At 60.5% G+C, this 113,284-nt stretch carries 111 protein-coding genes, 1 tRNA gene and 5 pseudogenes (1 of these 117 only partly in view); 54 read left to right on the forward strand and 63 right to left on the reverse strand.

The window, feature by feature from the left end:
* The first annotated feature begins 83 nt into the window (after positions 1–83).
* Entirely contained in the window at positions 84–2,786 is a 2,703-nt protein-coding gene (locus tag ACYQ14_RS04440; protein WP_459885176.1) for a heavy metal translocating P-type ATPase, read from the forward strand.
* Between the two features lie 85 nt (positions 2,787–2,871).
* Here ACYQ14_RS04440 and ACYQ14_RS04445 read toward each other — a convergent pair whose 3' ends face one another.
* Positions 2,872–3,465: a DNA-3-methyladenine glycosylase family protein gene (locus ACYQ14_RS04445; RefSeq protein WP_459885178.1), complete on the reverse strand. Its 594-nt coding sequence runs from the start codon at positions 3,463–3,465 to the stop codon at positions 2,872–2,874.
* 173 nt (positions 3,466–3,638) lie between these two features.
* On the opposite strand from ACYQ14_RS04445, the gene ACYQ14_RS04450 reads away from it, so the two are divergent.
* Both ACYQ14_RS04450 and ACYQ14_RS04455 read left to right on the forward strand, forming a co-directional pair.
* Entirely contained in the window at positions 3,639–4,166 is a 528-nt protein-coding gene (locus ACYQ14_RS04450) for a metal-dependent hydrolase (protein WP_459885180.1), read from the forward strand.
* A gap of 154 nt (positions 4,167–4,320) precedes the next feature.
* Complete coding sequence (locus ACYQ14_RS04455) at positions 4,321–4,758, forward strand: universal stress protein (RefSeq protein ID WP_459885182.1); 438 nt, start codon at positions 4,321–4,323, stop codon at positions 4,756–4,758.
* Between the two features lie 44 nt (positions 4,759–4,802).
* Here ACYQ14_RS04455 and ACYQ14_RS04460 read toward each other — a convergent pair whose 3' ends face one another.
* Complete coding sequence (locus ACYQ14_RS04460; RefSeq protein WP_459885184.1) at positions 4,803–7,499, reverse strand: heavy metal translocating P-type ATPase; 2,697 nt, start codon at positions 7,497–7,499, stop codon at positions 4,803–4,805.
* A gap of 109 nt (positions 7,500–7,608) precedes the next feature.
* Positions 7,609–8,355: a helix-turn-helix domain-containing protein gene (locus ACYQ14_RS04465; protein WP_459885186.1), complete on the reverse strand. Its 747-nt coding sequence runs from the start codon at positions 8,353–8,355 to the stop codon at positions 7,609–7,611.
* Between the two features lie 51 nt (positions 8,356–8,406).
* Between ACYQ14_RS04465 and ACYQ14_RS04470 the strand changes: the two genes are divergently transcribed.
* The 3 genes from ACYQ14_RS04470 to ACYQ14_RS04480 all read left to right on the forward strand — a co-directional run bounded on the left by ACYQ14_RS04470 (position 8,407) and on the right by ACYQ14_RS04480 (position 10,945).
* Positions 8,407–9,042 carry a hypothetical protein gene (locus ACYQ14_RS04470; RefSeq protein ID WP_459885188.1) on the forward strand — a complete coding sequence of 212 codons (636 nt, stop codon included), beginning with the start codon at positions 8,407–8,409 and terminating at the stop codon, positions 9,040–9,042.
* A gap of 541 nt (positions 9,043–9,583) precedes the next feature.
* Entirely contained in the window at positions 9,584–9,913 is a 330-nt protein-coding gene (locus ACYQ14_RS04475) for a HalOD1 output domain-containing protein (RefSeq protein ID WP_459885190.1), read from the forward strand.
* Between the two features lie 312 nt (positions 9,914–10,225).
* On the forward strand, positions 10,226–10,945 hold the full coding sequence (locus ACYQ14_RS04480) for a DUF2270 domain-containing protein (RefSeq protein WP_459885192.1): 720 nt from the start codon (positions 10,226–10,228) through the stop codon (positions 10,943–10,945).
* 172 nt (positions 10,946–11,117) lie between these two features.
* On the opposite strand, the gene mvaD is transcribed toward ACYQ14_RS04480, so the two are convergent.
* The gene (gene mvaD / locus ACYQ14_RS04485) at positions 11,118–12,104 is read right to left on the reverse strand and encodes a phosphomevalonate decarboxylase MvaD (protein ID WP_459885194.1); all 987 of its coding nucleotides are present in this window, start codon (positions 12,102–12,104) and stop codon (positions 11,118–11,120) included.
* Between the two features lie 139 nt (positions 12,105–12,243).
* Between mvaD and ACYQ14_RS04490 the strand changes: the two are divergent.
* A pseudogene (locus ACYQ14_RS04490) lies at positions 12,244–12,435 on the forward strand (methionine synthase); the annotation flags it as partial.
* A gap of 136 nt (positions 12,436–12,571) precedes the next feature.
* Here ACYQ14_RS04490 and ACYQ14_RS04495 read toward each other — a convergent pair.
* On the reverse strand, positions 12,572–12,865 hold the full coding sequence (locus tag ACYQ14_RS04495) for a type II toxin-antitoxin system RelE/ParE family toxin (protein ID WP_459885196.1): 294 nt from the start codon (positions 12,863–12,865) through the stop codon (positions 12,572–12,574).
* Positions 12,866–12,868: 3 nt separating this feature from the next.
* Positions 12,869–13,057, reverse strand: coding sequence for an antitoxin VapB family protein (locus ACYQ14_RS04500; protein WP_459885198.1), 189 nt, complete (start codon positions 13,055–13,057; stop codon positions 12,869–12,871).
* 240 nt (positions 13,058–13,297) lie between these two features.
* Between ACYQ14_RS04500 and nth the strand changes: the two genes are divergently transcribed.
* Together nth and ACYQ14_RS04510 are read left to right on the forward strand one after the other, a co-directional pair.
* Positions 13,298–13,981, forward strand: a complete 684-nt coding sequence (gene nth / locus ACYQ14_RS04505) for an endonuclease III (protein ID WP_459885200.1) — start codon at positions 13,298–13,300, stop codon at positions 13,979–13,981.
* A gap of 129 nt (positions 13,982–14,110) precedes the next feature.
* On the forward strand, positions 14,111–14,338 hold the full coding sequence (locus ACYQ14_RS04510; protein WP_459885202.1) for a hypothetical protein: 228 nt from the start codon (positions 14,111–14,113) through the stop codon (positions 14,336–14,338).
* Between the two features lie 57 nt (positions 14,339–14,395).
* Here the strand turns inward: ACYQ14_RS04510 and ACYQ14_RS04515 are convergent, their stop codons facing one another.
* Both ACYQ14_RS04515 and ACYQ14_RS04520 read right to left on the reverse strand, forming a co-directional pair.
* The gene (locus ACYQ14_RS04515; protein WP_459885204.1) at positions 14,396–15,199 is read right to left on the reverse strand and encodes an NAD(+)/NADH kinase; all 804 of its coding nucleotides are present in this window, start codon (positions 15,197–15,199) and stop codon (positions 14,396–14,398) included.
* A 54-nt stretch (positions 15,200–15,253) separates the two neighbouring features.
* The gene (locus tag ACYQ14_RS04520) at positions 15,254–16,561 is read right to left on the reverse strand and encodes a M28 family peptidase (RefSeq protein ID WP_459885206.1); all 1,308 of its coding nucleotides are present in this window, start codon (positions 16,559–16,561) and stop codon (positions 15,254–15,256) included.
* A gap of 144 nt (positions 16,562–16,705) precedes the next feature.
* On the opposite strand from ACYQ14_RS04520, the gene ACYQ14_RS04525 reads away from it, so the two are divergent.
* Positions 16,706–17,770: a polyprenyl synthetase family protein gene (locus tag ACYQ14_RS04525; RefSeq protein WP_459885208.1), complete on the forward strand. Its 1,065-nt coding sequence runs from the start codon at positions 16,706–16,708 to the stop codon at positions 17,768–17,770.
* A 50-nt stretch (positions 17,771–17,820) separates the two neighbouring features.
* On the opposite strand, the gene ACYQ14_RS04530 is transcribed toward ACYQ14_RS04525, so the two are convergent.
* From ACYQ14_RS04530 to ACYQ14_RS04610, 17 genes are all read right to left on the reverse strand, one after another.
* Complete coding sequence (locus ACYQ14_RS04530; protein ID WP_459885210.1) at positions 17,821–18,552, reverse strand: SDR family oxidoreductase; 732 nt, start codon at positions 18,550–18,552, stop codon at positions 17,821–17,823.
* Between the two features lie 74 nt (positions 18,553–18,626).
* Complete coding sequence (locus ACYQ14_RS04535) at positions 18,627–19,433, reverse strand: CBS domain-containing protein (protein WP_459885212.1); 807 nt, start codon at positions 19,431–19,433, stop codon at positions 18,627–18,629.
* A 111-nt stretch (positions 19,434–19,544) separates the two neighbouring features.
* Complete coding sequence (locus tag ACYQ14_RS04540) at positions 19,545–21,044, reverse strand: DHH family phosphoesterase (RefSeq protein WP_459885214.1); 1,500 nt, start codon at positions 21,042–21,044, stop codon at positions 19,545–19,547.
* A 123-nt stretch (positions 21,045–21,167) separates the two neighbouring features.
* Positions 21,168–22,676 carry an NADH-quinone oxidoreductase subunit N gene (locus ACYQ14_RS04545; protein ID WP_459885216.1) on the reverse strand — a complete coding sequence of 503 codons (1,509 nt, stop codon included), beginning with the start codon at positions 22,674–22,676 and terminating at the stop codon, positions 21,168–21,170.
* Positions 22,676–24,211 carry a complex I subunit 4 family protein gene (locus ACYQ14_RS04550; protein WP_459885218.1) on the reverse strand — a complete coding sequence of 512 codons (1,536 nt, stop codon included), beginning with the start codon at positions 24,209–24,211 and terminating at the stop codon, positions 22,676–22,678. The genes ACYQ14_RS04545 and ACYQ14_RS04550 overlap by 1 nt, the downstream gene beginning before the upstream one ends.
* Positions 24,208–26,247, reverse strand: a complete 2,040-nt coding sequence (gene nuoL, locus ACYQ14_RS04555) for an NADH-quinone oxidoreductase subunit L (RefSeq protein ID WP_459885220.1) — start codon at positions 26,245–26,247, stop codon at positions 24,208–24,210. The genes ACYQ14_RS04550 and nuoL overlap by 4 nt, the downstream gene beginning before the upstream one ends.
* A 4-nt stretch (positions 26,248–26,251) precedes the next feature.
* A complete protein-coding gene (nuoK, locus tag ACYQ14_RS04560) occupies positions 26,252–26,554 on the reverse strand; it encodes an NADH-quinone oxidoreductase subunit NuoK (RefSeq protein WP_459885222.1) in 303 nt (100 codons plus the stop codon).
* Entirely contained in the window at positions 26,551–27,015 is a 465-nt protein-coding gene (locus tag ACYQ14_RS04565) for a hypothetical protein (RefSeq protein ID WP_459885224.1), read from the reverse strand. The genes nuoK and ACYQ14_RS04565 overlap by 4 nt, the downstream gene beginning before the upstream one ends.
* Positions 27,012–27,287 carry an NADH-quinone oxidoreductase subunit J gene (locus ACYQ14_RS04570; protein ID WP_459885226.1) on the reverse strand — a complete coding sequence of 92 codons (276 nt, stop codon included), beginning with the start codon at positions 27,285–27,287 and terminating at the stop codon, positions 27,012–27,014. Before ACYQ14_RS04570 ends, ACYQ14_RS04565 begins: the two co-directional genes overlap by 4 nt.
* Positions 27,284–27,745 carry a NuoI/complex I 23 kDa subunit family protein gene (locus tag ACYQ14_RS04575; protein WP_283834261.1) on the reverse strand — a complete coding sequence of 154 codons (462 nt, stop codon included), beginning with the start codon at positions 27,743–27,745 and terminating at the stop codon, positions 27,284–27,286. The genes ACYQ14_RS04570 and ACYQ14_RS04575 overlap by 4 nt, the downstream gene beginning before the upstream one ends.
* Positions 27,742–28,851: a complex I subunit 1/NuoH family protein gene (locus ACYQ14_RS04580; protein WP_459885229.1), complete on the reverse strand. Its 1,110-nt coding sequence runs from the start codon at positions 28,849–28,851 to the stop codon at positions 27,742–27,744. The genes ACYQ14_RS04575 and ACYQ14_RS04580 overlap by 4 nt, the downstream gene beginning before the upstream one ends.
* Complete coding sequence (locus tag ACYQ14_RS04585) at positions 28,848–30,506, reverse strand: NADH-quinone oxidoreductase subunit D (protein ID WP_459885231.1); 1,659 nt, start codon at positions 30,504–30,506, stop codon at positions 28,848–28,850. The genes ACYQ14_RS04580 and ACYQ14_RS04585 overlap by 4 nt, the downstream gene beginning before the upstream one ends.
* Complete coding sequence (locus tag ACYQ14_RS04590) at positions 30,503–31,207, reverse strand: NADH-quinone oxidoreductase subunit B (protein ID WP_459885233.1); 705 nt, start codon at positions 31,205–31,207, stop codon at positions 30,503–30,505. Before ACYQ14_RS04590 ends, ACYQ14_RS04585 begins: the two co-directional genes overlap by 4 nt.
* Entirely contained in the window at positions 31,204–31,617 is a 414-nt protein-coding gene (locus ACYQ14_RS04595; RefSeq protein ID WP_283834973.1) for an NADH-quinone oxidoreductase subunit A, read from the reverse strand. Before ACYQ14_RS04595 ends, ACYQ14_RS04590 begins: the two co-directional genes overlap by 4 nt.
* 200 nt (positions 31,618–31,817) lie before the next feature.
* Complete coding sequence (locus tag ACYQ14_RS04600) at positions 31,818–32,456, reverse strand: AIR carboxylase family protein (RefSeq protein WP_459885235.1); 639 nt, start codon at positions 32,454–32,456, stop codon at positions 31,818–31,820.
* A gap of 26 nt (positions 32,457–32,482) precedes the next feature.
* Entirely contained in the window at positions 32,483–33,697 is a 1,215-nt protein-coding gene (locus tag ACYQ14_RS04605) for a 5-(carboxyamino)imidazole ribonucleotide synthase (protein WP_459885237.1), read from the reverse strand.
* A 180-nt stretch (positions 33,698–33,877) separates the two neighbouring features.
* A complete protein-coding gene (locus ACYQ14_RS04610; protein ID WP_459885239.1) occupies positions 33,878–34,054 on the reverse strand; it encodes a hypothetical protein in 177 nt (58 codons plus the stop codon).
* 445 nt (positions 34,055–34,499) lie between these two features.
* On the opposite strand from ACYQ14_RS04610, the gene ACYQ14_RS04615 reads away from it, so the two are divergent.
* Together ACYQ14_RS04615 and ACYQ14_RS04620 are read left to right on the forward strand one after the other, a co-directional pair.
* Complete coding sequence (locus ACYQ14_RS04615) at positions 34,500–35,513, forward strand: ABC transporter ATP-binding protein (RefSeq protein ID WP_459885241.1); 1,014 nt, start codon at positions 34,500–34,502, stop codon at positions 35,511–35,513.
* 4 nt (positions 35,514–35,517) lie between these two features.
* Positions 35,518–36,294 carry an ABC transporter gene (locus ACYQ14_RS04620; protein WP_459885244.1) on the forward strand — a complete coding sequence of 259 codons (777 nt, stop codon included), beginning with the start codon at positions 35,518–35,520 and terminating at the stop codon, positions 36,292–36,294.
* An 84-nt stretch (positions 36,295–36,378) separates the two neighbouring features.
* On the opposite strand, the gene ACYQ14_RS04625 is transcribed toward ACYQ14_RS04620, so the two are convergent.
* Positions 36,379–36,768 carry an SHOCT domain-containing protein gene (locus ACYQ14_RS04625; protein ID WP_459885247.1) on the reverse strand — a complete coding sequence of 130 codons (390 nt, stop codon included), beginning with the start codon at positions 36,766–36,768 and terminating at the stop codon, positions 36,379–36,381.
* 256 nt (positions 36,769–37,024) lie between these two features.
* Here ACYQ14_RS04625 and ACYQ14_RS04630 point away from each other — a divergent pair, with 256 nt between their 5' ends.
* From ACYQ14_RS04630 to ACYQ14_RS04660, 7 genes are all read left to right on the forward strand, one after another.
* Positions 37,025–37,783 (forward strand): hypothetical protein, encoded by a 759-nt coding sequence (locus ACYQ14_RS04630; RefSeq protein ID WP_459885250.1) that lies wholly within the window; start codon positions 37,025–37,027, stop codon positions 37,781–37,783.
* A gap of 39 nt (positions 37,784–37,822) precedes the next feature.
* Entirely contained in the window at positions 37,823–38,668 is an 846-nt protein-coding gene (locus ACYQ14_RS04635) for a lanthionine synthetase LanC family protein (protein ID WP_459885253.1), read from the forward strand.
* A 128-nt stretch (positions 38,669–38,796) separates the two neighbouring features.
* Complete coding sequence (gene ribH, locus ACYQ14_RS04640; RefSeq protein WP_459885256.1) at positions 38,797–39,252, forward strand: 6,7-dimethyl-8-ribityllumazine synthase; 456 nt, start codon at positions 38,797–38,799, stop codon at positions 39,250–39,252.
* 2 nt (positions 39,253–39,254) lie between these two features.
* A complete protein-coding gene (locus tag ACYQ14_RS04645) occupies positions 39,255–40,403 on the forward strand; it encodes a pyridoxal phosphate-dependent aminotransferase (protein WP_459885259.1) in 1,149 nt (382 codons plus the stop codon).
* A 193-nt stretch (positions 40,404–40,596) separates the two neighbouring features.
* Positions 40,597–40,699 (forward strand) — tRNA-Gln (locus tag ACYQ14_RS04650).
* 219 nt (positions 40,700–40,918) lie between these two features.
* A complete protein-coding gene (locus ACYQ14_RS04655) occupies positions 40,919–41,317 on the forward strand; it encodes a hypothetical protein (protein WP_459885262.1) in 399 nt (132 codons plus the stop codon).
* Between the two features lie 218 nt (positions 41,318–41,535).
* Positions 41,536–43,668 carry a 4Fe-4S dicluster domain-containing protein gene (locus ACYQ14_RS04660; protein ID WP_459885265.1) on the forward strand — a complete coding sequence of 711 codons (2,133 nt, stop codon included), beginning with the start codon at positions 41,536–41,538 and terminating at the stop codon, positions 43,666–43,668.
* Positions 43,669–43,728: 60 nt separating this feature from the next.
* Here the strand turns inward: ACYQ14_RS04660 and ACYQ14_RS04665 are convergent, their stop codons facing one another.
* Together ACYQ14_RS04665 and ACYQ14_RS04670 are read right to left on the reverse strand one after the other, a co-directional pair.
* On the reverse strand, positions 43,729–44,679 hold the full coding sequence (locus tag ACYQ14_RS04665) for a DUF7124 domain-containing protein (protein ID WP_459885268.1): 951 nt from the start codon (positions 44,677–44,679) through the stop codon (positions 43,729–43,731).
* Complete coding sequence (locus ACYQ14_RS04670; RefSeq protein ID WP_459885271.1) at positions 44,672–46,474, reverse strand: aldehyde ferredoxin oxidoreductase family protein; 1,803 nt, start codon at positions 46,472–46,474, stop codon at positions 44,672–44,674. The genes ACYQ14_RS04665 and ACYQ14_RS04670 overlap by 8 nt, the downstream gene beginning before the upstream one ends.
* Positions 46,475–46,653: 179 nt before the next feature.
* Between ACYQ14_RS04670 and ACYQ14_RS04675 the strand changes: the two genes are divergently transcribed.
* From ACYQ14_RS04675 to ACYQ14_RS04715, 9 genes are all read left to right on the forward strand, one after another.
* Positions 46,654–49,611 (forward strand): molybdopterin-dependent oxidoreductase, encoded by a 2,958-nt coding sequence (locus ACYQ14_RS04675; RefSeq protein ID WP_459885274.1) that lies wholly within the window; start codon positions 46,654–46,656, stop codon positions 49,609–49,611.
* A 10-nt stretch (positions 49,612–49,621) separates the two neighbouring features.
* Positions 49,622–50,224, forward strand: coding sequence for a 4Fe-4S dicluster domain-containing protein (locus ACYQ14_RS04680; protein ID WP_459885277.1), 603 nt, complete (start codon positions 49,622–49,624; stop codon positions 50,222–50,224).
* A 6-nt stretch (positions 50,225–50,230) separates the two neighbouring features.
* Positions 50,231–51,373 carry an NrfD/PsrC family molybdoenzyme membrane anchor subunit gene (gene nrfD, locus ACYQ14_RS04685; RefSeq protein WP_459885280.1) on the forward strand — a complete coding sequence of 381 codons (1,143 nt, stop codon included), beginning with the start codon at positions 50,231–50,233 and terminating at the stop codon, positions 51,371–51,373.
* A gap of 66 nt (positions 51,374–51,439) precedes the next feature.
* Entirely contained in the window at positions 51,440–52,081 is a 642-nt protein-coding gene (locus tag ACYQ14_RS04690) for a TorD/DmsD family molecular chaperone (protein WP_459885283.1), read from the forward strand.
* 448 nt (positions 52,082–52,529) lie between these two features.
* Positions 52,530–53,681 carry an SPFH domain-containing protein gene (locus tag ACYQ14_RS04695; RefSeq protein ID WP_459885286.1) on the forward strand — a complete coding sequence of 384 codons (1,152 nt, stop codon included), beginning with the start codon at positions 52,530–52,532 and terminating at the stop codon, positions 53,679–53,681.
* A 213-nt stretch (positions 53,682–53,894) separates the two neighbouring features.
* Positions 53,895–56,651, forward strand: a complete 2,757-nt coding sequence (gene leuS / locus ACYQ14_RS04700; RefSeq protein WP_459885289.1) for a leucine--tRNA ligase — start codon at positions 53,895–53,897, stop codon at positions 56,649–56,651.
* Between the two features lie 198 nt (positions 56,652–56,849).
* Complete coding sequence (ddfA, locus tag ACYQ14_RS04705) at positions 56,850–57,122, forward strand: DdfA family disk-determining factor (RefSeq protein ID WP_459885292.1); 273 nt, start codon at positions 56,850–56,852, stop codon at positions 57,120–57,122.
* A 128-nt stretch (positions 57,123–57,250) separates the two neighbouring features.
* Positions 57,251–57,856, forward strand: coding sequence for a DUF420 domain-containing protein (locus ACYQ14_RS04710; protein ID WP_459885295.1), 606 nt, complete (start codon positions 57,251–57,253; stop codon positions 57,854–57,856).
* 121 nt (positions 57,857–57,977) lie between these two features.
* Positions 57,978–58,142, forward strand: coding sequence for a glycine zipper domain-containing protein (locus tag ACYQ14_RS04715; protein ID WP_459885297.1), 165 nt, complete (start codon positions 57,978–57,980; stop codon positions 58,140–58,142).
* A gap of 53 nt (positions 58,143–58,195) precedes the next feature.
* On the opposite strand, the gene ACYQ14_RS04720 is transcribed toward ACYQ14_RS04715, so the two are convergent.
* The 3 genes from ACYQ14_RS04720 to ACYQ14_RS04730 all read right to left on the reverse strand — a co-directional run bounded on the left by ACYQ14_RS04720 (position 58,196) and on the right by ACYQ14_RS04730 (position 61,236).
* Positions 58,196–58,969: an ABC transporter permease gene (locus ACYQ14_RS04720; RefSeq protein WP_459885300.1), complete on the reverse strand. Its 774-nt coding sequence runs from the start codon at positions 58,967–58,969 to the stop codon at positions 58,196–58,198.
* A complete protein-coding gene (locus ACYQ14_RS04725) occupies positions 58,966–59,985 on the reverse strand; it encodes an ABC transporter ATP-binding protein (RefSeq protein WP_459885303.1) in 1,020 nt (339 codons plus the stop codon). The genes ACYQ14_RS04720 and ACYQ14_RS04725 overlap by 4 nt, the downstream gene beginning before the upstream one ends.
* Before the next feature lie 105 nt (positions 59,986–60,090).
* On the reverse strand, positions 60,091–61,236 hold the full coding sequence (locus ACYQ14_RS04730) for a GAF domain-containing sensor histidine kinase (protein ID WP_459885306.1): 1,146 nt from the start codon (positions 61,234–61,236) through the stop codon (positions 60,091–60,093).
* 148 nt (positions 61,237–61,384) lie between these two features.
* Here ACYQ14_RS04730 and ACYQ14_RS04735 point away from each other — a divergent pair, with 148 nt between their 5' ends.
* Entirely contained in the window at positions 61,385–62,341 is a 957-nt protein-coding gene (locus ACYQ14_RS04735; RefSeq protein ID WP_459885309.1) for a TIGR03557 family F420-dependent LLM class oxidoreductase, read from the forward strand.
* 143 nt (positions 62,342–62,484) lie between these two features.
* Positions 62,485–63,486: an aldo/keto reductase gene (locus ACYQ14_RS04740; RefSeq protein ID WP_459885312.1), complete on the forward strand. Its 1,002-nt coding sequence runs from the start codon at positions 62,485–62,487 to the stop codon at positions 63,484–63,486.
* Between the two features lie 75 nt (positions 63,487–63,561).
* Here the strand turns inward: ACYQ14_RS04740 and ACYQ14_RS04745 are convergent, their stop codons facing one another.
* Both ACYQ14_RS04745 and ACYQ14_RS04750 read right to left on the reverse strand, forming a co-directional pair.
* A complete protein-coding gene (locus tag ACYQ14_RS04745) occupies positions 63,562–64,983 on the reverse strand; it encodes a heme o synthase (protein WP_283834295.1) in 1,422 nt (473 codons plus the stop codon).
* A 138-nt stretch (positions 64,984–65,121) separates the two neighbouring features.
* On the reverse strand, positions 65,122–65,418 hold the full coding sequence (locus tag ACYQ14_RS04750) for a DUF7111 family protein (RefSeq protein ID WP_283834296.1): 297 nt from the start codon (positions 65,416–65,418) through the stop codon (positions 65,122–65,124).
* A 144-nt stretch (positions 65,419–65,562) separates the two neighbouring features.
* Between ACYQ14_RS04750 and ACYQ14_RS04755 the strand changes: the two genes are divergently transcribed.
* The 4 genes from ACYQ14_RS04755 (at position 65,563) to ACYQ14_RS04770 (ending at position 69,229) form a co-directional block, all read left to right on the forward strand.
* A complete protein-coding gene (locus ACYQ14_RS04755) occupies positions 65,563–66,483 on the forward strand; it encodes a DUF3267 domain-containing protein (protein ID WP_459885316.1) in 921 nt (306 codons plus the stop codon).
* A gap of 228 nt (positions 66,484–66,711) precedes the next feature.
* The gene (locus tag ACYQ14_RS04760) at positions 66,712–66,987 is read left to right on the forward strand and encodes a helix-turn-helix transcriptional regulator (protein WP_283834298.1); all 276 of its coding nucleotides are present in this window, start codon (positions 66,712–66,714) and stop codon (positions 66,985–66,987) included.
* A 509-nt stretch (positions 66,988–67,496) separates the two neighbouring features.
* A complete protein-coding gene (locus ACYQ14_RS04765) occupies positions 67,497–68,285 on the forward strand; it encodes a class I fructose-bisphosphate aldolase (RefSeq protein ID WP_283834299.1) in 789 nt (262 codons plus the stop codon).
* 23 nt (positions 68,286–68,308) lie between these two features.
* Positions 68,309–69,229, forward strand: coding sequence for a class 1 fructose-bisphosphatase (locus ACYQ14_RS04770; protein WP_459889976.1), 921 nt, complete (start codon positions 68,309–68,311; stop codon positions 69,227–69,229).
* Positions 69,230–69,358: 129 nt separating this feature from the next.
* Here ACYQ14_RS04770 and ACYQ14_RS04775 read toward each other — a convergent pair whose 3' ends face one another.
* Together ACYQ14_RS04775 and ACYQ14_RS04780 are read right to left on the reverse strand one after the other, a co-directional pair.
* Entirely contained in the window at positions 69,359–69,655 is a 297-nt protein-coding gene (locus ACYQ14_RS04775) for a DUF8119 family protein (protein ID WP_459885319.1), read from the reverse strand.
* Positions 69,656–69,688: 33 nt separating this feature from the next.
* A complete protein-coding gene (locus ACYQ14_RS04780; RefSeq protein WP_459885322.1) occupies positions 69,689–70,885 on the reverse strand; it encodes a hypothetical protein in 1,197 nt (398 codons plus the stop codon).
* Between the two features lie 533 nt (positions 70,886–71,418).
* On the opposite strand from ACYQ14_RS04780, the gene ACYQ14_RS04785 reads away from it, so the two are divergent.
* Positions 71,419–73,209 carry an acyl-CoA carboxylase subunit beta gene (locus ACYQ14_RS04785; protein ID WP_459885325.1) on the forward strand — a complete coding sequence of 597 codons (1,791 nt, stop codon included), beginning with the start codon at positions 71,419–71,421 and terminating at the stop codon, positions 73,207–73,209.
* Positions 73,210–73,230: 21 nt separating this feature from the next.
* Here the strand turns inward: ACYQ14_RS04785 and ACYQ14_RS04790 are convergent, their stop codons facing one another.
* A complete protein-coding gene (locus ACYQ14_RS04790; protein ID WP_459885328.1) occupies positions 73,231–73,425 on the reverse strand; it encodes a DUF8106 domain-containing protein in 195 nt (64 codons plus the stop codon).
* 457 nt (positions 73,426–73,882) lie between these two features.
* Between ACYQ14_RS04790 and ACYQ14_RS04795 the strand changes: the two genes are divergently transcribed.
* Positions 73,883–74,230 (forward strand): DUF5658 family protein, encoded by a 348-nt coding sequence (locus tag ACYQ14_RS04795; RefSeq protein ID WP_459885331.1) that lies wholly within the window; start codon positions 73,883–73,885, stop codon positions 74,228–74,230.
* 221 nt (positions 74,231–74,451) lie between these two features.
* On the opposite strand, the gene ACYQ14_RS04800 is transcribed toward ACYQ14_RS04795, so the two are convergent.
* Positions 74,452–75,090: a TlpA family protein disulfide reductase gene (locus ACYQ14_RS04800; RefSeq protein ID WP_459885334.1), complete on the reverse strand. Its 639-nt coding sequence runs from the start codon at positions 75,088–75,090 to the stop codon at positions 74,452–74,454.
* A 149-nt stretch (positions 75,091–75,239) separates the two neighbouring features.
* On the opposite strand from ACYQ14_RS04800, the gene ACYQ14_RS04805 reads away from it, so the two are divergent.
* Positions 75,240–75,836, forward strand: a complete 597-nt coding sequence (locus ACYQ14_RS04805) for a class I SAM-dependent methyltransferase (RefSeq protein WP_459885337.1) — start codon at positions 75,240–75,242, stop codon at positions 75,834–75,836.
* A 99-nt stretch (positions 75,837–75,935) separates the two neighbouring features.
* Here the strand turns inward: ACYQ14_RS04805 and ACYQ14_RS04810 are convergent.
* Positions 75,936–76,454: pseudogene (locus tag ACYQ14_RS04810) on the reverse strand (DUF7409 domain-containing protein); the annotation flags it as partial.
* A gap of 165 nt (positions 76,455–76,619) precedes the next feature.
* Between ACYQ14_RS04810 and ACYQ14_RS04815 the strand changes: the two are divergent.
* A complete protein-coding gene (locus ACYQ14_RS04815; protein ID WP_459885340.1) occupies positions 76,620–77,474 on the forward strand; it encodes a 3-hydroxyacyl-CoA dehydrogenase family protein in 855 nt (284 codons plus the stop codon).
* A gap of 111 nt (positions 77,475–77,585) precedes the next feature.
* On the opposite strand, the gene ACYQ14_RS04820 is transcribed toward ACYQ14_RS04815, so the two are convergent.
* Positions 77,586–78,632, reverse strand: coding sequence for a phytoene/squalene synthase family protein (locus ACYQ14_RS04820; protein ID WP_459885343.1), 1,047 nt, complete (start codon positions 78,630–78,632; stop codon positions 77,586–77,588).
* A 269-nt stretch (positions 78,633–78,901) separates the two neighbouring features.
* Here ACYQ14_RS04820 and ACYQ14_RS04825 point away from each other — a divergent pair, with 269 nt between their 5' ends.
* From ACYQ14_RS04825 to ACYQ14_RS04835, 3 genes and pseudogenes are all read left to right on the forward strand, one after another.
* Positions 78,902–80,047: an acyl-CoA dehydrogenase gene (locus ACYQ14_RS04825; RefSeq protein ID WP_283834309.1), complete on the forward strand. Its 1,146-nt coding sequence runs from the start codon at positions 78,902–78,904 to the stop codon at positions 80,045–80,047.
* Positions 80,048–80,208: 161 nt separating this feature from the next.
* Positions 80,209–81,402, forward strand: a pseudogene (locus ACYQ14_RS04830) (PAS domain-containing protein); the annotation flags it as partial.
* The gene (locus ACYQ14_RS04835) at positions 81,382–82,863 is read left to right on the forward strand and encodes a sensor histidine kinase (RefSeq protein ID WP_459889978.1); all 1,482 of its coding nucleotides are present in this window, start codon (positions 81,382–81,384) and stop codon (positions 82,861–82,863) included. The pseudogene ACYQ14_RS04830 and the gene ACYQ14_RS04835, both read left to right, overlap by 21 nt.
* A 101-nt stretch (positions 82,864–82,964) precedes the next feature.
* Here the strand turns inward: ACYQ14_RS04835 and ACYQ14_RS04840 are convergent, their stop codons facing one another.
* From ACYQ14_RS04840 to ACYQ14_RS04860, 5 genes are all read right to left on the reverse strand, one after another.
* Positions 82,965–83,204 (reverse strand): DUF2061 domain-containing protein, encoded by a 240-nt coding sequence (locus ACYQ14_RS04840; protein ID WP_459885346.1) that lies wholly within the window; start codon positions 83,202–83,204, stop codon positions 82,965–82,967.
* A 257-nt stretch (positions 83,205–83,461) separates the two neighbouring features.
* The gene (locus ACYQ14_RS04845) at positions 83,462–83,650 is read right to left on the reverse strand and encodes a DUF8028 family protein (RefSeq protein ID WP_459885349.1); all 189 of its coding nucleotides are present in this window, start codon (positions 83,648–83,650) and stop codon (positions 83,462–83,464) included.
* 4 nt (positions 83,651–83,654) lie between these two features.
* On the reverse strand, positions 83,655–83,852 hold the full coding sequence (locus ACYQ14_RS04850) for a DUF7511 domain-containing protein (protein ID WP_459885352.1): 198 nt from the start codon (positions 83,850–83,852) through the stop codon (positions 83,655–83,657).
* Positions 83,853–84,184: 332 nt separating this feature from the next.
* The gene (locus ACYQ14_RS04855; RefSeq protein ID WP_459885355.1) at positions 84,185–85,255 is read right to left on the reverse strand and encodes a S1C family serine protease; all 1,071 of its coding nucleotides are present in this window, start codon (positions 85,253–85,255) and stop codon (positions 84,185–84,187) included.
* Positions 85,256–85,473: 218 nt separating this feature from the next.
* Complete coding sequence (locus tag ACYQ14_RS04860) at positions 85,474–86,109, reverse strand: GNAT family N-acetyltransferase (protein WP_459885358.1); 636 nt, start codon at positions 86,107–86,109, stop codon at positions 85,474–85,476.
* A gap of 212 nt (positions 86,110–86,321) precedes the next feature.
* On the opposite strand from ACYQ14_RS04860, the gene ACYQ14_RS04865 reads away from it, so the two are divergent.
* Entirely contained in the window at positions 86,322–87,722 is a 1,401-nt protein-coding gene (locus ACYQ14_RS04865; RefSeq protein WP_459885361.1) for a tRNA pseudouridine(54/55) synthase Pus10, read from the forward strand.
* A 242-nt stretch (positions 87,723–87,964) separates the two neighbouring features.
* The gene (gene rnhB / locus ACYQ14_RS04870; RefSeq protein WP_459885364.1) at positions 87,965–88,660 is read left to right on the forward strand and encodes a ribonuclease HII; all 696 of its coding nucleotides are present in this window, start codon (positions 87,965–87,967) and stop codon (positions 88,658–88,660) included.
* A 59-nt stretch (positions 88,661–88,719) separates the two neighbouring features.
* Here the strand turns inward: rnhB and ACYQ14_RS04875 are convergent, their stop codons facing one another.
* Positions 88,720–90,366 carry a preprotein translocase subunit SecD gene (locus ACYQ14_RS04875; RefSeq protein ID WP_459885367.1) on the reverse strand — a complete coding sequence of 549 codons (1,647 nt, stop codon included), beginning with the start codon at positions 90,364–90,366 and terminating at the stop codon, positions 88,720–88,722.
* Entirely contained in the window at positions 90,363–91,241 is an 879-nt protein-coding gene (gene secF / locus ACYQ14_RS04880) for a protein translocase subunit SecF (RefSeq protein ID WP_459885370.1), read from the reverse strand. Before secF ends, ACYQ14_RS04875 begins: the two co-directional genes overlap by 4 nt.
* A 235-nt stretch (positions 91,242–91,476) precedes the next feature.
* On the opposite strand from secF, the gene ACYQ14_RS04885 reads away from it, so the two are divergent.
* Complete coding sequence (locus ACYQ14_RS04885) at positions 91,477–91,818, forward strand: DUF7968 family protein (protein WP_459885373.1); 342 nt, start codon at positions 91,477–91,479, stop codon at positions 91,816–91,818.
* Between the two features lie 35 nt (positions 91,819–91,853).
* Here the strand turns inward: ACYQ14_RS04885 and ACYQ14_RS04890 are convergent, their stop codons facing one another.
* Complete coding sequence (locus tag ACYQ14_RS04890; protein ID WP_459885376.1) at positions 91,854–92,327, reverse strand: DUF5812 family protein; 474 nt, start codon at positions 92,325–92,327, stop codon at positions 91,854–91,856.
* A gap of 255 nt (positions 92,328–92,582) precedes the next feature.
* On the opposite strand from ACYQ14_RS04890, the gene ACYQ14_RS04895 reads away from it, so the two are divergent.
* Positions 92,583–93,878, forward strand: a complete 1,296-nt coding sequence (locus ACYQ14_RS04895) for a glucose-6-phosphate isomerase (RefSeq protein ID WP_459885379.1) — start codon at positions 92,583–92,585, stop codon at positions 93,876–93,878.
* Positions 93,879–94,019: 141 nt separating this feature from the next.
* Positions 94,020–95,135, forward strand: coding sequence for a CPBP family intramembrane glutamic endopeptidase (locus ACYQ14_RS04900; protein WP_459885382.1), 1,116 nt, complete (start codon positions 94,020–94,022; stop codon positions 95,133–95,135).
* A gap of 252 nt (positions 95,136–95,387) precedes the next feature.
* Here the strand turns inward: ACYQ14_RS04900 and ACYQ14_RS04905 are convergent, their stop codons facing one another.
* From ACYQ14_RS04905 to ACYQ14_RS04930, 6 genes and pseudogenes are all read right to left on the reverse strand, one after another.
* A complete protein-coding gene (locus ACYQ14_RS04905; protein ID WP_459885385.1) occupies positions 95,388–95,846 on the reverse strand; it encodes an NOB1 family endonuclease in 459 nt (152 codons plus the stop codon).
* A 4-nt stretch (positions 95,847–95,850) separates the two neighbouring features.
* Entirely contained in the window at positions 95,851–96,096 is a 246-nt protein-coding gene (locus ACYQ14_RS04910) for a PRC-barrel domain-containing protein (protein ID WP_459885388.1), read from the reverse strand.
* A gap of 115 nt (positions 96,097–96,211) precedes the next feature.
* Positions 96,212–96,754 (reverse strand): hypothetical protein, encoded by a 543-nt coding sequence (locus ACYQ14_RS04915; RefSeq protein ID WP_459885392.1) that lies wholly within the window; start codon positions 96,752–96,754, stop codon positions 96,212–96,214.
* 466 nt (positions 96,755–97,220) lie between these two features.
* A pseudogene (locus tag ACYQ14_RS04920) lies at positions 97,221–98,078 on the reverse strand (ISNCY-like element ISHwa15 family transposase); the annotation flags it as partial.
* Positions 98,078–98,409 (reverse strand): annotated as a pseudogene (locus ACYQ14_RS04925) (IS6 family transposase); the annotation flags it as partial. The pseudogenes ACYQ14_RS04925 and ACYQ14_RS04920, both read right to left, overlap by 1 nt.
* 131 nt (positions 98,410–98,540) lie before the next feature.
* Positions 98,541–98,963, reverse strand: coding sequence for a DUF5518 domain-containing protein (locus ACYQ14_RS04930; protein WP_459889980.1), 423 nt, complete (start codon positions 98,961–98,963; stop codon positions 98,541–98,543).
* A 202-nt stretch (positions 98,964–99,165) separates the two neighbouring features.
* Here ACYQ14_RS04930 and infB point away from each other — a divergent pair, with 202 nt between their 5' ends.
* Entirely contained in the window at positions 99,166–100,965 is a 1,800-nt protein-coding gene (infB, locus tag ACYQ14_RS04935) for a translation initiation factor IF-2 (RefSeq protein WP_459885395.1), read from the forward strand.
* 21 nt (positions 100,966–100,986) lie between these two features.
* On the opposite strand, the gene ACYQ14_RS04940 is transcribed toward infB, so the two are convergent.
* Positions 100,987–101,370 carry a cyclophilin-like family protein gene (locus tag ACYQ14_RS04940; protein WP_459885398.1) on the reverse strand — a complete coding sequence of 128 codons (384 nt, stop codon included), beginning with the start codon at positions 101,368–101,370 and terminating at the stop codon, positions 100,987–100,989.
* A gap of 181 nt (positions 101,371–101,551) precedes the next feature.
* On the opposite strand from ACYQ14_RS04940, the gene pyrG reads away from it, so the two are divergent.
* The 3 genes from pyrG to ACYQ14_RS04955 are packed head-to-tail and all read left to right on the forward strand — an operon-like array spanning position 101,552 to position 104,494.
* Complete coding sequence (pyrG, locus tag ACYQ14_RS04945; protein WP_459885401.1) at positions 101,552–103,255, forward strand: glutamine hydrolyzing CTP synthase; 1,704 nt, start codon at positions 101,552–101,554, stop codon at positions 103,253–103,255.
* Complete coding sequence (guaA, locus tag ACYQ14_RS04950; RefSeq protein WP_459885404.1) at positions 103,255–104,172, forward strand: glutamine-hydrolyzing GMP synthase; 918 nt, start codon at positions 103,255–103,257, stop codon at positions 104,170–104,172. The genes pyrG and guaA overlap by 1 nt, the downstream gene beginning before the upstream one ends.
* A gap of 1 nt (position 104,173) precedes the next feature.
* Positions 104,174–104,494, forward strand: coding sequence for a DUF7126 family protein (locus ACYQ14_RS04955; RefSeq protein WP_459885407.1), 321 nt, complete (start codon positions 104,174–104,176; stop codon positions 104,492–104,494).
* A gap of 485 nt (positions 104,495–104,979) precedes the next feature.
* Here the strand turns inward: ACYQ14_RS04955 and ACYQ14_RS04960 are convergent, their stop codons facing one another.
* The 7 genes from ACYQ14_RS04960 to ACYQ14_RS04990 form a co-directional block, all read right to left on the reverse strand.
* On the reverse strand, positions 104,980–105,717 hold the full coding sequence (locus ACYQ14_RS04960; RefSeq protein WP_459885410.1) for a 5-formyltetrahydrofolate cyclo-ligase: 738 nt from the start codon (positions 105,715–105,717) through the stop codon (positions 104,980–104,982).
* Between the two features lie 96 nt (positions 105,718–105,813).
* Entirely contained in the window at positions 105,814–106,365 is a 552-nt protein-coding gene (locus ACYQ14_RS04965) for a pyridoxamine 5'-phosphate oxidase family protein (RefSeq protein WP_459885413.1), read from the reverse strand.
* Between the two features lie 91 nt (positions 106,366–106,456).
* On the reverse strand, positions 106,457–107,014 hold the full coding sequence (locus tag ACYQ14_RS04970) for a MogA/MoaB family molybdenum cofactor biosynthesis protein (RefSeq protein WP_459885416.1): 558 nt from the start codon (positions 107,012–107,014) through the stop codon (positions 106,457–106,459).
* 105 nt (positions 107,015–107,119) lie between these two features.
* On the reverse strand, positions 107,120–107,407 hold the full coding sequence (locus ACYQ14_RS04975; protein WP_283834334.1) for a transcriptional regulator: 288 nt from the start codon (positions 107,405–107,407) through the stop codon (positions 107,120–107,122).
* 3 nt (positions 107,408–107,410) lie between these two features.
* Positions 107,411–108,028, reverse strand: a complete 618-nt coding sequence (locus tag ACYQ14_RS04980) for a hypothetical protein (RefSeq protein ID WP_459885419.1) — start codon at positions 108,026–108,028, stop codon at positions 107,411–107,413.
* A gap of 13 nt (positions 108,029–108,041) precedes the next feature.
* Positions 108,042–108,938, reverse strand: a complete 897-nt coding sequence (locus ACYQ14_RS04985) for an ABC transporter ATP-binding protein (RefSeq protein ID WP_459885422.1) — start codon at positions 108,936–108,938, stop codon at positions 108,042–108,044.
* Positions 108,935–109,795 (reverse strand): ABC transporter permease, encoded by an 861-nt coding sequence (locus tag ACYQ14_RS04990; protein WP_459885425.1) that lies wholly within the window; start codon positions 109,793–109,795, stop codon positions 108,935–108,937. The genes ACYQ14_RS04985 and ACYQ14_RS04990 overlap by 4 nt, the downstream gene beginning before the upstream one ends.
* 235 nt (positions 109,796–110,030) lie before the next feature.
* Here ACYQ14_RS04990 and ACYQ14_RS04995 point away from each other — a divergent pair, with 235 nt between their 5' ends.
* Complete coding sequence (locus ACYQ14_RS04995; protein WP_283834975.1) at positions 110,031–110,342, forward strand: DUF7977 family protein; 312 nt, start codon at positions 110,031–110,033, stop codon at positions 110,340–110,342.
* 52 nt (positions 110,343–110,394) lie between these two features.
* Here the strand turns inward: ACYQ14_RS04995 and ACYQ14_RS05000 are convergent, their stop codons facing one another.
* Both ACYQ14_RS05000 and ACYQ14_RS05005 read right to left on the reverse strand, forming a co-directional pair.
* Entirely contained in the window at positions 110,395–110,712 is a 318-nt protein-coding gene (locus ACYQ14_RS05000) for a DUF7853 family protein (RefSeq protein ID WP_283834338.1), read from the reverse strand.
* Between the two features lie 273 nt (positions 110,713–110,985).
* On the reverse strand, positions 110,986–111,540 hold the full coding sequence (locus tag ACYQ14_RS05005) for an NUDIX hydrolase (RefSeq protein WP_459885428.1): 555 nt from the start codon (positions 111,538–111,540) through the stop codon (positions 110,986–110,988).
* Between the two features lie 135 nt (positions 111,541–111,675).
* Here ACYQ14_RS05005 and ACYQ14_RS05010 point away from each other — a divergent pair, with 135 nt between their 5' ends.
* The 3 genes in view from ACYQ14_RS05010 to ACYQ14_RS05020 are tightly spaced (at most 59 nt apart) and all read left to right on the forward strand, a layout consistent with a single transcriptional unit that may run on beyond the window.
* On the forward strand, positions 111,676–112,368 hold the full coding sequence (locus tag ACYQ14_RS05010; RefSeq protein ID WP_459885431.1) for a PHP-associated domain-containing protein: 693 nt from the start codon (positions 111,676–111,678) through the stop codon (positions 112,366–112,368).
* 59 nt (positions 112,369–112,427) lie between these two features.
* Complete coding sequence (locus tag ACYQ14_RS05015; RefSeq protein ID WP_459885433.1) at positions 112,428–113,018, forward strand: OB-like fold-containing membrane protein; 591 nt, start codon at positions 112,428–112,430, stop codon at positions 113,016–113,018.
* On the forward strand, positions 113,011–113,284 hold the 5' portion of the coding sequence (locus ACYQ14_RS05020) for a metal-dependent hydrolase (protein ID WP_459885436.1). It continues 230 nt past the right edge of the window; only the first 274 of its 504 coding nucleotides appear in the window; it begins with the start codon at positions 113,011–113,013; its stop codon lies beyond the right edge, outside the window. Before ACYQ14_RS05015 ends, ACYQ14_RS05020 begins: the two co-directional genes overlap by 8 nt.

A 113,284-nucleotide genomic window follows, 5' to 3' on the forward strand; every position in this document is an offset into this window, starting at 1 on the left:
CCTCGATTCACGCCACCTCCACTCCCCTCACTGATTGATCACCAAGCACTGTTATTGCGTTCGAAAGCACAGAGTACGAATGCGTGAGTGATCGACGAACGAAGCGTAACCGGTGTCTCCTGTGTGGAACTGCACTGGAGAGTCCACCCACCGATCCGCCGGACGAGCTATCCACTGATCCGCCGGACGACCTATCCACCGAGTCCCTCGGCACCCCTTCAACCGAAGCGGATTCGGACGACGCGTTCTGTTCGTCCGGCTGTAGCGACGTCTACGACGTACTCGGTGCGCCCACTGGTAGTCCTCACAACGCCTCCGCTAACCCCAATCTCGCCGTCGACGAGGATTTGGCAGCCTCCCAGAACGACGGTGAGACAGCTTCTCAGGGCGACGACGATCAGCCGGACTCTCAGGGCGAGGATTCAGTAGCACCGAACGATCGACAAGCGACCGAAATCGTTCGAACGTTCTTCCGTGTCGACGGCATGCACTCTGTGACCTGTGAAGCGTTCTTAGAATCAACCGCCGGGGCACGCGACGGCGTCGAGCGCGTCGCCGCGAGTTACGTTACGGAAACGGTACGGGTCGATCACGATCCCGAGCGCATCTCGGAAACCGAACTGCAGAACGCGCTGAGTAGGGTCGGCTATACCGCATACCTTCGATCGGACACAACGGGTAAAGGAGACAAAAGACAGCGTTCAAGCGAGGAGGGAGAGACCGCGACAGGTACAACTCAGCGCTCGAGGGAAATGACCGGTCTCCGGAAACGCCGGACCGATGACATGCTCGAGATACGCTACATCGTGGGCGTCGTGTTCGGAACGTTCCTGTTGGTTCCCTACGTCGCGATCTTGTACCCGGTGTATCTCGCATCGATCACCGATTGGGGGATGCTGTCCCTGTACGAAGGCGCCTTTGAGAACCTCGAGGGGCTGTTGTTTCTCCCCCTGTTTTTCGTGTTGACGGCTGCCATCCTCTACTTGACCGGAATGCCCCTTCTGCGCGGTTCGTACATCAGTCTAAGACTGAGACGACCGAATACGCACCTGCTCGCGGCACTCACGATAACCTGTGCGTACATCTATGGCACGCTCTCCTTTTTGCTCGGCGGGAACGACGTCTACTACGATCTGACGGTCATCGTCGCAGCCGTGATAATGGCCGCGGTTTTCTACGAGGCGACGATCAAGCGGCGAGCGATCGATCGCCTCACCGATCTCACGATTTCACAGGTTGAGGAGGCCCGTTTGCTCGAATCGAGCGGAACGAGCGAGGTCCCCGTCGAGGAACTCGAGTCCAGTGATCGAGTGCTCGTTCGACGAGGAGAACGGATCCCGGTCGACGGCGTACTGCTCGAGAGCGCGTGTACGGTGGATGAAGCGATCGTCACCGGCGAATCGGTCCCGGTTTCGAAAGCGCCCGGAGAACGCGTCATCGGCGGCTCGGTCGTCACGAACGACGCCGCGGTTGTTCGGGTGGGAGAGCAGACGACGAGTAGCATCGATCGACTAACGCGAGTCGTCTGGAACGTCCAAAGCGCGGATCACGGCGTCCAGCGACGCGGTGACCAGCTTGCCGGACTCTTCGTTCCGGTCGTCTGTGGCGCTGCGGCCGTCGTGGGTGCGACGCTGTTCGTTCTCGAAGCGAGTCCGGCGACGATCGCGATGAGCGTTCTCCTGACAGTTATCGTCTCGAGTCCGTGGGCGATCGGGTTCGCGACGCCGGTTTCGGTCGCCTCGAGCATCCGAGATGCGATGGATCGAGGGATCGTCGTCTTCGACGAGACCGTCTTCGAACGGCTTCGGGCCGTCGACATCGTCGTCTTCGACAAAACGGGAACGCTCACGACGGGCAAGATGACCGTGCTCGAGGCAGACGCTCCCGAAGACGTACTGGAAGCTGCCGGGCTGGTAGAACGACGGGCATCGCACCCGGCAGCGGCGGCTATCGAGGCCGAGTTCGCGGACGGCCCGACTGATCCGGGAGATCCCTCGAAACGGCCCGACGGCGGCTTTACGGACGAGCGACCGAACAAAAACGAACGCCGAGTTCGCGACTTTCGAAGCCACGATACCGGCGTCGAGGGAACTGTCGACGGACGCGCGGTACTCGTCGGCCATCCTGCACTCTTTCGGGAACGGGGATGGGACCTCGACGATCGACTCTGCGCTCGAGTCTCGAGCGCCCGAGAATTCGGGCGACTCCCGGTCGTCGTCGGGACCGACGGGCGTGCGGACGGCGTCGTGATCGTCGGCGACGAACCGAGGAACGAGTGGGACGAAACGGTCACCGAACTGAACGATAACGGCGTTGAGGTCGTGGTCCTCACCGGGGACGACGAAACGGCGACCGACTTCTTCGATCGTCATCCGGGTGTCGATCGGGTGTTCACGGGCGTTCCGCCGGCCGGAAAGACGGCGACGATCCGGTGTCTGAACGGCGAGAACCGCGTGGCCATGGTCGGAGACGGAACGAACGACGCCCCGGCGCTCGCCGAGGCCGACCTCGGCATCGCGCTGGGGGGCGGTACCGCGCTGGCCTCCGACGCGGCGGATTTGGCGATCGTCGACGACGATCTCACCGCTGTCGAGCGGGCGTTCGCCCTGTCGACCGCCGCACGCCGGCGCGTCACGCAGAACCTCGGGCTGGCGCTGGTCTACAACGCGCTCGTGATCCCTCTGGCGGTGGTGGGGGTGCTGAACCCGCTGTTCGCGACTGTTGCCGTGGCTACGAGCAGTCTCCTCATCGTTGCGAATTCGTCGCGTCCCCTTATCGACGAGTAGAACGGTTAGTCTTCGGATCGAACCTGACCGGTTATTTTGCGGGCTCGTCCTCTCCCAGTTATTTTGCGGGCTCGTCCTCTCCCGGCTATTTTGCGGACTCGTACTCGGCCCAGATATACCGCGTCGCAACCGACCGGTACGGCCGCCACTGCTCGGCGATATCGCGCATCTCCGCTCGAGTCATCTCCGCACCGTCGCCGTAGAGCTGTTCGATTCCCCGTCGGACGGCGAGGTCGCCCAGCGGCAGGATATCCGGCCGTTCCAGTACGAACAGCAGGAACATCCGCGCCGTCCAGTCGCCGATCCCCTTGATCTCGGTAAGCCGGTCGACGACTTCGTCGGCGGAGTGATCCGCAAAGCCAGCCCTCGTGTAATCGTTTTCCTGAAACGCTCGAGCGGCGTTTCGGATGTACTCGACTTTCATTCCGGACAGTCCCGCATCCCGAAGCGCCGCTTCGTCCGCGGCGAGTACTCGAGCGGGCGTCACCTCGTCCTCGAGGAGGTCGAACACGCGTTCTCGAACGGCGGCCGCACTCGCCGTCGAGAGTTGCTGGTTGATAATAGAGATACAGAGGCGTTCGTAGGCCGTCCAGTTCGGTTCGATATACGGATCGTGTCTGTCGACGATCTCCGCCATAACGGGGTCCTGACGCAGTACCTGTTTTGCTTCCTCCATCATCTCTGGTGAAACGGTGGGAGGGCTCGGGAAGGCAAGTATGTCTCGGTCCGATTTCGTTCTCGATCCCTTCCGTCGGTGAGACCGGCCGAAAGCGAATGCGACGGGATAATAGCGGATCCGAACCACCCGTACGGCCTCGAATTTTTCAGTGAGAACGTGGTTCTCGAAGACGAATGCAGCCAGTCGTTCACCTCGTCGTCGGCTACATCTGTTACGCCGCGTTCACCAGGTGGCGAGACGATCGAGCGCCGTCGGAAGCTGGCGCACTCGTGGCCGTCGCCGGTGCGGCGCTCGCCGATTTGATCGACAAACCCCTCGTCGCAGCCGACATGGTGGCGGTCGGGCGAACGATCGGGCACTCGCTCCTCTTTGCCGTTCCGCTCATCATCGTCGTCTGGGCGTTGGCCAGACGATCCAACAGGAACGTACTCGGCGTGGCTTTCGCGATCGGGTACCTCTCACACATCGCGACTGACATTCCCTGGCACCTCGTTTCGGGCGACTACCACGAACTGGGCTTTCTCCTCTGGCCGATTACCGACATGCCGCCCTACACTGGCACGAAGCCGCTGGGAACGGTCGTCGGAGTCGACGTAACGACGCTCTGGCTTGAGGCGGTCATCTTCGTCTTCGGTATTGGGCTCTGGTGGTACGACGGCCGGCCGGGTGTCGAAGCGATTCGGCGATGGCTCTTCGGGTGAGGAGTCACGCCGACTTCTCCAATCGTTCCGAGGAAATCACTACGTATCGGACAGTATCCACGAGCAACCCCGTGGTGACGAAACGTAAGTCGTGATGATCTTTCTAACAGGAATAATAGGCAAATATCACCTAGTCTGGCGTGCGATAACACCTATGGAGAACGAAGGCGATTTCGACGACATCCTCGTTCCGACCGACGGCAGTAAATCCGCACGGAGAGGCGCGGAGCAGGCCATTAGGTTCGCAAAACGGAACGGCGAAACCCTGCACGTGCTGTACGCGATGAACATGGGCGACGTGAGTTACGTTGCGGTGCCGAGCGATATTGAGCAAACGCGAAAGCGCCTCGAGAAGAAGGGACAAACGTTCGTTACGGAAATCGAAAATCTCGCCGCGAAAGCTGAGGTACCCTGCGTTACGACCGTCACGGCGAACATGCCGCTCGAGGCCATCCTCGAGTACGTGGACGAACACGATATCGATCTCGTCGTGATGGGAAAACGCGGGCGATCGGACCCCGATAAGCCGCTCATCGGCTCGACCACCAATCGGGTCGTCGGCTCGCTCGAGATACCCGTATTCACCGCGTGAACGAGCGATCTCGAGTTAATTCGTCACTCTCGTCGAAGACGATGTTATTCGTCTCCTCGTGTCTCGACCTCGCCTTCCGGCCCGAACTCGGCATCCGCGTGAGTGGTCCCGAATTCGGCTTCGGCCGCCGCGGGTTCCTCGCGCGCGAGCCGCATCGCGTTGCCGGTTACGCCGAGGCTCATCCCCATGTCGCCGATGACGACGGCGTGGATGACGGTGACGATGCCGAACGGCGCACCGGCCGCGAGCACCGCTTTCACGCCGAGGCTCGCCCAGATGTTCTGTCGGATGACGCCGTTTGCCTTCCCCGACAGTCTGTAGAGGTACGGAAGCCGCGTCAGATCGTCGCTCATCAGCGCGATATCGGCGGTCTCGAGCGCTGTATCCGTTCCCGCCGCACCCATCGCGATTCCGGTCGTCGCGGTCGCGAGCGCCGGCCCATCGTTGATGCCGTCCCCGACCATCGCGACGCTCCTCGAGGACGACGAGGCCGAAACCTCACCAGCGTCTCCAGCGACAGAGTCCACCTCGAGGCGTTCGTCCGGCTCCGCGTCACCGTCCCCTTTGAGGCGTCGGATCCACTCGAGTTTCTCCTCGGGCATGAGCTCGGCGTGGTACTCGTCGATGCCGACCTCGCCGGCGATCGCTCGCGCGGTTCCTTCGTTATCTCCGGTGAGCATCACCACGCGGATTCCCTGATCCTGTAACTGCGAGACGGCCCACGACGCCTCCGGACGGACCTGATCTGCGACGGCGACGACCCCGAGCGGCCCGTCTTCCGTGCCGACGACGACGACGGTCTTTCCGTCCGCCTCGAGTTTCGGGACGACCTCGGAGAGGACGTCGAGACAGTCCTCGCGGTCGCAGTCGGGGACCGATTCGTGGTCCCACTCCTCTTGGCCGGGTTCCGACTCGAGGACGGTGCCGCCGTCGGTCGCGTGGACGTGCTCGAGATCGGCCAACCCGTCGAAGAGGTCCGGCTTGCCGACGTAGTGCGTGACACCGTCGAGATCCGCGCGAACCCCTCGTCCGGTGAGCGCTTCGAAGTTCGAGACCGCGGGTTCGTCCGAGCTATCTAACTCGTCGCCGGTACCGACAGCGTCGGCCGCCAGCCCGCGTTCTTCCGCGGCTTCGACGATTGCCTCGCCGACGGGATGTTCGCTCCGTCGTTCGATAGCTCCCGCGCGGGCAAGGACGTCCGCTTCGTCCGCCCCCTCGAGCGGGATCACGTCGGTAACGTTCAGTTCGCCGGTCGTGAGCGTTCCCGTCTTGTCCATCGCGAGAACCTCGCTTTCGCCGACCGCCTCGAGGTGGCGCCCGCCCTTGATCAACACGCCGTTTCTGGCGGCGCTGGTGATCCCAGAGACGACGCTGACGGGCGTGCTGATGACGAACGCGCAGGGACAGGCGATGACCAGCAGGGTGAGTCCGCGCAGGAACCAGGTGTTCCAGGACGCCCCGACCAGCAGCGGCGGGAGCGCGGCGACGGCGACCGCGAGCACGACCACAATGGGCGTGTAGACGCTGGCGAAGCGATCGACGAACTGCTCGCGTTTGGTCGTCTCGCGTTCGGCGTCCTCGACCATTCGGACGATTCGGGCGATGGTCGAATCGTCGGCCTCGCTCTCGACGTCGACCTCGAGGTAGCCCGATTCGGCGATGGTTCCGGCGTAGACCTCCTCGCCCGGGGTCTTGTCGACGGGAACGCTCTCGCCGGTAATCGGCGACTGATCGACTGCACTCTGGCCGTCGGTAACCGCTCCGTCGGCCGGGATTTTCTCGCCCGGCTTGACGACCACGGTATCGCCGATCTCGAGCGAATCCACCGCAATAACTTCCTCCGTGCCGTCCTCCCGACGAACGGTCGCCGTCTCCGGCGAGAGGTTCATCAACTCTCGAAGGGAGTCTCGCGCCCGGTCCATCGAGAACCGCTCGAGGAGCTCTGCAACGGAGAACAACACGGCGAGCATCGCGCCCTCGAAGGGATGGTGGGCCGCGACGCTGGCGACGATACCGGCGCTCATCAGGAAGTCGATGTCGAGGCTCCGATTGCGCGCGGAGTAGTAGCCGTTTCGCAGAATCGGAACGCCAGCGACGGCGACCGCGCCGATGAACAGCGCCTCAGAGAGTCCGTAAGTCCGGCCGAACGCGGTGATAAGGGCTGGGTCAAGCGCGGGAAGAAGGAACTCCAGTACCATCCCGACCGCGACGAAGACGGCACCGACGGCGGTTCCGAGCGCCCGCCGACTTCGCCACACCGCTCGAGACTCGACGACCCCATCGTCTCCGTCCTCGATCGGTTTTCCCTCGTACCCAGCGTCGTCGATGGCGTCGATAACGAATGGCGTCTCGAGGTCGGACGCACCGGTCACCGTCACGCGCCCGGAGGCCGGCCGCGTTTCGATTTCCTCGATGGACTCGACGCGCTCGAGCGCGTTTTCGACTTTGTTCGCACAGGAAGCACAGTCCATATCCGGAACCGAGACGGTGAGCTCGGTCTCGTCGTCGGCGATAGCGTAGCCGGCGGCACGCACGCGGGCCCGAATATCGTCGTCGCTCGCGAGCGTCGGATCGTACTCGACGACGAGCCGGCCGCTGGTCACCTGCGGGTCGATCTCCTCGATTCCCTCGAGGCGTTCGATACTGTTCGTTACCTTCCCGGCACAGGACGGACAGTCCATCTCGGGAACCCGACACTCGAGGGTCGTCCTCGAGGTCGGCGACGTGGAAGGATCACTCATTACGTCATCCTAAGTGACGGTAGTGGATAGCAGTTATTTGGCGTGCGCCAACTCGAGAGTTGGTTCTGGCCAAGGTAGAAAAGGGAATTATAGAAGGGCGGCCAACAGTTCAGATTTCGGGTACGAGCGCCTCGATTGAGGCGTCGGCGTCGACGAACGTCGTCGCGAGCGCAGCCTCGGCTCGTCGCAGGCGATACGACAGCGTCGAGCGCGGAATATCCAGGTCCGTCGCGAGTTCGGAGAGTTCGATCCGTCGAGGCGTCTCGTAGTAGCCGTGCTCGACGGCCGCTCGGAGCGCCGATCGCTGTGCGTCGGGAAGCGTGGCTTCGGGGTCGGCTTGCGCACGTTCGGGATCGACCTCCGTCAACCGAATCATCTCCATCCCCGTACACTCGCCGACTTCCTCACCGAGCGCGTCGAAGAACGCATGAACCGACGCGTCGCTCGAGAGAACAATGCGCCACCGGTACCGGCGTCCCTCGCGGTACGTTTCGAACAGCAGCCCTTCCCCGAGGTACTCGAGCGCCAGGTGGGGAATCGACGTACAAACTGGCGTTCGATCCCAGTAGGTGTAGACGACGAGCGTTCCGTTCGACCGGTCCAGGACCTGCGTCTCACACTCCGCGCCGCAGTCGTCCTTGACCAGACAATCAGCGAAGTAGGTCGCGTCCCGGTAGGCTTCCTCGAGTTCCTCGAGGGCCTCCGGCGATCCCGTCGCGTGATCGACTCGCCAGAGACTGTCCGGGGTAACGTGACACGAAAGCGAACGAATTGACGTGTCGGGATTGGCCGCGAGCACGTCCGCAACCGGGTTCGTATCCGGCTCGTACTCGAGGGCGAAGACGAATTCTCTCATACCGACTCGTAAGGACCGACGGGAAAAAGGGTTCCCGGTGGTCGTCGTAGTATGGGTGTGCTCTCTGGAACACTCGAATGGGTTCATGATCTCTGGCGGTTCTACCTCGCGTACACTCAGACCGCCGCCCACGCAGCGACGGCCGCGGCGTTCGCTATCTTCGGCCTATTGGTGTTCGTTGATCCGCTCTTTGCCCTCCTCGCGATTGCGTCCTACGTCGTTCCACCACTGGTTCTGTACGTACTCGAGGACGAACCGCCGCGCAGTCGGGATCGACGAAAATCTCGAGAGCGGGCGCGCAGGGAGAAGCGAGCGCAGGAGCAACCCGGTCAAGACCGGTCCGTACAAGGAGGGGAACGACCGGGAGAACACATGACCGTCCCCCCGAGCGGAGAAGCAACACTCGAGGAGAACGAACGGGGTACTCGAGAAGGACGAACCGGGGAGGCCTCGAGCACTCTCAGAGACGGGAATGGAGACACGGACTCGGATAGTGACGATGGGGATACGGATTCGGATAGCGACGACGGAGACACGGACTCCGACAGCGACGACGGAGACACCGACTCCGACAGCGACGACGGTGATACGGATTCGGATAGTGACGACGGAGACACGGACTCCGACAGCGACGACGGAGACACGGACTCCGACAGCGACGACGGTGATACGGATTCGGATTCTTGAACGTATTAGCCTATTAATTTCACAGGATGTTCTCGGCAAGTACAGGTGAAGTACCAACGACTGTTCTAGTTAAAATATACTGAAAACATCCAATATCCGGTCGATGTATTTGTCATACTTTCCTTCTTTCTCCTCATCTTCGTCGGGGGGTTTTGTGCTCTTCCTGTCGCCAGTCATGGATAGACATTAGATATAGGATATAGTGACTTTTCTGGTGATAGTAGATGTTCACTTCACACGTTTACTCACTTCTCGAGACGACATTATCCCTCGCTGACAACAGTAGTTATATGACAATACAGGACGTAACGGCAAATGGAAGCTAACACTCCACGGAAGGGGGCGTTCGTATTGAAATGCCCCGGGTGATTAGAGCACCCGAGACGTGGCTTCCGAACCCATCACGGGTCAGTTGCCATGACTGGATTACTTCTCCGCGGGCTTAAACATCCCGTCCGACAGACGAATCGAAGTCGAAGACAGCTACCCGCCGCTCATGGACTATCAGCTGTTGGTCACGTGCTCGGGGTGAGTGCAAACGATGACCTCGTCGACGACCGATCTGGTCGTGGATATCGTTCGAACGCTCGAGAAACAGGGCGTCCCTCGAGACTCCTACCAGGTCGCCAGCGAGTTCGACCCGGAGGCGCTCGCGCGGTTGGTCGATTCCGGCGGAAGTACGGTTGAAGTCCGTCTCGAAGTTCAGGGCGTGTCGCTCGTCGTGACGAATCTGGGCGCTCGGGTGACCGACGAGGAGCCGTCGACACACCCCGAGTGTGGGGTCCCGGTCACCGCAGTCGTCCAGCTCGTTCCAGATTGTCATAACGCGTACCCCTGTGGCTGTCGGGTTCGGGGCGATTTGCTCGAGTAGCGCTTGCTCGAGTAAGACTCGAGTCGCAGACCGTCGTCGTTACGCAGGTCGTCAGTACCAGTAGATAGTAGCCCGGTTTCGTTTTTGCTCGGCATGTGAAACCGGCGGTCAGTATAGGCGAACGATGTAATATAACGGATTGGAATCTACCCAAACCCATGAGTTCAGCACGCCAACTTCGTTTGTTTCGCGCTGAATCCATTGAATCAGTCGTTCAATAACCATGCGTACTGTGCAACATTCTCCAGTACATGACACTCAGATTATGCTGTCACCATAACTGCTTATGGAGCGAGGAGATGTCTCTTCTCTATGACCGATTCGAGTAGCGACGAGTTCGACCCAAAAGCACCAGACCAACGGGAAATCGGCCGCGAAATGGTTGACGACAGTACGGGACTCGGTTCGGTGATGGCCCACGCCTATCGCGGAGAGATAGACCGAGTGGGGACGTGGCGCCAGCGCCTCGACGAGACGACGACGTGGGCGGTGACGCTGATGGCAGCAATCTTGACGTGGGCGTTTTCGAGTACCGATAACCCACACTATATCTTGCTAATTGGGATCGTCGTCGTCACCATCTTTCTGGGCGTCGAAGCCCGGCGGTACCGGGACTACGATGTCTTTCGCTCTCGTGCTCGAGTCATCCAAGAGAACCTGTTCGCAAACGCCCTCGATCCGTCCCAGGGCACTGAAAGTCACGACTGGCGAGCGGAACTGAGCAGGGACTATCGCAGGCCGACGCTGAAAGTCTCGGTATACGAAGCACTCGCAAACCGGCTCCGGCGTGTGTACCTTGCTCTGCTCAGTGTCATATTTATCGCGTGGGTCTTCAGGATTACAGCGTTCGCGCCGCGCCAAGACTGGCTGACAACCGCTGGAATCGCCCGTATCCCCGGGATTGCTGTGGTTGCCATTGTGGGTGTGTTCTACGTCGTATTGCTGGCCGTCACCTTCTGGCCCCACGAGCGCCATGCCAAGGGTGAATTCCGTGAGGGGGACCCGGACGATTGGAAAGAGACAGACAGTTGATATTCAACCGGCGCTAAAGCGCGAGGTTTTGCGCCTGTTCATCTCATAATATGAATTTCGTCGTTTTATTCGCACCTACAGTGAACACTCGAGAGCCGTTCCAAGTTGAGCACTCAACAACGGAGAGAACGCACCGAAAACCGCCATCGGCAGTATCGCTCTCGAGCCCCCCTCAGAACAACTGCTCGTCCTCGGCCTCGAGCAACTGTGCAGGGCCGCCGACGCCCCAGACCATCGTCTCGACGCCACAGTCTGCGACTTCTTCCTCGACGCGGTCGGCGTGTTCCTCGGTCGTGTTGACGTAGACGCTCGCGCCGGTATCGGTCGAGAAGTAAACCGGGATATCCTCCTCTTCGCGGAGCTTTCGGACGCGGTTGAATATCTCGAGCGTTGCCGGTTGCCAGTACACCCAGCCCGAGGGTCCGGTCATCGTCGTCGCAGCCAGCGACAGCGAGTCGTGCTCAGCGAGGGAGAACGCGGCGTCGAAGTCGGCGTTGTGAAGCGCGTCGCGCATCTCCGCGATCTGGCCGTGGATGTGAGCGTTTCGGGCCTGGAACATGTGACTGTCGGCGGCCTCGTTGTGTGCGTCTTCGGTCTCTTTGTGATACGGCACGAGCCCGACGACTGTCTTTAGGTCGTCCTCGAGATCCGTTTCGATGCGACGGGAGCGACAGTCCTCGTCGTTTAGCCCGGTGTAGAGCTGGGAAAAGGCTCCCGTCACCGCTCGAGCGGCCGATGCCGAGCCGACTCGAGCGATCGTCGAGATCTCCTCGCGGTCGGCCTCGATGCCGGCGGCGGCCGAAAGCGCCATCGCGGCCGCGGCGAACCCGGACGAAGACGAGCCGAGCCCGACGTTCGTCTGGAAGTCGTTCTCGCTCACCAGTCGAACTGGCTCCTCGGCGTGAGCGGCATCGGCCTTCGAGCGGACCTTCTCGAGGACCGCGTCGACACGTTCGGCGGCGCGTCCCTCGAGTTCCTCGCCGTCGACGACGTACGTGTCCTCGTCGTAGTCGGCCGAGAACTCGGCCGTAGTTTTGGTGTGGCTCGGTGCGGTACAGACGCTGATACTGTCATGATACGGAAGGCGCTCGATATCGTCGCGCATCCCGTGATACTTCACCAGCCCCTGAATCGGGTGGGCCAAGGCCGTGGCTTTCATATCCTGACTGGCGAGTGACGGCCGCTTAAAGGTCACGGGATGGTGTGGAAAGCGGTTCCTTTCGTGAACCTGACCTGTAGTGACTGAATGCGGCTTACTGATCGGTCTGTAGTCGTCTCGACCAGTATCGGGACCCAGCGAAGACATCGAACGGGGCCTCGAGGTCGTCCCGCCGGAGCGGCTGACGATCAGTCCGGACTGCGGTCTGAAGCTCCTCCCCCGAGAGATCGCCTTCGGCAAGATGGAGAACATGGTCCAGGCGGCTCGAGCGGTCGAAGCCGAACTCGACGCCGGAACGCTCGGAGTTCCGGGTATCAGTATCGACGATTGATCTGTGGGTTGTGAATAGTAACAAACTCAGGTACGCGACCCGTGCTGGTAACAGGAATGTCCACGTCCACTGAGATGGGCTAGTGTGAGACGGTTTCAGATCCGAGAACCACTACCTCCCACCCCTCTTTAAGAGGTCAGTGGCCGTATCGGTCATGAGCTTCGTCAATCGGCAAGATCTCGCGAACACGGACTTTACTGTCGTCCTCGTGAACCGTATAAAATGCTGTGTACGTACGTCCGATATGCATCCGATACATTTCTCGTCCATCGATTGTGAGGTTCTCACGATCACCGCGACCTGCGCCCGGTTGAGCATACGGTTCGTCAAAATGTTTTCCGAGATTGTTGCGAACGATTCTATTGCTTTTCTCGTCGGCCGTAGTGAGAAACTCACGTGGCTGATCACCTAATAGAACAGCATACGACATTACTCAAACCTCGTCGAGAGGTACATACTCGTCGTCGTCAGTCCGTTCGAGCATTTCCTGTAGGTTCTGTTTCTGTCGCGCTTCGATAAGGTCTTGAATCACGTCATCCCACGTCTCACCTGATCCTTTGAACTGCCCGAGTTGTTCGAACGTGTCTTCACGGACCGGAAGCCGTTTGTCTGCCTTGGACATCTTAATAGGGTTTACAACCTTGCACATGACAAGCATGTCGACCATCCAATGAGTGGAGGACAGCGAACAAGTCACTGACTACTACAGGAGGTCACAGATTATGACTGGAGATTTTCTCCTAATTTTAAATTGGCGCGTTTCCACCCTCTCAGACCAGCCAAAACCACTATTCGACGGCCGAACCGACTCGACCCGACCCGAAATCCGAATGCTGAAAGCCCGACAGTCCAAGCGGTCGCTATGGGAACGCCACGCGAGACCCGTACCGACCAGGCCGAGGAGATCGTCGATCGGTTAGAAGAGACCTACCCCGACTCGACGATCTCGCTTCGGTACTCGAACCGCCTCGAGTTGCTGATCGCGGTCATCCTCTCGGCCCAATGTACCGACGAGCGGGTCAACAAGGAGACCAAGCCGCTGTTCGAGACCTACGACGGCCCCGAAGAGTACGCGAACGCGCCACAGGAGGAACTCGCCGAGGCGCTGAACTCCATCACCTACTACAACAACAAGGCGGAGTACATTCGCAACGCCTGTGAGAAGATCGTCGAGGAACACGGCGGCGAGGTTCCGGATACGATGAGCGATCTGACGGACCTGCCCGGCGTGGGCCGAAAAACGGCGAACGTCGTCCTTCAGCACGGCCACGATATCGTCGAAGGGATCGTCGTCGATACCCACGTCCAGCGCCTCTCGAGGCGGCTGGGAATCACGGAAGAAACCTATCCCGAACGAATCGAGGAGGACCTGATCGAAATCATTCCCGAGGACGACTGGCAACAGTTTACACACCTTTGCATCGATCACGGGCGAGCGACCTGTTCCGCGCAGAACCCGGATTGTGGAGACTGCGTGCTCGCGGATATCTGTCCGTCGGAGAAAGGCGACAGCGAGGTCGATCTGGCCTCCGGCGAGCCCTGGTAGTTGGATCGGTACTCGATACCAAAAGCGAACCTGACTCGAGCGAGCGGTATTATCAAGCGCGGGGTTGCATACTCAGGCCCAAGGCCTTTTCTGCGGAGTAGGGTACACCCAGGATACGAGGTGACTACTATGCCCGAAAAAGACGAGCACGGCCGAGATGTCGAACTGGCAAAGGAGGACCCCGAGGCCGAGGACGACGACGACGAACTCACCGAGGAAGAAAAGGAGGCCCGCGAACGTCAGGACGAAGAGCAGCGTCGACAGGATATCGAACACAAATCCGTCGAACGCGAAAACGACGCTCGAGAACACGAAAATCCCGACAACCACCGAGACGAGGAGCCGTTCAACAGCTAACCAGACACTGGGAAATCTTCGGTCAGCAGTAGTTGATCCCTCTCCTTTCTTGCAGAACTAGCTCTCAAGAACAGTACCGTCCGGGATCACGAGCGTCGATAGCGATCCGCCCGCCGTGATTTCGACGCGCCTGTCTGCAGAAATCGTCTCGAGCGTTCGACCGTCGACCGACACCGACACGGCGTCCTCGTTGCGTTCGATCGAGAGCGACAGGCTATCGTTCGGGAGCACCCAGCGGTCGGTGTGCGTGTCGAACGGTGCGATCGGTGCCACGACGACGGCGTCGACCGCCGAGGAAAGTATCGGCCCGTCGACCGCGTTGGCGTACCCGTGACTACCCGCGGGCGTCGCGACGACGACGCCGTCGGCGCGAAACTGCGCGACCGGTTCGGACCGAGCCTTTACGCCGTACTCGGAGATTCTGGCGGGTTCGTCGGTCGCCAGCGTGACGTCGTACAGCGCCTGCTTGGATTTTCCGCCGCCGATATCGACATCGAGAATCGAGTGCTCGTCCTCGAGTGCGTCCCCATCGAGAACGGCTCTGATCGCATCCGAAAGGACATCCGAAGCGACACTTTCGATACCGGCGTCACAGTCGACCGGAAGAACGGGAATCTCGAGGAAGTCGACCGTCTGAACCAGTTCGTACAGCGAATCGTCCCCCAACGCGACGACGAGCGACGGGTTCGCCGCACGGACCGTTTCGACCGAGCCGGCGACGACCGATCCGTCGTACTCGGCGGCGAGTTTCTCGAGGTCGTTCCGGTCTCGAGTCCCCTCCAGTCCGTCCGACGAATCCGCATTGGTGTCGACAACGCCGACAACCGGCTCGCTGCCCGCAGTCCATGCGACGGAATCCATGCGATTCACTTCCGGGGGCCCGACCAAAAACGTGCGGATGTGGGCCCGATACGCTCACTCGTCGTAAGGCCAATCGCCCGTAACCTGCATCCCTTCGGCCAGGTTCTGTTCCTCGAGGTCGTCGGCCATCGCCTCGGGCGTTCTGTGCTCGACCGTCGCGTCTCCCGCGAGGTGGACGACGAGATCAGTCAACAACACGGCCTGCTCGCGAAGATTGCGTTTCTCGAGTTTCTCGAGCGTGTCGGCGAAGGTGTGGCCCCAGCCCCGGCCGACATCTTCGGACGTGCTCTTGGCGTGATAACCGGGAACGCCCCACTGAACGAACGGCCAGTGATCGCTGTGCGGACCGAGGCCTGGATCCGTTTCGATCGGGTGATCGTACCGATCCGCGATCGTCTCTACTGCCGACTCGAGGCCCGAAAAGCCGTGGGTCGTCAGCGAGAGTGTTCTGTCGCCGACGACGCCGTCGTTGTTGACGATGGCGATGATCTCGTCGTGATCCGCCTGCTCGGCGTGATATTCCGAACCGACCAGCCCAACCTCCTCCGCGCCGTAGGCGACGAACTCGACGCGCGTCTCGAGGTCGTCTTCGCGCTCGGCGAGTGCGTTCGCGATTTCGACGACCATCGCGGTGCCAGCGCCGTTGTCCAGCGCGCCTTCGGCGATATCGTGGGCGTCGACGTGGCTCGTGACGAGCACTCGCTCGTCGGACCCCGGACCGAGTTCTGCGTGGACGTTCTGGCTCGTCGCCTCGTCGATTTCGGCTTCGACGCTGACCTCGATCTCTTTGCCAGCGAACCGGCGGGCGAGACGCGCGCCGACTTCGCTCGAGACGCCGACAGCAGGGATCTCACCGATCGGATCCTCCGGCGTCCCGACGCTTCCAGTCGGCGGCAGACAGCCCTCAACGTGGTTGCGGTAGACGAATCCGACGGCCCCGTTGTCGACCGCATGATAGTATTTCTCTCGCCGGTGGACGTACCGTTCGTAGTGGTCAGGAATGTCGCTCCTGACCATGACGACCTTGCCCTCGATATCCGCGTCCGAGAACGATTCTGGCAAACCATACTCGAGGTCGACCAGTTCGGCGGAAACGGTCTCGGACGGGCTTCGCGGCAGCGCAATCGACGACTGCTCGATACCGCCCGCCGCGATCGAACTCCCGTTTCGAGTCCAGCCCTGAATGTCGAACTCCTCGAGACGCGCGTTTCGCGCGCCAGCCTCGGAGAGGGCTTCTCGGGTCAGTTCCGCGCCCTCGCGCTCGCCGTCGCTTCCGGCCATTCGGTTCCCGGTATCGACCAGTTCCTCGAGATGGTCCCAGCCGATGTCGCTCGTGAACGTCTCTCCGATCCACGTACTCATGGGGCTACGTACGCACTCGAGGGCGTAATCCTTCGGGAAGGCGAAGCCACCGATAGCGTAACGATCACGAACCAGTGTTAGCGATACGTAGCGTCCGAGGGCGGAACTGAATCTTTTTGAGGGCTGTCCGTCTGGGTTGAACGTATGCGGAAGACGCTCGCCGAATGGCGGCCCGCGATCGACGAAGCAATCGCCGAGGTGTTACCACGAGAGATTGACGAGGCGTATCTCGAGTCGTATTTCGGCGAGCCAAGCTTCGAGTATGACCCGGAGGCAATCCAGTGTGCACTTTCGGACCCGCTCTGGGAACTGCTCGATAGAGGGGGAAAACGTTGGCGTGCCGTTCTCTTTTTGGTCTTTATCGATGCGTTCATGAAGGATCCGAAGGACTACCTGCCCTACGCCTGCATTCCGGAAATCCTCCACAACGGAACGATCATCGTCGACGATGTCGAGGACGAGGCATCGGTTCGCCGCGGTGAGCCCGCCTTACACCACATATACGGCCAGGACGTCGCGCTCAACGCGGGCAACGCGATGTACTTTCTGCCGCTAAAAATCCTGCAGAACAATCCGGCTAACCTTCCGGCGGACCAACAACTCGCCGCCTACGAGATGCTCACCGCCGAACTCAACCGGACTCACCTCGGCCAGGGAATGGACATCTGTTGGCATAACGAACGCGAGGTCAACATCACGCGAGAGCAGTACCTCGAGATGTGTGCCTGCAAAACCGGCTGTCTCGGTCGAATCGTCGCCCGATTGGCCGCAATCTGTACGGACCAACCGGCTGACATCGAAGAGGCGGTCGCCGAGTACGCCGAACTCACCGCCGTCGCCTTCCAGATCGGCGACGACATCCTCGACGTGGAGAACTCGCTGGGACGCGCGGGTGACTTCGGTAAGGAGTTCGGAAACGACATTCGCGAAGGGAAAAAGACGCTGCTCGTCCTCCACGCGATCGAGGAAAGCGACACGGCGACCGCCCAGCGACTCGAGGAAATACTCGTCGCCGATGCGAACACCGAAGACGACATTCTCGAGGCGCTTTCGATCCTCGAGGAAGCTGGGAGTGTCGACTTCGCCCGCAACCGTGCACTGGCGCTCGCCGAGACCGCACGAGACAGTATCGAGGAACTCGATCTCGATCCGGAGCCAAAGCGAAAGCTCCTCGAATTCACCGAGTTCGTCGTCGAACGCGACACCTGATAGATCGGAGGCAAATGTCCCGTTCGGTCAGAGGCGAACGTTCCCTTCGGTCAGAAGCGAACGTCCTGTTCGGTATCAAGCCGGTCGAACTGCCACGGGATTTCGACGAGGTTTTTCGGGGTTCCGGCCAATCCGTCCCGAGCGACGACCTCGAGCGTTCTATTTCGAGCCTCCGGCGTAAAAGCCGACGAAGCCATGATCTGGGCGACGTCTCCTCGCGGAATCGTTCCGTAGAGCGTATCCCCGCCCTCCCCGACGAGGACGTCGTTTCGCGGCGGCTCGTTCGTCAACTTTCCGGGCCGAACGATCGTGTATCCGAGCCCCGACTGGCGAATAGCCGACTCCGCATCCTGTTTTGCGGCCAGCGTTGCCCGGATCGCCAGCCGCCCGAGGCGAGGCATTCGTTTCCGAGAACTTCCGACGCCGATCGCACTCTGGAAGACGAAGTGGGTAACATCCGCCCCGATTGACGCCGTAACGAGATTGATAACCCCCGTTCGATCGACGAGTTTACCGCCGATAACGTGACGAATACTCGGCGGTGTTCCGACCGCACAGCAAACGATGTCACAGTCCTGGACAGCCCGTACCGCGTCCGCCGGTTCGAAGAGATCCGCGACGACGACTTCGTCGGCACCGAGTCGCTCGAGTTCGTCGACGTTCGCGTATGAGCGCGTGGTCGCTCTGACCTGGAGGTCGGTCGGACGGAACACCGAGAGGAGTTCCCGGCCAGTCTCTCCGCTCGCACCTACGATGAGTACACGGTCGCCGGTTGATGACATACGCTCCGTACCCGCTCGACGAGCATAATCCTGCGCAGCAGTTCGATATACGGACCGTCGGGAACAACGACCTGTTACCCTTCGTCGGGTTGAAGCCGTTCCGTCGTCTCGACGAGCGGATGACGCGCGTAGTCGACCACGTCGATATCCTCGATCCCTTCGAGCTCTTCTTTGGCCGCCGTCTTCGCCATTCCGAGGTCGATGTTCTGGTCGACGACGATGACGTACGCGTCCATCTCGTCGATCGCCAGGCGATCCGCTGCAAGAACGCGGTGGTGGCCGTCCGCCAACAGCAACGTCCCGTTGTTGTCGATGACGACGAGCGGTTCGGCTAGTCCGTGCTCAAGTTCATATCGCCTCCCCTCGAGTTCGTCGGCGTAAACCCGTCCCTGCGTCGGGATCAGATCGTACAGCGGGACCGTTCGCCGCTCCTGGGAGAGCTCTATCTCGTGAATCTGTTCTAAGGTTCGCATCAGCTTCCCGACCTTTTCGGGGGTCGCTCGTTCGATCTGACTGCGAATCACGTCGGCGTTCGAAATGATACCGACGAGATTGCCGGCGTCGTCGACGACCGGGAGCTTCTGAATGCCCGACCGGAGGATGACCCGAGCGGCGTCGGTCACTTTCATCTCGGGGTGTGCGACAAGGAGGTCGGTCGTCATCACCTTGAAGATCGGCTCGTCGTCGTCGGCCAGGAGAAGATCGCGCGCACTGACGAACCCTTCGACGCGCCGACGTTCACAGACGGGAAATCCGCTGTGTTCGTCGCTCTCGGCGATTCGAGATGCAACGTCCAACACGGTTGAATCGGGCGAAACCGTTTCCACTTCCCGTGTCATATACTCTTTGACCGGCGGTTTCCCCTCCGAGACAACGTCCATACCGATCCGTTCGGCGTCGGGGCGCAAAAGTACTGTCTTCTCGGCGTTCTCGTTACCGCGGACACTCCTCAGCGTTCTCGTTACTGCGGACACTCACAGTCGACAAGGAACCTACGCCGATTCGCCGTCGTTTGGTCCGCTCTCTCCCGGCTGGAACAACCATTCGCTCGTCCGATCGTAGGCCCCGACGGGCGTCCCCGGCCGCGTCCGGATCGCTTCGAAGAACCGATCCGTGATTACCTCCTCGATAACGCTGAAAATCGAGTTCAGTTCGGCCTCGCCGTCCGCTCCACCGAGAATCCCGATCTCGAGTTGCGCGCCTGCCATATCGGCGTGGCCGCCGGCGCTTCCGATCGGGTCGAACGCGTCCCGAAGCGTCTCACCGAGGTCGACGTTACTCGCTCGAGAGCGGGCAGACAGGAACACCATCTCGTCGCGAAAGCCGAAGACGAGCGTCGTACTTACGCCCTCCATCGCGAGGAGTTGATCCGCCGCCTGCGGTAACGCATCGCGGTCGCCGATTCGGCCGACGCCCGCGACGGCCACCGACTCGCGTTGTTCCCGGTTCTTGATCGCCTTGGCGATCACCTCGAGCGTATCGCCGCCGATCGTCGGCTGTTCGATCTGGGAAATTTTGGTCGTATCCACGACCGGTAACAGCGTCGATGCCGCCTGAAAGTCCATCGCCGATACTTCGCGTGTGAAATCGTTCGTATCGATGCGAATGCCGTACAGCAACGCCGTCGCGATTCGCGGGTCGATGTCCAGCTCGAATCGATCGAGGTATTCGGTGAGAATCGTACTCGTCGCACCGGCGCTTTCGCGGAGGTCGACGAACTCGCCTGCAATCGGGCCGCGGGGCGGATGATGGTCGATAACGATATCGACGTGAAGTTCCTCCGGTAGCTGGTCGTTCACGCCGGGGCGGGCGTGATCGACGAGTGCGAACGCGGAGTAATCCCCGAGCGGGTCGTCCCGTTCGAAGTTCGTCAGATCCAAATCGAGCAGGTTCACCATCGCGCGGTTTTCCTGGTGGGAAATCTCTCCGAAGTAACAGGCGTCCGCCTCGAGTCCGACCAACTCTGCAATGTTCACGAGCGCAACCGCGCTCGCAATTGCGTCGGGGTCCGGGTTGTCGTGCATGAAGACGCCGAGGCGCCCGTCGATCTTCGACAGCTGCGATCGAAGATCGATCGCGTTCTTGGCGGACGAACTCGCCGATTTGTCGATGATGTCGTCGGCCAGCGCCGCCGCCGGGTCGACGACTCTGTCCGCGCGGGACTCGAAGGCCTCTCGATCGGTCGGGCTCGCGTTTCCGCCGAGATAGGCGACGATTAACGACTCCGGAAACTGGTCGCGGGCTGTCTCGAGTGCGGCTCGGTTGACGTCGGTGCGGTCGCTCGCGATGAAAATTTCGTCCGGCATCTCGAGTGCAGACAGGACAGAACGGTCGGTTGGATCCTCGTGACGCGCGGGTATGCTCTCGTCTCGGAGCGTTTCGACGAGGTTTGGGACGTCCGCGATGACAAGCAATCGGTCGTCGTGCTCTGCGAGTTGCTCAACGATAGGCTGGCCGACGGTCCCACAGCCGAGCACGAGCCGAAAAACCATACCGCGGCTTGCCACTCTGGAAGGTAAAAGCTACCGGGTTTCATACGGCCTGCTGTAACTATTTACCGGCGCAGCCTCGAATCGTCCCGCGATTGCGCCAAAATTGACTTACAGCGGTCCGTATCAGGCTACGACCGCGGCGGCCGCGTCAACGGCGGCGTCGGCGACCGGACCGAAGCCGGGTAGAACGACGACCGTCATCACGGCCGCGAAAACGATCGCGGCGTAGAGCCCGACCGGCTGCGAGAGCGACTCGCGCTCGAGGACCGGTTCTTCGATCCAGAGCGCCTTGACGAGTCGCGAGTAGTAATACAGTGAGAGCGCGCTGTTGATCACGAGCGCCGCGGCGACGAACAGCAGTCCCGCATCGATCGAAGCGGTGAACAGGAAGTACTTGCTGAAGAACCCGCCAAAGGGCGGGATTCCTGCGAGACTGAACATGAACACCGTCATCGCGACGCAGGCGATCGGCGCTTTCGCCGAGAGTCCGTTGTAGTCCTCGAAGGTCCGTCCGATGCCCCAGTGTTCGGCCAGGCCGACGAACAGGAACGCGCCCGTGTTCATGAAGCCGTAGACGAACAGGTGCATCAAGGCCGCACCCATGACGACGTCGTTCGCGCCGGCTCCGAGTCCGGCTAATCCGATCAGTGCGTAGCCGGCGTGACCGACCGAGGAGTACGCGAGCATCCGCTTGACGTTGTTCTGGGTCGCCGCGGCGAAGTTCCCGATCGTCATCGTCACGATCGCGAGGATGATAAAGGCGACCGTCCAGTCGACGCCGATGACCGACGCCGTCGGCTCGAGCGGGAACGCGGTCGTAAACACGCGGAAGGCGATCACGAAGCCGGCGGCCTTGGAGGCCGAGGAGAGAAACGCCGCGATCGGTGCTGGTGCCCCCTCGTAGGCTTCGGGTGCCCAGAAGTGGAACGGGACGCTCGCGGTCTTGAACGCGAAGCCGCCGATCAACATCAGGATGCCAAGCCCCAGAAGCGGCCCGTAGTCGGCGTCGAGGTTCTCCGCAATCGCGTCGAGTTGCATGAAGCCGGTTGCGCCGTAGACGAGGCTGATCCCGTAGACAAAGATTGCAGAGGACAGCGCGCCGATCAGGAAGTACTTGAGCCCGCCCTCGATGCTCCCGCGGTTGTCCTTGAGGATCGAAACCAGCGCGTAGGAGGGGAGACTCGCCAGCTCGAGGGCGATGAAGATCGTGACGAGGCTGTTCGAGGCGGCCATCGTCGCCATCCCCGTCGCGGCGAGCAACGTGAGCGTGTAGTACTCGGCCTGGTAGGTGTGGCCCTTCATGTAGTCGTAGCTCGCGATCGACACCAGCGAGGTGACGACCGTGACGACGACGATGAAAAACAACGCGAGCTGATCGACGACGAGTTGGCCGTCGAAGAGCGAAATCGCTCCGAAGCCGCCGTCGGCCTGGGGCGTTCCGACGCCCGCGAGCAAGAACCAGACGGCGACGGCGAGTGCGGCGAGCGAGCCCGCGGTCGTCGTTCCGGCGAGGAACGCGCGGTTCGTCGTTCGCGGATTGATGCTATCGAAGACGAAAAGCACCATGGCCGAAAGCACCAGGATGTACACCGGTGCCAACGCGGCCCACTCGGACAGTTCGATCGGGAACATCAGTGCTCACCTCCGTGCTCTAAGATCGGATCAACTGCGTCTGTTATCATGTCGAAGATCAACTCCGGTGCGACGCCGAGCGCGATGATAATCGCGAGCAACACGAACATCGGCGCGATGTCGTGTAGCGGAGCGCGACCGACGTCGTAGTCGGTTTCTAGCTCGTAGGGTCCAAAGACCGCTCGCTGGAGCGCAAACAGCAGGTAACCGGCCACGATGACGATGCCGAACATCGCCAGCGCGGTGAAGATCGGCGCGTACTCGAGGAACTCGGAGCCAAAGGCCCCAAAGAAGATGAAGTACTCGGCGGCGAAGCCGCTCATCAGCGGGAGGCCCATGTAGGCGAACGACCCCGCGATGAGCACGCCGACGGCGATCGGCATCTTGTCTGCCATCCCGGACATATCCGTGAGCATCCGGGTGTGGGTCGCGTTGTAGATGACGCCGACCGCCATGAACATCAGTCCCGAGATGAGTCCGTGCGAGACCATCTGGAAGGTCGCACCGCCGATGCCGAACTGGGTGAACGCGATCAATCCGAGGATCACGTAGCCCATCGAGGAAACCGAGGAGTACGCGACGACGCGTTTGAGATCGGTCTGTGCGAGCGCCAGCAGTGCACCGTATATCACGCTGATGACGGCGATAACGGCGATCGGAATCGCGAACGTGCTGATGACCTCGTCGGGGAACATCGTGAAGTTGAATCGCAACAGTGCGTAGGTCCCCATCTTCAGCAGAACGCCGGCCAGCAGCACCGACGCGGGGGTCGGCGCTTCGACGTGGGCGTCCGGTAGCCACGTGTGGAACGGCACAATTGGGACCTTCACCGCGAATCCGAGGAACATCGCGAGGAAGACCGCCGATGCGAGCGACGTGCCGCCGAGACCGAAGATTTCGGCCTGCGGACCGCCGTTAAGCATCGCGTTTGTCACGTCGGGCAGGGCAAACGTCGTTATGTCGAGGCTGAAGACGAGTGCGATGAACGCACCGAACATCACCAGCGACGCCACGTTCGTGTAGACGAAGAACTTGATCGCAGCGTACTTCCGGCGCGGGCCGCCCCAGATCCCGATTAGCAGATACATCGGAATGAGGACCGCCTCCCAGAAGATAAACCAGAGGAAGAAATCCAGCGCCGCGAAGACGCCGATCAGGTTCGCCTCGATGAAGAGGACGAGCCCGTAGAACTGCGACTCCCGATCGTCGATCGGGGTCCACGAACTCACGATGGCGAGCGTGGTCAGTATCGTCGTCAGCACGACCAGTGGCAGGCTGATACCGTCCAGCCCGACGAACCACGAAATCGTGTACTCGCCGAACTGGATCCACTCCGCGCTAGATTCGAACGCGATCGTCCCGCCGTCTGCGAGCAAAGCGTTCCCGCTCCCATCGAACGCGGTCAACAGGTAGACACTCAGCGCCGCCGGAACGAGGCTGATCGCGAACGCGAGTTTACCCGCGATTCGATTCGGCGCGACGAACGTGACCAGTGCACCGACCAGTGCGACTCCGATCAGTAACTCAAGCATCATAGGAACCACCCTCCGTAGACGCCGAGTACGAGCAATAGCCCGATGAACCCGGCAACCAACAGCGCCGCATAGTTCGTCACGAGACCCGTCTGAATGCGTTTGAGCCAGCTACTGCCAAAGAGGCTCACGCTCGAGACGCCGTTGACGACCCCGTCGATCACCGTCTGATCGAACCGGTCGGCCGCTCGAGCGACGGGCAAGGTCACGCCCTCCGCGAGCCAGACCTGCACCTCGTCCTGATAGTAGTTGTTCCGGAACACGTCCCGAGCGCCACCCAGTCGCTGGGTGTGCTCTTTTGGCTCTGGAACGTTGTACAGCTTCCATGCCAGCCCCGCTCCGCTGAAGGCCAGTCCGAGCGAGAGCGCGGCGGCCACGAGCAGGGTCGTCTCCTCAGCGCCGCCGATCAGTCCCGTTTCGTACGGTAACATGTCGCCGTAGAAGCCGTAGGTCAGCTCCTCGAGTCCGCCGTACTCGCCGTCGAGCCAGCCCTCGAGGAACATGATGTCCATATCGAGGAGCTTGCCGACGGGTGCGAGGTTCGCGACGCCCGCCACCAGCGAGAGAACGCCGAGGACGACCAACGGTGCCTTGACGCTCCACCCGATTCCGTGCGGATCTTCCGCGGCGTCCGATCGTGGCTCGCCGTGGAAGGTGAGAAACACCATGCGGAAGGTGTAGAATCCGGTGAAGAAGACGGCGAGAAGGCCCATCGCGTAGGCCGCGAGGAAGACGTTGCTCTCGAGGCCGAGAATTATCGCATCGTAGAGGATCTCGTCTTTCGACCAGAAACCCGAGAACGGGATGATCCCGGCGAGCGCGAGCGCACCCGCGAGGAACGTGTAGTAGGTTACGGGTGCCTTGTCCTTCAGCCCGCCCATCTTCCACATGTTCTGCTCGTGGTGCATCAGGATGATGACCGCACCGGCCCCGAGGAACAGGAGCGCCTTGAAGAAGGCGTGGTTCATCAGGTGGAACACGCCGGCGACGTAGCCGCCGACGCCGAGGCCGAGCATCATGTAGCCGTACTGGCTGATCGTCGAGTACGCCAGCACCTGTTTGATGTCGTCTTTGACGACCGCCATCGTCGCCGCGAACAGCGCCGTAAAGCCGCCGACGAAGGCGATAATCGCGAGTGCGCTCGGCGAGAGCGCGTAGTAGCCGAACATCCGTGCGACGAGGTAGACGCCAGCCGCGACCATCGTCGCCGCGTGGATGAGCGCCGAGACGGTCGTCGGACCTTCCATCGCGTCGGGAAGCCAGGTGTGGAGCGGGAACTGTGCGGATTTCCCGATCACGCCGCCTAACACGAGCAAACCGGTGATCGTAATCCACGTTTCGGCGTCGAAGCCGAACAGCGTCTCGCCGCCGTCGAGGGCGGCTTCGGCTTCGGCGACGAACGAGCCGTCACCCGCGAACGCGAGCGTCCCGAACGTCGCGCCGATGGCGACGACGCCGATCAGGAAGAAGTAGTCACCAAAGCGGGTGACCAAAAACGCCTTCTTCGCGGCCGAGGGTGCGGACTTCGTTCGGAACCAAAAGCCGATCAGAAGGTACGAACAGAGCCCGACCAGCTCGAAGAACATGAACGCCATCAGCAGGTTGTCCGCGAAGACGAACGCGAGCATGCTGAACGTAAAGAGCCCGAGTTCGGCGTAGTATCGCGGCAGTCCTTTCTCGCCTTCGGCGTTCATGTAGCCGAGGCTGAAGACGTGGACGAGCAGCGCGATCAGCGAGACGATGACGAGCATCAGCGCCGAAAGCGGATCGATCAGGATCCCGAACGTGAACGAGATTCCCTCGGCGGCCGTGTGGCCCGCCGTGTCGCCGACCGCCCATTCGTAGTACGTTTCGTGGTGTACCTCGCCGCTCGCGACGGCCGCGAGCATCAACAGCGAGAGACCGAGCGAGCCGGCCGTCGCGAAGATACCCGCGATGGCGCCCTTCTTCGGCATCGCATCGCCGAAGACGAGTGCGACGACGAACGCCGCAAGCGGGAGCAGTGCTATCGCCGGTGCGTATGTAAAGAACTCTTCCATCGTCTTACCACCTCATCTGCGACGGGACCGTGACGTCGACGTCACGGAAGTTGCGATACAGTACCAGGATAATACCGAGACCGACGGCCACCTCCGCGGCGGCCAACGCTATCGTAAACAATGCGAAGATTTGTCCCGTGATGTTGCCGTGATAGAACGCGAACGCGACCAGGTTAATGTTCGCCGCGTTGAGCATCAACTCGACGGACATCAGGAACATCAACGCGTTTCGTCGGGTGAGCACGCCGAAGAGCCCGATACAGAACAGGGCCATCGACAGCACGATGTAGTGTTCGATACCGATCACGCGTCCTCACCTCCGTCGGTCTGGACGGACCCATCGTCCGTCGGTCTCGATCCGGATCGGAACTCGGCATCATCATCGGTAACCGAGGCGATGTTGCCGCGCCGACCCGCGTTTACACCAGTCGATTGACTCGAGAGCGCCGCGACCGGCTCGCCCTCGTCTTCGCGTTTCGCGAGGACGAGCGCGGCGTCCAGTGCGGCGTCCAAGACGATGGCGACCAGGAAGAACGAAACGAGGAACGGTTCGGTGTTCCCCATCGATCCCTCGGTCGACTGTAGCGGCTCGAGATCGAACAGCGCGTAACCGATCTCGGAGGTGATCGAGATCCCGTCCGGGAATCCCTGCATCGTTCCGGTAAAGGTGGTGTTCAACACGATCGCCGTCATCATGCCGAACAGCGCGATTGCGAGCACGCCCGGTAGGAGGAACGAACCCACTCTGAGTTCGGGTCGTGTCGTCATGACTGTGTCACCTCCTGCTCGTCGATCTCGTCCGTGTCACGTTGGGTCAACATGACCGCGAACGTGATGAGGATGAGTACGCCGCCGATGTAGACGAGGATTTGCATCATCGCCATGAACTCCGCGGCGAGCATGACGTAGTACACCGCGATACTCAGCAGGGAGATGCCAAGCATGAGCGCCGAGTGCCACGGATCTTTGAAGAGAACGACGCCGAGCGCACTCGAGAGGGTGATGATCGCGAACAGATAGAACGCGATCGCCTCCATCATTGGTAATCGACCTCCCCTTCACCGTCGCCGATCCAGGCGCCCCGATCGGGTTCTCGGGACTCGAGCGGATCGATGTCCTTGTACCACGGAACGGCTTTGAGTTGTTCTTTGTTGTAGACGAGATCGTTCTTCGTATCGCCCGTAAATTCGAAGTTCTGGGTGAGCAAGATCGCGTCAACGGGACAGACCTCCTCGCAGAGGCGACAGTAGATACACTGTCCAATGTGGAGGTTGTACTGTTCGCCGTTTCGTTTGTCGTCCATCACGATCTGAATCGTGTCGTTCGGACAGACGTTCTCACACTGGCGACACCAGATACAGCGCTCCTGGCTAAACTTGTGGACGCCGCGGAATCGCGGCGAAACGTCCGGCGCAGTCTCGGGGTACTCCACGGTGAACGTAGAGCCATCCAGTGCGTGTTTCATCGTCGTTGCCATCGATTTGAGTATCCCAATCATGCTATCAGCCCCACGATTACCGCGGTGAGCACAAGATTTGCAAACGAAAGGACCAGCAGGCCCTTCCAACCGATTTCGATTAACTGGTCGATCCTGACTCGAGGCACTGCCGAACGGAGCCACTGGGTCAGCATGAACACGCCCCAGATCTTTATCAGGAACCAGACGATCCCTAACTGCTCAGGTCCGGGTCCGGCCGGTCCGCCGAGGAAGATCGTCGCGATAATCGCTCCGCCGAGGAAAATGTGTAAGAACTCCCCGAGGTAGATCAGGACAAAGTAGACCGAGGAGTACTCGGTCTGGTAGCCGGCGACGATCTCGGTCGGTGCCTCCGGCGTGTCGAACGGATTCCGCCCGATCTCCGCGAAGTTCGCCACCAGGAAGAGGACGAACGCGAACGGGTTGACGAGCGCGTACCAGGCCGGAATCGAGACGATTCCGAGATCGAGTAACGTCTGCGTCTGGGCGTCGACGATCGTACTCATCTGCAGGGAGCCGGCGAAAATGACGACCGACATCCCCGTGACGACGAGCGGAATCTCGTAGGCGACGTTCTGTGCAACAGCGCGCAGGCCGCCGAGCATCGAGTACTTGTTCGCCGACGCGTAGCCGGCCATCACCAATCCGAGGCTGGCGATTCCAGCGATGGCGAAGACGAACACCAGTCCGACTTCGGGATCCGCGAGTTGAACGCCGCTGCCCATCGGAATCACCGCGAATCCGAGCATCGCCGAGGATGCGACGACGATCGGCGCGAGGTCGTAGGCCGGTCGATCGGCGTCTTCCGGAATAATATTCTCCTTTGAGAGGAGCCGAACGGCGTCGGCGACAATGATGAACAAACCGGCAGGACCGGCTCGGTTGACCGCAATTCGATCCGTGAACGCGGCGGTAATCTTTCGTTTCGCCCACGGACCGGCGACGCCGGTCATCGCGAGCATCAGGTTGCCGACGAGAAACGCGGCGAGAAACGCCGCGGTCAGTTCGCCGGCCGCACCGAATTCGCCGAGTCCGGTGATGTCGCTGATCCGTTCTGGGAGGAGGGGCTCGCCGACTTGCAGTGGGTCGCCGATCGGCGACGGTTCCGCAGTCGCTCCCCGGCTCATCGATCCACCTCGCCGAGGACGATGTCGAGGCTGCCAAGCGACGCGATCAGGTCAGGGATGTACTCGCCCTGGACCATCTGCTCGAGCGCCGAGAGGTTGTGGAAACACGGACTGCGGATCTTGAACCGGCCGGGTTTGTCCGTCCCGTCCGATCGGATGTAGATGCCGAGTTCGCCTTTCGCGCCTTCGACGGCGCGGTAGACTTCCGTGTCCGCATCCGGTTTGAGGGTCCGTGGGACGTTCGCCTGGACCTCTCGTTCGTCTTCGGGCCACTCCTCGAGCAAGTCGAGACACTGTTCGATGATCTTCGCGGATTCCTCGACTTCCTGCATGCGGACGAGCACGCGCGAGTAGTTGTCACAGCCATCTTCGGTGACGACGTCCCACTCCAAGTTCTCGTAGTAGCCGTAGGGGTCGTCTCGACGAAGGTCGATATCGACGCCGGAACCTCGAGCGACGGGTCCGGTACAGCCGTACTCCTTGGCGACCTCGGGCTCGAGAATTCCCGTGTCGACACAGCGAATCTGGAAGATCTCGTTCGAAGTGATGAGATCGTTGTACTCGTCGACTTTCGCCGGAAGTTCGTCGAGGAAGTCGCGCGTCTGTGCGATGAACTCCTCGCGTGGTTCCGGCAGATCCCAGGCGACGCCGCCGAGCCGGAAGTAGTTGAACATCAGCCGCTGACCGGTGAGATCCTCGAGAATGTCCTGAACGACCTCCCGGTCACGGAACGCATACTGGAAGACGGCCGTAAAGTCGCCGTAAACGTCCAGTGCGAACGTGCCCAGCGCCAGCATGTGCGAGGCGATCCGACAGAGTTCGGCACCCATTGTCCGGATGACCTGCGCGTATTCGGGCACCTCGATATCCGCTAAATCCTCGGCCGCTCGAGCGTAGGCCCACTCGTTGAGCAGACCGGACGAAACGTAGTCCCAGCGGTCGGGATAGGGCATGATCTGGTGGCGGTAGGTTCCCTGCTGGCACATCTGTTCCTCACAGCGGTGGAGATAGCCAATGTCGGGGTCGACGTCGAGGACGGTTTCGCCGTCTAGCACTGCCTTGATGTGGAGCACGCCGTGTGTCGCCGGGTGGTGCGGACCGACGTTCAGGAACATCGTGTCCGACTCCGAATCGACGTGATCCGGCTGAATCGGGTTTTCGTGCTCCGAGAGCGTAACGAGCTGTGGTTTCGTCTGGTCGTAATCGTTCGAGAGCGGGTGTCCCTGCCACGTCTCCGGAAGGAGTATTCGTCGCGGGTCAGGGTGACCCTCGTAGTCGATGCCAACGAGGTCGAACGCCTCGCGTTCGTGCCAGTCGGCGGTCCGAAAGACCGGCTCTGCGGACTGGCTGACGGGCTGGTCGAGGGTTGTCGGCACGACGATGCTGACCTCCTGTGTCGGATCGACGTACTTTTTCAGGTGGTAGATCGACTCGTATCGATCCTGGTACTGCTGTGCGGTGAGACAGGAGAGGTGATCGAACCCTGCCTCATCACGCAGATCGAAGAGCACGTCTTGGACGTCGTCCGGGTTGATGACGAACCCTGGCGCGTTCAGGTGATCGTCGCGACCAATCGCCCGGTCGCCGATCAGCGCCTCGAGTTCGTCTTCGGTGACGTCGGCGTCCTGCGGTCGTGGTTCGATTTCGGTACTCATGGTGAATCAGCCCAATTATAACGCATGACGAGATCCTCCTCGTCGATGTCGTCGGCCAGTTTCTGCACGAGTTCGTCCTTCGGTAGATCGCCGAACTGCTCGAGTTCGTACGGCTTGACGACGACGGGTGACGATTCGCCGTTTTTGATCCGCTCTTGTAGCTTCGCGACGCCATAGATGAGCGCCTCGGGTCGGGGCGGACAGCCGGGAACGTGGATGTCGACCGGGATGATCTCCTCGGCACCCTTGACGACGTTATACCCTTCCTGGAAGGGGCCACCGGAGATCGTACACGAACCCATCCCGACGACGAACTTCGGTTCGGGCATCTGATCGTAGACGCGTTTCATCCGCGGACCGAACTTCGAGACGATCGTCCCGGGGACGATCATCACGTCGGCCTGTCGCGGTGACGCACGCGGGACACCTGCACCGAACCGGTCGAGATCGTGTTTGATCGCGTACGTGTGAATCATCTCGATGCTACAGCAGGCGATCCCGAACTGTAGCATGAACATCGAGTTTCCCCGAACCCAGTTCATGAACTGGTCGAACTTCGTGAGGATAAACGGCGACGCGCCGAATGCCTCCCGAAGCTTCGAGTTGAATCGATTGTCGAGTCCCTCTCCCATCCGCGCTTCTCGAGTGTCGGTCGAGGGGGCTGTACTGTCGTAGATCTGTTGACGTGGTTCGTTGCTCATGGTCGATCAGCCTCCGCTTCGACCTGGAACGGACTTCGTGCCCACTGTACTGCACCGCTGCGCCACGCCCAGGCGAGTCCGACGAGGAGTATTGCGACGAATATCAGCATCGGACCGAGTATCTCGGCGAGAGAGACGGCATCCGATTCGACGGCATCCAGGTAGACGACCGCCCACGGGAACAGCAGGACGGTTTCGATGTCAAAGATGAGAAAGAGAAGTGCGACCATGTAGTACTGGATGTTAAAGCGGATGCGTGTCCCGCCGGTCGGGACCTCGCCACTCTCGTAGGTGGCGCGTTTGCTCGTTTCGGGTACGCTGGGTCTGATGAGATACGAAACCGCCATCATGCCGAGCGGAATCAGTAATCCCACGAACGCCAGCATCCCCACAGCGATCCATTCATTCATCTCCGTAACGTTCGGAGGTTCAAACCGCATGCATATAAGGGTTGATTCTTTGGGTTTCCGGTATATTTAGCGGCAAACGGGCCCCTGTACGGGTTTTAAAGATGAACAATCATCCAAAAACGCCAACGTCGTTATTTTCGGTGGTAATATCTTATTACTGGTTCAGCCGTTGATGCGTTACAGATTCACAGATTGATGGACTACTGGCTCTCGGACTGATATTCTGAGACACCACCGTCGTGAATCTCTCGAGAAACCGTTCCAACCTCGGATTGGAGCGACTCGTGGTAGGAGACGAGTCGGTCGCGGACATCGTCGTACTGCCGTGCGAGAATCTGGGCGGCAGACAGCGCGGCGTTAAAGGACTTCCCCGCGTCGACCGCGACCAGCGGTGCCCCCGTGGGCATGCCGATGACGCTGTCGACGGATTTCTCCTGTACCGGGACGCCAATAACGGGGAGCGGATACGCGATCGAGGCCGTCATATTCGGCAGGTCTGCGGATTTACCACCCGCGCCCGCAATGATCACCTCGAGGCCGCGGTCTTCTGCAGTTTCGGCGTACGCGGTCATGAGGTCGGGCGTTCGGTGTGCAGAAGTCACGTACGTCTCGAAGGAAAAGCGTTCGTCTGGCGCACTCTCGTAATCAGTCTGCTCTCCGAACCCGAGTTCGTCGACTAGCGCGTCGTAGGCGCCGGGACGACGACCGCCGGTCATCATCACCTCGAGGTCCGAATCGCTTCCCATGACGATACCGATGTCCGGGGTCTTTTCGGTTGGTCTATCCTGCGCCGCTTCGTCGTGCAGCCGTTCGATGAGGGTTTCCACAGAGTCTGCCATTGGGTCAGGTAGCGCGTTCGAGGTAGTTAGTCGATCCGAAACGTCACCGCGTTCCGCAGGCTCCGAGCCGTCTCGAGGTGGGACTCGAGGAGAGCTTCGTCAGTTGGCTCCCCATCTTCGGACGCGAATTCGTCATCGTCGTCGACCCGCCCACGCGCACTCACTGTAATATGTCCCATCTTCCGTAGCGGCCGAACCTCTCGCTTACCGTACCAGTGAAGGTGAGCCGCCGGGGTCTCGAGAATCCGTTCGACGTTTTGCAGGGTCGCTTCCCGTTCCTCGTCGACGTCACCCAGCAAATTCGTCGAAACGGTCGGCGCGCGAAGGCCGGTCGATCCGAGCGGCCAGCCCAACACGGCTCGAACGTGCTGTTCGAACTGCGAGCTGTGTGCACCTTCGATCGACCAGTGACCGGAGTTGTGCGGTCGCGGGGCGATTTCGTTCAGGAGCAGTTTGCCGTCGGGCGTTTCGAACAGCTCGATTCCGTAAACGCCCCGTCCGTCCATCACCTCGAGAACGTCCGTCGCGAGGGCTTTGGCCCGCTCTCGAGTGTCGGGATCCGAACGGGCGGGAACGAGCGTCTCCCGCAAAATTTCGTCTTCGTGGACGTTTTCGCCGACGGGGAACGACGCAGTCTCGCCGTACCCCTTGACGGCGATGACCGAAATCTCCCGCGCGAAGTCCACGAACGATTCGACCATCGCAGGGCCGGCGACCGATTCGAGGGCCGCATCCGCGTCGGCTTTCGACTCGACGGGGACGTTTCCGCGGCCGTCGTACCCGCCGGTTCGCGCCTTGAGCATTACCGGTGCGCCGTAGTCGTCGATCGCTTCGCGGATGTCGGCCGCGTCCTCGACGGCGCGGAACGGCGGAACCGAGATGCCGGCATCCTCGAGTTCGCGTTTCTGGACGAGCTTGTCGTGGATTGTCTCGAGCGTTCCCGGACGCGGGTGGACCGCCGTGTCCGTCTCCTCGCTCACTCGCTCGAGTACTTTCTGATCGGCGAGTTCGATCTCGAACGTGAGGACGTCGGCTCGTTGCGCGAGTTGGCGAATCCCCTCCTCGTCGTCGAACTCGGCGACGATCTGGTCTCGTGCGAGCGGTGCTGCTGGACAGTCTGGCGTCGGATCCAGAACAATAACCTCCACGCCGAGCGGGCCGGCCGCTTCGGCGAGCATCCGTCCGAGTTGGCCGCCGCCGACGACCCCGAGCGTCGGTCCGGGCGACTGTAACGTCGTCATCGGGCGGTCATTAACGCCGACTGCGTTTAAGAATTAGTGATTCGCGTTCCGCTTTGCTACCGGAGTCAAACCATGCATGTCGTTGGTCGTTTCGACCGTGTCGGTGACCGTTGCTCCCGCAGTCAGTCCTCGAGTGGCGGATCAACAAAACAAAATAGCCGCTCGACCGGTCGATTCGGTTCAGCAGCTACAGGAAAACGGCGCGCTCGTCGTGGTTGTAACGGTGACCGTCGTCGTGGTCGTAATCGTATCGTTGGCTCGGATCGGAGCGAGTTCGCGAATGTCGAACTCCGAATCGAAGTCGGCTTTCATTGCTTCAAAACCGCCAATCGTATTCTGGACTGTGGACATAGTCATTCTATTATTCATATTACTAACAATTAAAACTCTCGTATATATGAGTCGAAAATATTTGGGGTGCTGTTGCGATCGTCGTCAGAAAATGGGAGATTGCGTTAGTCAACCGTTCCGGTGGTAGTCGTCGTGGTAACAGTCGTCCACGTCGTGAGTTGGATGGTCGGATTCGACGCGGTATCCGGTTCGAACGTCGAATCGAACTGACTCTTCAGGGTGACTGATCCATCGATCGCATCTATATCTTGGTTTACAACTGCCATAACCAGATAGAAAATATAGGGGGAGAGAGACTTAAATCATTCTATCAATCTCAGAAATAACAGGGTTTGGCAAATGTCCCGTAATCGCATCGAATACACCGCACTATGTGTACCACTATCTCATAAGCAGATATATTTAACACTACTAATAAATATTAAATGCATGGATGAATATAGTTTAATATATGAACGGCGAGGCAGAAGTTTCGAATCGATATCCGGCAGACGAATCCCGTTCCCGCGGCCGGTCCGAGACGGTCGTATCCGTTGACGGGATAACGAAATCGTACGGCACCGGTTCGGATACCGTCACCGCGGTAGACGGGGTCTCGTTTGAAGTCGAAGAAGGAACTGTCGTCGGCCTGCTCGGCCCGAACGGCGCCGGAAAAACGACGACCATCAAAATGCTTCTGGGTCTCGTTCGACCAAGTGACGGCGTCGCCCGACTCTGTGGAACCGACGTCGAGGAGTCTCCCGAAACGGTGTACCGGTCGGTGGCGGCGATGCTCGAGGGGGCACGAAATATTTATTGGCGACTGATAGTTCGTGAGAACGTCCGATTTTTCGCCCGCCTCGGGGACGAACCGGCTGACCCGGATCGAGTCGATCGGGTCATTTCGCAGGTCGGTCTCGAATCGAAAGCCGACACCACCGTCAACGAACTCTCGCGAGGAATGAAACAAAAGGCGTCGCTGGCGTGTACGCTCGTTCGGGAGACTCCGATCGTGTTTCTCGACGAACCAACGCTCGGGCTCGACGTCGAGAATTCGTTGGAGTTGCGCCAGGAACTTCGGCAACTGGTCACTCGAGACAGCCGGACAGTGCTCCTCTCGAGTCACGACATGCAAGTAATAGAGGCGGTCTGTGATCGTGTTATCATCCTGAACGAGGGTGAAATACTCGCCAACGACACTGTCGAAAATCTCCTGGACGTCTTTCACACCCAGACCTTTCGCATCACCGTTCGGGGCCAACTATCGACCGACGTCCAGACCGAACTGACCGAGCGATTCGGCGCCACTCGGTGGACCGGTCGCGGTGATCGTCACCGCTTCGAGACGACCGCCGTGCGGGGAAACGAGTTCTACGCGATGATGGACGTTCTTCGGGAGTCGTCGACGACGTTCGTGTCCGTTGACACCGTCGAACCGGACCTCGAAGAGGTCTTCTTGCACATCATCGACGACGGTGAGGTGTAGTCGAATGACTAGCCACCAGAGACTCCTGATCGCGGTGTTCGAAAAGCAGTTCATCCTGCTCAAGCGCTACTGGCTCAACACGGTCCTGATGCTTCTCGGCGTCTACATCATGTTTGCGATGGTCTTTTTCGGCGGACAAACGGTCGGCGGTGACAGCATCGATAGCGCTCTCGATTCCGTCGTCATTGGATTCTTCCTGTTTCTGGCCGCGAGTGCTGCATACTTCGATGTCGCCCGAAGCATCATGCAGGAAGCCCAGTGGGGAACGCTCGAGCAGTTGTACATGTCTCCGTTCGGCATCGGCCGCGTGCTGGGAGTCAAGACGATCTTCAACGTCGTCGTCAGCACCGGATTGGCGATCGGGTTGCTGGGATTGATGCTCGTGACCACCGGTCGATCGCTAGCGATCGACGTTGTCACGATCGTTCCCCTGCTCGTCGTAACGATCCTTCCGGCGGTCGGGATCGGCTACTTCGTCGCCGGGCTCTCCTTGCTCTACAAGCGAATCGAGAACGTACAGCAGTTGCTTCAGTTCGGTTTCGTGGGACTGATCGCGGCTCCGGGAGTGGTCCAGGGGCCGATTTTGGCCCTCCTGCCGTTGAGTTACGGCAGCGACCTCTTGACGCGAGCGATGATAGACGGGACCAGACTCTGGGAGTTTTCGCCGGTCGAATTGACAGCTCTCGTGGCGAGTAGTCTCGCGTATCTCGCCGTTGGATACGTCATCTTCGGTTGGTTCGTCGGGAAAACCCGCGAGCGCGGCATCATGGGCCACTACTGAGGGCCCGGCGTGCTCTCGATCTAGCAAAACGACTGGAGCTGGCTCCGCGACACTACCCGCTCCGAAACGGTCAGGACGGGAGTATCAGGGGCGTTCGAATTCAGGCTCTCGGCTGGTGTCTTCGTCGGACCGAATCGCAGCATTATCGTTCGGGCCCGACGGTTCGGTTTCGAGGACAGTTTCGAGCCGTTGCTCGAACTCCGATTCAGTGAGTTCACCGCGTGCGTACTGGTTTTGGAGCGCCTCGAGTGGATCGGTCGCGTTCCTCTCAGCGGGCGCGCCGGAGCCGGCCGATTCGGATTCTACGTGAGACGTGTCCGCGAGCCGCCCCGCGACCGCGAACGAAACGGTGAGGCTCACGACGAGTGCGAGTGCGAACACCGCGGCCAACGTCGAACCCAAAAGCGTGAACAAGAGAACGATCGGAACGCCAAGGGCAGCAGCGAAAAGTCCAGTTTTGGCTCCCCAATCCATTAGATTACAGTACGTAGCTGACAGTGAAAAATGTGGCGTTCGATCCTTCATTTTACGACTCGAATCAAACGCGGTACAGTATGATGAAAATACACGAGAGAGCACCGACGAACACGGAGAGAGGAGACACCAGATTCGGTGCCAGCGCACTTAAAATCTCATCGACGAGCGGTATTTCTACCCCATACACCAATATATAATCAAAACAATAATTAGAAAAGTAACATAACAATCGTTCAGTGGCCACCGAAACACTATGAGGAAAATATTCAGTGAAACAGAACAACGACGAATCGCCGCGCAGTCTCAAACGCTTCTCGAACGACTCTCGAATCCGGACGCGTTCGAGTACGCTGTCGACGACGCTGTGGCTTCCGCTCGTGTCGAAGCGTGGCGCGAGCGGTATCCCGACGAGGAATCGTTTCGTCGCCGAATCGAACGCGCCAATTGTTCACGAGACGATCTACGGCAGGCGGCCTGCGTCGATACGCTGGCCGAAAGCGAGGAGGTACCGAGCTGGGTGGATCGGTTAGACGCACTCGCAGCGACACTCGAGTCGCGATCTCCGGACGAGTTTCCGGAGAATTTAATCCCAACTCCAGAAAAATGGGTCCGCAAAGAGCGGGAGAAACCGTTCGGTGCACTTTCGGCAGCCATCGCGGAGCACGCCCGAGAGCAACTCGACGACATCGCTCTCGAGGTCCTGTCCGGTGAAACGATCGGGATCATGCAGGAGTGGTTCCGGGTTCGATTCGAGACTCGTTTTTCACGGATACTGTACGTCGAATTCAAAACGTACATCGCCGCACACGATCGAGAGTTGGCTCACGCGGATCCCTCCGCGTTCACGGAGCGACCGACGGCGTACTACGATCAGTTTATCGAGGCGCTCTTTTCTGGTGCGTTCCCGTCTCTGTGTCTGGAGTATCCAGTCTTCGCTCGACTGCTCACGACCCAGATCAGACAGTGGCACGCGCGCGGGTCACCCCGTCGATGTCGAAACACGGTGGAGTGACCGGGATTGGATCCGTGATCTACGGACTCGCGACCGTCGGTGCGTTGCTCGAGGACGAAGCGATGCTTCGGACGGGGCGTTCGGGCCGCCGAATCGATACGAACGGACGCCTTCGGCCCCGATCATCAGTACGATGTCTCCGGGGGAGCGGCGGGGACCATCCTCGGACTCCTCGCACTCGACGAACGGTACGAATCTGACGAACTCGTTTCGATCGCGACGGAGTGTGGCGATCATCTGCTCGACAGTCGGACCGAATCGACAGGCGGGTTCCGCGTGTGGAACACCATCGACGACTGTCCGCCGCTGACCGGATTTCTACACAGAGCGAGCGGAATCGCGTACTCGCTCGTCCGGTTGTACGAGGTGACCGGCGACGACGCCTATCTGTCCGCGGCGATAGAAGCCGTCGAGTTCGAGACACAGCACTACTCCGAAACCACCTCGGGTTGGAAGGATCGCAGACCCTGGGCCGACGACGAGTTCTCCGATCGGTGGAGTTACGGACGGACCGGAATCGGTCTCTCGCGACTCGGGATGCAGTCGTCGGTCGATCACGATCTCATCGAACGCGACCTTTCGCGGGCTCTCGACGGGCTGACCGTCGACGAACAGTTACCGGTAGACGACCTCAGCGATGGGAACTGCGGTCGAATCGAGTTCCTCAACGCAACCACGAGACGCACCGAGCGAAGCGTACCGTCGCCGACGACGACACTGGATGAGTGTCTCGCCCGAAAAGCCGCGATCGGCTCCTATCGGACGTCCGACGAGCGGACACAGATCGACGACCCGTCGTTTCTGGGCGGGTTGACGGGAGTCTCCTACACGATGTTGCGGATCGTAGAACCGGAGACGCTCCCATGTGTTCTCCTCTTCGAGTGAGTCCGCGAGACGGCGGCCCGATACCGGTCGGCGACGGAAGCCGACGCGACGGTTTCGGCCGACTTCGTTCCGTGTGGTCGTTCGCGAAGAACGGTACCTCTTTTACCCGCCCTCACCACCGCCTGCGTATGACCACGCTCGGAGTGGTGGTCGCGGAGTTCAACCGCCCGATCACCGAGCAGATGGAACGAGAGGCGCTGGAGACCGCACGCGCCGCGGGCGCGGAGGTCGCCCGGACGGTGCAGGTCCCGGGAGTGTACGACGCGCCGCTGGCGGCGGACCGACTCGCACGCCGCGAGGCGATCGACGCCGTCGTCGTCATCGGAGCCGTCATCACCGGCGATACCGACCACGATCAGGTGATCACCGACGCAACCGCCCAGCGACTCTCGGACGTCGGCCTCGAGCGTGATACACCCGTTACACTCGGCGTAACGGGCCCCGGTATGTCCGCCGCCGAAGCGCGAGAACGGGTCGAAAACGCCGCGAAAGCCGTCGACGGGGCGCTCGACCTCGTCGCGGAACTTCCCGACGCCGATCCGCATTCGGATACCGATTCGCAGTCAGATACCAATTCAGAGTAACAATGACCATGGAATTTACCGACCGCGTAAGCCGAGTCGAACCGTCCGCAACGTTCGCGATTTCCGCACTCGCAACCGAACTCGAGGCCGACGGCGCAGACGTCGTCGACCTCTCCGTCGGCGAACCGGACTTCCCGACGCCCGAGAACATCATTCAGGCAGGCCAAGATGCGATGGACGCCGGACACACCGGCTACACGACCTCCGCGGGGATCCTCGAGCTTCGAAAATCGATCGCCGACAAGTTGGCTGACGACGGCCTTGATCACGGTCCCGAGAACATCATCGTCACGCCAGGCGCGAAACAGGCGCTCTACGAGATCGTTCACTCCCTGATCCAAGACGGTGACGAGGTCGCACTCCTCGATCCCGCCTGGGTCTCCTACGAGGCGATGGTCAAGATGGCTGGCGGCGACCTCGCCCGCGTCGACCTCTCCGAACACGACTTCGAACTCGAGCCCGCGCTCGACGATCTGGGTGAAGCCGTCTCGGACGACACCGAACTGCTGATCGTCAACTCGCCGTCGAACCCCACCGGCGTGGTCTACTCCGACGCCGCGCTTGAGGGCGTTCGTGACCTCGCCGTCGAACACGACATCACCGTGATCTCCGACGAGATCTACAAGGAGATCACCTACGACGCCGAACCAACGAGTCTGGGTACACTCGAGGGAATGGCCGATCGCACGGTCACCGTCAACGGCTTCTCGAAGGCCTACTCGATGACCGGCTGGCGGCTCGGCTACTTCGCCGGTCCCGAAGAACTGATCGACCAGGCCGGGAAGCTCCACAGCCACTCCGTCTCCTCGGCCGTAAACTTCGTCCAGCACGCCGGTATCGAGGCGCTCGAGAACACCGACGATGCGGTCGTCGAGATGACCGAGGCGTTCGAGCAACGACGGGATCTCGTCGTGGAACTGCTCGAGGACGAAGGCGTCGACGTGGCGGTTCCTGAGGGCGCGTTCTACATGATGTTGCCTGTAGCGGACGACGATCAGGAATGGTGTGAAGGGGCGATCGAAGACGCCCACGTCGCGACGGTGCCCGGCAGTGCGTTCGGCACGCCCGGCTACGCTCGAATCTCCTACGCGGCGAGCGAAGAGCGCCTTCGAGAAGGAATCGGTCGGCTCGTTGAGGAAGGCTACCTATAACTTCCCGGTATCGATACTCTCTGGGCGAAGTAGCGTAGCAGATTACAACAAACAAGCCATTTTTGCGAGCGGCTATTGGCAATGTGTTCTGACTGTCGGAGTTGCCATCGCTTGGCAGAGGAAGGCGAAATCCCGGTTACAGACGGAGGGAAAAAGTAACACTATTGTGCGAGGGTTTCCTACCGTTTGATGAAGTCCCGTGGTGTAGTGGCCAATCATATGGGCCTTTGGGCGTGTTCGGTTCGTTCCGTCACGGAAGAGAGCCTATGACGGCAGTTCGAATCTGCCCGGGACTATAATTGCTCTCGGTAATTTTCTAAGTACTTCAACTCGAGTCAGTACCACCCAGACAATCAGACACCCACTGCGATACGCACACAACCACTACCGGTGAGGGTGAGACTCGAGGGGTGATCGTCTCGCCGAAACGAACGTGCGGGGACGGCTCTGTGCAACCGACGAATCCGTTCATCGGGTCCGTAATTGTCATGGCGGTCGGCCCACAACGAACCCGTATGCAGATGGAACTACGGGTGTGCAAGCAGTGTCACACGGGGGCCCATGGGAACGACCAGAAGACGGCGATTACGAGGGATATGGTTACGTGTGCCGAGCAAATCCGGGAGTACAAAGACCTCATCTCGCTCGATTCGGTCTACATCACGAAGGTCGACGAAGGCGATCCTGGCGGTGCGGAGGCGCTGTCGGTGATCGTCGCGGGTATCGAAAACGACACCGTAACGCTTCGAGACACGCAACTCGTGATCGAAGATAACGATGGGACGACACTCGTGTATCCCGAACCGACGGATATCCTCGAGGTACTGACCCGAAACCTCGATCAGATCAGCGAGCAGACGCGCCAGGACGTCAGCGTCGAACTCTCCGCCGACGGGGCGGAGATGATTACCTGACGAGGGGAAAGAGACAAACAGCGTGACCTGTAGTCCAGTCCAGTTCGGCGTCTCTACGACTAGCGATCTTTCTACTGGTATCGCGATTCCATTAGATGACACATCACGCTCGAGCTGTACAAAGACGGAATATTAGTAGGGTGCGTGCAAGAAAGAATTACATTCTGCGACTATAGATCACGACAGGTTTACGTCCCCGCTTTCGTAACGTCGAATCAATGAACACGGGAGCGTTCGTTTGTTCGTGCGCGGGGACGTGCGACATCGACCTCGAGGAGGCTCGAGAGAACATCGACGATGTCGACGTCTCGGCGAGCTCGAGCCTGCTCTGTGGAGAGAAAATCGACGCGTTCGAACAGGTGATCGAGGAGTACGAACTCGACGAAATGACCGTGACGTGTCCGGAAGCGAAGGCGCAGGAAAAGCTCACCCAGGTCGCCAAAGAACAGGGATTACATCCCGCCGATGTCGAATTCGTGGATCAACGAGAGAGCGCGGGGTGGGTCCACGACCGCGAGGCCGCGACCGATAAAACCGCGAGACTCGTCAACGCCGCTAACGCCCGCCGGGAGCGAGACAAGCTTCCCGAAACAAGCATCCATCGGGCCGGCCACGACGTCGCCGTCGTCGGCGACGCAGACGCTGCGGTGACCCTAGCCGATTCCGCGGACGTGACCCTGATCGCGAACGGGAACGAACTCGAGGCCACGGAGGGGGACCTCGAGGACGTCGCCGTCGAACGCGGGCTCGTCACGAACGTCGACGGCTCCTACAGCGAGTTCGAGGTGACGCTCGAGGCGCGGGTGACGGACGACTGTATCTCCTGTATGAAGTGCGTCCACGAGGGTCCCGACGGGATGGTGACCAGCAACCCCGTCGATATCGATCCTGAGGCGCCGATCGGCGAGTGGATCACCGTCTGTCCGACCGACGCGATCGAGATGGAAGGCGTCGAGCGAACCCTCGAGTTCGACCAGATCGTCTACCCCGCGGGAGACGACGGCACCGTCGGCGGACAGCGGGGCTTTCACACCGGAGAGTTCGACGCGGCGACGGTCAACGCAATCGAGCGACTGCTCGGCGGCTTCGAAGGGCTCGACTTTCTCGATCTGGATATGGACGTCTGCGCGTCGGGTCACGCGGGCGAACAAGGCTGTAACGAGTGCGTCGACGCTTGCCCGCACGGTGCGGTCGATCGACCGGCCGTAGACGAAGTCTCGTTCGACCTCGGGAGCTGCCAGAACTGCGGGGCCTGTACCAGCGCCTGTCCGACCGGTGCGACGAAACTGGACGAACCGAGCAACGAGCGGATCGCCCGGGAGGTCGAGGCGCTGCTTTACTCCTCGGACGACGGCGGCTTCGTCAGTAGCTTGCTCGGCGGCTCGGATCCGGGGATTGATACCCCGATCGTCGCCTACGTCTGCTCGGAGCAGGCCCAGGAAGCCCTTCGAGAGTACGGCCGGATGGCGGCCTCGGGACGAGCGGCTGTCGGCTATCCGCCGATCCTTCCCGTCGAAGTCAACTGCGCGGATACCGTCGGCGAAGCGCACGTTCTCCACGCGCTGGCGGCCGGTGCGGACGGCGTCGCTGTCGTCGGCTGCGGCGGAAGCTGTCTGCACTCCGGACCCGATCCGAAAGCGGAACTCGTCGAACGCCTCAATCGGGCGACGACCGATCTCGGGCTCGGCGAACGCGTCGGCTTCTTCGCACCCGAACCGGGACAGCCGGCCGCGTTCGTCGAGGAGCTCTCCGAGTTCGCCGCGAACACGCTCGAGGAGTCACCGATCCCCGAGGGTGAGCACGAGGCGACCGGCGAGATCGACGATCCCGAGCGAGAGAACCCACCGTTCGATAGCCACGGATGGACCCTCGAGAGCGTCCGAGCCATCCTCGAGCACACCGATCCCGAGCGAGACGTGATTCGGGGGCTGAAAGACTTCGGTATCGTCGAGGTCGAAGACGGCTGTACGCTGACGCCGACGTGCTCGAGTTACTGCCCGACGGACGCGTTGCGTCGCACGGATATGGGGCTCGAGTTCAATCACGAACGGTGTGTCAACTGCGGGCTCTGCGAGGACGTCTGCGTCGAGGACGTCATGACCGTCTCCGACGGGCTCGATCTCTCACTGCTTCCCGAGAACAGGACGGACGAGGAGCCGTCGTGGACCGAGCTATACGAGGGTTCGATGCTCGCGTGTGCAGGCTGTGGAAAGGAGTTCACGAGCGAGGCGACCGCCGACGCGATCGAAGACCGAATCGGAGACGTCGTTTCGGGGATGGCACCGAACGCAGAGGAGAGCATCTTCGACTACTGTTCGGATTGTCGGGCGAGGATGCTCCACGGCGGGTGAAGGGCGGTTTTCACCGGCGGTAAACGACCGGTTCGCACAATGCAGAAACGCCAGCGACGCTCAGTTTTCGTGTTCGATCTCCCAGTCGGCCTTCTCCGCGGCAGTCTCGAGTGGAATGAACTCCCAGTCTGCGGCTTCCGCGATCCGTTCGTCACCCGGTGCGCCGACGAGAACCATTCGCTCCGCGTAGAACATCGAATCCGGCGTGATATCGGCGAGTCGCTCGCCCGGACCGGTCTCCGAGCCGCCGAAGAAGTCGAGATCGATCCCTTCGTCGCGCTGGAACTTTCGAATGGCTGGCGTGGAAACTTTCCCGACGATACCGAGCCAGTCGCTCCAGCTACGGGCACTCGCGACGACGAACTGCGGATCCTCGAGTCGATTGATCGCCTCGTAAGTCAAGGCCAACGTCATGTCGTCCGGGTCGGTCGCCTCGCCGTGGTTGGTTGTCCGCTGGGAACCGGCCGATTGTTCCCGCTCCGCATTGGCCTGGTTCGAGGAACCGCCGCCCGCTCCGCCCTGGGATTCGGGGACGCCGACCGGTCCCTCCGTCGTCCGCGGGACACCCGGTATCGGTTGTCGGTCCGCCGGCTCCGTCTCGGCCGTCGAATCGTCGCCATCTCCCGATTTGTCGTCTTCATCGGATTGGTCGTCGGGAGCCGTATGAGTGAGGATATCGCTGACCGTCTCCGTACCGTCTCCCGTGTTCAATGATCCGTCGCCGGAACCGGATTCGCCCTCCTCCCCTGAGACAGCGTCCGCCGGATCGTCGTCGACCGTGGCTGCTGGGACGTCCGCCCCGTTGTCAGGAGCGGTTTCGCCTCCGGCTGTTTCTTCGCTCTCGGTTGTCTCGCTTGAGGAGGGGTCCGGCGAACCAACCCAGGATGGTTCCGGTTCGTCATCCGGGTCGCCCTCGCCGCGCCAGAGCCAGTCGCCGTAATTGCTGTCGTTCTCGCTGTCCGCCTCGGGGTCGTCGACGTCGATGTCGTCAAGATCGATGCTATCAGTCATCTTCGATTACCTCTGTCGTCGGATCGTAGCCGTCCGTCTGTGGAGCCGGTCCGTCCTCGGATGCGATTGTTTCCAGATCTAATCGGTGGAGCAGTTCACTGGTCGGTCGCCCGAGCCGATCCCAGTCGCGCAACGCGTAGTATTCGTCGAGTAACGTCTCGAACGAGTCCCGCTCGAGGGCGGTTCCCTCTTTCGAGGCGTTCTCGAGCGGTTGGGTCAACGGCGTCGGTAACTCGTCGTCTTCCCGCGTGAATCCCTCTCGGACGTTGAACAGTCGAACGAGCGTCCAGATGCGTTCACCGACCCGTTCGAGGTCCTCGGTATCGTGGTCGTAGCCGACCGCCGACAGCCACTCGGTTCCGAGATCCGTCTGGAACACCTCCTCTAAGAAATCGTCCGCGATCAGACACCAGAGGACTGCCCGACGATTCTGTTCGTTGACGACGGCGGCCGCTTGCTGCTCGACGCTCCAGCGTTCGCTCGTGACAGACTCGAGTTCGACCGGACGGGCTCGGCGGTGACAACCGCCCCTGTCGCTCGTGGCGTAGGCCAGGGCCATCGTCTCCGCGTTCCGAGGATCGTAGGAAGAGAGCTCCATTCCTTTGACGGTTGGAATCAGCTCCTCGCCGCCGAACCGATCCACCGCGCCATCGACGCCGTCCGCGAGCGCGTCGCCGAGCGGCGTCGATCGGTGGGCGATCTCTTCGATAAGCGTTCGAGCCGTTTCCTCGTCGCCGAACGAGAGGTCTCGCTCGATCAACCCCTCCTGGCTCGCCCGAACCGCCCACGCGACCGCGTTCCCGGCCGTTATGACGTCCATCGCGAATCGATCGCAGATCGCACCCAGGGTTGCAATCGCGTCGAAGTCGTCGATGCCGAGTCCCGCGCCGAGAACGATCGGCGTTGCTCCGCGCGGAACGGTTTCGCCCTCGTCGCTGTCGACGCGGAATCCGCCCGGAACCGGATCGTCGGGTCGCTCTCGGGACTGCGACTGCTTTCGAGCGCGCTCGATACCGATATCCTCGGCACCCTCGAACTGCCCCTCCTGCCAGCCGCGCGTCGGGAGGACGCCGACCTCGTTGGCGAAATCGACCGTCTCCAGCGTGTCGCTGGCTGCGAGCCACCGGCCGGTATCAGTCTCGGCGAAGGCTTCGCTGTACTCCGCTCGAAGGTCGTCTAACCCTTCGGGCTCCGATCCCCGTGCAACGATCGCTTTCAGGTTCTTCGAGCCCATGACGGTTCCCGCTCCGCCGCGGCCGGCGTGGTGTTCGCCACTGTCAGACGCGATGGTCGCGTACCGAATCCCGTTCTCTCCAGCAGGGCCGATACAGGCGACCGCCGAATCGGGGAACTCCTCGCAGGTCGATTCAGCGTCCAGTCCCCACAGATCCGCTCGCGACTCGAGCGTCGCCTCGCCGTCGGCAACCGAGAGAACGACCGGCTCGTCCGCTTCGCCGGTGACGAGAATCCCGAGGTATTTCTCGAGGGAGTTGGCCAAGCGTCCCGGGAACGAACCGCCGCTGTAGGAGTCGAGAAAGGCACCTGTAAGCGGCGATTTCGTTATCGCCGCGTATCGCTGCTCGCCGGGAGTATAACCGGTTAACGGACCGAGCATGAACAACAGGACGTTCTCAGCGGAATGCGGGTCCGTTCCGGCATCGAGTTCTTCGTAGAGATATCGGGCTCCGATCCCCTTTCCGCCGATGTAGTCCTCGAGCCATCGGTCGGGGATGTCTCTACCCCGTACGGTCCCCGCAGAAAGATCGACGTGGAGCATCCCGTCCCGAGTTTTCATTAGCTGATAGTTGGGCGTGTAGTCGAATTAAATGCCACGGTCCCACACATGCGATTTCACTTTAAATATCTCCCAGGGGAGCAGCAAATTTGCAATTTGTCGTCAAATGGAATGCTAATACCTGTCGGAGTCGAACGCCAGACAGTACTTTTATTATATTGTGCCGAAATTGTCACAATATGTCACGGTCTATAATCGACCTAGATCGCCGTGGGTTCCTCAAAGCAGGGGCAGGGGGGACACTCGCGGCAGCAGTAGGAGGAAGAACTCTCCTTCAACGGGGGGGAGCAGACGAGGAGGCGCTCGACCCGAATCCGGGCGACGAGCAAGTAAAAACCGTCTGTACACACTGTTCGGTCGGTTGCGGACTAAAAATGTCCGTCGAAGAGGATACAGTCGTCGGACAGGAGACCTGGGACGATAATCCGGTCAATCAGGGCGGACTCTGCTCGAAAGGAGCGTCGCTTACGCAGTCGGTCAACTCCGAACAACGACTGAAAAAGCCGCTAAAGCAAGAAGATGGCGAATGGATAGAGATGGAATGGGACGCCATCCTCGAGGAGATAACCGGGCGTCTCAACGAAATCCGCGACGATGTCGGCCCGCACGGAACGATGTGGGTCGGATCGGCAAAACACAGCAACGAGGCTGCATACCTCATCCGAAAGCTCTCGGCGCTGTACGGTACGAACAACATCGACCACCAGGCGCGTATTTGCCACTCGACGACCGTCGAGGGGATCGCGAACACCTGGGGTGTCGGCGCCATGACGAACAATTCGAACGATATGGCCAACGTCGATGTCAACCTGATTATCGGCCATAATCCGCTCGAGAGCCACCCCGTCGCCTGGCAGTACTTTCAGGAAGCACAGGAACGGGGCGGGAAACACATCGTCGCCGAGCCGCGATACACAAAGACCGCGGCCGCTGCGGACGACTTCTATCAGTTCCGTTCGGGAACCGACGTGGCGTTCATCTACGGCCTCATCTATCACATCATCTTCAATCTCGAGGCCCACGACGAGGAGTTCATCGAGAGCCGCGTGATGGTCCCGACCTGGGAGGAGTTCCGCGACGATGTCCTGCCAGAGTACGACCTCGAGACCGTCTCGGACATCTGCGGGATTGACGAATCCGAGATCGAAGCACTCGCCGAAGAGCTCGCCGACGCCGACGTAAGCTGCGTCGAGTGGGCGATGGGTGGCACCCAGCACAACAACGCGACCGGCAACGTCCGCGCGTACGCGATGCTGAACCTCACGCTCGGGCACGCCGCCCAATCCGGTGGCGGCACGCCGATTTTCCGGGGCCACGACAACGTCCAGGGCGCGACCGACCTCGGCGTCGACGCTGGCAACACGCCGGGTTACTACGGCCTCGGTCCGAGTGCCTGGGAACACTGGTCGAACGTCTGGACCGAGACCGACAGCACCTCGGGCGAGATTTCCTACGACGAACTCGTCGACCGATACCACTCGACGGACCTGATGGAAAAGCGAGGGTTCACCGTTGCCCGCTGGTACGAAGGAGTTCTCGACGACGAGTGGGAGATTTACCAACCCGATCCACTGCAGGCGGCCGTCTTCTGGGGCCACGGGTTCGCCTCGCTCACCGAGTACAAGAAAGTTCGCGAGGCGGTCAACGAACTCGACTTCATCGTCAACGTCGATGTCTTCCCGAATCAGGTCGCAGAGCTCGCAGACGATGACACCGATGTCTACATGCTTCCGGCCTCGACCAACGTCGAGGAATCGGGGAGCGTCGTCAACACGGGTCGCCAGCTTCAGTGGCGATCCAAAGCGATCGAGCCCCGTCACGATTCGAAAGCCGACTGGAAATTGCTGTGTGAGTTCGCAGAGCATCTCGGCTTCGGCGAGCACTTCGACTACGCCGAAGTCGAAGACGTCACTCGAGAGATCAATCTGGGCGTTCGGTCCGTCGGATACGTCGGCCAGACACCGGAGCGGTTGAAGCTCCATCAGGAGAACTCGGAGCTCTTCAGCGCTGAAGATCTCCAGGCGGATCTGGACGAAGATCACGAACTGTACGACGAACTCGACGGCGATTACTACGGCCTCCCATGGCCGTGCTGGCACGATGACCATCCGGGAACACCGATTCTCTACGATGATTCGCTACATCCCTCCGAAGGCGGGATGGACTTCCGCGCCCGCTGGTGGGGCGAAGAGGATCCCGACGTCGATCCCGAGGATCAACTCCGCGACCCGTTCGAACCCGATTGGTGGGACGACGAAATCGAAGGTGTCCCGCAGTATCCGCTTTTCAACACGGTACTCCCCGATTCAGAGAATCCGAGCGAAGCAACGATCCCGGTTGAAGCGGCGTTCGACGAGGAGATGTCGGTCTACGACACTGCCGTCGCACTGGACGAAGCCGGCTACGATGTCGACCTCGAGACGTTCGAGGAGTTCGACAACCCACAGCCCGACGCACCGTGGGGCCGAGGCCGTGCTCGGATGAAAGCCTGGAACCTCACCGACGAGATACCGGTCCACCGAGAGCCGGCACTCACCCCGCGACCGGACCTCGTCGAGGACTATCCGTGTAACGACCGAACCGAAGACCACTGGCGCGTCGAACTGGATAACGCGAAAGTCCAGCAGGACAACATCGACGCCGTCGAAGATTACGATCTGGTACTCACCTCGGGTCGACAGGTCGAGCACAAGGGAGCCGGTTCAGTGACTCGAAGTACGCAGGGAACGGCCTCGCGTGCGCCGATGATGTACCTCGAGATCCACCCCGAGGTTGCCGACGACCTCGGCGTCGAAACCGGCGAATGGATCGTCACCGAGACGCCCTACGCCGAGATGGTAGTACAGGCGAGAGTCACCGAACGAGTCGCCCAGGACCACGCATTCGCGCCATATCACTGGAGCGGAATCCTCGAGGGCGAGAACATGATGGACAGCGTCCCAGACGGGATGGAGCCACTGGTGATCGGCGAATCGATCAACGCCGGGACCGCCCCGGCCTACGACAGAGAGACCCAGATGCAAGAGACGAAAACGACGCTTTGCAGTGTCCGGGTCGCAGACGACGATGAAGTTCCCGAACTGTCCGATCAACAGATCAAGTGGCAAGAACAGCGGATGAGCCGACACAAGCGATAGGTGATCGAAAATGAGTACACAAGAATCCAACAACGGACCGGCACGAGTCATCCCAAACTGGGAGTCCTGTATCGACTGTGGAGCCTGCGAAGTCGCGTGTCAGCGAACGTGGGATCTCCCACCTGAGACCGACCGCATTCAGGTTCTCGCGATCGATCACGGGACCGAAGACGAGACGAACAAACCGATGCAGTGTTACAACTGCTCCGAAGCGCCCTGCGTCGAAGTCTGTCCGACCGACGCGCTCCGCATCCGGGACAACGGCTCCGTTCGCGTTAGCGGCGACATGTGTATTGGTTGTCACTATTGCGGCGTCGGCTGTCCGTTCGGCGCGCCACAGTATCCCGACGCGGGGGTTCCAGAGGCCGACGAAGCGAGCCCGCTGGGCGCTCGAGGAAACGGTCTGATGGACAAATGTACGACCTGCGAACCGCGCCAGGAAGAAGAGCTCGAACCGGCCTGTTCCTCCGAGTGTCCGACCGACGCACTGCTGTTTGGCACGCCGGGTGAACTCTCCGAAAAGCTCAGCGAAGACGGCGTCTCGAAGCCGTTCGACGACGAAGCGGCCCAAGTCGTCTTCGGCGACGACGCCGACGAAATTATGTCCGGGTGATCACCGATGGTACTAGAAATCACATTCGACGTTCCGTACTCCCAATGGAACTGGCAAGTCGCCGTCTACACGGCCCTGATCGGGCTGGCCGCCGGTGCGTACCTCACTGGCTACGTCGCCGACCTCATCTCGTGGCAACGTGACGCCCGCGAGCACGGCCCAATCGCCAAATTCGGGTACCTCATTGGTCTGGTCGGAATCGGTCTCGGCGGCCCAATCCTGCTGAGTCACCTCGCAACCCCGTTCCGGGCGATGTTGATCCCGCTCACGATGACGAACTTCGACTCGTGGATGACCATCGGCGCGTATATGCTCGGTGGGATGGGTCTCGGGGCGTTCCTGATGTTCACCTGGACCGCCTTTGGCAGAACACGACCGCACCGACGCACCACCGACGAGGACGGCCCAGGGGGCGTCGCCGCTGATGGCGGAAGCGACGTCGCCACTGATGGCGGTTCCTCGGAAGGCGGCCCCGCCAAAGCCGCAACCGGCGGCGACACCGCAGACGGCGTCGGTACCGCTGAGGAACGCAACGGCGTGCTCAGCCAACTCGATGCAATTGCGGATTACACCCGCCCGACGGAGCCGGTTCGGCTCGCAATCGGCGGCGTCTTCGCCATCTTCGCCGCAGGGGTCCTCCTCTACTCGGCGATGGCGTTCGGATCGGGTTCGTTCGAACGGGTCGCACTCTGGGACAAGACGTTCCTCATACCCGTGATGCTCTTTAGCGGCCTCGGCGCGGGCCTCACCGCCTCGGTGGGGCTGGCGGCGATCACCGAGAGCCCGACCAACCGGACGATCCAGAACTACTCGCTGATTGGCTCCGGGTTCCTGGTCGCAGCGCTCGGTGCACTCGCAGCAACGATCTTCCTGTTGCCTGAACAGCTTCCGGCAGCGGAGCCGGCGATCGACAACATGCTCGGGACCTACGCCTGGCTGTTCGTCGGGTTGGCCGTCGTCGCTGGTCTGATCGTCCCGGTCTTGCTTTCGATCGGCGCAGTACTCGGCCAGCGCCGCAACGCGCTCTCGCCGAACGCAGCCACGGCATCCTACGCCATCGCTGGATTCCTCGTGATCGTCGGCAAGATCGCGCTATCGATGAGCTACCTGCTCGCCGCCGAGTTCACGCCACTGCCACTTCCCGTCTAGTCGGCGATTTCGTTTCCAACCGAACCGATTTACTTCGAACGAGCGTAGTCACAGACAGTATACAACATGACACAGAACGATGATACGACCGACGAGCTTGCAAATCTATACGCCTTCGTCTCCGGCGTGATAGCCGATCCGCCCGACGAAGCTGCCATCGAGCGGCTTCGAGAGGAGGAGTTTCCTGCCGAGGCGAGACCACAGGCCCTCGAGAACGGATTTCGCCTACTCAGACAGTGGTTGTCGGATGTCGACGATCCAGCCGAAGCCGCACACGAACTCAAGCGAGTGCATACGAGGATGTTCGTTGGCCCTCGCCCGAAGATGCAGGCCCACGAGTCCTGGTATGCCGACGACTATCTCGGCGAGCCGCTCGCGGCGGTCAAACGTTCCTATCGCGATCTCGACATTCATCCGTCGTCGGAGCTTCGCGAAGAGGCGGACCACGCCGCAGTCGAGTTAGCCGCACTCGAGATCCTGACTCGAGAGGAGACCGAATCCTACCGGGAGGCGTTCCTGAAGGTCCACGGCTGGTGGATTCCGGATCTGGCGACGGATATCCGACAGATGGCAGAAGAGCCGTTCTACGAGGGGATCGGTTGGCTACTCGAAGGAGTGTTCGAAGCTGATACGTACCTCCTCGGGATCGATCCCGACGACCTCGATCCGGGCTACAACCAACCGCCGTCGGCTTCGTCCGATAAATAACGACCCGCTAGTAGAAGAGATCGAAGATAGTTTTCTGACGTCGATTCGCTCTCCGTTCCTCAAGTCGACTCCCACCGATCGGGCGCGGAGTTGATCCGGCACAAGTCGATCGGCCGCCTACGGCCTATCCGCCGTTTCGTTCGAATTCAACTCGTCGCCAAAAGAATCGAGGAGTGCTCGAGTCACGAGTTCGGCGAGCGGGTCGAGGCTTCGGTACAGTCGACGGGCGATCAGGAGGATCGGCACCAAAGTGACGACGAGGAGGTACGTTCCGGCGGCGAACAAGAGCGCGACAGCCGGTGGTACGTGAGTGATTCAGGGTTCGAACGCATGATCGGTCCGAATCATCACGGATATCGGTATACCCTTCGTGAGTCAGGCTCGTTCTCCTGTCCCGGTATGTGATTTCAGGCCAAGGGTTATTCGTTCGCCGCTCCTGTGCTAGCCCATGAACGCTTTCGGACTCATTCAGTTCGCACTCGGCCAGCCTATTCCACTCCAACTCGAGGACGTTTCAGGGGTCGCCCTTGTCGGCGGGCTCGTCTTGTTGCTCGCGATTATCACCGTCTGGCAGATGGTCGAAGTCGTCGACGCCTACAACAGGGGTGCACTCACCGTCTTCGGCGAGTATCGTAAGCTCTTGGAACCGGGGCTCAACATCGTCCCGCCGTTCGTCTCTCGAGTGTACACGTTCGATATGCGGACCCAGACGCTCGACGTGCCAACACAGGAAGCGATCACGCGGGACAACTCGCCGGTGACCGCAGACGCCGTGGTCTACATTCGCGTGATGGACGCAAAACGGGCGTTCCTCGAGGTCGATAACTACAAACACGCCGTGTCGAACCTCGCCCAGACGACCCTCCGTGCTGTCCTGGGTGATATGGAACTCGACGACACGCTCAGCAAGCGCGAGCGGATCAACGAGCGGATCCGAACCGAACTCGACGAGCCCACCGACGAGTGGGGGATCCGCGTCGAGAGCGTCGAAGTCCGCGAAGTGACGCCGTCACGAGACGTCAAGGGGGCGATGGAACAACAGACCTCCGCGGAACGAAAGCGCCGCGCCATGATCCTCGAGGCCCAGGGGAAACGCCGGAGCGAGGTCGAGAAGGCGGAGGGTGACAAGCAGTCGAACATCATCCGCGCACAGGGGGAAAAACAGAGCCAGATCCTCGAAGCGCAGGGTGACTCGATTTCGACCGTCCTCCGTGCCCGCTCGGCCGAGTCGATGGGCGAACGCGCCGTCATCGACAAAGGAATGGACACGCTGGTCGATATCGGACAAAACGACTCGACGACGTTCGTCCTGCCACAGGAACTCACGTCGATGGTCGGCCGCTACGGGAAGCACCTCTCGGGCAGCGATGTAGAGGCTGATGGGACCGAACTCGAGAGTCTCGAGTTCGACGAGGAGACTCGCGAACTGATCGGCCTCGACGATATTTCGGAGATACTCGGCGAGATCGACCAGCAAGCCGAGATGGACATCGAAGCGATGGAACAGCAAGCACAGGCGATCAAAGAGGGGAAAGACTCAGTCGACGGGCCGAACGCCGAACCGGAGACGGCAGGCGCTGAAAGCGATACCGACGACTGAGACGGCGAGCAAACACGCTTGGTACGTCTTGATCTGGATCGTCGGCCCGTCGCTGTCGACGCTGGCCGCCGCGTTTTTTCGCTAGGTCCGGAGGTTCCTGATCGGACGTGCGTTTCTCGAGAACAGAGCAGTTCGATACGAGGGCGACGAGCGCTCCGGTGCCGAACAATGATATAGTCGGCACGCCCACGTGGAAACAACGGACCCTTCGATATGACCAGCCACTACGATCATGCGCAGGTACAGGAGTTCTGGCAGTACGTTTGGGAACGCGACGACGTCTACGAACTTCCCGAGAACGCCGCCGATCCGACCTATGTTCTCGGCATGTTTCCGTACACGTCCGGGACCCTTCACATGGGCCACGTCCGGAACTACGCGATTACGGACGCGTACGCGAGATACCGCCGAATGAACGGCGACGACGTGTTACACCCGATGGGGTGGGACGCGTTCGGCCTGCCGGCCGAAAACGCCGCACACGAACGCGCGAGCGATCCGGAATCTTGGACGCAGGCGTGCATTCGCCGTATGCGCGAAGAGCTCGAGTCGATGGGCTTTGGCTACGACTGGTCTCGAGAGATTACGACCTGCGAGCCAGAATACTACCGCTGGAACCAGTGGCTGTTCAAGCGACTCTACGAGGAGGGGCTCGTCGAGTACGAAGCCGCGTCGGTCAACTGGTGTCCCGACTGCGAAACCGTTCTCGCCGACGCGCAAGTCGAGGTTCGAGGCGACGAAGAGTACGCAGACGACGAACACGAAACGCACGACGAGCGAACCCGTGTCTGCTGGCGGTGTGAAACGCCCGTCGGTCGTCGCGAACTCGACCAGTGGTTCTTTACGATCACCGATTATGCCGAGGAACTTCACGACGGCCTCGAGGATCTCGACGGGTGGCCCGAGGGCGTCAGACAGATTCAGCGAAACTGGATCGGCAGGCAGGAGGGACAGCGGATTTCGTTCGAAGTCGACGGCGGAACTGGCGTCAGCGGCGAGCGCGACTACGGCGACGAAGCCGGCACGGACGAGAGTCTGTCCGGCAGCGTCGATGTCTTCAGTACTCGCCCGGAGACCGTTTTCGGGGCGACATATCTGGCGCTTTCCCCGGGTCACGAGCTCGCTCGAGCGATCGGCAAAACCGACGAAACTGTCGCGGCGTACGTCGATGACGTTCGCGAACGAGAACCCGGCGAGGTCGGATACGACGGCGTGAAAACCGATCTGACCGCGATCAATCCGCTCACGGGCGACGAGGTGCCGGTCTACGTCGCCGGCTACGTCCTGAAAGACGTGGGTACGGGGGCCGTCATGGGCGTTCCCGCGCACAACGAACGCGACCACCAGTTCGCACGGGAACACGACGTTACGATCGAGAGCGTGATCGCGCCCGACAGTAAGGAGACGGGCGACGAGGACGGTACGAACGCCAAACCGTCGCTCTATACGGGAGAGGGAACGATCACCCACGACGGCGAGTACGAGGGCCTCGAGACGGAACTCGTCCGGGAACGACTGCCGGACGACTACGACGCCTTCGCCGAAGACGTGACCTACCGCCTTCGGGACTGGTTAATTTCCCGTCAGCGCTACTGGGGAACGCCGATTCCGGTTGTCCACTGTGAGGACTGCGGGCACGTGCTCGTTCCGGACGAGGAGTTGCCCGTCGAACTGCCGGAGTTCGTTCGGACGACCGGCAACCCGCTCGAGGCACAGGAGTCGTTCCTCGAGACGACGTGCCCGGACTGCGGTGGACCCGCCCGGCGAGAAACGGACACGATGGATACGTTCGTCGACTCCTCGTGGTACTTCCTGCGGTTTCTCTCGCCGGACATCGACGACGCGCCGTTCGACGCCGAACTCGCGAACCAGTGGATGCCGATCGACTTCTACGTCGGCGGCGACGAACACGCGATCTTACACCTCCTGTACATCCGGTTTTTCACGCGGGCGCTCGCCGATATGGACATGCTCGAGATCCGAGAACCCGTCGAACGGCTCATCAGTCAGGGAACGGTGCTCTATGAGGGCGAAAAGATGTCGAGCTCCAAGGGCAACGTCGTCGCTCCCCAGGAGTACGGCGCAGAGACCACCAGACTGTTCGTGCTCGCGGCGGCCCATCCCGAGCAGGACTTCGAATGGACGGCAAACGACGTTCGGGGGGTATACGACCTTCAGCAATCGCTGTACGGGATGGCCACGGCGTTCATCGACGAAACGACCACCCGGATCGAACGAACGACTCACGACGAGTACGTCGATCGAGAAATCGATCGGACGATCGCCGCGGTAACCGACGAGTTCGAGCGGTTTCGCTTCCACCGGGCGGTGACGGAGATTCAGGGGCTGGTTCGATTGCTCCGACGATATCGAGCGTACGAGACGCCACAGGAAGCCGTCTATCGCCGGGGACTGTTGACCCTCGCAGCGCTGATCGCTCCGATGGCCCCTCACCTCGGTGAGGAGTTGTGGAACAAACTCCGCGGCGACGGTCTCGTCGTCGAAGCCGACTGGCCCGAACCCGAGAGCGACGTCAGTGACGCCCAGCGCGAGCGCCGTCTCGTCGAGACGACGCTCGAGGACGTGCGGGACATCGTCGATGTCGCGGAGATCAAGGCTCCAGAGCAGATCGAGTTGGTCGTCGCCGAGCCCTGGAAGTATCGGGCCGCCGAAATCGTCGCCGCGGCGCCGATGGGGGAAAGCGACGAGGACGTAGTCGAGCGCGTGCTGGCCAACGATGCGACCGAGATCGATCGGGGCGCTGTTTCGACCTTCGTCTCCGACCTCGAAAAACGGCGCGGAGAGATTGATCCGATCACCGACGGCGAACAGGAACGCGTTCTCCTCGAGCGCTCGAGATGGTTGCTCGAGGACGAGTTCGGCGCAGGCGTGACGGTAACGCAGGCGAGGGAAGCGAGTAAGCTGGCCGAGAAAGCAAAACCCGGAAAACCAGCAATACACATCAGTTAACAAATGTTTGTATTCGTGGACGGTTTTTCATCGTGTCGATTTTAGTATATAGTTGTGGTCCGAAGTGAGTCAATGTCCGTATTAGCTAGCTATTTTCGTGTTTTTGAGGGTTTTCCGTTTATTGAACAAATCAATTTTAGAGAACAAATAAGACAGAAGGACAGTTTTATTTCATCGGATTGGGAAATGTCTGACAGGATGGCGAACGGCGGAGACACGGTCGACACGTCGATTCGAACAGCAATGAGCCAGGCGGTCGTCGAAGCGGTTGCAAACGAAGAGGGAGTACCACCTGCGGAGTTGTGTCCGCCGGAGTACGAGCCGTTACACGCCGTTATCAATCCCGAGGCGCTCGACACGCTTTTCGCTCCGCGAAGTAACGGCTGTCCACGACCCGAGGGAACGGTTACGTTCACCTACTGTGGCTACGACATCACGATCGAAAGCGACAGAACCGTTCACCTCAGCTGAGGCGAACGCCGTGGCTCGTTCTCGATTCTTCCGGTTGATTCTATTTTAGGAGAGTTGCCTTCCGGTGTTCGCATAGCGTTGCTTCCGAAAAAGCAAGACAAATACCCGACCTATCCCAAGACTCAGCTATGGCTACCGCGGACGCAAAACAACGGCTCCGAGAACGCCCCCTCGGGATGACGGCCTTCCTCTCGATCATCGGCTACGCGCTGGTTATCGGGACGTTCGTCCTCGAGTTGCCGATCTATCCCGATCTGACCAACGCACAGGTGAACGCGTTCACACACGCTATCGCGGGCATCAATGCGGTAACGACGGTGTTTCTCGTTCTCGGGTGGTACTGGATTCGAGCGGGTGAGGTCGAGAAACACCGCCGCGCAATGGTCGGCGCGTTCGTGACGATTCTGCTCTTTCTGGTCGTTTACCTCATCCGTGTCGGCGGCGGCGGGACGAAGGAGTTCGTCGGCGGTGCGCTGGTTCGAAACGCCTACCTGCTCATGCTCGCGATCCACATCGTCCTCTCGATTGTCGCCGTTCCGGTCGTCCTCTACGCGTTGATCCTGGGCCTGACACACACCCCATCAGAGCTTCGGGAAACGGCCCACGCTCGAGTCGGGCGCATTGCCGCAGGGTCGTGGATCCTCAGTCTCGTACTCGGGATCGTCACGTACCTCATGCTCAACCACATCTACGACTACCAGTTCCCGTCGATGCTCGTCTCGGGCGGTTTCTAACGCTTGGGAGCGACTCGGTCCCGGACGGTCTTTCTCTCTCAAAGAGAAAACCGCTTGCCGGGGCAGGTATGTGCCTCAGCAGAAGATACGCTTATTCAGTGGGAAGGTCAACGAAGCGCATATGGCCGAAGACGAAACCGAAAGCGAACTCCGAAACACGACTGGATCGGGGATCGCCATCGGGGTTGCACTCGGAGTCGCACTCGGCGTCGTGATGGCTGATCTGGCGCTGGGGATAGGAATCGGGGTGGCGATCGGCGTCGCGCTCGAGACGACGTGGGGTTGAGATCTTTCCCACGCTACAGTTGAGCCCTCTTTTTGCGCCTGAACCGTCCGTGTCTAATCCGTGCGCGGAATCGACCTGGCTCCGAGCGCGAAGGTAACGACGGCGAGCACCGCAAGAATTCCGAGGTTTGCAAGAGCCGGATCCACGCCGAACACCGCCGGCGTCCCGGCGTCGGGGTAGGTCGCCGCACGAATCCCGCGGGAGAAGTATGTCAACGGGGAGAGGTTCACGAACGGCTCGAACCAGCCGGGAAGTTGCTCGAGCGCGATGAAGGTCTCCGAGAGAAAAAGGAGCGGAAGCCCGATCGCGTTGCTCGCGGCGACCGCGCCGTCCTGCGAATCGGTGTAACTGCCGAGCATAGCCCCGATTCCGCAGAAACAGACGACCCCGACGAGGATGTAGGCCACGACCAGCGGAGAGAACACGATCTCTGCACCCGTCAGGGCGACAACGAGCACGAGAATCAACAGGCTGGCAAGCGCGATGATAGCGGCGTTGACGACCGTTTGTCCAAGTAGCCACTCCCCTCGAGTCACCGGCGTCGTCGCGAGCTTTTCGAAGCGGTTGCCCTCGCGGTGTCGAGCAACTTCGCTCCCGAGCCTCGAGAACGGCGTGAACAGGACAACGACGGCCAGATAACCGGGAACGTAGTACGCTGCGGGTTCGGCGAACAGCCCGCCACCGGTAGGGTCGGTCTGGATGAGCGCGCCGAAGATCGCGATCAGGATCACCGGGAAGAAAAACGTGAAGAAAACCGCGGTTCGTCGCCTGACGAACGACCGCCAGCCGGCGCTCGTTTGCGCGCGAACGCGCCCAAGTCGGCTCATTGGCTTCCCTCCGGGTTCGCTTCCTGCGTTCCCGTCGAATCGGCCGTGGTCGACGCGTCGGCTCGAGCCGGCTCCACCCCGAGCGACCGCCGATCCGTTTGCGCGCGTTCCTCACCGTCGGCGAGCTCGAGATAGACCGTCTCCAGATCGGGTTCGGCCCACGAGATGCTCGTGTACTCGAGCCCTTCGTCCTCGAGAACGTCGACGATAGAGCCGATATCCGCCGGCGAGACGTCCTCGAAGACGAGGGAGTCGTCTCGAGTCTCGACTGCGTACTCGAGGTCGGCGAGAGTCCCGCCGTCGGCGATCCCCTCGAGATCGGTTTCTACGGTCGGCTCGACGGTGAGGCGACTCGAGCCGCCGTGTTCGTCGACGAGCGTTGCCGGCGTTCCGGACGCGATAAGCGATCCGTCGGCGAGCAGGCCGACTCTGTCGGCGAGGCGTTCGGCTTCGGCCATGTCGTGCGTGGTCAGCAGGACCGTCGTGCCGCCCGCCGCGAGGTCTTCGATCAATCGCCAGACGGTCCGTCGCCCGGCCGGGTCGATCCCGGTCGTCGGTTCGTCCAGAAAGAGAACGTCGGGGTCGTTGACCAGCGCACTGCCGACGCAGACGCGGCGCTTCTGTCCGCCCGAGAGGTTTTCGTACCATGTGTCGCCGGCCTCGACCAGCCCCACGTCGGCGAGGACGGTCTCCGGATCGCGCGACTCGTCGTAGAGTCCGGCGTAGTACTCGAGCAGTTCTCGAGCGGTGAGTCGAGCGGGCGGCGAGAACTCCTGGGGAAGGACGCCGAGTCGGTTCCGGTCGACGGCCGTCGGCGATTCGTCCAACAGGTGTGCGGTTCCCGAGTCCGGATTCGTCGTTCCGGTCAGCGCTCGAACGAGCGTCGTCTTTCCGGCCCCGTTCGGTCCGATGAGGGCGAAGACCTCGCCGTCATCGACCGCCAGCGAGACCGACTCGAGGGCGACGGTCTCGCCGTAGGTCTTGTGGAGATCCGTCGCCTCGACTACGGCGTTCATACGAGGCGATACCAACCCGTTCCGGGTAAGGTGTTCGATTCGATTGCTTGTTCCGCTGGTGCTCGGTGTCCTTTGATGGCCCCATTTCGACCGAAACCGGTCGAATCAGTCGAGTGATTGACCAGCTACGATCACGTCACCGATTTCAAATCGGGCACCGCCGTCAGGTCCCTCCGATAGCCTAATGCTCCATTCGTGAGCCATCACAACCCCGGAGACGATTGACAGTCCGATTCCGATACCATCATCTCCCGTCGAATAGCCGGTTTCGAACACCGAGTCTCGCACGTCTCGTGGTATTCCCGGTCCATCGTCCTCTACGTAGAATCCCGTCCCGTTCTCGAGGGAACCGACACGGACGGTGACATCGTTGCTCCCGTGTTCGACCGCGTTACGAAAGAGATTCTCGAATAGCCGTTTAACGCGGGCGGAAGCCCCACGGAAAGTGAGATCGTCCTCAACGACAAGGTTCGCATTCTGCGTTTCGACCGACTGCCAACAGGTTTGTACTAACTGCTGGAGCGTCAGCTCCGCCGTTTCGTCGATCTCCCTTCCCTGACGTGCCATCGTGAGTACGTCCGAAATAAGGTCATCCATTCGGTCAAGCCCGTCGGAGGCGATTGCCAGGTGTTCGCTATCGCGAATCTCGCGTGCGAGCTCGATTCGTCCCTGTGCGACGTTGAGAGGATTGCGGAGGTCGTGTGAGAGGACGCTCGCGAACTGTTCGACGTGCTCGAGTTTGTCGACCGTGCGCTGGTGTTTCAGTTCGTACTCGATCATTCGTGAAATGAGTTCGGCGAACGAGGTTTCTTCGGCCGTAAACGGCTCCTCTCGAGAAGTCTCCGAAACGAAACAGACCGTCCCGTAGGCTTCGTCGTCGATGCTGATCGTGGTACCGTGGTAGCAGTTCAACCCGTGGGTCTCGAAAGCCGGGTCATCGTCCCACCCCTGATTTGGGGCGTCATGCAACGCAATTGGGTCGTTCTGCGTGATGGTACGACGGCAATACGTCGTCTGAAGGTCGACAACGAGTCCTGGGGGAAAGCTCCCATCCGGGGGGTCCGTACTCACAATGGCCTTCCAGTAGTCGCTCTGCGGGTCGATTTTCGTCAGGTGACCGTTATCGACGTTCAGGTACTCTTCACCGATATCGAGGGCTCGTCGGGCTTTCTCTTCGAACGAGAGATCCGCTTTCATGACCTCGTAGAGATCGAAACGAGCCGCGTCGGGAGATGGGTATGCATGAGACATTCTTCTTGACGATTCGTACACAGATTAGAACTCATTTATAAGTACTGCCCGATATCAACCAGATGAACGAGGGAACAACGGTTTCCGCGGAACGACCTTTCCGTCGCAGGGCCAATCATCAGAAGCGCGTTCGTGATAGTACCTCGTCATGGTCGAACTCGGATTCACGCTCTCGAGCGAGGAACACGGCCCGAACGAACTCGTCGAGTACGGCGTCCGCGCAGAGGAGGTCGGCTTCGACTTTCTATCCGTCTCCGATCACTTCCACCCGTGGGTCTCCGCACAGGGCGAGTCGCCGTTCGTCTGGTCGGTTCTTGCGGGACTCGCGAGCCAGACCGACGAGATCGAGATTGGTGTCGGAGTCACCTGTCCAACGATTCGGATCCACCCAGTCAACATCGCCCACGCCGTCGCGACGACGCAGGTCATGGCTGACGGCCGATTCTCCTTTGGCGTTGGAACCGGCGAGAACTTAAACGAGCACGTGACGGGCGAGAAGTGGCCCGAACACGACGTTCGCCTCGAGATGCTCTCCGAATCGATGGAACTCATGCGGGATCTCTGGGACGGGAAGAACACGAGCCATCACGGCGAGTACTACACGGCGGAGAACGCTCGGCTGTACACGGTCCCCGAGGAGATTCCGAAGATCATCGTCTCCGCATTCGGTCCGCAGACGGCACAAATGGCCGGCGAGGAGGGCGACGGACTCTGGTGTTCGGGGCCGAAGGGGGAGGTCGTCGACGCCTACGAAGACGCCGGCGGCGAGGGACCGAAGTACACGCAACTTCACTGCTGTTACGCCGACAGCGAAGACGAGGCGATCGACACCGTCCACGAGCTCTGGCCGAACGGGTTCATCCCCGGCGAGCTCGGCCAGGAACTCCCCACGCCCGCACACTTCCAGCAGGCGGCCTCGATGGTCGACCGCGAAGACGTCGCTGAAGGATCCACCGTCACCGACTCGGACCCGCAGACCCACATCGACAGCCTCGAGCAGGCGATCGACGCCGGCTACGACCACGTCTACGTCCACCAGATCGGCCCGGAACAGGGGAAGGCTCTCGAGTTCTACGAGGAGGAAGTGTTGCCGTCGTTTCAGTAGTGCGAACTCGTTTCCGTAGCGCGAACTCGTTTCCGTAGCGCGAGCTACTGGCGGCGACCCAGCTGGCCGGGATGACCACCGGTCGCCCCCCGCACATTTCCGCTCCCCCATCCGTTTTAGCGCTCGCCGCCATACCGGGTGATATGGAGTACACAACGCTCGGGAACACGGGAACGACGGTCTCAAAGCTCTGTTACGGAACCTGGCGATTCGGACGGGAAACCGGCGGCGTGGTCGAAACCGAACGCTCGGAAGCCCACGATATGCTCGACGCCTGCCGGGACAACGGCATCAACTTCATCGATACCGCAAACGTCTACGGCGATCCCGACGGCACGAGCGAGGAGTGGATCGGCGAGTGGCTCGAGAACCACTCCCGCGATGACTACGTCATCGCCTCGAAGGTCTACTTCCCGTTCGACGGCTGGGGCGAACCCGGTCCGAACGACTCGGGGCTCGGACGTAAACACATTCGCGCCCAGATCGAGGGAACCCTCGACCGACTCGGAACCGACTATCTCGACCTCTACTACATCCACCGCTGGGACGAGGATACGCCGATTAGAGAAACTCTCGAGACCCTGACGGACCTCGTCCGCGAGGGGAAGGTCAACTACCTCGGGGCCTCGAGCATGGCCGCCTGGCAGCTCACGAAGGCCCTGTGGACCAGCGACGCCGAGGGGCTCGAGCGCTTTGACGTCACCCAGCCGATGGTCAACGCGGCCCAGTACGACACCGTCGCCGACTACCTCGAGGTCTGTGCCGATCAGGACCTCGCTGTCTGTCCGTACTCACCACTCGGCGGCGGCTTCCTCACCGGCAAGTACGACCGAGCGGACGACGGGTCAGTCATCGCCCCCGACGGCTCACGGGGTAGCCTCGACGACATGTTCGACGACTACTACGCCACCGAGCAGGCATGGGACGTCCTGGAGGCCATCGAGAGCGTCGCCGACGCGGTCGACGCCACGCCGGCACAGGTCTCCCTGCGATGGCTCATGGATCAGTCCAAGTTCGACTGTGTCCCGATCATCGGCGCGCGGACGCCCGACCAGCTCGAGGAAAACGTCGGCGCGGTCGAGGTCGAACTCACCGACGAACAGTTCGATCGGATCGACGGCGCTCGAGATGGAGCCGAGTCGTAACTCAGGCGCAACTGTTTCCTTCTCAGTGTGTCATCAGGTACCGGGGCCGCCGGACAAACGGAACTGAACCGCACCTCACAGCGCGAGCGCGTCGACGAGCACGGCGACGAGAACGGCACCGAGGAAAGCGTTCGACGCGTGGAACGAACGAAACGCCGCGGCTTCGGTTTGTTCGAAGTGAAGCCTAACTGCGGCCCAGAGGAAGATCCCGCCGAAGACCGCGACGGTCGCCGCGTACAACGCGCCGAGATCGGTGATCCAGGCGAGGCCGACGGTTCCGACGAGCGTCGCGGCGATGTAGTAGAGGATGTGTTTCCGCGTCACCGTCTCGCCGCGGACGACGGGCATCATGGGAAAGCCGCCTCGAGCGTAGTCGTCGCGATAGGCGAGCGCGAGGTTGTAGAAGTGGGCGGGCGTCCAGAGGAAGATAACGCCGGCCAGTGCGAGTGCCGGCATCCCGATTTCGTTCGTGACGGCGGCCCACCCGATGAGCGCCGGGAGCGCGCCGGCCAAGCCTCCCCAAACGGTGTTTTGGACCGTGTTCGGTTTCAAGAGGAGGGTGTAGACGACGCTGTAAAAGAGGATCGCCGCGAGTCCGAGCGCCGCCGCGAGGGCGTTGATCGTGAGGAAGACACCGAGTGACGCCGCTGTCAGGAACGCGCCGAAGAGCAGGGCTCTCCGGACCGGAATCAGGTCGGTAGCAAGGGGGCGATCCGCCGTTCGGGACATCTTCTGATCGATGTCGCGCTCTAGAACGTGGTTGAACGTGCCAGACGCGCCGATCGCGAGTACGCCGCCGCCGAGGGTCGCGACGATCGTCGAAATCTCGAGGTTCGGACCGGCCGCGAGTGCCATCCCCGCCGCGGCGACGAGACAGAGCAGCCACATCAGGCGCGGCTTCATCATTTTGAAGTACGCGAAGGCGGTGAGACGGGCCCGTGCGAGTCTGCCGGTCGGAAGCGGTCGTTGTGGAGCCGGCTCGGTCTCGATCGGGTCCGGTTCCGGCGGCGATTCGATCTCGTCGTTCTCGCTCCCTGTCGCGAACTCGAGATCCCACGCGAGTGCGAGGACGATGATCGAGAAGATGGCGATTCCGAGTCCGAGGTGGAGCCCCGGAGCGAGGGCTGCCGGGCCGACAGTCGCCGTAACGGCACCTACGCCGACCTGGATCGTATACAGCACCAGCGAGACGACCAGAGCAGCCGTGACTCGACTCGAGGCCGCTCCAAACAGTGCAACGAAGACGGTCAGTGCAGCCAGCGCGCCGACGACCACGGCTGTGAGACGGTGGCCCCACACGATCGCGAGTTCGGTCTGGCTCACCGGATCGACGGGGGCGCTACACAGCGGCCAGGTCGAACACGCCGTCGTCGCGTTCGTAATCGAGGTCGTGGCTCCGATAATCAGGAGTAAATAGACACCGAGTGCAGTCCCCGCTAACAGTGCCGAGAATCGTCGCTGCGTGCCGATCGGCCAGGGATAGGAGTCGGATGCCACGGTATCGTTACCTCGAAATTCGACTCTGTGTATTTATGCGTCCCGCTTTCGGGCATTCGGGGGCGACGAACCGCGCTTTCGGGCGAACATGTTCTGTCGAGGGAGTAGTCTCCCCACCGATTCGATACCGTCGACCAGTCACATCCCCATATCGGCCGCCGCATCCGGAACCGGTAGCTCGGTGGGCGAAACCTCGAGCAGTTCTCCGACGTGATCCAGGGCCATATCAAAGCCGTAGTAACGCTCGAGTTCGTCACCGTCGGCGGTCGGGCGAACTTTCAACATGGCGTACCCCTCGCGGTTTTGGGCGATCGCCGCCGTTCCTCCGCCGGCCGAAGGGTGTTCAGTGACGAACTCGAGGAGGCGCTCCGTCTCGGTTTCGCGGTAGGTAGCCGTGATCGAGTCGTTCGTTTCCGTCCGTTCGGCGTCGGTCATACGCTGTCTCGAACGTCGACGAACGGAAGGCTATCGGTTTCGCCGAACGATCGGAGCAGCGCGAGTCGCCGGGACGGGCCGAACGAGTCGGATTCACTCCGAGGGATCGACATCACTTTGTCAGTTCACCCGGGAGTGCCCGTCGTGACTTCGCAGGGAGCCGAGAATTCAACGGAGCACGTGCGCCCGCTCGAGACGTTCCGGGTCACAAGAGCCGTGGCCCTGCAGTGGGTCGCCGTCTCGAGCGTCGGCTTTTTTGCGTTCGCGTACCTCTTTGCCGACGTTCTCGCGCGGATCCGTGGGGAGTCACTCGAGCCGATCGTTCTCCCGATTTCGTCCCAGCCCGCGACGCTCGGCTGGCTCGTCGTCTTCGTGGTGTTGGTCGCGCTCGTCATCGCACTCCACGAGACGATTCACGGACTGTTGATGGCCCACTGCGGCGGGGAGCCCACCTACGGCGTCGGCGTCTCGTACTTCATCGTCCCGTACGCCTACACGAACTCGAGCGGCGGCTACACTCGAAACCAGATGCTCGCGATCTTGCTCGCGCCGTTCGTCGTTATCTCCGTTCTCGGCGTCCTGACGATGGCCGTCTATCCGTCGCCGATACTCGTCGTCGTCCTGGCAGCCAACGCCGCGGGCTCGATCGGGGACCTCTGGATGGCCGCCGTCCTCGTTCAGTTTCCGCCGGCCGTGTGGGTCGGTCCGATGCCGGATCGGTCCCCTGACGGACAGGGAATGGGGATTTACGGCTCGAGCGAAACCGTAAGCCGCCGAACGCCCGGTTCGAAGTTTCTGTCGGCTTTCTTCGCCGGGACGGTTGCCACGTTCGTCGCAGTCGCCGCCGGAATCGTCGGAGCGGTTCTCTTCTCGTTGGCGGTCGGCACCGGAACCGTCCTCATCGGCGACTCCGCCGGTCGCTGGTTCCTCTTCAGGCACGATGTCGTTCCCGCGAGCGAGATTGTGATCCTCGAGGTCGGCGGTCGGCTGCTGGTCTCGATTTCGCTTCTTGGCGGACTCTGCTGGTCGATTATCGTCGGTGCCAGACGGTTACTGAGCGACTGATACTGTCGGCTGTACGTCGTTCACAATTCTCGTCGCTCCGGGGCGTGAGAATCTTTCCATAGTTACAGCCGGCAGTATGACCCGAGGAACCGGGCTTCGACGATTGAACAAGTTTCGGTGACGGACAACGCACTCCGCTGGCGACCGACGAACACTACTTCTGTCGATCATCTTCGTTCGATATCTCGAGACCGTAACGTTCGAGCACCCTCGTCGACGACTGAACCCATGACGAAGTGGCTTCAAAGCGGGCGGCGTCGAGACATTTGTTACCTGCTCGCGGCCAACGGAGAGCTTCGCAGCCAGAAGCTCAAATCCGAACTCGAGTCACACTACGACGACCGGATCGAGCCGAAATCGTTCTACGGAACGCTGTCGGCCCTGGTCGACGCAGGTCTGCTCGAAACGCGAACAGATGGCCTCTATGACGTATATTCGTTGACTGATGCCGGAGCGAAGCGACTCGAGGACCACGATCAGTGGGTTCGGACCTGCCTCGAGTGATTGACTACGCGTCTCAGGGGCGAACACGTCCCGTCTCAAGGCGAATCTCCGACGCGTTCATCCTGTGCGGTTCGTGGTGATCACTGAATTTTGTAGCTCACGATTTCGCCGCAATCACACTCCGGACAGTCCGAAGCGCTCGAACTCACCGTCGTTCCGCATCGTCGACACTCGTCGATGACTGTAGTCCCCGACCGCTGAAAGAGGACCGTTTTGATCACGCTTTTCATGTCGCCTCCCCCCGCACAACTGGTTTGTGCATACGCGGATACACCGATATGAAAGGGTTTGTTATTGTCTTGCTACCAAGATAATCACTGATATCAATATATCATTTATCGATAATAACTCCGTCTATACGGGTTTCAAAGTAGCGTTCAACGGGCGGGTCGTGTGTCACACTCAAACGGGGAAATCGACCTCTTGAGTGTATATTTACTACAAAATAGAATAATTTCGAACGGGAGGACCATCAGAGATTTATAGCGGCCTGTTGGACCACCAGTTAGATGATACCGATCGACGATTCCCCGATCGTCCGCGATGGCAAGTCACTGATTCTCGCGATGGACCACGGGCTCGAACACGGTCCGGTCGACTTCGAGGATGTTCCGGAGAAACTCGACCCAGCGACCGTTTTCGAGACCGCAACACACGACGCCGTCACCGCAATGGCGGTCCAAAAGGGTATCGCGGAAGGGTACTACCCGAGCTACGAGGACGACGTTAATCTCCTGTTGAAGCTAAACGGCACCTCGAACCTCTGGATGGGCGAACCCGACTCACCGGTCAACTGCTCGGTCGACTACGCGGCCGAACTCGGTGCCGACGCGGTCGGATTCACCGTCTACAGCGGCTCGAACCACGAAGTAGAGATGTTCGAAGAGTTCCGAGACGCACAGGAAAGCGCCCGCGAACACGATCTCCCCGTCGTCATGTGGTCGTACCCCCGCGGACAGGGGCTCAAAAACGACACCAAGCCGAGTACGATCTCTTATGCGACCCGTATCGCCCTCGAGGTCGGCGCGGACATCGCGAAGGTCAAGTATCCCGGCAGTCCCGAAGCCATGGCCCACGCCTGCAAAGCCGCTGGCGACATGAACGTCGTCATGAGCGGCGGCTCGAAGACCTCGGATTACGAGTTCCTCTCGACGGTCGAAGCCGCCGTCAACGCCGGCTGTACCGGCCTGGCGGTCGGCCGAAACGTCTGGCAACGCGAGGACCCGACGAAGCTGCTCGACGCCCTCGAGAAAGTCATCTACGAAGAAGAGACCGCAGACGCCGCACTCGAGGAATGACCGACCAGAACTTCGATCCCGGCATGAACTCCGAAACCGATCCCTCCGGCGTCGAGCTCGAACCCGTCGTCGACGACATCATCGCGACGCTCGCTCGAACGGCAGCCGAAATTCGACAGGGCCTCGTCGGTCGCCGCGACAAAGCGGCGGGAGAAAACCCCAGCGGCGAGAGTCAGGCCGAAGCCGACGTCTACGCCGACGAATTGCTCGCTGATCGACTCGCGTCGATCGAGGCCGTCGGCGAGTACGCGAGCGAAGAACGCGAGGCGTGTCTCGACTGCGGTCCGACGCCCGGCGCGAGCGGCTCGGAGGGTGGAGGCCGATCGAGTCCGACGGTCGCGATCGCCGTCGATCCTCTCGACGGCTCGTCGAACCTCTCGTCGAACAACGCCATGGGGACCGTTTTCGGCGTCTACGAAGCCTCGCTTCCGGCCGCCGGACGGGATCTCATCGCCGCGGGCTACGTGCTCTATGGCCCCATCACGACGATGATCGTCGCCGACGAGACCGGCGTCACGGAGTACGAACTGACGGGCGGAGAACGCACAATCGTTCGCGAAGACGTGACGCTTCCGGACGAACCGGTCGTCTACGGGTTCGGCGGCCGCGTCCCCGACTGGCCGGCGGACTTTCTCGAGTACGCCAACGCGATCGAAACCGAACTCAAGCTCCGCTACGGCGGTGCGATGATCGCCGACGTCAATCAGGTGCTCACCTACGGCGGCGTCTTCGCCTACCCCGGTCTCGAGTCCCGTTCGGAGGGGAAACTCAGGCTTCAGTTCGAGGGGAACCCCATCGGGTACATCGTCGAACGGGCGGGTGGCCGCTCCTCGAACGGCAACCGATCCATCCTCGAGATCGAACCGGGTTCGCTCCATGAGCGGACGCCGGTCCACGTCGGCAACGACGAACTGATCGACCGACTCGAATCCGCCCTCGAGTAAACCGAGCCAAACTCGAACGAAGTACCGGGAGTCAACCGAAAAGTGGTTTGAGAACGGTCTCGAGGGGGTTGCAATTCGTTTTCGCTTTCCGTTTTCTGTTCAGTCGGTCGATTCGACGACGGGGATCGGTTACGAGCCGTCCGAGCCGAGCCACGCAGCAGTCACGGACACGTAGACGGCGACGCCGAGCAACAGGAGGACGTAGAACGCCCAGTTCGGCCATCCGGTCGAGAGGAAGAGGAGGGTGAGAAAGAGAACCCAGAGTGTGATAATAACGATATCGCCGAGAACACGCGCTCCTGCGGTCAGGAACCCGCGAAGTCCCTCTCGAGAATCGGCTCGTTTTTCCGGTCGTGAGTCGGACCGGTCCTCGAGTCGCGGGGCGGGCCGGTCCTCGGATCGTGAGTCGGATTGGGTTTCAGTCATCTGTTTCGAGTGTTGGAAGGAAGTGTATTCATCTCAGAAGTGATAGCCGAGGGTGTTCGTCATCTGGTACGCCGAGACGCCCCAGACGTAGCTCTGTCCGGGCCACCAGGTTCGGGCGTTGTTGAACCCAGCAATGAGCACGCTTTCGTCCGGATCCTGCGGATCTGGATGGTAGCTGACCGAGCCGCTATCGCCGTCAATCAGGTCCATTTCACCGCCCCATCGAATCTGCCCATGTCGGCAGAAATCGTCCGTAAAACACGTTACCGCATCGATTCCCTGAATTTTTCCGGTCGTGTGGCCCGTCATGGCTCCGACTTTCTCGAGAGGTTCCCCTCGAGCGAGTAAGTCGGCCAGGCCCCAGCGAGTGTACTGGCCGCGGACGGAGAACGGCGACGACGTGTCGATTTGATTGATCGGATCGAGTTGACCGGCTGGTTCGACTGCGACGAGGTCTTCGACCGGGTGATCGTAGCGCACCGTCCCCAGGTCGAACGACTCCTCGGTTTCTGTCGGAAGCCTGAGTCCCTCTCCGGTGATGTCTCCGTTGACTTCGAACGCGTGCTCTGCCGTGACGAAGAACTCCGTTTCCGAGTTCGGATCGTATAGCGCAGGCCCGAGCGTCGCCATGCTCGAGGAGGTTTCGCAGGCGACGCCGCCGGGGACAGTTCCGCCGGTCACGTCACTGGCGAGTCGAGGTTGGCGTTCTCCGGTATCAGGTCCGCTCTCGATATCTCCGATGCTACCGATCCCTTCATCGTCGTCGAATCGCTCGATACCGAGACCGATACCGTCCGCAACCGTTCCGAGTACGTCTCGAACCAGACTGGAATCGCCCGTTACACCGATCGAAACCGACGCCGTCCCGCTTCGATAGTCGCCGGGAACGACCGCACTGCCGAGATAGCCCATCAATCTCGATTCGGCGAGAACGTCGTTCACCTCGAACGCTTTTTCCACGGCGGCGTACCACTCCGCCGGAACCGTCCTCGTGCGTTCCTCGAGCGAATAGGGGTCGTCGATATCCTCTCTGACCAGCGCAGTGACGATTGGCACGTCGCCGTCGTCGGTCGCGAGGAAGTCTTCGACGCCGAGGAGGTGTGCCATTCCAACTGCGTAGCCGGCGCTCACGAGCGTTCGAATGAATTCTCGGCGGTCCATTCCAGCGTGCAAGCGCTCTCGAAGCGTCGAAAGACGGTGGACGACGTTCTCGGTATCTTTCTCCGACATGTAACCTAACGGATTGCGATCTTCCGGCGAATACGGGTAGCTACGGCGGCGATGCGTATCCGTACTAACCACGAAAATATCAATACACCTTCTGCCTGCACGTGCCGTCTGTTTCAAAAGGCGTTGTGCCGAACGGTGACACTCGAGAAACTGTCACTAGCACTCTTCAATATAAAACCTGGGTAGTTTAACGCGAAGAGTACTGTCGACTCACGGTTCATGATACATGTCTCCATGTTGGTGACCATGGGGACAAGTCCCTCCAGCGCTCCCGAAATGCCGTCTTCCCCCCACTTTGGGACTCACGTTCACCGAACGACCTCGCTTGCTCGAGTCGCGCCCGCGACGGATCGTTCCCAATCGAGGTGTGCCCGCCGCGTTCACCGGTCTTCGAAACGACCCCCTTCCGGTCCTCAACTCGAGCGACGATATCGACCTACTTCTCTGCTGATTCGAGGATGTCACTATATTTCCCACAGATTCGTGTCGTGAAAAGGGAAAACGGTTTTTAGTCATCTCTCGCAGAATTTGCCATGGACGTTCGTATCGCCGACGGGGCAAGTAGCGAAGAAGCGTCGGCTATCGCCACGGCACTGGCCGAACACATCGGTGCCGATATCGAAGTGTACGTCGGCGATGAAACGGAACCGACCGCAGTTCAGGAGGTCGATTCGGCCCCTAAATCGGAGTCGAATCGGCGCGGACGGACAGCGCAACTCGAGCCGACCGAACGCGAACGAAAGCTCTGGGCCGAAATCGAGGATATCCTCGAGGGAGGGCCAACGAAGTACAGAGATCAGCTCTCCGAAGAGGGGAAGCTGTTCGTTCGAGACCGACTCGAGCTCTGGTTTTCTGGAGACGGGAACGAGTTCCTGTTCGAAGACGGCAAGTTCGCGGCCTTCGACGACTGGCACCCCGACGGAGCGGCGGCCGACGAGACGGACACCGACGGTTCGACGGAAGCGGGCGACCGGTTACCGGCGGACGGGCTCATTACGGGCGCGGCGACGTTCGAAAATCGGGACGTCCACGTCATGGCCAACGACTACACCGTCAAACGGGGGAGTATGGCCGGAAAGGGCGTCGAGAAGTTCCTTCGAATGCAACAGCGGGCGCTGAAAACCGGCCAACCGGTGTTGTACCTGATGGATTCCTCGGGCGGGCGGATCGACCAGCAGACCGGGTTCTTCGCGAACCGCGAGGGGATCGGAAAGTACTACTACAATCATTCGATGCTCTCGGGTCGAGTTCCCCAGATATGCGTCCTCTACGGCCCGTGTATCGCCGGCGCGGCCTACACGCCCGTCTTTGCCGACTTCACCGTCATGGTCGAGGGAATGTCCGCGATGGCCATCGCCTCGCCGCGGATGGTCCAGATGGTCACCGGCGAGGAGATCGACATGCAGGAGCTGGGCGGCCCCGCCGTTCACGCGAGGGAATCGGGCTCGGCCGACCTTGTTGCTCGAGACGAGGAACACGCTCGAGAACTCGTCGCCCAGTTGATCACGTACCTGCCGGACAACGCCGACGAGTCGCCGCCGCAGGTGGAGGGAACGGAACCGGTCTCCTCGCCGAAGGGAATCGACGCGGTCGTTCCCCAGCATCCGAACAAGGGCTACGACATGACCGATCTCATCGAGCGCCTCGTCGACGCGGGCTCGCTCTTCGAACTGCGCCCCGATTACGGCGAGGAGATCGTCACGGCGTTCGCCCGAATCGACGGCCGGCCGATCGGTATCGTCGCCAACCAACCGGCCCACCGGGCGGGGGCGATCTTCCCGGACGCCGCGGAGAAGGCGGCGGAGTTTATCTGGAAGGCGGACGCGTTCAACATTCCACTGCTGTACCTCTGTGACACGCCGGGATTCATGGCCGGTTCGCAGGTTGAGAAGGACGCGATCCTCGAGAAGGGAAAGAAGATGATCTACGCGACCTCCTCGGCGACGGTTCCACAACAGACGGTCGTCGTCCGGAAAGCCTACGGTGCAGGGATCTACGCGATGGGCGGGCCAGCCTACGATCCCGAGAGCGTCATCGGGCTCCCTTCCGGCGAAATTGCGATCATGGGCCCCGAAGCGGCGATCAACGCGGTTTACGCCCGGAAGCTCTCGGAAGTTGACGACCCCGACGAGCGAGAGGAACTCGAACGGGAGCTTCGGGAAGCGTACCGGGAGGATATCGACATCCATCGGATGGCGAGCGAGGTCGTCATCGACGAAATCGTTCCGCCGAGTACGCTCCGCGAGGAACTCGAGAACAGGTTCGAGTTCTACGCCGACATCGAAAAATCCCTTCCGAGCAAGAAACACGGCACAATTCTCTGAGCGGGGACCGACTGCGAGCGATCAGCAGTGAACCGGAACGAACCGGCGGCGGTTCAGGATGGTCGTCGAACAGACCGGACACTCGTAGACGTCTCGAGCGGGCTTTTCGTGAACGATCCAATCTCCCGTTATGGCGCTTTCGTGGCCGCACTCGGGACAGAACAGGATCCCTTTCTTCGGCGGATCCTCGGTCGGCTGTGGAGAGCGATGACTCATAGTGAGTGAACTGAGAACCCCACGGTGAAAACGCTGTCCGCGATGAATTATCCTTACAATTCCGGCGAGTGATGGCCTCTGTGGGCTGGTTACACAGTATCATGCCACACGCCAATTGGTGGGGCGTCTCCGGAAGTGATGTGCCTCTGGACGGGGTCGTTCTCGAGACGTTGGGCGCTCGGTAGCAAAGCGTGCCCAAACAGGCTGACCGAAAGTGTGCACATCGGAGCCCTGTTCAGGAAACGTCTTACTTTCCACAGTAACCACTTGTGTTCGATGGTAAGCCCTGGTTTCCGGTTCGGGGAGTGTGAGTAAGACCTCCCCCTCCGAACGCGGCGTCCTCCTACGGTTCACATAACAATACCCTGTTCGGTGAAACCGACGCGTGCGGGCATCCGCACGCTCCTCGTGGTCGTCACACGTCGACGCGAACCGGTTCGACTCCGGTCGGGAGTCTATGAGCTCCGACGCCGGGTATCCTCGAGTACCACACCTGAACATGCCGCCGGCGGACCTCGAGCGACTGTTGTGGATCATCGTTGGTATTTCGCTCGTGGGAGATATCGTGACGACGTTCGTCGGATTACACCTCGGACTCGCCGAGTCGAATCCGATCGCTCGCGGCGCGATAGAGGGATACGGTCTGGTCGGCATGATCGCGTTGAAGGCGTTCGCAATCGGAATCGGCGTGATATGTCGGCCGTTGCTGACGGCCGAGTATCGACCGATCGTTCCGGCGGGACTCGCACTGCCCTGGCTCGTCGCGGTCGCCAGCAATCTCTACATGATATCGACCGTCGTCTGATAGGGTCGGTTGTAAGTCATTTCCGGAGCAACCGCGAGTCGTCCTGCGGTTGCTCCGGTAAATCGTTACAGCAGACCGTATCAGTCCCTTGGACGATCGGTGGGGCAACCGGATCGAAGCGTCGCTCGAGCAAAACCACCTTTTGAAACGTAACAGAGTCTTTAGAACGCGAGAACCGAAGACGGGCGGGCGAGGACAGTTCGGGCCGAACGGCGGCTACTTCACACAACGTCGCTTCCCGCAACCGATTCGACGGCATCGACGATCGTGCTCGCTCCGATAACCGACGCCCCTTCGTTCAATACTGCCTCGCCGTCTTCGTCGAGGACGAGCGTTACTGGAAACCCCAGAACGTTGTGTTCCCGACGGAAATCTCTGGTCGAGCCGTAGCCGACGTCCCAGGTTCCGTCGTGTTCGTCCCACCACTCTCGGAGTTCGTCCTCATCGAGTGCGTTGTCCAGCGACTGGGTCGTAATCGAGAGAAACCGAACGTCGTCGTCGATCTGCTCTCTGGCTTCGGCGAGCGGGGACATCTGGCGCTTGCAGTAGCCACAGTAGGTGACGAAGAAATTAAGTACCGAGACCTGGCCCTCGACGGGAAGTTCCTGCGTACCGGCCTCGCTCGGCCCGGCATCGATCGTCTGGACTTCGGTCGGTCCGTCGTTCGCATCGTCGCCGGTATCCGATTGTGGCCCGCTCTCGTCTCCGAACGTCGGCGGTCCGTTTCGCAACAGCCCGACGCTTCCGACCAGCGTTCCGACGCTGGCGATCCCGGCGATCGCATCGCGGCGTTTCACGGCCCCACCCCAGCGACCGCCTTTCGCTCGAGCGGCGTACAGCGCATTCGCCAGTTCATACATGGGTGTACGGACCGTGTACAAAAGGATTTAGTGGTTCACTTCTCGAACAGGGTGGGCTGGCACGGACGCCTCGAGGTGACCGGCGAAATCGGATACCGGAAACGCCCGATTCCGGGAGAACAAAGGGAAACGACCTCGAACAATCGATCGTGACGGACGATCGCACCCGATGGAACGAGAAGTACGATGACGACGATTTCGAACTCCCCGATGAGCCGATTCCCCAACTCGCCGCGCGTCTCGATGAACTTCCATCGGGACGCGCACTCGATGTCGCCACCGGGACGGGACGAAACGCCTGCTTTCTCGCGGCAAACGGCTACGACGTCGACGCGATCGACGTCTCCGACAGGGCGCTCGAGATCGCCGAGGAACGTGCCGACGCTCGCGGCATCGACGTCAACTGGATCAGGGCGGATATCTCCGAGTTCGACTTCGAACCCGAGCGCTACGACGTTATCACGGTGAGTTTCTTCGCCGCGCTGGAGGTATTGCCGGCCCTGAAAGGCGCGCTCGCTCCCGGCGGCGTGTTGATCTACGAGCATCATCTCCGGAGTACGGACCCGATCGATATCGGTCCCTCGAGCGATCGGTACCGATACCGATCGAACGACCTTCTTCGGGCGTGTCTCGATCTGACGATACTGTTCTACGAGGAGGAGATTCGCATCGACGATGGCGATCGGTTGGCCGTCGCGACGCTCGTCGGTCGAAACTCGAGCGGCGGGAGTCAGTCGTATCAGTAGCGTCGAATAAAGCGGTATTCGACCAAACAACGGGAATCGCACCGAAGCGAACGGTATTGTCCGTCGCCGCGAACAGGCGGTCGACGGACTCGTAATCAGTCACTCGAGTAACTCTCGAGCGTTGTGTCGCCACATCCTGACGTGGAGGACGTTTACCTCGAGTGCGTTCGCGACGGTGGTGGCGTTGATCGTCGCCAGACGCTCCGCGGAGGTGATGCCGGCGCAGGCCAACAGTTGTGCATCCTCGGGACCGACCCCGGTGACGCGATCCACGGCGGTCGGCCGCGGCCAGGGTCGTTCGGCATCGTCGATTTGCGCCTCGGACTCGGAGGGCGGGGAGACGTTTTCGAACGTCTGCCAGTCTTCGTCGGCGCTCGCGACGACCCACTCGCGTTCGGCCTCGCCGAGGCCGCGGACCTCCGTCGACCGTTTATCGAGATCGCCGTCGGTTTCGAACGACCACGGCAACGAAAACCGGCGTCGGAGCTCCTCCGCGACCGACTCCTCGAGTCCGGTATCGAGCAACATCCGATACGAGTACTCCTTGTTGGAAACGCGACCGGGATCGATGCCGACGGCCTCGAGCGACTCACGCATTCGCTCCTCGATCCGCGAATCGTCCGTTTTCTCGACGACGGAGTCGTTGCTCACGCGGGACACCAGGGTCTATCCGTATCTCTCAGCGTTCCGTCTTGAAAGTTGTCCCCGTCGTTCCCGATTCGGCCAGCGAACGGCCATCGCGACCACCGGTAGGCTTACCCCGATTTCTCGTGACGTTCGAGTATGGTCCGTGAGACAATCGACCGAATCGGTGTCGTCGGCGCGGGAACCATGGGAAGCGGTATCGCACAGGTCGCCGCAACCAACGGCTACGACGTCGTTATGCACGATATCGAATCTGAGTTCGTCGAAAACGGGTTCGAGTCGATCGATGACAGCCTCGAGCGCCTCGACGCGAGAGACGATCTCGAGGAGCGCCCGAAGACGATTCGCGAACGAATCGAGGGGACGACGTCGCTCGCGGAACTGGCCGATTGCGATCTCGTCATCGAAGCCGCACTCGAAGAACTCACCGTCAAGCAGGACATCTTCGCCGATCTCGAGGACGCCTGCGACGCGGCTGTCGTTCTCGCGACGAACACGAGCACGCTCTCGATCACGTCTATCGCCTCGGAGCTCGAGCATCCAGAGCGAGTGATCGGCCTGCACTTCATGAACCCGGTCCCGATCATGGAGGGCGTCGAGGTCGTCGTCGGCGAGAAGACCGACGAGTCGGCGACCGAACTGGCGCACGAAATCGCCGCAGATCTGGGAAAGACGACCTGGGAGTCCGACGACAAACCGGGGTTCGTCACGAATCGAATCCTGATGCCCTGGATCAACGAGGGGATCCGCGCATTCGACGAGGGCGTCGCCTCGAAGGAGGACATCGACGCGGGGATGGAACTCGGCACGAACGTCCCGATGGGGCCGCTGACGCTCGCCGATCACATCGGGCTCGACGTCTGCCTGCACGCAACCGAAACGCTCCACGAGGAGCTCGGCGACCGGTACAAACCGGCGTATCTCCTCAAGCGAAAGGTCAAAGCGGGCGATCTGGGCAAAAAAACGGGCGTCGGATTTTACGAGTACGAATAGTCGATTTGCAGAGGCCCCCCCTCGAAATGAAAACACGGTTAGGTGGATGAACGCGACCGGACGGGTCGTCACACCGCAGTGGTCGGCCAGCACAGTCGGGACGACGTGTGCTTACTTGTGTAGCGGTTTCTCCGCGATTTCGCTCCGGAGGGCGTCAACGCTCGCTCGCGACACGTCGTCTTCGAATGTCTGTAATATCTCGTATACTTCAGCTCGAGAAACCTTGACGTCGCCCTCGCGGACGACATCCTCGGGTCGCTCGCGAAGTTCGCGCATGGTCCCGACCGCGAGCAGGTACGGTATCGCCCACGCCGAGAGCTTGTTTCCGTGGTGTTCGGGGACGACCTCGAGATAGCGTTGGGCGTCGTCGAGGTACGTTTCCGCGCGTCCGGTGACGCGTCGGATAACGTTGGTCACGCCGTTGTGATTACCCTTGGCGGTCACGTCCTCGACGGGAACGTCCTCCTCCTCGAGCCACTCGGCGGGGAGATAGACGTTGTTCTCCTCGCGGTAGTCGGTCTCGACGTCTTTCGCGATGTTGACGAGTTGCAAGAGCAACGCGAACGACCGGGCGTTCGACCGCATCTCCTCGGCGCGGTCCTTGGAGGCACCGCGGGCGACGAGGCCGGTAATAAGGGTACCGACGGTTCCGGCGGCATACCAGCAGTACTCCTCGAGTTCTTCGACGGTCTGTAGACGGAGACCGCCTTCGTCGGCGTACCGGCTCGTAAACATCGCCATCCCGCCGACGAGTTCGCGGACGGGTTCGCGCATGATCTCGCGCGGTTCGTCCTCGAGCGATTCGAACGTTCGAAGCACTCGCGGCGTTTCGGCGACGACCTTCCAGTCGTCGTCGGTCTCCGCAGGAATCCACGGCTCGACATCGTCCATGAAACGGTCGACCGTGAGGTCGTCGTCCGGATCGAGCAATCTATCGTAGGCGTCGAGCAGGTCGGTCTGCGTCTCGGCAGGAATGTGCCCTGCATCCTCTATGGTGTCGGCAATCCGACACAGCAGATAGCCGACACAGATGTGTCCTGCCATGGGTTCCTCGAGCCGATCAATAGTGATCGAAAACGTCCGTGAGACCCCATGAACGGCCTCAAAGCACCACTCGAGGTCGGCGTCAGTAGTAAGTTCGTGCTGGCCCGTGGTCATCTACTTATCACCCTATTCGAGCGCTTTCCGGAAAAACACCGCGGTCCCGGATGTGTCCCCTCCAGAAGGTCAATATTGATTCGAGCGGTCCGAGCGGGTCGGATCCGAACCGGCCGTCGACTGCGATGTTCTACGTAGACGCGACTGCCGTGACTAATGTCGATATTCCGACTGCTCTTGGGCCAGCGTTCGGTCGTCGATAAGCCACTCGAGTAAACGCAAGTCCAGTTACAACAACTGTAAAGGACCGACCGGTCGATATCTCGCATATGGACTTTGCGCTCTCGGCTGAACAACAACAGATCCGTGACATGGTCTCGGAGTTCGTTGACGAGGAGGTCGTCCCCGTCGCGAGCGATATCGACCACGACGACGAATTCCCGCGCGAACTGATCGGAGAAATGGCCGATCTCGGGCTAATGGGAATGCCCTTCCCCGAAGAGTACGGCGGTGCCGGACTCGATTATCACTCCTACGCGATCGGTCTCGAGGAGATCGCTCGCGGCTCCGGTGGGCTGGGAACGATCGTCGCCGCACACATCTCGCTCGCGGGCAACATGATCTACGAGTTCGGCTCGGACCGCCAGAAAGAAGCGTATCTCACGCCGCTGGCCGAGGGACGCGATATCGGCGCGTTCGCCCTGTCGGAAGCCGGTGCGGGAAGCGACGTCCCGTCGATGGAGACGACCGCGCGAAAGGAAGGCGACGAGTACGTCATCGATGGCGGAAAGCTCTGGATTTCGAATGGTTCGGTCGCGGATACGGTAACGCTCTTCGCAAAGACGGACCCGGAAGCGGGGAACAAGGGCATCTCATCGTTCATCGTTCGACCGGAGAGCGACGAGGGGTTCATCGTCGAGGGCACCGAGGAAAAACTCGGCGACAAGGGCTGTCCGACCGCGGAGCTTCGATTCGACGAACTTCGAATCCCGGAGGGTCGCCTCCTCGGCGAGGAGGGTGACGGGTTCGTCCAGGCCTTAAAAACGCTCAACGGAGGTCGGATCACGATCGCGGCCCGAGGCGTCGGCATCGCTCGAGCGGCCCTCGAGGAAGCCGCCGACTACGCGGGCGAGCGCGAACAGTTCGGACAGCCCATCGGCGAATTCCAGTCGATCAAGCACAAGCTGGCCGACATGGATACCAAGATTCAGGCTGCAAAGATGCTCATGCACCGCGCCGCCGACCGAAAGATCCGCGGCGAGGACTTCATCAAGCACTCGGCGCAGGCGAAACTCTACGCGTCGGAAGTCTCCCGCGAGGTCGCAAACGAAGGCATCCAGATCCACGGCGGGTACGGGTATACCAAGGATTTCCCCGCAGAGCGGTTCTACCGGGACGCAAAACTCAACGAAATCTACGAGGGGACGAGCGAAGTGCTCCGGAACACGATCGGAGATCAAATTCTCGACTCGTAGCCCGCCACCACCGTACCTCAGGGCGTTCAACTCGAGTTTTCTAACGGATTCCGGGCGAGTTCCACGGGCCACCCGAGCAGTGATCGTTTACCGACAGGCAACTGTCCCCAAAACCGACAGTCGGGGCACGACTTATACAACTCGCTGGCTTGTTTGGCTCTATGAGTCGACAGGATAGAGCGAGAGGGACGAGGTTCTGGGCCGAGGCCTCCGAATCCGACGCTCTCGAGCGCTATCAGACGCTCGTGAACACGGTCGAAGACGGGATTTATCAAGTCGACCCCGAGGGTCGCTTCGTTGCCGCCAACGATGTCATTTGCGAGATGACCGGCTACGAACGCACGGAGCTCCTCGATTCGTCCGCATCACTCCTTCTCGAAGCCGACGATATCGAACGGATCGAGGGCGAGATTCGAGAACGGCTCGCGACCGGCGAGCAACGAAGCGAAATGTTCGAGTGTACGGCCCGGACTGCGACCGGTGAGACGTTCGTCTGTGAAGTCCAACTGAGTCTCCTTTTCGAAGACGAATCGTTTGCCGGGACCGTCGGGGTCGTTCGCGACATCACCGAGAGAAAGCGGACCGAACGACGACTTCGAAAACGCGAACAGCAACTCGAGCGCGAACGCGATCTCACCGACCGAATCCTCGAGACTAGCCCTGTCGGCATCATGGTCCTCAACGAAAACGCGGAGGTCACGAGGATGAACGACATGGGACGGGAACTGCTGGGGGTCAAAGACGTAGACGCATTTTCTCCGTCGAATCGAGCGACGTACACGGAAGATGGCAGGCGTCTCGCCGACGGCGAACAGCCCCCGATAGAAACGATCAGATCCGGTGAGGCAGTTTCAGATCGACTACTGCGCGTCGAACGGAAAGACGAGGGAAGTCGGTGGTTATCCGTCAGTACATCGCCACTGCTGAACGACGAGGGGGGTGTCGATCGCGTCGTGACGACGGGCGAGGACGTCACCAATCTCAAAGAACGCGAGCGCCGACTCGAGCAGCGCACTGACGAACTCACCACGGAATTAGAGGAAATTTACGGGCGGATCACCGACGGCGTTCTTGCGGTCGATCGGGAGTGGAAGTTCACGTACGTCAACGAGCGCGCCGAAGAAATCCTCGGACTCGACGAAGACCGGTTGCTCGGGACCGAAGTCTGGGAAACCTTTCCGGAAAAGGAGGGAACCACGTTCGAGGAACGCTACCGGGAGGCGTTGTCGACACAGGAACAAGTTTCGTTCGAGGCGTACTATCCTCCGCACGATTCGTGGTACGAGGAACACGTTCACCCCTCCGAAACGGGGTTGTCGGTTTACTTTCAGGATATCACAGATCGAAAAGAAACACAACAGAAGCTCCGCGAGCGCGAGCGCCAGTTCTCAACGCTGATGGATAACGTCCCCGGAATGGTGTATCGCTGTCGAAACGAACGAGGCTGGCCGATGACATTCGTCAGCGACGCCTGCCAGGACCTCTCGGGATACGATCCAAGCGCACTCGAGGACGACAGGGTCCGTTGGGGTGAAGACGTGATGGTCGAGGCGGACCGCGAGAAGCTCTGGACAGGCGTCCAGACCGCCACGAAGGAGCACGGAACGTTCTCCGAAACGTATCGTATCGAGACCGCCGACGGTGAGCGACGCTGGGTCCGCGATTACGGGCGCGCCGTCTTCGACGAGAACGACGAGGAAATCAAAATCGAGGGGATCATCTCCGACGTCACGGACCGAAAACGCCTCGAGAACGAACTCGAGGAGTCGGAGCGTCGATACAGAACGCTGGTCAAGAACTTCCCGCAAGGAGCCGTCGGACTCTTCGACGACGACCTGAATTACACCGCAATCGGCGGGCAACTACTCGACGAACTCGGCGTCTCTCCCGAGGACTGTGTCGGCGCAAGCGTCCGTCGAATCTACCCGAACGATCTGGAGCGAGAGATCGAACCGCAGTTCCGGGCTCCCCTCGAAAACGAGTCTCGTTCGTTCGAACACTCGTCGCGCGATCGGTACCTGTACGCCCGAACGCTTCCGATTCGCGACGCCGAGGACGAAGTCGTCGAGGGAATGGTCGTCGTGCAGGATATCACCGAGCGCAAGGAGTACGAGCGCAAACTCGAGGCGTCGAACGAACGACTCGAGCAATTCGCCTACGCGGCCTCACACGATCTTCAGGAGCCGTTGCGGATGGTCACGAAGTACCTCCAACTGATCGAACGTCGGTACGAGGACGACCTCGGCGAGGACGGCGAGGAGTTCCTCGAATTCGCGGTCGATGGTGCCGAACGCATGAAAGAGATGATCAACGGGCTCCTCGAGTACTCCCGCGTCGAAACCGCTGGGGGTCCACTCGAGCCGATCGACCTCGACGAGGTCTTCGCGGAGACGATGGCGGATATACAGATGAAAGTCGAGGAAACCGACGCCGAAATCACGGTCGAACCGCTTCCGCGTGTCGAGGGAGATACCAGCCAGTTGCGTCAGGTTTTCCAGAACTTACTCGAGAACACGATCGAATACTCCGGTGAGGAACCACCTCGTGTCCACGTGAGCGCGGACCGGACCGGATCAAACTGGACGGTTTCGGTCCGGGACGAGGGGATCGGTATCGACCCAGCGGATCACGAACGGATTTTCGAGGTGTTCAACCGACTTCACACCTACGAGGAGCACGACGGAACCGGCATTGGGCTCGCGCTGTGTAAACGAATCGTCGAGCGCCACGGCGGTGAAATATGGGTCGAGCCCAACTCGGCCGGCGGTTCAACGTTTTCGTTTACGCTTCCAGCGACATCCAGCCGTCCCTCGTGAGTTCACTCGTTCGCGAAGCGAGGCCACAAAGTCGCCGAACGGGGTCGCATTTGGACGCCGAAGGGACTAGTCGAATCGAGATTGAGACGCCCATCTAACGGTCACGCCGGAGCTGAGACGCCCCAGGTAATGTGGTCCCACAGCCGTTCGTAAAGGTAGTAGGTCCCCGTCTTGAGGATGTTCGTCGCGAGCCCGATGTTCACCGCATCACCGACATCACCGACGATCAGCCAGGCCACGGTAATCGTAATGAGGATCATGAACAGTCGATAGCAGAGCGTCTTCGCGATAGCCCGCTTTTGGGCCTGGAGAGCGGATCGGGAAACGATATCCGAAAGCATCGTACGCTCTATGTCATCGTCGGTACCCCTCATAAGTAATCGGATTTAATCACATTTTGATCTTAAGTAACCAAATTAGGTTTCCCCAGCAGAACAAGAAGCCAGCCGGCCAGTGAGTGTGCTCGAGTCAGGCCGAGATTGACAGAAACTGCGAGCAAGAAAGCGTCGGGAGGACGTTCATACTGCCGGCTGTACGTCGTTAAAATTCTCGTCGCCCCGGGGGTGCGAGAATCTTCACAGAGGGACAGCCGGCAGTATCAGTCGTCCCGAGAACCCGCGTAATCGTGTCCGACCCAGAGCGCCAGAACGTTGACGGCGATGAACGCCACGAGCAGGAGCAGTCGTCCCACCGAATCCACACCGGCGATAAAGACGGGGATGTAAAAGAGCGGAAGCAGTGCGCCGACCCAGAACCCGATAGCCGTAATGGAACTTCCGAGGGTCATGGCCTTAGCGCATCGTCTCGAGGGAGACGAATCCGTCGTCGTAAGCGGCAATCCAGTTGGTTAGCAGTTCGACGTCGGTCGCATTGGTCGGAACGATCGCACATTCGTCCGGAGCGCCGTCGTTCTCGATGGTGATATGTTCGAATTTCCTGGTCGACTCGTCGGTTACCTGCGACGGGCGGGTATCGATATCGTTGGTCATAGATGGCGGGCGGCAGGGAACGCGCCTCGCTCGAACACGCGTGCGATTCGGCTATTGTTATCTGTATGCTACTGGGTGCCGTTCGAACAGTAGGCCCCAACAGCGCTCGAATTCGGTCCGTTTAGCCGCCGAAAACCACTGCAATGACTGCTAACGTGTACGGTATACGTACTCGATTCTCGAGATGCCTCGCTTCCGTTCGTTCGGAGTAAGAAGGTATTTCGGTCGGCTCCCCCGGAGTAAAGAAGCATTTCGTTCGACTACCCCGAAGTAAGAAGGTGTCTCGATCAGCTCCTCCTCGAGTCTAGACCGTAGAATCTGCCCTAAAACGACTACCGTGAGCCGAGTGTCACGCTGGATGTCGTCTCTCGGCCGTTCCGCCAGAGACCGATCGCGATCTCGTCACCGGGACTCGTCTCGAGCGCGAGGTGGGTCCCTAATGCGTGGCGGTCGGGGATCGGTTCACCGTCGATTCGGGAAATGACATCGCCGCTCTCGAGAACGCCGCTGGACGGGCTACCGGGCGAAACGCCCGTAACGATGACGCCCGCCACCTCGTCGAGGCCGTTCTCTTCGGCGAACGTTCTGGTCACTGGCGCGTGTCCGATACCGAGAAACGAGTGGTCGTACGCGCCGTCTTCAATCAGCGCCGGAACGACGCGACGACTCAGCGCTGCAGAAATCGCATAGCCGATATTCTCCCCGCCACCGGCGTTGATGACGCCGAGGATCTCGCCGTCGAGATCGGCAAGCGGCCCGCCACTGTTACCTGGATTGACGGCCGCATCGGTCTGGACGACGTTCGAGAACGAGAACTCGCGACCGGGTGCGTCCACCGATCGATTGACGCCGCTGACGATCCCCTGGGAAAGTGACCCTTCGAGTCCGAACGGCGACCCCACTGCGAGCACCTCCTGTCCGACCACGGGGGGTTGCTCGCTCAGGGAGAGCGGGACCGCTCCCTCGGGAACATGGGACACCTCGAGGGCGGCCAGATCGCTGTAGTAGTCGGTGCCGACGACTCTTGCACCCGTCCAGTCGCCGTTGATGTATTGGATCTCGATAGCGTCCGCGCCGGCGACGACGTGCTCGTTGGTGACAATGTATGCGCTCTCACCCTCGAGATCGACGAGAAATCCTGATCCCTGCCCTTGCCCTTCGCTGCCGTCGATCGGACTCTCGACGCCGAAGGCGCGAATCTGTGCCACGGAGTCGATAATCGCGTCGTACACCTGCGTGTAAATCGACTCGTCCGTCGGATCGCCATCGAATTCGAACTCGCTAGAGGAGCTCCCTTCCATCGTCCGCTCCGCCCGAGGCGCGGCACACCCCGCGACTACTCCGGCGAGGCCGCTACCCGCGACGGCGAGAAACTTCCTCCGCCCGACTCGAGTGTCGTCCATGCGTCGGAATGGGAATGGGTACATATGAATCCAGGCAAAACGGCCCCGAGGCAGAGAAGGAAGGCCGAATCGAGCGCAAAGTGAACGTTGGCGGGGACGACAAGCTGAACCGACTGTTAGGAAGTGAGAGGAAAAAAACCTCGCCCTTCAGGGCGGGGATGATTCCGCTGAATTGAGCCGAAATAGCGTTTCGCGTCCAACGATCGGCGACCCGTCGATTAGGACGACCAACTCGCTACGGAAGATGCCTTTTCCCCGCCCGAAATTTGGTCGTACTGGTCCTGCGTAATCGTATAGCGGTGGTGGTCGACGACGGTTCCGTCCGGTCTGACCGTCGCGTTTCGGATGATTCCATCGTACTGTCCTCCGTAGGAGTCGATATACTTCTCCACCGCCTGCCTGGATTTTTCGTTACCGTCTTTGATCGAAACGGCGACGAGATCCAGATCGAGGCGATCGAACGCGAGTTCGATGATCGCCCCCGCCCGCTCGCCGGAGTACTCTCGACCCCAAAACGGTTTTCGAAGCCAAATGAACGGACGGGCCGTTTTCGTTTCCCAGTCGATCCTCATCCCGCCAGCGCCAGCGATTTCTCCGGCTCCTTTCTCGCCAGCTTTTGGACGGATGAGGTACTCGGCTCGCGTTCCAGCCTCCCACTTCGTCTCGAGTTCGTCGATGTGCTCGACCGTCTCTTTGACCGTCTCGTGTGGATCCCACGGGAGGTGTCGGGTCACCTCGTCGATGGACTGTTCGCGGTGTGAGCAGTAGTCGTAGTAGTCAAACGCGTCGACAGTATCGTGACAGAGGCGCTCGAAATGAAGCCGTTCCGTCTCCAGGTGGCTCGGGAAAAACATACAAAAATACAACTACAGTCCAGTAAATAAAAATGTAACTATTTATTAAAATATCAGACGAAGAACACACTCGGTTCAACGAGGGAATGTATACACCACTGAGCGCGGACAGCGGAGGGCTATCGCTGTCACCCGCACCGGCGAGCACAACGGGAGAAACTCGTCCGGACGGAAGGGAAAGCGTGTTATCGCCGGCGACCCGACCCACAGACATGACACCCACGGAAGACGCCCGCAGGTTGCTGGCAACGGGGCCAGTCTGTGACTCCTGTCTCGGGCGTCCGTTCGCCGAACGCAGTTTCGGCCTGACCAACGCCGAGCGGGGACGGTCGCTCCGAACGACGATCGCGCTCGAGGATGATGCCGACTACGAGACCGTCGAACCGATCGACTGCTGGGTCTGTGAAGGCTACTGCGGAAGCTTCGACGCGATCGCCGAAACGATCGTCGACGCGCTCGAGGGAATCGACTTCGCTACCTATCAGGTCGGGAGCCGAGTCCCGCCGCTGATCGAAGAGAACGAGGAACTCTTCCGCGAAGACGCCGGCCTCGAGCCGGACGTGGGCGAGTCGCTCAAGCGGGAGATCAACCGCGAATCGGGTCGGCGCGTCGGTGCCGAAACCGGCGCGGAAGTCGGCTTCGAGCGGCCCGATATCCTCGCCATCGTCGATCTCAGCGGCTTCGATCCGTTCGAGTTGCTCGAGGTCGAGGACGATGGAGATGCGACCGACGATGCGGTGGACGCGACGGCACGAACCCAATCGGTGACGAGCCACGCCGTCGACCTGCAGGTCAACCCCGCGTTCGTCTACGGTCGCTATCGAAAGCTCGAGCGAGATATTCCACAGACTGAGTGGCCCTGCCGAGAGTGTGGCGGGAGTGGAATTCAGCTTGGCGACGACGGTGAGGAGCCCTGCGACTATTGTGGCGGCTCCGGCTACCTGTACGACACGAGCGTCGAGCAGGTCGTCCGCCCCCACGTTGTCGAAGCGATGGACGGCGACGAAGGAACCTTCCACGGCGCGGGTCGCGAGGACGTTGACGCCCGCATGCTCGAGGGCGGCCGTCCGTTCGTCCTCGAGGTGAAAGAGCCCCGTATCCGCGATCCGGACCCCGAAGCGCTCGAGCGCGAGATCAACGAGGCGGCCGAGGGTTCCGTCGAGGTCGACGGGCTCCGTCTCGCGAGCTACGACATGGTCGAACGGGTCAAAGAACACGATGCCAGCAAGCACTACCGAGCCGATGTCGAGTTCGGCGAACCCGTCGAGAAGGCGGCCTTCGAGGCCGCACTCTCCGAACTCGACGGGGCGACCCTCGAGCAGTACACGCCCCAGCGGGTCGACCACCGACGAGCGAACATCACCCGAACGCGGACCGTCTATGAGATCGACGGCGACCTGGTAGAGCCGACGCAGGCGGAGATTCGACTCCACGGCGAAGGAGGACTCTACGTCAAGGAACTCATCAGCAGCGACGACGGGCGAACGGAGCCGAGTCTTGCAGGACTGCTCGGCGTCGACGCCGAAGTCACCGCGCTCGACGTCACGGGCGTCGAAGGCGAGGACGAGCCGTTCGAACTCGAGGAGTTCTTCCGCGACGACCGCTCCGAATAGGTTGTCACACCTCTCATAGTCTTTCTCGCCACCGAATTCCTCGATCACGTCGTCGATTTCCTCAATCACGCCGTCGATCGACATTCGAGGTCCGCAAACGCCTTGAGAGCGTCTCGAGCATCGACGACTGCACTCGTCTTCCCCGCAGACTGGCTCGAGGAGCCAGCCCGATTCGACCGACCACGTAGCCGGCGGAGCCGTGGAAAGCAACGATTTTGATCGTCGCGAGTCCACTGGCCTGCATGTACCAGTTCGGCGTCGACGAAGCCGGCAAGGGGCCGGTGTTCGGTTCGATGTTCGCCGCCACCGTCTGTGTCGAGAATACCGGGCGGTTGCCCGACGGAATCGCCGATTCCAAACGGCTCTCCGTCCGGCGACGCGAGGAACTTGCCATTACCCTCCGCGAGACGGACGGAATCCACGTGGGCGTCGCGGAAATTTCGACGGCGCGGATCGACGACCCCGACACGAACATGAACGGCCTCGCCGTCGCCGCACACGCGAACGCGATCGAAGACGCATTCGGGGAACTCGGCAGTGACGAACTCGAGGACGGGAACCGAGACAACTCTGGAGACGCGACCGTCTCCGGGCTCTGTGACGCCTGCGACACCGACGCGGATCGCTTCGCTCGACGCGTCGGGGAGGCCTGCAGTCTCGAGGCGACCATCGACGCCAGACACGGCGCAGACGACGACTCCGACCTCGTCGGTGCGGCGAGCATCATCGCGAAGGTCGAGCGAGACGCCCACGTGGCGGACCTCGCCGCGGAGTTTGGCGAGATCGGTAGCGGCTATCCGGGCGACTCCACGACTCGAGCCTTCCTCGAGTCCTACGTCGAAGAGACTGGCGAATTGCCACCGTTTGCCCGCGAGTCGTGGTCGACGTGTACGGACGTTCTCGCTGAGGCGAGTCAGACGAGTCTCGACGGGTTTTAAGCGGGCTCGACTACCGAAAACGCGAGTGTCGAGAATCCAAATAAATCGGTTTTCCGCCGTTACTTGTCGGTGAGGAGCCGCCGCAAGATGTCGCCGTAGGCGGGTCGGGTGATCAACACGCCGATCAGCACGCCGAGGATGGTGATGATCGCGAATCCGCGCAGATCTCCCAGGCTGAGCACCGCCAGCGGCGACATCGCGACGATGGTCGTCGCCGCCGCGGCCCCGATGATCCAGAACGCCTTGCGGAACCGCGACTCGAAGACGCGCTGGGAGTTGACGTCGCCTTCGGACATCACCTCGTCGGCGATGATGATCAGATCGTCCACCCCCGTTCCGACGACCGCGATGAACCCGGCGACGTGCGAGAGGTCGAGAGGCATTCGTATCAGCGCCGCAAAGCCGAGCAGGATGAAGACCTCCGCGAGCGCCGTGAGGATCATGGGTGCCGCGACTCGAGGGTCGCGGTACCTGACGTAGACCATGCCGCTGACGGTGACGATCGAGAGCAGTCCGATCAGTAGCGAGTAGGTCTTGAACTGGTCGGCCAGCGCGGGCTGGAGCGAGTAGACGTCGCCCTCGTTCAGGTCGAGTGGGGCACGGAGTTCACCGGCCTGCAGGTTGACGGAGAGTGCCTGCGCTTCCGAGTACTCCTGTGCGCCCATGTAGAACGACGGGCTGGTCTCCCAGTCGCCGCTTCCCATCTGGGAGCCCAACGTATCGCTCATCGAGTGGGCGGCGACCGGCTCGCCGTCGACGACCGTGAGCAGGCAGTGTTGCTCGACGTCGTCGTCGAAGTGCATCTGACCGGTCTGTGGGTCGGACACCTGACAGTTACTCCACCCGTTCGGTTCACCGTAGCCCATGTCGTTCATGTCCTCCTGGAACCCCGGTGCGCTGTTGCTCTCGACCTGGACCGGAACCTCGTAGCCCGTTCCCTCGTCCTGCGTTGGCGGGTCGACATCTGCGATATCGTCCGCGCCAGTGAGCACCGTTTCGTTGGTCTGCGTGCCGTCTTCACCCGGGTGGTACGCGACGACTTCGACGATACCCCGGTCCTCGAGGATCTCCCGAAGTTCATCTTCACCCATCTCGGGGACTTCGGTGACGACGTAGTGCTGGTCGCCCATCGCCGCCTCGGTGACCTGTCCGCCCGAAAGCCCGGCTTCGTTGATGCGCAGATCGATCGTCGTGATTATGTCGTCGCGAGTCTCCTGCGTGACGCCCTCACGGATGTCGTCCTCGTCGACCTCGACACCGGCGTCCTGAAGCGCGCTGACGAACGCTTCTTCGGTCACGTCCTCGACGAACAGTTCGGCGCTGACGGTGCCGTCGTCGTGGACTTCGACGTTCGCGTCGCCGATCTCGATGTCCAGATCCTCGTCGTCGTAAAGTACCTCTTCTATTTCGCCGATCCGCTCGTCATCGACCTCGCCGGTCTCGTCGTCGACGATCCCAGCGTCGATGTTCTCGGCGGTCATTCCGATGACGGGGGCGCTAATCCGGGTCCCGCCCTCGAGACCGAGTCCGTACTCGATGTTCAGCGGATCGTCGGTCCAAGATTGCTCGTCCTCGGCTCCGCCGCCGTAGCCGTCGTCGTCGTCCATGACGCCGCCGGGGACGAACAGTGCGATCAGCGCGCCGAGGACGAAGACGACGAGCATGATGACTCGCCAGTTTTCTCTGAAGAAGCTGACCGGCTTCATCGGTTCACTCCCTCGAATTTGTACCAGCGAAGCAGGCTGAGATTCAACATGTACGTGTTCATCAGGTCGGCCGCGAGGCCGATGAACAGGATGGTTCCGATCGATGCGAGGAGGTCGACCCCCATGATCGTCGCCGCGATGGCCATCACAAGCATGGCCATCATCGAGGTTACCGTCATCGTCACACCGGTCCTAATCGCCCGGTGAGTACTTTCATAGAAGTCACCGCCGCGGCGAAGGACATGATTGTTCAACAGGATGTCCGAGTCGACCGAATACCCGATCAACATCAACAGTCCGGCGACGGTCCCGAGCGTAAGCGGAATGTTGGCCAGATTCATGAACGCGAGCGGGATCACAAGATCCGAGAACGCAGAGAGGACGATCGCGATCGAGGGAACGAACGTCCGAAAGAGCAAGAATGCGATCACGCTCATGCCGACAAACGCCGCTACGACGCCGAGTAACGCGGTTTGCTGGGCCTCTTCACCGAAGCTCGCCGACGTCGAGGAGACCTCCTGAACGACTTCGTCGTTTCCATCCGCGGGTGCCAGGTTCTGCTCGGCCTGATCGGTGAGCGCTTGCTGATCTTCGGACGTAAACTGGACGATGTACTGGTCCGTCGCCCCCGTCGTCTGGATCGATTCCGGTTCCTCCTCGAACGCCGCCTCGACCGCCGATTCTGAATCACTTGTCTCGACGGTCAGTTCCGTCCCTCCGGCGAAATCCATTCCAAGTTCGACGGGTGTTCCATACACCACGTATCCGCCACTCAGAATCAACAACGCGACCGCCAGAAGGGCGAGCGGAACCGCCGCGAGTTGGCGGTTACTGTACCGGGTATACTCAATCTCCGGTACGTCGAAATACCCCATATACCAGCCACGTGGGCGTCACCGAAAGTAAGCCTTCGCAATTCCTGAAGTCCAGTTTCTCGTGGTGAAAGTGACCGTGATCGCCCGGTACAAACGCAGCCGAAGCCGATTCTCGAGAGACTGCTCGTCTCCGTTAAGACAACCATAGACGGCCAACCGACCAGCGGCGAATGCGCTGAGCACACACGTCGACCTCGACAGCAACGTTTTGCAACTGGACGACCTACGCGAACACATGGTAAACGAATCACGGTCGGAACCGCGGGAAGAAGCGACGCGCGTCGTCGTTTCCTACCCCGAGGATCTTTCGAAGTGGGGCCGATTCCAGGTCGAAAAGCCCTCGTTCCGAGCGTTTCTCCGCAAAACTCGCGACACGGCTCGAGCGGGCGACACCTGGGAGGAGTTCGTCGGCGTCGGCTGCTGTGGAAACACGCTTGACGTCCCCCTCCGCGTCGAACGAACCGACGGCGGCGACAGAATTGGCGAGGAAACCGAATTCGAGTACGAGGTGCGCGAAGCGTGCGGAATCGAGGGGAGTTGGCGCGTCCAGAGCAAGGAAGGGCCTTCTCGAGCGTAGGCCACCTCGAGAACAATTCCTCTAGCGCAAGTCGCTCAATCCGGCAAGTATCGAACGCTGAGGACGCCTTCGTCCCCGTCGCGCCGGACTTCGACGCGAACGGCCTCGAGTCGGGCCGCCCGAGCCACCGTCTCTGCGTCCTCGAGTACGTCCTCGGCCGCTTCCTCGAGGTCTTCCTCGGGAAGTGAGAGCACGTGAATCTCGCCGGTTCCCGCTCGTTCCTCGCGGACGACCTCGCCCGGTTGGGCGTCGGCCGCCAGCTCTCGCTCGTGGGTCGTCGGACTGAGATCGCTATCGACGAGGTCGATCGTGCGCCGCTGTTCGACATCGACGACCTCCCAGGCCACCTCGAGGGGCGGTTCGGGTGCGACCGTCGCCTCGAGCACGTCGTCGACCTCGAGGCCGGGGTTCGACGCCAGGGTGTGGACCTGGGCCGTCTCGATATCTCTGACGACCGCCGACTCTGCCTCCGCATGGGTGACGACGAACGTCGCCGTCTTCTCGCTCATACGCAAAGATCGCGGTCGAAGGGTTTCCCGGTTTCGTTCCCCGTTAGTCGACGTGCTCGTAGACAATGCGGTCCAGCCAGCAAGAAGGTGAAAGCCCCTTTCAGTCCCACCCGGCGGTGGTTAGTGGGGTGTGCTGATTCGCGTGGACAGTTCAGGAGGCAACCTCGGGGTTATCTGCTTGCGACTGATCGGATGACGGATCACGGATGATCGAATGACGGAACGCCTTTACGCGCGGCCCTCGCGCTCTCGCGCATGGACGTCGATATCGGGAACGCGCTCGCATCGGTCGCCTCGCCGGGAATCTCTCGAGACGCGCTTGAGCGCCTCGACGATCGCGTCGGGCAGGCCCACGAACGCATCGAAACGGGCAGGAAAAACCACGAACACGGATACGCGGCGTTGAATCTGCCGGAGCGAACTGACCCTGCCGAGATTCGGCGCGCGGTCGAACCCGTCGCCGACGCCGAGGCGCTGATCACGATCGGCATCGGGGGAAGCGCGCTGGGTGCGGCGACGCTCACCAACGCGCTCGAGTCCGACACGGAGACGGTCTTTCTCGACAACGTCGACCCGACGTGGGTGACGAACCGACTCGAGGCGCTCCCGCTCTCCGAGACCGCGATCAACGTCGTCTCGAAGTCCGGAACGACGGCGGAGACGTTAGCGAACTTCCTCGTCGTTCGGGAGGCTTTCGAAGACGCGGGCGTCGACTGGACCGAGCGCACGATCGTGACGACCGGCGATTCCGGTCCCCTCTCCGATCTCGCCGAGCGCCACAATCTCCCGAAGCTGAAGGTTCCCGACGGCGTCCCCGGTCGGTTCTCCGCGCTCTCGCCCGTCGGGATGGTCGCCGCCGCGGTCTGTGGTCACGACCTCGAGGCGCTTCTCGAGGGCGCTCAAGCCGAATCCGAGACGCTCTCGGGATCGCTATTCGAGTGTCCCGCCTACGCCTACGGGGCGACGTCGTACGCGCTCGACGTTCGCGGGGCTGGAATCAACGCGATGGTTCCGTACGCGGAGTCCCTCGAGACCTACGCCGAGTGGTTCGCACAGCTGTGGGCCGAAAGCCTCGGGAAGGACGACCTCGGACAGACGCCCGTTCGAGCGCTCGGCGTCACCGACCAGCACTCCCAGCTCCAGTTGTACCGTGCGGGGCCGCGGGACAAACTCGTCACGTTCGTCACGCCTCAAGCGCGCGCCGATCGACAGATCCCCTCGACAGCGGTCGACGAACTCGCCTATCTCGGCGATTCCACCCTCGGCGAACTGCTCGAGGCGGAGTTCGAGGCGACTGAGGCGAGCCTCGCCGCGGCCGGTCGGCCGAACGTCCGAATCGAACTCGAGTCGGTCGACGAGCGCGAACTCGGCGGACTGCTGTACGGGATGGAAGCCTCCTGCGTGCTCGCCGGCGAGCTGTACAACATAAATGCCTTCAATCAGCCGGCCGTCGAATGGGCGAAAAACGCGACCCGCGGCCTCCTCGGGGGCGGCGAGTTCGAGGAAGCCGACGCCGTCGCCGAAAAGACGACGCTCCGCGTCGAACGGTAGCCCGACTCCCGTTCGCTGACCGAGTGGTTTTCTCCGCTCGAGTGCCCTCCTCGAAACGTTCGACGGTCGATTCCCCAGCCGGAAGGCGGAGCCGACGGTCGAATGCGGTGTTCCTATGTATACTCGCCAAATAATCCGGGTATGAGCCGGACAGCGCAGGCTGATGACGGCGGGAGCAACGCTGGTGCCGACGGCGTCCCCGCCGTCGGAACGATCGTCGCCACCCTCGCGATGGTGTGTCTGCTGGTCCCGATCCGTCAGGGCGTCGATGAGCCGGCGGTCTGGGCGGGTGCCGTCTTCGCCGTCCTTTCCGTCGGTGGATTTCTCGCGCGACGCCACGATATTCTCGAGCGGCGCGTCGGCGGCCCCATCACGATCGGTTCCAGCGCTCTCGTCCTCGTTTGCTCGGCGGGTGCGATCATGCTTGGGACATCGGGGTCGGTTATCCTGCCGGAACTGGGCTGGTCGATCTCGCTCGTCTTCGGCTCGTTCCTTACTGGAGCTACCGCACTCGCCGTCGCAGTTGCGGACTACGCTGGCATCTCCGCATCGGGGATGAGCCGACGAACCGCGCGCTTTCTCGAGATGGGGGCCCTCGGGTTCGTCGCCCTCCTCGCGATCGAAATCGTGTTGCTCTTCGTCGCACTGCCGGTGCTCGCAGTGGTCGGCGAACTGACCGAACTCCAGGCGCAGGCGATCAGCTACGTCTCGTTCGGTCTCGGGCTCGGAACGGTCGCCGCCGGCTACCTCGCGCTCCGAGGCTACGACCTGTCATACATCGATATCGAGGTACCGACGCTCCGAACCGTTGGGTGGACGATCCTCGGATTGATACTCATCTTCGGCGCGAACATCGCGGTCTCGGTTCTGATGACCGGCGCTGGCGTCGACTCCGCCGAGCACAGCACGTCGGCGGCCGTCGAGCAAAACGTCGAACTCGTGCTGGTCATCATCCCGGCGATGGTGTTGATCGTCGGCCCGCTCGAGGAACTGCTGTACCGGAACGTCATCCAGAAACGGTTGTACGACACGTTCTCCCGGTACGGAGCCGTCATCGTCGCGAGCGTCGTCTTTACGGCCGTGCACGTCGGCGCGTACGCGACCGCAGGCGCGGGAGAAGTCCTCGCGAGTCTGGCCGGCGTGTTCGCGCTCTCGTTGGTCCTCGGGACGATCTACGAGCGCACGGATAACCTGGTCGTCCCTGCGCTCGTCCACGGCAGTTACAACGCGTTGCTGTTCGTCCCGTTCTTGCTGTAGTGAGTTGCCGTTCGTCCGTTCTTGCTGTGATAAATCGCCGTTCTCCGCTCTTGTACATCACACCGTTTTGTGCAGTTGGAAGCGTTCGTTCCACCGTCGACTGTCCCGAGTGTGCTGTCCGTGGTTTCGCTCAACAGTCAGTCCGTCGGCTCCTCGAGGTCACGTCCTCGGACTCGCGAACAATCTACCGCGTCGAACGTTTGTTCCTGCTCTGGTTCAGAACAAGTAGCGTTGTCAGATCAGTCTCGTCGCTTAGCTCGGATTTTTCCGCGCGAGTCCGGAGCCACAGATCGGACAGCGGTCTTTCTCGTCGTCGAACTCCCGACCGCAGCCCTGACACTGGAAGAGCCAATCGCGCTGTTCTTCGATCCCCTCTCGAGCGATGACTTCGACGTCGACGTGTAACTTCTCCGCGACGTTTTGCATCGCGTAGTCGTCGGTGACGAGCACGCCGTCGAGTTCGAAACTCGCCGCGACGAGCCGAATATCAGTCTTCGAGAGCGTCTCGAAGTCGCCCGACTCTCGAGCGGCGCGTTCGACTTTTTCGGTGGTGTCCTCGTTCGGAATGTGGATGTGCATTCCGGAGCCTTCCATCGCGTCGTAGCGATAGGCGCTCTCGTCCTCGAGTTCTTCGCGGACGAGCGGGATAGTTGCAGACTGTTCTGTTGTGTGAAAGTCGTGGATAAAAGCCGAGGAGTCGAGAATATACATACCGTTAGCGCTTGACGACGATGTAGTCTTTCACAGCCTGAACGCGGCTGACTGGCACGAGAAACCGGCCGGTGTCATCGCGGTCGAAATCGACCGCGTGGCTCGGTATCTCCTCATCTGGGTCGATAACGAGGTCGTGAAGTTTGCCTGATTTAATATCCATCGTGACGTTGTAGAGCATTCCCAGTTCAACTCCGTCGGAACCCATGACGGACTTGCCCGAGAGGTTTTCGGCGAGTATGTCGGCCATAGGTACCCTTACCTACTTATGTGTAATAAATACAGGTGATGGGAGTTTGTTTCTCCCGGTTTAGTTTGGAATATTATGGGTGGTTATATGACTACTCACTCAAATATATTCACAATCATACGATATAATCAGCAGCTTCTATAATTAGGTCGGAACCAGTGTAACAATCCCAACCTAATGTCCAAATACAAATTTCAGCCTCGCGCGAAATACCTTCAGAAGTCACTGTCCAGGTGATGGTATAATCAATAAACCCTGCGTCAAACTGAGTCATTGTGACTTCAGCTCCTTCTTCTGCATCAAGGGTAACTGAATGGAAATCGTTACCGAATGTAGTCACTGTAATTTCGAACTCACCGTCTCCGAAGAGAATTCGCCCACCGACTACCCGCCAGATGTCGCCTTCCCAAACCTTCTCTTCTTGGCTATGAATTGTGATTTCATCCACGTTCTCGCGTTCAAGCTCCGATTTTACCTTCTCTTCAAGTTCTTCTTCCGATGATATCTCATCCGGATCTATATCAACTTTATCAATGCTTTCTGATTGATCGAGTCCGGTCACTGGTCCCACATTAGGATTGTTTTTACCAACTTTTCTTTGGTTATTATTGTCTGCATCATTTGCACTGACCGAGCTAGTGAGTCCGACACTAGCCATAGCACCAGCAGTACTCAGCGACCGCAGAACTTTTCGTCGGGGCTTGGAATGGCTTGTATTATGATTTTTTTTATTTTATCTCACTTGATTTCTGCTTCCGATATAGACTTACACGGCAGGTAATATAAAACTTCACATCAGTAATAACTAAAGGTACTGCCAGATGGATCCCACTAGTTCGAGTGCTTTAAATAGCGTCTGATCCTCCAGTACTTGATGGCTGCGATGGTGGTTGTATAGGCGGTATAGGGAGTTAGGCCAACACTCTAGTCAGGTGTTCGGAATGTGCATGAGCGAGAGATGTACATCGGTTAACTACAGCGGTAGCAGAGAAGAAAGATTGGTGATGGCTGTTCAACTCACTATCCGAAGACATCCACTCTTTATTCTGCTATAACTCATGCGAAAATAGAGCGGTTGAGCGGAGATATCTCTCAGGAATCGGCGTTCCGCCGCCGCGGAACGCCTACGTCACGGGCACCTCCTTGCTGAAATTCAGTGAACGTCCGCGCAGGCACGCGTGGCTTCAGCCGCTGATCAATGTCGAGGCTGACTTGCACCAGAAGGTCAACGAGCAACCACATATCGTAGAGAAGCACGGCGTATCCGAAGTAGAACACACGCACGGCGGTGTTCCGCGATGTGGTCTACGCAAGGAAATCCCTGATCAACTTGTAGCTGTTCTCTATACCCCACCTATGGGCGTACCCGCCGCGTGATGCGGCGGTACGTCCACGAGCCTTCTTTGCCACGTCACTCACCGATAGGTTTGTCACGAACGTCACCGTCGCACCCTCGTTGCGGTCCGAGGAAACCCCGACAAGCCTCGGGGTAACCGTCACTTTGCTACCTGCGACGGTCCCTTCTATCTCGTGGTTCTGCTTCACCCCGACGTCGTGGTCCATGCCCCGCATAAACCGTTTGACCGGATTATCCGACGATTTCCGGATGGGATAGGAGAGCCCGCCTCTTCGACGGCGTGCATCACGCCGACGCGGTTGAATTCGGCGTCGGTATAGACCGTCCCAACCAAGACATTCTCACCCTCGATCTCGAGGAGTTGCTCAACGAGAACTCTCCGAGGGATGTAGCCGCGTAGCGGCCGCATCCCGAGTGTAAACTTCACCTCTTGGCCGACGATCGACACAGTCGCCATCTTGTAACACCACGAGTAGGATTTGCTCGGCGGAGCGCCTGTACTCATCTGGAACTCGTCGCGATCACCATAATAGGCGATATAGGTAATGTCGATCGCTGCATCGACATGGCGATCGATCGAGTAGTATTACTCAGCGGCCCACACCATCGATCCAATCGCTCCGTTTTTGAGTCAATATCGATCGTTGCGTACAACCATACCGTCCGTTCTTCCCCGAGCTGAACCTGTTTCTGGTCGACAGCGACTCGATCAGGGTCGGCAGTGGATTCTCGATCGTATTACTTGGCGTAGGATTGGTACCAGTGCTGGATAGTTATCGGGTTCGGCTGATGCCGAACCACTCGCAGAGATCACAACACTCAGCTAAGGAGGCCGCTGCAGCATGTCCAGCGCACGCCTGCCTGATCAGCCAAGGTGGCATGCACGTCCGATCACTATTCAGAAATAGCACATATAAAACAATTACTATTTCGACCTGGAATTCTTTGAACGGCATCCTACTTCCCTCGAAGAACTCCGTTCAGTTCACCCTCTATCTAGCAGTTCCTAACTAAACAAAATCTCTCTTAGATGCCATCTATAGCAATTACTTAGGCCGAGAGAAGACTCAAACGAGTAGAACAACTGTTATGGCGTTCTCTTGACTAGTCGTTTAGATACTATATCACCAATTATCGATCCAATAGAGGCAATCGCACCATATATTATACTTATTATTATCGCAGATAAAATCAGCATTACGAACTGAAATAGACTAAACCAGATAGGTTGAGACAACTCTGCGACGAATAACGAAGTGGTAGAGAATAGCCACAAAATCGGTATTGACCCGATGGCTCCTGTAAGAAAGCCTGCAAGTAACGTATTTCTAGACTCTCCACCATATTTATATCCAGTGAGCAAGCCTGAGAAAAGTATAGGTGCAGAAGGAATCTGATAAATATTTGGATCAGAAAATAGGAACACGAGGCCAAATGTTACCGGGATTGAGGCGAGACCAATAATAATTGCTGGAATCCAATACGTGGGTCGCCAGTCATTTGGAATCATATTTGATAAGCTACATTCATCAATTATATCTAATGGTACAAAAACCACATCATATCGATTCTAACCAATAGGATTATAAATATCTGGTTTGCAATCACCGCACGCGAGGACTCCATGGGTTGATTTTCGCAAACCTACGTGACGATGCCTTTAACTGCCGCGGAGCAAAGGAGTGAGTAAAGACCTTCTCTGGTGGTTCACCATGTCGGACACGGACACACACGACCCCACATCTCTCAGAACGCCGATCGTCGCCGTTCTCGGACACGTCGATCACGGAAAGACAAGTCTCCTCGATAAGATCCGCGGCTCGGCCGTTATCGAGGGTGAAGCAGGCGCGATCACACAGCACATCGGTGCCACTGCCGTGCCCCTCGATATCATCTCGACGATCGCGGGCGACCTCGTCGACCCGGACGACTTCGATCTGCCCGGATTGCTCTTTATCGACACGCCGGGACACCACTCCTTTACCACGCTTCGCTCGCGCGGTGGTGCGCTCGCCGATATCGCGATCCTGGTCGTCGACGTCAACGACGGCTTCCAGCCGCAAACGATCGAGGCGCTCGATATCCTCAGACGCACGGAGACACCGTTTATCGTCGCCGCCAACAAGATAGACACCGTTCCGGGCTGGAACCCGAACGAGGACACGCCGATCAACGACACTTACGACGCCCAATCGGATCGCGCGGCCTCGAGACTCGACGAAAGCCTCTACGAGATCATCGGCGAGCTGAGCGACGAAGGGTTCTCGGCGGACCTCTACTGGCGTGTACAGAACTTCCAGCGCAACGTCGGCGTCGTTCCCGTCTCCGCGATGACCGGCGAGGGCGTCCCCGACCTGCTGGCCGTGATGATGGGGCTCTCCCAGCGGTACATGAAAGAGGAGATGGAGATCGACGTGGCCGGCCCCGGTGTCGGGACCGTCCTCGAGGTCAAAGAGGAGAAAGGGTTCGGGACGACCATCGACATGGTGCTGTACGACGGCACGATTCGAGCCGACGACATCATTGTCGTCGGCGGAAAGAACGAGCCGATCGTCACGGAAGTCCGCGCGTTGCTTCAACCGAGGCCGCTCGCGGAGATCCGTACCGAGAGCCGGTTCGAAAAGGTCGACGAAGTCAAGGCCGCCTCGGGGATCAAGATCGCCGCCCCGGAACTCGAGAACGCGATGGCCGGCGCGCCGGTTCGCGTCGTTCGAGATCGCGAACTCGACAATGTCGTCCACGAGGTGCGGGCCGAACTCGCGGACATCGCCGTTGACACCGAAGAGCAGGGCGTCGTCGTCAAAGCCGACACCCTCGGGAGTCTCGAGGCGATGGCGGACGCGCTCGGCGACGCCGAAATACCGATCGTTCGCGCGGAGGTCGGCGACGTTGCGCCGCGAGACATTTCCGTCGCGTCGACGGCGGAGGATCCGAAACAGCGGGCGATCCTTGGATTCAACGTCGACGTGCTCGCGGACGCCGAAACGCGGGCCGAACAGGACGACGTCGAACTGTTCACGGACGAGGTCATCTACCAGCTGGTCGACGAGTACGACGAACACATCGAGGAACTCGAGCGAGCCCAGCAGGACACGATCCTCGAGAACATCTCCCGACCCGCACGATTCCGGATTCTTCCGGATCACACGTTTAGACAGAACGATCCGGCGGTCGTCGGCGTCGAAGTCAACGCCGGCACGATCCAGAACAACAGCTTCGTCGTCAAGTGGGACGGCAACGAGACCGAACGCGTCGGGCAGGTAAAAGGGATTCAAGAGCAGGGCGAAGACGTCGACGAGGCCCGCGCGGGCAACCGCGTCTCCGTCGCCATCGACGGGCCGACGGTCGGTCGCCAAATCAAAGAGGACGACGAACTCTGGATGGAGGTCCCCGAAAAACACGCGAAGATCTTAGAACAGGAGTTAAAAGACGAGATTCCGGGCGACGAGCTCGAGGCGCTGAATATGTACCTCGAGAACCACCGGAAACGGGACCCGTTCTGGGGCAAGTAGTCGCGATTGGAGCAGAACGGCTCAGTTTTCAGTGTCGTGTCGTTCGAAACGGATCCGCGTACCACCCTCGAGATCGGAAAGTGGTGACACGTCTTCGAGCGTCGCGACCACGTTCACGGGCGCGGCCGCGCGCGGTTCGCCGTCGGTGCTCGCGGGCGTCGGCCCCCAGAACAGACAGAGCTTGTTCCCCGTCGGCCAGTAGGCAATCGCACCGATCGGGACCGCTTCGGCCTGGTTTTCGGGCGGAACGTCGATCAGAACGTCGAAGTATAGTTCGTCGCCCCAGCGGATGGCCTCGCCCTCGAGCGGGAGCGCTTGCTCGAGTGCGTCCCGCGTTGTGGGAGCGGCTTCGTTCCACGTGGCCTCGAGTTCGCGGTCGCCGACACTGATTCGAAGATCGGTCATAGCGTCACGGTCGAACGGCGGGTACGTAGTTCTTCATGGTTAGTCGATGAACGCCACGGTCGTCAGTGGACGAACGGTTGGCATCGACGTGGCACTCGAGTTCGCCGTCGGAGAGTGACACTGATTCGCGGAGCGGGTGCCATCCCGAAATGGTTTTCAACCGCTCGCGCGCACACTCGGTATGCCGACGGACTCGGACACTAATTATGACCCCACACTGGGGAACAAGTTCATCTTCGTCACCGGCGGGGTGATGTCGGGACTCGGCAAAGGGATCACGGCCGCCAGCACCGGCCGTCTCCTGAAGAATGCCGGCTTCGACGTCACCGCGGTGAAGATTGATCCGTACCTGAACGTCGACGCTGGGACGATGAATCCCTACCAGCACGGGGAGGTGTACGTGCTCAAAGACGGCGGGGAAGTCGACCTCGACCTGGGGAACTACGAACGGTTCCTCGACATCGACATGACGTTCGATCACAACGTCACGACGGGGAAGACCTACCAGCACGTCATCGAGAAAGAGCGCGCGGGCGACTATCTGGGCAAGACGGTCCAGATCATCCCCCACATCACTAACGATATCAAGCGTCGTATCCGCGAGGCCGCGGAGGGAAGCGACGTCTGTCTCGTCGAAGTCGGGGGAACCGTCGGGGACATCGAGGGGATGCCTTACCTCGAGGCCCTGCGCCAGTTCTCTCACGAGGAAGACGAAGAAGACATCCTCTTTGCACACGTCACGCTCGTCCCCTACTCGAAAAACGGCGAACAGAAGACCAAACCGACCCAACACAGCGTCAAGGAGGTCCGTTCGATCGGGCTCCAGCCCGACGTTATCGTCGGCCGCTGCGACGACAAACTCGACCCCGAAACCAAGGAGAAGATCGCGCTGTTCTGTGACATTCCGACCGATGCGGTGTTCTCTAACCCCGACGTCGAAGATGTCTATCACGTCCCGCTCGTCGTCGAAGAGGAGGGGCTCGACGACTTCGTCCTCGAGAAGTTCGATCTCGAGGACGAGGCGCTTCCCTCCGGCGAACGAACGAAGGAGTGGCGGGAGGTCGTCACGACGGAGAAATCGGGCGAAGTCGATATCGCACTCGTCGGGAAGTACGACCTTGAGGACGCCTACATGTCGATCCACGAGTCGCTCAAACACGCCGGCTTCGAGGTCGGCGTCGACGTGAACGTCCACTGGGTCGCGGCCGACGAGATGGCCGAGGGCCACGACGGACAGCTCGCGGACGTCGACGGGATCATCGTTCCCGGCGGCTTCGGGATGCGCGGCACCGAGGGCAAGATCAACGCGGTTCGGTACGCTCGAGAGAACGACGTGCCGTTTCTCGGCCTCTGTCTGGGCTTCCAGATGGCGGTCGTCGAGTACGCCCGTAATGTGCTCGGCTTCGAGGGCGCGCATTCGGCGGAGATGGACGAGGAGACGCCGCATCCGGTCATCGACATCCTCCCCGAACAGTACGAGGTCGAAGATATGGGCGGCACGATGCGGCTCGGTTCGCACGAAACCCAAATCGAGCCGGGAACGCTCGCCGCGGATATCTACGGCGGCACGTCCTGTACGGAGCGACACCGCCACCGCTATGAGGTCAACCCCGAGTACTTCGAGAACTTCGTCGACGAACCGCTGTCGTTCTCGGGAACGGCGGGCAACCGAATGGAAATCCTCGAGCTCGAGGATCACCCGTACTTCTTCGGAACCCAGTTCCACCCCGAATACAGCTCCCGTCCCGGCGACACGAGCCCGCCGTTCCTCGGTCTCGTCGAATCGATTCTCGAGGAAACGGAGGGCGGAAACGCGGATGCAGATACAGAGACGGTCACAAATGCAGAGACAGACACGGAGAGCGGTCAAGAGGTGACTTACTGATGGTAAACACAGAGACGTTCGTCCCCGAGGCAGTCGAAGAGATCGAAAACGAGATCGGCAACGCGAACGCGGTTATCGCCCTCTCGGGCGGTGTCGACTCGTCGGTCGCGGCCGCGCTTGCTTACGAGTCGATCGGCGACCAGCTAACGCCAGTGTATGTCGACACCGGCCTGATGCGTAAAGGCGAGACGGACCAGATCCGCGAGACGTTCTCCTACATGGACAGTCTCCGCATCGTCGACGCCAAAGACCGGTTCCTCGAGGCGCTTTCTGGCGTCACCGACCCCGAGGAGAAGCGATCGGTGATCGGCGAGCAGTTCATCCGAGAGTTCGAACGCGAGGCCAAAGACGCCGATGCGGATTACCTCGTTCAGGGGACGATCTACCCCGATCGGATCGAATCCGAAGGCGGCATCAAGTCCCATCACAACGTCGGCGGACTGCCGGATATCGTCGATTTCGACGGCATCGTCGAACCGGTCCGAGACCTCTACAAGGACGAGGTTCGCGAGGTCGCACGTACACTCGACCTCGACGAACTCGTCGCCGAACGGATGCCGTTTCCCGGCCCAGGACTCGCCGTTCGAGTCATCGGCGAGGTCACCGACGAAAAGCTCGAGGTCGCTCGCGAATCCTGCCACGTCGTCGAAGAGGAACTCGAGGAGTACGAGCCGTGGCAGGCCCTGGCGGCTGTAATCGGGAAAGCAACCGGCGTCAAAGGCGACAACCGAGTTCACGGCTGGGTCGTTTCCGTTCGCTCGGTCGAGTCACGGGACGGGATGACCGCTCGCGCCCAGGAGATCGACTGGGAGACCCTCCAGCGAATTCAATCCCGGATTACCGGCGAGAACGAAAACGTCTCGCGGGTCGTTTACGACGTCACACACAAACCGCCCGCGACCATCGAGTACGAGTAAGATGGATGCAATCGTTTCCGGGCCGGACGAGGACGGAATCGGCGAGGCGCTCGAAGAAGAAGGTGTCACCGTGACTCGCCTCGAGGGTACCCTCACCCGCCCGCAGCTCGAGGAGGCGGGTATCGTGGAGACGGACCTGTACGTGCTGACCGACGTCGGCCAGTCGACGACGGTTCCGATCGCGGTCGATCTGAACGACGGCCTCCGGACGGTCGTCTACGCACGGGATACGATTCCGGAGTTCGTTCGCGGACAGCTCGACCTCGCACTCGATCCCGAGCTGATGGAGCCGGCGATGGTCGCAGAGGAGCTTGTCGACTGAGTCTATCGATCGTATAAGGCGTATAACTGCGGTATAAACTATCTATTGCCAGAAATAGGCATTTTGAACTGTGGTTAATTGCGTGGTAATTCGGCATAAGAGGGGAATACCATCGCCATCGTTCAAGTAGGATACGGCGATACCAAGAAATGGAGGTCGACGGGCACACCCACACAAAGGCACCCACCGCCTTGAACCCGTGACTTCCAGCAACCCCACCACAGCACCCTTCCCCCACCATTGCCACACCGTTTTGCCGACGCGGGCTCACTGCACCGACCCGCGTCGCTCTTCGGATGGCTGTCGGGACACTATGTCCCGACGTGGATCCTCAAACCGATCACCCATTGGATCCAACGAGTTGTCTGTGTTTGCGAGCGTCCCGGCCGACCGCAGTTATCGGACCGCGATGAACTGCAGACATACGTTGCCGGGCGTTCTTCTCGAGTACCCGAATAGGCTCCGGTATCCGCGGATATCGCGGCTCAGTCTCGGATTCGATTCAGGACGGGAATCTCCTCGAGTCGATCGTCCGAAAGGAGCCCCCAGTCGATACCGGTCGGGTTTCGATTGTCGACGGACCCGGACGGCCTGTAGACATGGTCCGGAGTAACGATCACGTCCATCGAAACGTCGTGATCGTCAGTGGGAATTTCGTCGTCGATACATTGGCGTTCGTGGACTGTCGTTGCAACCGGCGTGTCGTCGTCAACGAGAGCCAATTCGTGGAGTATCGCGTATTCGAGGTCGCTGTATCCCTCACCTTTCCCGATCCGCGCCCCGGCGCTCGAGTGTTGCTCTCCCGTCCCGACCGCGACGCTCCCAGAAACGATCAGATCGATATCCTCGACGGCTTCGGGGCCGACCTGCACGCCGTGTTTGGACGACCCCGAGACCGTCGTCGCGGCGTCGTAATCCTCGAGTTCGTCGGGGTCGAGTCGGAGGAAACACTTCTCGTCGCGGAGTCGAGGAACGGCCATGTAGACGGTTTTTCCCTCGCACAGGGCACGTCGTCGCACCGGAAGTTGTGGCGCGTCGGGGTTAGCCTTGATCGTCTCGGCTCGTTGCCACTCCGGTTGGTCGGCCAACCGTTCGGCCGCCACCTTCGCGTCGGCGAAGTTCGGGATGCGCCCGTGGGGCGGAAACGGAAACCTGGCTTCGCCACTCTCCTCGAGGTCGTTCCAGACGCGCTCGCGAATCTCCTGTTTGGTAGCGTCGCTCATGAGTCGTTTTGCGGTTGGTCGCCGATCGAATATGTGCACCGGTCGCGCCACGTCGAAGTGTATCGGCCACACTATGTCGACCTGTTAGCGAGGGGTTCAGGACGAACGGCCGCCAGAAGTGTCGACGAAGCACCATTTCGTGGCATCTTCCGGATAGTCGCTCCACGCGAGCACGGTCGTCGGCCGAACGGCGAAGACGGGTGTGCCGTGGGGGACACCGTACTTGTCCTCGTAGGCCTCGTCAATTCGCTCGAGGAGTCTTTCGTCCACCTGCGTGGCGGTGCATTTCTCAGCCCGTCCCTCGAGAATGACGACCGATTCCGCGTCCTCCGTGTGGACCGTGATTGCGGGCGCAGACTCGAGGTTACGAACCCAGCGAGCGCCTTCGCCGCCGCCGCAGTGAAACGTTTCCTCGAGCCAGATCCCCCAGATCGGACGCGCGTGCGGTCGGCCGTCGGGGCGGGTCGTCCCGACCCAGAAGAACTCGTCTTTGGACAGCCGTTCGGTGACGAACGACCACGGGAGGAGACCGGTTTCGTCGTCCGGGATTCCGTAACTCGCTTCGGTTTCGGGCCTCGAGACGCGTCGCTCCGGATCGGATTCGGTGCTTTTCGGCAGATCCATATCGCGGTCGGGTGAGTTGGACATCGTCCGTCCGTCTCGACGCCAACAACCAAGAACCTCTCCGTCGACGGAGTGCGCTTCGCTTCTCGAGAAGGACGCGTCGATCGTCGGCTCCTCAGGCGTTTTTCCGCCCGTTTCCGTTCGCCAGCGCGGTGAGTCGGTCCGCCTCGGGGATGATAATTGATTCGCTCGCGATCCGTGTGGCGACAGGGTTGTTCGGCAAACAAAACACGGGGATACGCTCGCTGACACCGGCGAGCGTTCGGGTAGCGACGACGCTCGTTCCGATCTCGTCGTAGGAGACGAGGTGGAACAGGTCGACGAACGCAGGTAACTCCTTCTCGAGCAGTGGGTCGACGGCCTCGACGGTCACGTCGTCTGGTTCGATGCCGGTTCCGCCGGTGGTGACGATGATGTCAACGTCGTCACGGTCGAGGAGTCGGGAGATCTTCGACTGGACATTGTCGTGGTCGTTCGCAATGAGTTCTCGCGTAGCGATTTCGTGACCGGCGGCCTCGAAAGCGTCAACGATCGCACCGCCGGCCTCGTCTTCTTCGATCGACCCGTTGGAGGTGATCGTCACGACGGCGATACAGAGTGTGGCGCTCGTATCGGATTCCTCGGGCGAGGAATCCTTGTCACTCGGTGTCCGCTCGTCGCTTTCTGCAGTCATGGACGCGTGTTCGGCCTCGAAGGAGTAAAACGCTGTCCCATCGTGGAGAGTCCCAGATAAACGTGTGAATATCGCTTCTTCGGCGAGTTGCAGTACTACCACTCCTCACGTATCGAGGCCGTCGATTAAGCTCTCGAGAGTTTCGACGTGTGCTTCGAACAGTTCGGTTCCGCGATCGGTAAGCCGGTAGGTCGTCTGCGGTTTCCGATCGACGAACTGTTTTTCGACTGCGACGCAGTCCTCGTCTTCCATTCGTTCGATGTGACTCGCGAGGTTTCCCTCCGTTATCTCGAGGTCGTCTTTCAGGTCGGTGAAACTCGTCTCCCCGTTCGCGTAGAGAGACGCGAATATCTGGAGTCGCGTCGGCTGGTGAACGAGTTTGTCGAATTCCATTGGTTAGTAGCGTCGTGAGAGGGTGACGTACGCAACGAGACAGTACAGCGCGTAGCCGACACCGAAGACCGCAAACTCCGCGTTCTCGAGTGCCGAGATGTGAGGGATGGCCGCAACTAGCGCGAGAATCCACCCGCCGCCGACGTAGAAGGCGTACCGATCGACCCGTCTAATGTTGTACGCCTCGAGTAACTGCCCCATGTAGAGATACGCCATCCCCATCAGCGAGCCGACGATGACCAACCAGAGTGTGAGAACGTCGCCCTCGAATCCACCCAACAACGGTCTCATGCCGATAATCGCCGCAATCAAGCTGGCGAAGATGATGTAGTGCCAGAAATCCCAACTCGGAATGCCGCTCGTGGGCCGGTCATAGGCTTTCTGGATCCGCCAAAGGACGAACTGGTGACCGAGAAAAACGCCGACGGCCGTTGCAGTGAGCCACCACGAGAAGCCATCGTTGAGTCCGAGTTGCATGAGCGGAAAGAGCAGCCCGACCCCGATCCCCTCGACGATCCAGAAGCGCCACCAGTAGGGGTACTCGGACTGGAGACCCATGGCCTCCTTGATCTGGCCGATTTCGTCCTGTAGCGTTTCTGGGTCAATGTTCTGGTCACTCATATTCCGTGGTCACTTATTCGAAGTCGTCGTTATTCGAGGCACTGTTCGTGTAATAGTTAAAGAGGTCGGTGTACGTCGGATCGACGACCTCGAGTGCCTGGTTCGACTCGAGAGCGGCGTTCGTCTCGGACTCCGGTTGCTGGTCGTCGGCCGGGAGAAAACCGCGAATCGTCCCGTTCCCCTGGAACACCTCACCGCCGACGACGACGGAAGCGAGTTGTTCCGAGTTCGAGAGCGTCGTTTCGACGACCTGCGGAACGGAATCGAACAGCGTATCGGGCGTTCCCGTCGTCACCACTCGCCCGTCCGCGACGAACGCGATTCGGTCCGCGATATCGGCGTCCATCGGGCGGTGACTCGAGACGATGATCGTCTTTCCGTCGGCCTGTTTCTCTCGAATCAGGCCGTGAACGACCTGGATCATCGAGAGGTCGAGCGCGGCCGTCGGCTCGTCGAGGAGGTAGATCGGCACGTCGATGCTCAAGGCGATTGCCAACTCGAGTTTCCGGACCATGCCGCCAGAATAGTCTTCGACTGGCTTCTCGAGATCGGCGTCGATCTCGAGCAGTTCGACGTACTCGCGCCAATCGTCGGTGAAGTTCGGGTGGAGTTGCTCGTAGAACCGCAGGTTCTCCCGTCCGGTGAGTCGATCGACGCAGAGGGCATCCTGCAACAGGAAACTCGTCGTGTCGGATCGCGCGGTCGGATCCTCTCCGAGTACCTCGATACTCCCTGCGGACGGGTGCTGACTTCCCGCGAGACAGGAAAACAGCACGGACTTGCCGACACCGTTGGGCCCCAGTACCGCGAGCAGTTCGCCCGATTCGACGGCGAGATCGATGCCCTCGAGAACGCGTTCGTCACCGAAGGATTTCTCGACACTCTTCGCGAGAACGGACGGCTGGCTCACGGCCACCACCCCCGTTTGTAGAGGACCTTATTGAGCAGAACCGTCCCGACGACGAGCGCGACCGCGGCGTACGCGAAAAGTGCGAGCAGATATTCGGGTCCCGCGGGCAGTGCCGGCGGAGCCGCGCCGATCTCAACCCACTCCTCTCCGGGGACGAGATGGTAGACCATGAGCCGCGTCGGAAGCGTGTTCGGGAGGTAGTTCATCAGTTCGCCGTCGATCGGCGACATCTCCGCGTTGACACCGTTGAGTCCGGTCAGAACGTACCCCGCGACGGCGATCATGGGAACTGCGTACTCGGCGACGCGTTCGTTCTTCGCGGCGGCGATAAACGGAAGGGCCACGATCATCCAGAACACGCAGGTGAGCGCGAACGCGCCGAGAACGATCGGTATCGATTCGGGCCCGCGGAGTCCGAACGACGCACCCGTGAGGACTCCCGCGACGAGCGTCAGTCCGAACGCGACGGCGGCGAGACAGAAGCCGGCGAACATTCGCCCGCCGAGATCCGCGGACGGGGAGATCGGCATGGATCGATAGGCCTCGTACCGACGGTCCTCGAGGTCCGTTGCCAGTTGATAGCCGAACACGTACAGACAGATGTATACCGCGCCGAAGACGCCCGTGCCGACCGCCCAACTCGCCAGCATCGTTTCCGGAACGTCACCGCCCTGCATGCTAAAGAGCAACTGCATTCCGGGAGCGAGCGCCACGACCGTTCCGAGCAGTATCCAGCTGTTCAAGACCTCTCGAAGGCTTCGCTCGGAGAACGCTCTCGCTTGCGAGAGCCATCGCCTCGAGCGCGATCCGTCCGCGAATCCTGGTTCGTGTTCGTCGGCTGTCGTCTGTGTTGCCATTCTCTTTCGTCAGTACCCGACACCCTTACCACACAAAATACTTTCTACTGCAAAGTCACTTTGTAGCACAAAGTAACTAGGTTCACGGAACGGGGCCGGGAGAGAGGGGAGTACGGACGAAGAAGGGGGATTGACTGAATACGACCGAATTTCCGACCGTGTTTGGTGGTGATCGAACGGAATCGGAGAACCCGGAACCGTGACCCCTTTGATGGCACGCTCCAAATGGACAGGTGTGACCTCGAGCGACGACAGCGGATACGTTCACGACCCGGCCGATTTCGACGACGAACCGGCTGGGCCGGGGGATGAATCGGCGAACGAAGAGTGGCTCGAGAACCCTGCACACCCCGAAACGGCCGACCGGGAGTTCGGAAAACGAGGCTGGGTACTCGTGGGCGTGATCGTCTACGCGTTTATCATCTCGCCGCTCGCGATCATGTTCTGGCCGATGGATGTCTCCTACCGGTTCGCACTGTTAATTTTACCGCTCGTACCGGCCGTCCTCCTCGCGGTGACTGCCGTCTGGGCGACGACGCGGGCATAGACCGGTTCGTCTCTTCGAACAGGTGCAAAAAAGCGACCGAGCGGTACCGCTTTTATTGACCGCCGAGTTCGGGGAGAGTGGCCTCAAGACGTCCGAGGACGATTCTGCCGTGATCGACGTCCGACGGGGGCGTCTCCGGCGCATCGATATAGTCTGTAAGGATTTCGTGAACGCGGTTCGCTTGCTCGCGAGTAAACGTTCTCCCGTCGGACTCGATCGTTTCGACGACCTCGAGCGCCCAGGTCGGCGGAATCGCGTCGTCGTCGATGGCGTCGTCGACACGTCGTGCCACCACGTCGTGAACGACCCACTGTTCGTCTCGAGAGAGATCGACTTCGTACGTCTCGGTTGTCGGTGGCGAGGAACTCATTTCGGTACAGGGACCGATTTCGTCGGCCCACAGACGACGATACGGACGGGGGTGTTATAAACTTTGTTAGCTTATGACATACGACAGAAATTCATTATTTCCCAGCAGACTTCAGGTGAACGGTTTCGAGTGAACGGTTTCGGGTGGACGACTTCGCGGTAGGTGTATATAGGGGACTACGAGATACCCTTACCAAACACTCACAACCGAAAAACAGCGCTTTCAGCGCGGTGATCTTATTCTGCGGAAAACCGCTTCGAACCGGATCGTCGACTAATTGGTATCTCGACGCATGGCGATTTCGAACCACGGGCAGAGACGAAGTTGTCGATACCACTCCGGGTTGGAGTGAAGTCGTTCGTACGGGACCCACATCAGGCCCGCAACTTCGTCGACATCCGGCTCGAGCGTCTTATCCGCTAGCGTCAGTTTCAGGACCGCACAGACCTCGTGTTCGACGCCCTGATTCTCGAAGTATCGTTTGTACTCGAATCGGTCGGTAATCCGGAGATCGTCGTACTGTTCGGGGCTGATACCGAGTTCCTCCTCGAGTCGTTCTCTCGTCGCCTCTTCCTGGCTCTGGCCCTCGACGGGGTGGGAAGCGACAGTTCCGTCCCAGTGGGTCCCCCACAGCCGTTTCTCGGGTGCACGTTGGGCGAGGAGAACGTTATCGTCCCGGTCGAAGACAAGCGAAGTGAACGCCCGGTGGCGGATTCCCTCGCCCGTGTGCGCCTCGAGGCGGTTGACCAGACCCTGTTCCGTGTCGTCTGAATCGACGGCGATTACGTCCTGTCCGACATTTTCGTGTAGATCGTCGGCCGCGTTCATACCAGCATAATCAAACCGGCTCGTAAAACCAGTACCGACTCCGGAACGAAATTCGGTCGGCGAATGAGAGATCGGCATCGAGGCAGGGTCGAGTCCCGTTTGGAACGTCCGAAGCGTAGCGAAATGTCAAGACCAATGTCACTCGCGAACCAAGACGCTGCCATGTTCGCCGTCGATCTCCACGCACACACTCGGTTCTTCCACGGCCACCGACGCCTCGGCGATCGGTTCGATCCGTACGGATTCGCGCTCCTCGCTCGAGCTGTCGACCGCCGTGGTCTCGACGGGGTCGCGACGACGAACCACGATTATTCGAGGGCGTTTTCGGATTCGACGATCACGACGATTCCGGGGATCGAAGTTTCGACGACACACGGCCATGTATTGATAATCGGCCCGAATCCGCCGAGCGAGACGGTTCCGCTCGAGTACACGCCGTGGGAGGTCGCCGAGATGGCCCACGATCGCGACTGCGTGGCCATCGTCTGCCATCCCTGCCGAAACAGCACGGTCACGGACCTCGAGGGAGTCCCGTTCGATGCCGTCGAGATCAACGGGAAGCATCCGCGGACGCGTCCGGTCGCGGCGGAGCTGGCGACGGCCCACGACGTCCCGTTGGTAGCGGGAAGCGATGCGCACCTCCCGTTCGAGGCTGGTCGGGCGTACACGATGATCGACGCGGACCGACTCACTCCCGAATCGGTCGTCGAGGCGATCCGGGAGGGCCGTGTCGAACCGAGGGTCGCAACCACTCGAGTCGATCAACTAATTCGACGCGGTTACCGCACACTCCACCGGCGAAAACACGGAGAAACGCGTTCAGAGTGAGCGCGCCACGGGCACCCGACCGACACCACCAAGTACCGACCCCGTGACCCACCGAACGAATGGATCGGCGACGAAGACTCGCAGTCGGCTTCATCCTCTCGCTCGCACTCCTTGGGCTCTGTGTCCACTACGGGGCGACCTCCGACGAATCGTGGCCCCACCCAACCGGCGACCAGCTCGCCGAGAATCAAGACGAGTACGTCGGCGAGCGCGTGTTGCTATTCGGCGACGTACAAACGATCGGCGACGGGACGATCACCATCCACGTCACCGACGACGACGGTGACATCGCCGCCGAACTCGAGGTTCGAAATGTCGACCCCGACGATGACCTCGAGCCGGGCGGTGTCGTGCAAATCTACGGGGTCCTCGAAACGGAGTCGACGACGTCGCTGGACGGATATATGGACGCCGAAGAGCTGGTTGTCGTCGACCAGAGCCCCGACGCAACCCTGTACAAGCACGTCGTCTCGGCTATTGGCGGACTGCTCGCCGCTGGATTCTTCCTTCGACACTGGCGGATCGATTACCGCCAACTTCGATTCGAGCCCAGAGACGAAACGCCGTCCCGCTCGAGCGGATCGGGCGATAACGGCGACTTGAACTCAGGCGCGACAAACGATCGAGAAGGGGTGAACACGCGTGGCTGAACTCCTGTCGCACGTTCTCTTTGCCTACGCGCTGTTCACTGTCGCGAGCTGGCGACTGGAGTGGCTCTCGAAGCGATGGGTCCCAGTCGCGGTGGTAGGTGCCATCCTGCCGGACCTGAATCGTATCGGGCTTCTCCTCGGGGAACCCACCATCGAGGCGGTCCTCGGCGTTCCGTTTTCTTTCGATGCGATTCACACGTTCGGGGGCGTCCTTGTTCTCTCTGGAATCGGTGCGATCGCCTTCGACAGACGACGGCTGCTGGCGT

The organism is Halostagnicola bangensis, assembly GCF_054653435.1.

Coding starts and splice junctions, on each gene's coding strand:
- ACYQ14_RS04445 (WP_459885178.1), bottom strand. CDS start 3,465: ATGATGGAGGAAGCAAAACAGGTACTGCGTCAGGACCCCGTTATGGCG.
- ACYQ14_RS04450 (WP_459885180.1), top strand. CDS start 3,639: ATGCAGCCAGTCGTTCACCTCGTCGTCGGCTACATCTGTTACGCCGCG.
- ACYQ14_RS04455 (WP_459885182.1), top strand. CDS start 4,321: ATGGAGAACGAAGGCGATTTCGACGACATCCTCGTTCCGACCGACGGC.
- ACYQ14_RS04460 (WP_459885184.1), bottom strand. CDS start 7,499: ATGAGTGATCCTTCCACGTCGCCGACCTCGAGGACGACCCTCGAGTGT.
- ACYQ14_RS04465 (WP_459885186.1), bottom strand. CDS start 8,355: ATGAGAGAATTCGTCTTCGCCCTCGAGTACGAGCCGGATACGAACCCG.
- ACYQ14_RS04470 (WP_459885188.1), top strand. CDS start 8,407: ATGGGTGTGCTCTCTGGAACACTCGAATGGGTTCATGATCTCTGGCGG.
- ACYQ14_RS04475 (WP_459885190.1), top strand. CDS start 9,584: ATGACCTCGTCGACGACCGATCTGGTCGTGGATATCGTTCGAACGCTC.
- ACYQ14_RS04480 (WP_459885192.1), top strand. CDS start 10,226: ATGACCGATTCGAGTAGCGACGAGTTCGACCCAAAAGCACCAGACCAA.
- mvaD (WP_459885194.1), bottom strand. CDS start 12,104: ATGAAAGCCACGGCCTTGGCCCACCCGATTCAGGGGCTGGTGAAGTAT.
- ACYQ14_RS04495 (WP_459885196.1), bottom strand. CDS start 12,865: ATGTCGTATGCTGTTCTATTAGGTGATCAGCCACGTGAGTTTCTCACT.
- ACYQ14_RS04500 (WP_459885198.1), bottom strand. CDS start 13,057: ATGTCCAAGGCAGACAAACGGCTTCCGGTCCGTGAAGACACGTTCGAA.
- nth (WP_459885200.1), top strand. CDS start 13,298: ATGGGAACGCCACGCGAGACCCGTACCGACCAGGCCGAGGAGATCGTC.
- ACYQ14_RS04510 (WP_459885202.1), top strand. CDS start 14,111: ATGCCCGAAAAAGACGAGCACGGCCGAGATGTCGAACTGGCAAAGGAG.
- ACYQ14_RS04515 (WP_459885204.1), bottom strand. CDS start 15,199: ATGGATTCCGTCGCATGGACTGCGGGCAGCGAGCCGGTTGTCGGCGTT.
- ACYQ14_RS04520 (WP_459885206.1), bottom strand. CDS start 16,561: ATGAGTACGTGGATCGGAGAGACGTTCACGAGCGACATCGGCTGGGAC.
- ACYQ14_RS04525 (WP_459885208.1), top strand. CDS start 16,706: ATGCGGAAGACGCTCGCCGAATGGCGGCCCGCGATCGACGAAGCAATC.
- ACYQ14_RS04530 (WP_459885210.1), bottom strand. CDS start 18,552: ATGTCATCAACCGGCGACCGTGTACTCATCGTAGGTGCGAGCGGAGAG.
- ACYQ14_RS04535 (WP_459885212.1), bottom strand. CDS start 19,433: ATGGACGTTGTCTCGGAGGGGAAACCGCCGGTCAAAGAGTATATGACA.
- ACYQ14_RS04540 (WP_459885214.1), bottom strand. CDS start 21,044: ATGGTTTTTCGGCTCGTGCTCGGCTGTGGGACCGTCGGCCAGCCTATC.
- ACYQ14_RS04545 (WP_459885216.1), bottom strand. CDS start 22,676: ATGTTCCCGATCGAACTGTCCGAGTGGGCCGCGTTGGCACCGGTGTAC.
- ACYQ14_RS04550 (WP_459885218.1), bottom strand. CDS start 24,211: ATGATGCTTGAGTTACTGATCGGAGTCGCACTGGTCGGTGCACTGGTC.
- nuoL (WP_459885220.1), bottom strand. CDS start 26,247: ATGGAAGAGTTCTTTACATACGCACCGGCGATAGCACTGCTCCCGCTT.
- ACYQ14_RS04565 (WP_459885224.1), bottom strand. CDS start 27,015: ATGACGACACGACCCGAACTCAGAGTGGGTTCGTTCCTCCTACCGGGC.
- ACYQ14_RS04570 (WP_459885226.1), bottom strand. CDS start 27,287: ATGATGGAGGCGATCGCGTTCTATCTGTTCGCGATCATCACCCTCTCG.
- ACYQ14_RS04575 (WP_283834261.1), bottom strand. CDS start 27,745: ATGATTGGGATACTCAAATCGATGGCAACGACGATGAAACACGCACTG.
- ACYQ14_RS04580 (WP_459885229.1), bottom strand. CDS start 28,851: ATGAGCCGGGGAGCGACTGCGGAACCGTCGCCGATCGGCGACCCACTG.
- ACYQ14_RS04585 (WP_459885231.1), bottom strand. CDS start 30,506: ATGAGTACCGAAATCGAACCACGACCGCAGGACGCCGACGTCACCGAA.
- ACYQ14_RS04590 (WP_459885233.1), bottom strand. CDS start 31,207: ATGAGCAACGAACCACGTCAACAGATCTACGACAGTACAGCCCCCTCG.
- ACYQ14_RS04595 (WP_283834973.1), bottom strand. CDS start 31,617: ATGAATGAATGGATCGCTGTGGGGATGCTGGCGTTCGTGGGATTACTG.
- ACYQ14_RS04600 (WP_459885235.1), bottom strand. CDS start 32,456: ATGGCAGACTCTGTGGAAACCCTCATCGAACGGCTGCACGACGAAGCG.
- ACYQ14_RS04605 (WP_459885237.1), bottom strand. CDS start 33,697: ATGACGACGTTACAGTCGCCCGGACCGACGCTCGGGGTCGTCGGCGGC.
- ACYQ14_RS04610 (WP_459885239.1), bottom strand. CDS start 34,054: ATGACTATGTCCACAGTCCAGAATACGATTGGCGGTTTTGAAGCAATG.
- ACYQ14_RS04615 (WP_459885241.1), top strand. CDS start 34,500: ATGAACGGCGAGGCAGAAGTTTCGAATCGATATCCGGCAGACGAATCC.
- ACYQ14_RS04620 (WP_459885244.1), top strand. CDS start 35,518: ATGACTAGCCACCAGAGACTCCTGATCGCGGTGTTCGAAAAGCAGTTC.
- ACYQ14_RS04625 (WP_459885247.1), bottom strand. CDS start 36,768: ATGGATTGGGGAGCCAAAACTGGACTTTTCGCTGCTGCCCTTGGCGTT.
- ACYQ14_RS04630 (WP_459885250.1), top strand. CDS start 37,025: ATGAGGAAAATATTCAGTGAAACAGAACAACGACGAATCGCCGCGCAG.
- ribH (WP_459885256.1), top strand. CDS start 38,797: ATGACCACGCTCGGAGTGGTGGTCGCGGAGTTCAACCGCCCGATCACC.
- ACYQ14_RS04645 (WP_459885259.1), top strand. CDS start 39,255: ATGACCATGGAATTTACCGACCGCGTAAGCCGAGTCGAACCGTCCGCA.
- ACYQ14_RS04655 (WP_459885262.1), top strand. CDS start 40,919: ATGCAGATGGAACTACGGGTGTGCAAGCAGTGTCACACGGGGGCCCAT.
- ACYQ14_RS04660 (WP_459885265.1), top strand. CDS start 41,536: ATGAACACGGGAGCGTTCGTTTGTTCGTGCGCGGGGACGTGCGACATC.
- ACYQ14_RS04665 (WP_459885268.1), bottom strand. CDS start 44,679: ATGACTGATAGCATCGATCTTGACGACATCGACGTCGACGACCCCGAG.
- ACYQ14_RS04670 (WP_459885271.1), bottom strand. CDS start 46,474: ATGAAAACTCGGGACGGGATGCTCCACGTCGATCTTTCTGCGGGGACC.
- ACYQ14_RS04675 (WP_459885274.1), top strand. CDS start 46,654: ATGTCACGGTCTATAATCGACCTAGATCGCCGTGGGTTCCTCAAAGCA.
- ACYQ14_RS04680 (WP_459885277.1), top strand. CDS start 49,622: ATGAGTACACAAGAATCCAACAACGGACCGGCACGAGTCATCCCAAAC.
- nrfD (WP_459885280.1), top strand. CDS start 50,231: ATGGTACTAGAAATCACATTCGACGTTCCGTACTCCCAATGGAACTGG.
- ACYQ14_RS04690 (WP_459885283.1), top strand. CDS start 51,440: ATGACACAGAACGATGATACGACCGACGAGCTTGCAAATCTATACGCC.
- ACYQ14_RS04695 (WP_459885286.1), top strand. CDS start 52,530: ATGAACGCTTTCGGACTCATTCAGTTCGCACTCGGCCAGCCTATTCCA.
- leuS (WP_459885289.1), top strand. CDS start 53,895: ATGACCAGCCACTACGATCATGCGCAGGTACAGGAGTTCTGGCAGTAC.
- ddfA (WP_459885292.1), top strand. CDS start 56,850: ATGGCGAACGGCGGAGACACGGTCGACACGTCGATTCGAACAGCAATG.
- ACYQ14_RS04710 (WP_459885295.1), top strand. CDS start 57,251: ATGGCTACCGCGGACGCAAAACAACGGCTCCGAGAACGCCCCCTCGGG.
- ACYQ14_RS04715 (WP_459885297.1), top strand. CDS start 57,978: ATGGCCGAAGACGAAACCGAAAGCGAACTCCGAAACACGACTGGATCG.
- ACYQ14_RS04720 (WP_459885300.1), bottom strand. CDS start 58,969: ATGAGCCGACTTGGGCGCGTTCGCGCGCAAACGAGCGCCGGCTGGCGG.
- ACYQ14_RS04725 (WP_459885303.1), bottom strand. CDS start 59,985: ATGAACGCCGTAGTCGAGGCGACGGATCTCCACAAGACCTACGGCGAG.
- ACYQ14_RS04730 (WP_459885306.1), bottom strand. CDS start 61,236: ATGTCTCATGCATACCCATCTCCCGACGCGGCTCGTTTCGATCTCTAC.
- ACYQ14_RS04735 (WP_459885309.1), top strand. CDS start 61,385: ATGGTCGAACTCGGATTCACGCTCTCGAGCGAGGAACACGGCCCGAAC.
- ACYQ14_RS04740 (WP_459885312.1), top strand. CDS start 62,485: ATGGAGTACACAACGCTCGGGAACACGGGAACGACGGTCTCAAAGCTC.
- ACYQ14_RS04750 (WP_283834296.1), bottom strand. CDS start 65,418: ATGACCGACGCCGAACGGACGGAAACGAACGACTCGATCACGGCTACC.
- ACYQ14_RS04760 (WP_283834298.1), top strand. CDS start 66,712: ATGACGAAGTGGCTTCAAAGCGGGCGGCGTCGAGACATTTGTTACCTG.
- ACYQ14_RS04765 (WP_283834299.1), top strand. CDS start 67,497: ATGATACCGATCGACGATTCCCCGATCGTCCGCGATGGCAAGTCACTG.
- ACYQ14_RS04770 (WP_459889976.1), top strand. CDS start 68,309: ATGAACTCCGAAACCGATCCCTCCGGCGTCGAGCTCGAACCCGTCGTC.
- ACYQ14_RS04775 (WP_459885319.1), bottom strand. CDS start 69,655: ATGACTGAAACCCAATCCGACTCACGATCCGAGGACCGGCCCGCCCCG.
- ACYQ14_RS04780 (WP_459885322.1), bottom strand. CDS start 70,885: ATGTCGGAGAAAGATACCGAGAACGTCGTCCACCGTCTTTCGACGCTT.
- ACYQ14_RS04785 (WP_459885325.1), top strand. CDS start 71,419: ATGGACGTTCGTATCGCCGACGGGGCAAGTAGCGAAGAAGCGTCGGCT.
- ACYQ14_RS04790 (WP_459885328.1), bottom strand. CDS start 73,425: ATGAGTCATCGCTCTCCACAGCCGACCGAGGATCCGCCGAAGAAAGGG.
- ACYQ14_RS04795 (WP_459885331.1), top strand. CDS start 73,883: ATGAGCTCCGACGCCGGGTATCCTCGAGTACCACACCTGAACATGCCG.
- ACYQ14_RS04800 (WP_459885334.1), bottom strand. CDS start 75,090: ATGTATGAACTGGCGAATGCGCTGTACGCCGCTCGAGCGAAAGGCGGT.
- ACYQ14_RS04815 (WP_459885340.1), top strand. CDS start 76,620: ATGGTCCGTGAGACAATCGACCGAATCGGTGTCGTCGGCGCGGGAACC.
- ACYQ14_RS04820 (WP_459885343.1), bottom strand. CDS start 78,632: ATGACCACGGGCCAGCACGAACTTACTACTGACGCCGACCTCGAGTGG.
- ACYQ14_RS04825 (WP_283834309.1), top strand. CDS start 78,902: ATGGACTTTGCGCTCTCGGCTGAACAACAACAGATCCGTGACATGGTC.
- ACYQ14_RS04840 (WP_459885346.1), bottom strand. CDS start 83,204: ATGCTTTCGGATATCGTTTCCCGATCCGCTCTCCAGGCCCAAAAGCGG.
- ACYQ14_RS04845 (WP_459885349.1), bottom strand. CDS start 83,650: ATGACCCTCGGAAGTTCCATTACGGCTATCGGGTTCTGGGTCGGCGCA.
- ACYQ14_RS04850 (WP_459885352.1), bottom strand. CDS start 83,852: ATGACCAACGATATCGATACCCGCCCGTCGCAGGTAACCGACGAGTCG.
- ACYQ14_RS04855 (WP_459885355.1), bottom strand. CDS start 85,255: ATGGACGACACTCGAGTCGGGCGGAGGAAGTTTCTCGCCGTCGCGGGT.
- ACYQ14_RS04860 (WP_459885358.1), bottom strand. CDS start 86,109: ATGTTTTTCCCGAGCCACCTGGAGACGGAACGGCTTCATTTCGAGCGC.
- ACYQ14_RS04865 (WP_459885361.1), top strand. CDS start 86,322: ATGACACCCACGGAAGACGCCCGCAGGTTGCTGGCAACGGGGCCAGTC.
- rnhB (WP_459885364.1), top strand. CDS start 87,965: ATGTACCAGTTCGGCGTCGACGAAGCCGGCAAGGGGCCGGTGTTCGGT.
- ACYQ14_RS04875 (WP_459885367.1), bottom strand. CDS start 90,366: ATGAAGCCGGTCAGCTTCTTCAGAGAAAACTGGCGAGTCATCATGCTC.
- secF (WP_459885370.1), bottom strand. CDS start 91,241: ATGGGGTATTTCGACGTACCGGAGATTGAGTATACCCGGTACAGTAAC.
- ACYQ14_RS04885 (WP_459885373.1), top strand. CDS start 91,477: ATGGTAAACGAATCACGGTCGGAACCGCGGGAAGAAGCGACGCGCGTC.
- ACYQ14_RS04890 (WP_459885376.1), bottom strand. CDS start 92,327: ATGAGCGAGAAGACGGCGACGTTCGTCGTCACCCATGCGGAGGCAGAG.
- ACYQ14_RS04895 (WP_459885379.1), top strand. CDS start 92,583: ATGGACGTCGATATCGGGAACGCGCTCGCATCGGTCGCCTCGCCGGGA.
- ACYQ14_RS04900 (WP_459885382.1), top strand. CDS start 94,020: ATGAGCCGGACAGCGCAGGCTGATGACGGCGGGAGCAACGCTGGTGCC.
- ACYQ14_RS04905 (WP_459885385.1), bottom strand. CDS start 95,846: ATGTATATTCTCGACTCCTCGGCTTTTATCCACGACTTTCACACAACA.
- ACYQ14_RS04910 (WP_459885388.1), bottom strand. CDS start 96,096: ATGGCCGACATACTCGCCGAAAACCTCTCGGGCAAGTCCGTCATGGGT.
- ACYQ14_RS04915 (WP_459885392.1), bottom strand. CDS start 96,754: ATGGCTAGTGTCGGACTCACTAGCTCGGTCAGTGCAAATGATGCAGAC.
- ACYQ14_RS04930 (WP_459889980.1), bottom strand. CDS start 98,963: ATGATTCCAAATGACTGGCGACCCACGTATTGGATTCCAGCAATTATT.
- infB (WP_459885395.1), top strand. CDS start 99,166: ATGTCGGACACGGACACACACGACCCCACATCTCTCAGAACGCCGATC.
- ACYQ14_RS04940 (WP_459885398.1), bottom strand. CDS start 101,370: ATGACCGATCTTCGAATCAGTGTCGGCGACCGCGAACTCGAGGCCACG.
- pyrG (WP_459885401.1), top strand. CDS start 101,552: ATGCCGACGGACTCGGACACTAATTATGACCCCACACTGGGGAACAAG.
- guaA (WP_459885404.1), top strand. CDS start 103,255: ATGGTAAACACAGAGACGTTCGTCCCCGAGGCAGTCGAAGAGATCGAA.
- ACYQ14_RS04955 (WP_459885407.1), top strand. CDS start 104,174: ATGGATGCAATCGTTTCCGGGCCGGACGAGGACGGAATCGGCGAGGCG.
- ACYQ14_RS04960 (WP_459885410.1), bottom strand. CDS start 105,717: ATGAGCGACGCTACCAAACAGGAGATTCGCGAGCGCGTCTGGAACGAC.
- ACYQ14_RS04965 (WP_459885413.1), bottom strand. CDS start 106,365: ATGTCCAACTCACCCGACCGCGATATGGATCTGCCGAAAAGCACCGAA.
- ACYQ14_RS04970 (WP_459885416.1), bottom strand. CDS start 107,014: ATGACTGCAGAAAGCGACGAGCGGACACCGAGTGACAAGGATTCCTCG.
- ACYQ14_RS04975 (WP_283834334.1), bottom strand. CDS start 107,407: ATGGAATTCGACAAACTCGTTCACCAGCCGACGCGACTCCAGATATTC.
- ACYQ14_RS04980 (WP_459885419.1), bottom strand. CDS start 108,028: ATGAGTGACCAGAACATTGACCCAGAAACGCTACAGGACGAAATCGGC.
- ACYQ14_RS04990 (WP_459885425.1), bottom strand. CDS start 109,795: ATGGCAACACAGACGACAGCCGACGAACACGAACCAGGATTCGCGGAC.
- ACYQ14_RS05000 (WP_283834338.1), bottom strand. CDS start 110,712: ATGAGTTCCTCGCCACCGACAACCGAGACGTACGAAGTCGATCTCTCT.
- ACYQ14_RS05005 (WP_459885428.1), bottom strand. CDS start 111,540: ATGAACGCGGCCGACGATCTACACGAAAATGTCGGACAGGACGTAATC.
- ACYQ14_RS05010 (WP_459885431.1), top strand. CDS start 111,676: ATGTCACTCGCGAACCAAGACGCTGCCATGTTCGCCGTCGATCTCCAC.
- ACYQ14_RS05015 (WP_459885433.1), top strand. CDS start 112,428: ATGGATCGGCGACGAAGACTCGCAGTCGGCTTCATCCTCTCGCTCGCA.